Source organism: Pseudomonas sp. DR48 (genome assembly GCF_019823085.1).
Lineage (GTDB): Bacteria > Pseudomonadota > Gammaproteobacteria > Pseudomonadales > Pseudomonadaceae > Aquipseudomonas.
The window spans coordinates 4729760-4843350 of the sequence record NZ_CP081946.1 but is presented as its reverse complement, the minus strand read 5'-3'; the positions used below and the strand labels follow the sequence as shown (position 1 = coordinate 4843350).

The window sequence follows — 113591 nt, the reverse complement described above, 5'->3', positions numbered from 1 at the left end:
GATAATTCGGGCGATAGCTTCATGAACATAAATTTTGCGTTTGCGTGCTTGATCGTCGTGTCCTTTGCCATCGCCCTGGGCCACGGCTGACAGCGCGTCCCTGGCTCAATCGTCCGCCTGCACCACTTCAAGGCCAAGCTTTCGATAGTCCCCGACATCACCCGAGGCGACATGCCGCTCGGTGATCAGCGTGTGAATACGATTACACGGCGCGACCACAAAAGGCTCGACCGCCCCCAGTTTGTCCGCGGTTGTCACCGCCACCACATGGGACGCGCTGTCGAGCATCGCCAGCTTGATCGGCACCTCATCAAAATGCAGCGAGCTGATGCCGACTTCCGGGTGGATCGCACAGACCCCGGTGAACAGCAGATCAGCCTTGATGCCCTCGATCAGTCTTAGCGTTTCATGTCCGCTGGCAGACATCGTCGCCGGGTTGAGTTGGCCACCGGCCAGGATCACCTTGACGCCTGGGTATTCGGCCAACGTGATGGCGATCATCGGCGATGCCGTCATGGCCGTGATGACAATGTCCGAGGGCAACGACCGGGCGATCTGCAGCGTCGTGCTGCCCGAATCGAACATCACAATCTGGCCGTTGTGCACTCGACTGGCCGCGAGTTGCGCCAGGCGGGTTTTCACCTCATCGGTTTCGTTCACCCGGGTAAAGAAGTCCTTGCCGGTGTCCTTTGGACGCGGCAACGCCCCACCGTGCACGCGCTGCACCAGGCCAGCAGCGTGCAGCTCCGACAGGTCGCGGCGAATGGTGTCTTCGGAAACAGCAAAGTGCTGGCTCAACTCCGAAGCCATGACCTTGCCGTCACGCTCCAGAAGCAGGAGGATTTTTTGCCGACGCAGCGAAGGGAGCTCGACTGTCGAATGCTGATCTTGCATGTTAATGCCTGTTTTTGCGTGTTTATGCAAGATTAGCCAAGCGACGACCCAAACACAATGGATTGGGGCAAACACATGTGTTGTTTGGCCACCACCCTCCAGCCCGCTTATCGCTAAACGCCCATAAACAATATCGGCAAAAAGTTAATCAAATTTCTGTACAGCTTTTAATAAAGACAGAAAATAAAACCCATGAATCTCATTTTTTTATCAAACTTTGTTGCACTTGCTTAACACTGATTCAAACCTCTTACACCTTTCGTGAAAAGTTACACGTGCCTGCATTGACGAGTCACTTAAACGCGCTTTTCATTGATCCAAAGGGCCGAAAAACCTCACTCGGCCGCCTCGCAAAAGCGCAAGACTTGCCAAAGGACATTGATCATGCTCGTTATCGACACGCCCTATAACACGACAACGAAACTTAGTTGCCTGGCAAAAGAAAATGTACAAACGATCATCCGCTACTACAACTTCAGCAATTCAAGAAGTTTCCCCGACAAGTGTTTAACGTTAATGGAAGCGCAGTCCATTTGTGCCCAGGGAATGAACATTGCCGTGGTGTTCCAGCAACGGCAGAACAGTGCAGACGACTTCTCCGAAACCAAAGGTTATGAAGCCGGACGCAGGGCCTATCGCTATGCCAGCAATGACATCGGGCAACCCGAGGGGTCGGGGATCTATTTTTCCGTCGACTTCGATGCCAGCCCCACCGAAATCACCGGCAGCATCGTTCCTTTTTTCCAGGGCATCCAACGGGCCTTCGAAGAGATATCCGGCAGTCAGCCAGCCTATCGGGTCGGCGTCTATGGCTCGGGAGCCACCGCGGCTGCGTTGTCGAAGAACAACTTGTGCTCGCTGGTCTGGCTCGCGATGTCATCGGGGTTCAGAGGGACGAAAGACGCGATCAGGAATGGCGCCTACAACATTCAGCAAAAGGCGCCGGAAGCCACATTGTGCGGCTTGGGGATCGACTACAACCTCATCAATCCTCAACAGAGTGATTTCGGCGCGTTTGTTGTCCCGGTCGAAACGTCGTCAGTCCCGACTGCTGTTTCTGCGCCCACCCATGAGGTGATATCGCGAACCAGTCTGAGACTGCGTGGTGGTCCAGGCACCGAGTACAGCGTGCTGGGTAGCTTGAAGCCCAGGCAACTGGTCGTGGCGAAACCGGTCAATCCCGAGTGGTCGAGTATTGATCTTCAAGGTGATGGCTTGATCGATGGGTTTGCAGCTTCGGCGTTTCTAAAAGAGTTGGGTTGAACGGCGCAGCGCGGGTCAGTTTGCAGCAACCTGCCCCCTGCTTGCGGATGTCACCAACACTTTCAGCGAAGCATCGAACTGCTTCAACGCATCGACCTGCACCACGTTTTGCTGGTCTATCTGCGCAGCGATCTCCGGAGCGGCCTTGCCATGCACCCAGACCGAAGGCATCTGTTGTTCCCGTGAACCTTCCGCCTTGCCGATGTACTGCAGGTTCGAATCGTAGAACTTGGCGAGGAAGCGCGCTTCGACCTGGTTATTGCGCTTGGACACCAGGCGGCTGTAGGTGTCCAGCATCACCACGACGTCGGGATGGGCTTGCACCACTGCGTCGAGGCTGTCGTAGACAGTCACCGAGGCAAATTCCTTTTGCAGCGAGCCTTTGAGCCAATTGATCGCCAGTGTCGGATCGGAGCTCTTGACGAAGGCGCTACTGATGCGCGAGTCCAGCGCGGGGTTCTTCGCGCCGTTCAATGCCACAGCATGGTACTGCTCAAGGTATTCGAGGGTGTTGAGGGTGTTCTCGCTGTACAGCACGCCCACCGATTGAGTGCGCTGCAAGCTGGCGGTGCTGTCGCCCACCGGCAGGAAATGGCAGGCCGGATCGGCCGCGTAAGCCGGTACGGTGGCGGCAACGCCGGTGGTCAATACGGCGACAAGCGCCAACAAGGTAGAAATTCTCATCGCGCAGATTCCTTCAGAGGCGATTTCGGTATGACGTTATCTTCCTCTCATGACAGAAAAACAGAACTCGCATTCCTTGATGGTGATTATTGATTAAACGAATGGTTGCGTGGGTTGATCGGCAGGGCCAGTGGATATCTGCGTGAAGCCTATTATGCTTCTAGAAACCCTGCAGCGATGCGAGGCCGTCAGTCTGTGTGCAGGCTTCACGCAACGCGTAATCCGACGACATCAGCCCAAGGGCCTGGGTGCGGCAAACGATAGTGAGGTACTCCGGCCTATAACAAGAAAGACGGAGAAGACTCATGGCCGCAATCGATAGCGCTACCACGGGCAACACATCCAACCACGGGATCACCAAGGAGGAGCGCAAGGTCATTTTCGCCTCCTCCCTGGGCACCGTGTTCGAATGGTATGACTTCTACCTGTACGGGTCCCTCGCGGCGATTATCGCCAAGCACTTCTTCGCTGGCGTCAACGAGACAACCTCGTTCATCTTCGCGCTGCTCGCCTTCGCTGCAGGCTTCGCCGTTCGCCCTTTCGGTGCCGTGGTGTTCGGCCGGCTGGGCGACATGATTGGACGCAAGCACACTTTCCTCATCACCATTGTCATCATGGGTCTGTCCACGGCCGTGGTGGGTTTCCTGCCCGGCTACGCGACCATCGGCGTGGCGGCACCGATCATCCTGATCACCCTGCGCCTGTTGCAAGGCCTGGCGCTGGGCGGTGAGTACGGCGGCGCGGCGACCTATGTGGCCGAACATGCACCGAAGGGCCGGCGCGGCTACTTCACGTCATGGATTCAAACCACGGCCACCCTTGGGCTGTTTCTCTCGCTGCTGGTGATCCTCGCTTGCCGCACCGCGCTGGGCACCGAAGCCTTCGAGGCCTGGGGCTGGCGGATTCCGTTCCTGCTGTCGATCCTGCTGCTGATCGTCTCGGTGTACATCCGCCTGCAACTCAGCGAGTCGCCGGTGTTCTTGAAAATGAAAGCCGAGGGCAAGTCCTCCAAGGCGCCGCTGACCGAATCCTTCGCGCGCTGGGAGAACCTCAAGATCGTGATCATGGCCCTGCTCGGCGGCACCGCCGGCCAGGCCGTCGTCTGGTACACCGGGCAGTTCTATGCGCTGTTCTTCCTGCTGCAAACACTGAAGATCGACCCGCAGACCGCCAACCTGCTGATTGCCGGTTCGCTGCTGATCGGCACGCCGTTCTTCGTCATCTTCGGCAGCCTGTCCGACCGGATCGGCCGCAAAGGGATCATCATGGCCGGCTGCATCCTGGCGGCAGTGACCTACTTCCCGATCTTCCATGCGCTGACCCAATACGGTAACCCCGACGTGTTCCTCGCCCAGGAGAAGAACCCGGTCACGGTGGTGGCCGATCCGGGGCTGTGCTCGTTCCAGTTCGACCCGGTGGGCAAGGCCAAATTCACCAGCTCCTGCGACCTCGCCAAGACCGTACTGGCGAAACGCGCCATCCCCTACAAGAACCTCAAGGCTGAACCGGGCACCGTCGCGCAGGTGCGCATCGGCGACAAGGTCATCCAGAGCTTCGAGGGCACCGGCATGCCGGCGGCCGACTTCAAGACCAAAAACGACGCCTTCGCCGCGACCCTCGGCACAGCGCTCAAGGAGGCCGGCTACCCCGAGAAGGCCGACCCGGCCAAGACCAATTACCCGATGGTGTTGCTGCTCCTGACGATCCTGGTGATCTACGTGACCATGGTCTACGGCCCGATTGCCGCCTGGCTGGTGGAACTGTTCCCGGCGCGCATCCGCTACACCTCGATGTCGCTGCCCTACCACATCGGCAATGGCTGGTTCGGCGGCTTCCTGCCGACGGTGGCGTTCGCCATGGTCGCGGCCACGGGTGATATCTACTACGGGCTGTGGTACCCGATCGTCATCGCGGTGATGACGGCCATACTCGGTACGTTCTTCCTGCCGGAAACCAAGGATCGGGAAATTCATCACACCTGAAGGCAAAACGGGCCCTCTCACCCCCCGGAGAGGGCCCTGCAAACATGATCAAACGGTCTACGCTCATCTCCATTGCCTGGGGACTTCCCGTATACCGAGAGGGGCAGCACCATGATCCGCGTCCTGTTGACCATTTTTATAATGGCGCTAGGCATCCCGGCCCATGCCGGGGTGACGCCATTTCCCGCCGCCTTTCGCACCCAAGACATCCTGGTCGAAGGCGCCAAAATCCATGTCCGCGTCGGCGGCAAAGGCCCCGCTGTGGTGCTGTTGCATGGTTTCGGCGACACCGGCGACATGTGGGCGCCGCTGGCAGCGGATCTCGCCCGTGACCACACCGTCGTGGTCCCGGACTTGCGCGGACTGGGTTTGTCGTCGATCCCCGAGGGTGGCTACGACAAGAAAACCCAGGCCGCTGATGTTCGTGGCGTACTGGCAGCGCTGGGTATCGAACATGCCGTGGTCATCGGTCACGACATCGGCACCATGGTCGCCTTCGCCTACGCCTCGCGTTATCCGCAGTTGACCGATCGCCTGGTGGTGATGGATGCGCCCGTGCCGGGCATTCCTCCCTGGAACGACATTGTCCGATCACCGATGCTGTGGCACTTCGATTTTGGCGGGCCGGATGCCGAGCGCCTGGTCGCCGGTCGTGAACGCATTTACCTGGACCGCTTCTGGAACGAATTCGCGGGTGACCGCAGCAAGGTCGATGAAGCCACCCGTCAGCATTACGCCAAACTCTATGCCCGTCCCGGCGTCATGCATGCGGCCTTCGCGCAGTTCCGCAGCATTCGTCAGGACGCGGTGGACAACGAAGCGTCAATGAAAACGCGACTGACCATGCCGGTACTGGCCGTCGGTGGAGAGAAATCCTTCGGCAACAACGAAGCCATCGTGATGCGCAACGCCGCGGACAACGTGACAGAAGTGGTGATTCCCGGCGCGGGGCATTGGCTGATGGAAGAAGCACCGACCCAGACCATCGCGGCGATCCGTCACTTTATTGGCCAGTGACCCGGCAGATCGGAAGGCCGATTGAACCCCGGCCCTCATCGTGTTTTCGAAATCCTGAAAGCGCTGATCGTCGACACGAGCAGCGCCATTGCAGAGGAAATCCCGATGAACAGTAAATGGCTGTTTCTGCTCGCCTGCCTTTGCCCCACCCTGGTCATGGCTGAAGGTTGCGATGTCCTGACCCACTCGCAAAGCCCTGCCGTTCCGGTCATCGAATCCCATAGTTGTTATGAGTACGACGGCATGCCGGTCAACGCCATCGATTGGTCATGCAGCAATGAAAGCAAGGACATGCTCACCAGCACCAAGAAAAAAGTCGAACAGTGCGGCGACCACTATCAGGCCACCTGCATCGCGACACTGACCCAGGAATCGCTGGCCAATCCTCATTCCACCAGCAAGGACAAGAACAGCACCTCGTTCAACATTCCCGACAATGCTCAAGTCACCACGTATTACTACGATGCGGAACACTTGGACCAGGCCAGGATTGATTGCGAGTCGGGCGGTGGTCACTGGAAAGCGCAGTAACGACGCTGGCTGATACGTCGTTGTTACATCAGTCGATCAGCCGGTTGGCGTGTTGTTACCTTAGCGACCGTGTTGTCACTTCTGCGTCACTCGGCAGGCCAATAGAGTATGGCCTTCGGTGTGCTGGCGGGGACGAGAGGTCTCATCGGCCCTGCTGTGCGCCGATCCCCCCATCACGGAAGAGGTGACACCATGAGTTTCGTAACCGTTGAAAAAAACCAGAGCAGTGCCCCATCGGAAGCCGACCTGAAAAAGGCCATGGTCGACTCTGGCGGCAAACCGGGCGAGGTTTCCGGGACCAACGCCGCGCGCAAGCTGAACTACACCGGCACGGTCAATCACACCACGTATGAGAACAAGCTGATCGAGATTGCCAAAGGCAAGCGCACCAGCTGGAACTTCGTCTGGGCCGACGAGAAGGTGAGCACACCGGCGCATTGAGGCCACGGTGGGGCGGTCGAACGGCCGCCCTGCTGTTTCATGCCGCGGACTCACTTGATACAACCCCGTTACGCTGATTGTTACCTCCAAGGTTTACCCACGGTTCATGACCCTCCCGCCTGTAACGCCAAGATACTTCGCCGCCCTGCCCCTCCCGCCTACAGTGAAGCCGTCAATGTGTTTAGAGGGTGCTGATTCGCTGCCCGCTGCGCATTGATTGCCTAACACAACCAAGGAAGAGGAAAGCCATGAGTAAGTCGAGCCCTGTAAGCAAGCAAGCTCTGCAACTTCACAATGATGTGCAAGAGGCCCTCAAATCGTTCCAGAGCCTGGCCCCCACGGCCCTGAAAACGTCGGACTACAGCAAGGTGCTGACGTCGACCCTGGCGGCCACTCAAAAGTCAGTCACGATCGAGATCGCCCCCGATGACCTGACCCTGCTCAAGCAGTCAGGCTACAAGCTGTGCTTCGCCAAGAAGGTCGGCAACGAAGCCTACAACGTCGTTTGGCAGTCCTATGACAAATACCTGAGCAACAACGGCTTCAGCTGGACACCTCAGTACCAGCTGTTCGGGTCCAATACTTTTCAGGCTGATGTGACGGTGAAGGTCTCGACCAACATCGTCACGATCGGCCTGGGGCAACAATCGGTACTGAGCGCGGAAGGTTTGTTGGGGCCAGCTGTAACCGGTGGCCCTGACATTTCCATCACCCTGGACAACGAATACGGTCCGATCCATCCCGGCATCAATCAATTGTCCGTTGGCATCGACGGCAAGCAAGTCAGCACTCCGATCTACGTGGCCACCAACCAGGTGGTCACCGGCAACACCGTTCTGACCCCTGTCGAGACCATCCTCGTGTGGTTCGAGCAGAACGTGCAGACCAGCACCATGTTCAGCACTTCACGGTCCAAGTCCATTGAAATCGACCTGACCGCCGTTAACGATGCGACCCGCCTCTACGAAGACGGTAAATGGAAAACGGTGTAAACGCCGCACCGGGGGCAACCTCGCGGTTGCCCCTTTCATTCAAGGAAAGTCACCGCCTCCCCGGGAGAAATACCCGGTCAACGAGCGACAGATCGACTCCGCCAGATCTTCCTGAGTGGCGATGCCATAAGGCCGATTGCGATCAAACTGCTCCGACCAGCGTATTCGCCCCTGAGCCACATCAATCAGGCGCACCGAGGTGCGGACACGGCTCGGCTCCACCCGCACACTGCCTTCCAGCGAATAATTGCCGCGCCCGGCCCGCATGACGTCCGAGGCTTTGACACTGCTGCGAGCCACCTTCATCAACACAGGGTTGGTGCGGCTTTGCGACTGTTCGAACGTCTCGAATAACCGGCAGCTCAACTCCTCGCACAGGCCACGGGTAAAGTCATCGCCGTCGCGGGTGATGCAGGTAAATGGCTGAATTTGCAGCACCGGATGGCGAGTCGCGACGCCCTTGGGCCTGAGCCGCTGATACGCCAGGCGATAACAACCGGGCGGTATGCTCAGGTGCACCGGGTCCAGTTGACCCGTGGTGGTGTAATGCGTCGCGAGTTTGCGCCGCAATCGGCCCACCTGCACCCGCACCACCGGATCGTCACCGGTGCAGTAAACCGCCGGATCTCGGCGAAATACCGCCAGACCGATGGCGTGCTCAGTGAGCGGTGTGTTCGAACATTGAAGGTCGTGCTCGACCAGAAAGCGCAGCAGACTGCCCATTCGCCGGGACTTGGCGAACACCGGGCTGGCCAGAAGCACCGCCAGCACGCGCTCCATCTCTTCACGATCGAGCGGCTCGGGAACGCCCTCGGCACTCGAATTGCCAACGTGTTTGATCACCATTGCCTGCCTCCGTGCAGGTTACCGACAATCGCTGGCCACCCCGATGGAGTGGATATGGATACTGAAGTCGTACTCCATGGCTACGTGCGACGCCCGGCCTTTAAGGGACTCGGGCGCTGCAACGTCGAAGCTTAGCAGCCATAACGCCATGTCGAGGATATTGCGATGATCGTCACACTGGTCGCCGCGCTCAGCCGCTGCGCGTCGTGCATGGCTTGCCACAGCAATGGGATTGCCCACGCCAACTGATCCGCATTTTTCCGCGCCGGGTGCCTCTGTACCAAAACGGCCCCTCGTCCAACAATGAGCGACGCACGGGCACAGTTTGTTAATATCCACGCGCTTTTTTCGTCTGACTCATCAGACGCAGTCGTTCTCAAGTCGCAACACAGGAATGCTTTTCCATGAGTACGTTGTATACCCGTCGCACGGTCCTGCGCGGCATGAGCCTGTTGAGCCTTGGCCTGCTCGCCGGCTGCGATGGCGGCAGCAAGCTGTCGTTCAAGTACGGCAAGGACCTCAGCGACAAGATCATGGGGCGTACCTTCAAGCTCAAGAACGCCCAGGGCGAAACGAAGATGCTGACCAGCTATCGCGGCCTGATGCCGATGGTGTTCTTCGGCTTCACCCAGTGCCCGGCGGTCTGCCCGACGACACTGGCCCGGGCGGCGCAGGCGAAGAAGCTGATGGGGCGCGACGGCGAAAAGCTGCAAGTGATCTTCATCACCCTGGACCCCGAACGCGATACGCCGCAGATGCTCGACGCTTACGTCAAATCGTTCGATCCGAGTTTCGAAGCGCTGCATGGCTCGCTCGAAGAAACCGCTGAAACCGCCAAGGAGTTCGGCGTGTTCTTTGAAAAAATCCCCAGCGGGTCGAGCTACACCCTGTCCCACACGGCTACCAGCTTCGTCTTCGACTCCCGGGGCAATTTGCGCCTGGGGCTGTCCGCGTCCCTTACCGCCCAAGAGTGTGCAGACGATCTGCTCACCGTCATGGAAGTCTGCTAATGAATTCGATGTGCGCAAAAACCGCTGTCTCGCGACGTATCAAACAACTGGTCCTGGGCTGCTCCCTGATCGGCCTGGCGTGGCAGGTCTGCGCGCAAACCCAGGTGCAAGACGCCTGGGTCCGCGCAACGGTTGCCGGCCAGCCGTCGACCGGCGCCTTCATGACCCTGCAAGCTGACAGCGACAGCAAATTGCTCAGCGTGCAGTCGCCTGTCGCAAAAACCGTGCAGATTCACCAATCCACCATGAAGGACGACGTGATGAGCATGCGTCAGGTCGAATCCGTCGCGCTGCCGGCCGGCAAACCGGTGAGTTTTGATCCCCACAGCTACCACATCATGCTGATTGACCTGACGGCCCAGGTTCAGGAAGGCAGCAAAGTGCCCCTGACGCTGATCGTGGAAAACGCCAAGGGCGAGAAAGAAACGATCGAGGTGCAAGCCGACGCCCGGGCACTCGGCATGGCGGATCACAGCAAGATGCACTGACGGTTGGGCCAGCGACTCTTATTTGACGAGTCGCTTTTCCTTGGAAGGCCGGTAACCGAAATACGAGCTGTAACACTTGCTGAAATGGCTCGGCGACACGAAACCACACGCTACCAACACGTCCACCTGCGACAGCTCGGTGTGCTGGAGCAGTCGACGTGCCTCGGTGATGCGCAATTCCATGTAATAGCGCTGCGGCGTCGTGCCCAGTTGCTCCTTGAACAAGCGTTCCAGTTGTCGCCGTGAACGCCCCGCATAGACCGCCAGTTGTTCCAGCTCCAAAGGCTCCTCGAGGTTGGCGTCCATCAACTTCACCACCTCACGCAAGGGCGCACTCACGCAGATGTTTTCCGTCGGTTTGATACGCCGGTAGCGCGATTCCTCAAACGCCAGAATGTCCTCAATTCCCTCGACCAGCGCTTTGCCGTGCAGGCTCTTGATCCAGTCCAGCGCCATGTGGAAGGCCCCGGACGGGCTGGACGCAGTCAGCCGGTCTCGATCAATGATGTAGGGTTCGCTGCTGACCTGCGTGACCTTGCAGAAATCGGCGAGCGCGGGGCGATGTTCGGGGTGAATCGCGCAACGGTAGCCGTCAAGCAAACCGGCCTTGCCCAGAAACCATGCACCGTTCCACAGCCCGGCCAGGCTGACACCCTGCTCTGCCGCCGTGCGCAACAGGGTGATGAACCCCTCGCTGGCTTTCAGCTCAGTCCGGTAGCCGCCACAAACGACCAGCAAGTCCAGCTCCTTGATCGCCGCACAATCGATACGCGCGTCGGGTCGAATGACCAGGCCCAGGTCGCTGACGACCTCCCCTTCGTTGAGGCCGAAGGTGCGCGTAGAAAACGTGTCCGGCCGCAGCAGGTTCGCCGTGACCAGCGTATCCAGCGCCTGGGTAAACGCGGGCAGCGAGAAATGTTCGAGCAGCAGGAAGCCTGCCCGAACCGTTTGCCTGGTTTCGCCGGGTTGCTCATTCAGATAGCGCAGGTTTTTTCCCTTCATGCCCCCGCTGAATTGGCGTCGTTCGATCAATGTCCGATCACTCCGTTGCGTTTACGAACAAAGCGCCATGTTACCCCACAGCGCCTCCACGGCGTATCCACTCGCCTTGGCCAGAGCGTAAACGGACGCTCTGCCTCAGTTATTTATACTCAAATGCCAGCTTAATAATATTTTACCGATACCAGGGTCATCCCTAGTCTTGAGCCCAAGAAATGGCAGGTCGTTCGCGACCGAACTCCAACTTCGAAGGGTATTGAGATGACCTCTGAAACAATAAAAACAGATACGCTGATTGTTGGCGCCGGTCAGGCTGGCGTGGCCATGAGTGAACACTTGAGCAAACTCGGTGTGCCGCACCTGGTGCTGGAGCGCAACCGTATTGCCGAGCGCTGGCGCACCGGGCGCTGGGATTCGCTGGTCGCGAACGGTCCGGCATGGCATGACCGCTTTCCAGGCCTCGATTTCGACGACCTCAGCCCCGACGAATTTGCGCCCAAAGAACGCGTCGCCGATTACTTCGAAGCCTACGCGAAGAAATTCAACGCACCGATCCGCACCGGCGTGGATGTGCTGAAAGTCGAGCGCAACGTCGGTCGCCCGGGTTTCACCATTGAAACCTCTGAAGGCGTGATCGAAGCCAACCGCGTAGTGGCGGCGACCGGGCCTTTCCAGCGGCCGGTCATCCCGCCGATTGCGCCAAACGACCAGCCTTTCCTGCAGATCCACTCAGCGGACTACCGCAACCCGGCGCAACTGCCCGAAGGCGCGGTGTTGGTGGTCGGCGCGGGCTCGTCCGGCGTGCAGATCGCCGATGAATTGCAACGGGCCGGCAAGAAGGTTTACCTCTCCGTCGGCGCCCACGACCGCCCGCCTCGCGCTTACCGCAACCGGGATTTCTGCTGGTGGCTGGGCGTGTTGGGCGAGTGGGACCAAGCGGCGATGAAACCGGGCCGCGAACACGTCACCATCGCGGTGAGCGGCGCCCATGGCGGCCGCACCGTGGATTTCCGTGGCCTGGCGCATCGCGGCATGACCCTGGTCGGTCTGACCCAATCGTTCAACGGCGCCGTGGCGACCTTCCAGCCCAACCTGGCTGAAAACCTGGCCCGTGGTGACGAGAACTATCTGGCGCTGCTCAATGCCGCCGATGCCTACATCGAACGCAATGGCCTGGACCTGCCGGAAGAACCGGAAGCGCGCCACACCTTCCCCGATCCAGAGTGTGTGACCCACCCGATTCTTGAGCTCGACCTGGCCAAGGCCGGCGTGACCTCGATCATCTGGGCCACCGGTTTTGCCACCGACTACAGCTGGCTCAAGGTCAATGCCTTCGACGACAAAGGCAAGCCACAGCATCAGCGCGGCGTGTCGAGCGAGCCGGGAGTGTATTTCCTCGGGCTGCCGTGGCAGTCGCGTCGCGGGTCTTCGTTCATCTGGGGCGTTTGGCACGACGCCAAGTACGTGGCGGATCACATCGCCATCCAGCGTTCCTACCTCGACTACCACGATGCGGCGCAGCGCGCGGCAGAAGCCGTCCCGGTCGCCCATAAAACCACGGTCAGTGCTTAAGCCTTTTTCTGTCAGGAGCTAGAAATGTCCACGCCAACCCATACCCGTATTCGCATGTTCAACACCAAGGAAACCTACCCGAACCAGAGCCTGGACAACGATTTGTGCCAGGCCGTCCGGGCCGGCAACACCGTTTATGTTCGTGGCCAGGTCGGCACCGATTTCGAGGGCAATCTGGTGGGCCTGGGTGACCCGCGTGCGCAAGCCGAGCAAGCGATGCGCAACGTCAAGCAGTTGCTGGAAGAAGCCGGCAGCGACCTTAACCACATCGTCAAAACCACGACTTACCTGATCGATCCGCGGTATCGCGAGCCGGTGTATCAGGAAGTCGGGAAGTGGCTCAAAGGCGTGTTCCCGATTTCCACCGGGCTGGTGGTATCGGCACTCGGGCAGCCGCAGTGGTTGATGGAGATTGATGTGATTGCGGTGATTCCTGAGTAAGCAGGCAGACCGAGTCGCGGCCTTCGCGAGCAAGCCCGCTCCCACAGGGGATCTTCAGCGAACAGACAATTTGTGAGCGATACCGATCCAAATGTGGGAGCGGGCTTGCTCGCGAAGGCGCCAGAGCAGACACCCCCCTCTCCAAGGCAAACCAAGGAGCAAAACCATGACCTTCTCCATCGCCGCCCGTTGCCCCGAAACCGGTCAGTTCGGCATCGCGATCAGTTCCTCCAGCATCGCCGTCGGCGCCCGTTGCCCCTGGCTGCTGCCGGGTGTCGGTGCGGTCTCCACGCAAAACATCACCCTGCCGTCATTAGGCCCGGACGTCCTCGCCCTGATGGAACAAGGCCTCGCCCCCGCCGAGGCGCTGGACAAAGTGCTCACGCGCAACGGCTACAGCCAATACCGCCAGATCACCGCCATCGACCACCTCGGCCAGACCGCGCATTTCAGCGGCGCGCAAACCCTGGGCAACCACAACGCCGTGTCCGGCGAGCAGTGCGTCGCCGCCGGCAATATGCTCGCGGACCGCTCGGTGATCGCGGCGATGGTCGAGGCGTTCGAGCATGGTGAAGGTCAACTCGCCGACCGCTTGCTCGCGGCCATGAAAGCAGCCATCGCAGCAGGCGGCGAAGCCGGGCCGGTGCATTCGGCAGCGCTGGTGGTGGTCGGCGAATTGACCTGGCCAATCATCAACCTGCGGGTCGATTGGGCGGACGAAAACCCCATCGGCGCGTTGGAAAAACTCTGGGACGCCTACCGCCCACAGGTTCAGGACTACATCGACCGCGCCCTCGCGCCCGATAAATCGCCGGGCTACGGCGTCGCCGGAGACGACCGATGATCAGCAGCCGCGATTTGCTGCAAACCCTGGTGGCGTTCGACACCACGAGCCGCGAATCCAACCTGCAACTCATCGAGTTCGTGCGCGACTACCTCGCCGGCTTCGACGTGCAGTGCGAGCTGATCTACAACGAACAACGCAGCAAGGCCAATCTGTTCGCCACGATTGGCCCGGCGCAGCTGCCGGGCATCGTCCTGTCGGGACACACCGACGTGGTGCCGGTCGATGGCCAGCCGTGGACCGTGCCGCCATTCGAACTCACCGAGCGCGAAGGCAAACTGTACGGTCGCGGCACGGCGGACATGAAAGGCTACATCGCCTGCGTGCTGGCCCTCGTCCCTTCCCTGGTGAACGCATCGCTGCGGCGGCCCGTGCACATTGCGCTGTCCTACGATGAAGAAATCGGCTGCCTCGGCGTGCGCTCGCTGCTGGCAGAATTGCAACAACGTCCGGTCAAACCGATGCTCTGCATCATTGGCGAACCGACCGAACTCAAACCGGTGCTCGGGCATAAAGGAAAACTGGCGATGCGCTGCGACATTCACGGCCAAGCCTGCCACTCCGCCTACGCGCCGCTCGGGGTCAACGCCATCGAATACGCTGCCGAACTGATCGGTGAACTGGGACGAATCGGCACCCGGCTCAAAGCGCCCGAGCACCACGATGCGCGGTTCGATCCGCCGTTCAGCACCGTGCAAACCGGCGTCATCTCTGGCGGCAAAGCGCTGAACATCGTCCCCGCCGATTGCCGCTTCGACTTCGAAATCCGCGCCCTGCCCGCGCATGATCCGAGCGAAGTCGCGCAGTCGCTGCAAGCCTATGCCGAACAGCACGTGTTGCCACGCATGCGCGCCGTGAGTGAGCAGAGCGACATTCGCTTCAGCGAGTTGTCGGCGTACCCCGGATTGGCAACGGATGCGCGCAGTGAAGCGGCTGAATTGATTGCTGCGTTCTGCGGCTCCCGAGAATTCGGCACCGTGGCGTTCGGCACCGAGGGCGGCCTGTTCGACGCGGCTGGAATCCCCACCGTCGTCTGCGGCCCCGGCAGCATGGACCAAGGCCATAAACCGGACGAATTCGTCAGCCTCGAACAACTCAACGCCTGCGATGCCATGCTGCAGAGGATGCTGCTATCGATCAGCACCTGACAAAAATTTCAAACCCCCAAAAAACCCTGTGGGAGCGGGCTTGCTCGCGAAGGCTGACTAACATTCAACATCTGTGTTGACTGCTAATCCGCCTTCGCGAGCAAGCCCGCTCCCACAGGTTTTTCGGCTGCCCAACGGCATACATTTTTTAACGTCTATACCCACAATCTTACTAATTTATCTATCCGCCCCCACCGCACATCATCCACTCCAACAAGAAAAGCGTCGCCCTCGCGTGACGCTCACCGAAGTACGTCCACGTACTCAAATTGCCTTGGAGTCCGTCATGGTTACCCCTGCAACAACCTCCGCCCCGCTCATCGAAAAACACACCATCGGCTATGTGCCGCCCGAAGATCGCCACGGAAAAACCCGCGACCTGTTCACCCTCTGGTTCGGCGGCAACATCGCGCCGCTGCCCATCGTCACCGGCGCCCTCGGCGTGCAGATGTTTCACCTGAACCTGGTGTGGGGCATCGTCGCCATCCTCGTCGGCCACCTGGTCGGCGGCGTGCTGATGGCACTGCACTCGGCGCAAGGCCCGCAGATGGGCATCCCGCAAATGATCCAGAGCCGCGCCCAGTTCGGTTCCCTCGGCGCGCTGCTGGTGGTGCTGATCGCCGGCATCATGTACATCGGTTTCTTCGCCTCCAACATCGTCCTCGCCGGCAAGTCCTTGCATGGCGTGGTCGACAGCGTGCCGGTGCCCGTCGGCATCGTCATCGGCGCGCTCGGGTCGGGCATTATCGGCATCATCGGCTACCGCTTCATCCACGTGCTCAACCGCATCGGCACCTGGGTCCTCGGCGCCGGTATCGTGCTCGGTTTCGGCTACATCTTCACCCACGTGCAGACCGCCGACTTCCTCACTCGCGGCAGCTTCAACATCTCCGGCTGGCTGGCCACCGTGTCCCTCGCCGCGCTCTGGCAAATCGCCTTCGCACCGTACGTGTCCGACTACTCCCGCTACTTGCCGGCCAACGTGCCCGTGGCCGCCACGTTCTGGACCACGTACCTGGGCACCGTGCTCGGCTCCAGCCTCTCGTTCATCTTCGGCGCCGTCGCCGTGCTCGCCACGCCCGTGGGCATGGACACCATGGACGCGGTCAAACTCGCCACCGGCTCCATCGGCCCGTTGATGCTGGTGCTGTTTCTGCTCAGCGTCATCAGCCACAACGCCCTCAACCTCTACGGCGCCGTGCTGTCGCTGATCACCCTGGTGCAAACCTTCGCTTACCGCTGGATTCCCACCGCCCAAAGCCGCGCCGTGCTCTCGGTCATCGTCCTCGCCGCGTGCTGCTTCGCCGCCGTCGGCGCCTCGGCCAACTTCATCGGCCACTTCGTCGACATGGTGCTGGTGCTGCTCGTGGTGCTGGTGCCGTGGACCGCGATCAACCTGATCGACTTCTATGCGATTCACAAAGGTCAGTACGATATTGGTTCGATCTTCAAGGTCGACGGCGGCATCTATGGCCGGTACAACCCGCAGGCGTTGCTGGCGTATGCGATCGGGATCGTGGTGCAGATTCCGTTCATGAACACGCCGCTGTACGTCGGGCCGATTTCGGAACACATCAATGGCGCGGATCTGTCCTGGCTGGTCGGTCTGCTGATCACCTCGCCGCTCTACTACTGGCTGGCCAACCGTGACAGCGCGTACAAGCGTCGTCTCTCGACCGGAAAACTCGCCAACAGCCTGTAAAACCCTGGACACCGAGGGCAGATCACGCCGTGCTCTGCCCTCCCTGCCATACAAATGTCACGAAGCCATCGCCGTCTTGCTCTACGCTGAATCAGGCCAGATAACCTCGCGTCACACACTCGAGTACTTACCATGACTGATTTCATCGCAAGGACGACCGACGGATTCACCATGAAACTTTGGCGCGGCGAGCGCACCTGCCTGATCGGCTTCGACGTCGAAGCCCCCGCCGCCACCTTCGTCGGGTTTGCCATTGAGTGCAAATTCCCCGGCGCAGCGGACTTCACACCCCTGCCCAATCGAATCGCCTTCGAGTACGACAAACCCACCGCAGAAGCCGTCAGCGGCGCGCGAAAGTTTTCGTCGCTCACCGCACCGTTCCAGAAATTTCGCTGGATTCACTTCCCCCACGAAACCGGACACGGCACGTTCGTCTACCGGGGCACCCTGATGCACATGCCCGCGGACGGCCAACTGGTTGCCGGCACGTCCATTGAACTGGCGATTGATCTGGACCCCATCAGCTACGAAGGCATCGTCGATATCGGCTTTACCCGTGGCTTCACCTCTTCCCAGGCGTTTGTTGATCGAGTGCCCAAAGGCATGAACGTCAATGACTACGGAAAGAGCCTGATTCCATCGAAGACCGAAGACAGTCTCGACCACCAGAAGACCGACCCGGCAATCTATGAGTGGCTGGGTTTTGAAGCCGTCGACATGATCTTCGGCTTGTTCAACGAAGTCATTCAGGACACGAACACCACCCTCGATGTGCTCGCCTATGACCTCAACGAGCCCGACATTGTCGGTTCATTCGAGAAACTCGGCAGTCGTCTGCGAATCATCATCGACGACGCTGGCGATCACCACGCACCTACAAGCTGCGAGACAAGAGCCGCCATCCGCCTTGCCACATCCGCTGGCGCGGCCAACGTCCACCGCACTCATTTCAAAGGGCTGCAACACCATAAAGTGCTCATCGCTCGGCGCAATGGCGTCCCTTACAAAGTCCTGTGCGGCTCCACCAACTTCAGCTTTCGAGGCTGCTACGTGCAAAACAACAACGCGCTGCTGTTCTCGGAACCGGCGGTGGCCGCGCTATTCGGTCAAGTCTTCGACGCCTCTTTCGCAGACCCGGACCACTTCGCCGCCAGCGACCTGGCCAAGAAATGGCACGTCATCGAAACCCAAGGCCCGCGCCTGCACTTCTGCTTTTCACCCCACGAAAGCGCAAACCTCTCACTCGGCCCGTTAGGCGGCGCAATCGACCAAGCCACCAGTTCGGTGCTGTTCAACATCGCCTTCCTCAACCAGATCGATTCGGGGCCCACGTTCGACTCGATCACTCGCCTCTATAAACGGCCGATTTTCAGCTATGGCGTCACCGACAAACCCTCGGGAATGGACGTGATCAAGCCCGATGGCACCTCGGCTGAAGTCGATTTCGAGTATCTGGCCAAGAACGCACCGGAACCTTTCCGCAGCGAATGGGCAGGCGGCAGCGGCATCACCGTGCACAACAAATTCGTGGTCACCGACTTCAACCTGCCCAGCGCCAAAGTCTTCACCGGGTCCTCGAACCTCTCCGTTGCCGGCGAAGAACACAACGGCGACCACCTGATTCTGATCGAGGATGGCCGAATTGCGCAGGCCTATGCCATTGAAGCGCTACTTGTGTTCGACCACCTGCACTTTCGCACCGACATGAAAAAAGCCTTCGAACCGGCCGCCGGAGGCGTTGCCGGACACCCGCCGCCCATGACATTGCGCAAACCCACCGCCATCACCGGCCAGCCCGCCTGGTTTGAGGATTACTACGTCCAGGGTTCACAGAAAGAACGTGACCGGCAGTTGTTCTCTCACTGACGACAAGCGCTAGCCGGTAAACCTGTGGGAACGAGTCTGCTCGCGATGACGCACTGACAGCCAATACCCATTTGGTTGACAGCCCGCCATCGCGAGCAACGTCGCGCCTGCCGAAATTTAATGAACCCTGCCGACCACCACCCGCCTAACGAAAGACTATCTGGAGGGTAACCCATGCAAATCGAAACAATCTGGATCGTACTGACAGCCGTTCTGTTGCTGATCGAGTTGTGGGCGATCAATCGGGTGCGCAAAGCCCAGGGCAAGTCGAGCAACAAACTGTTGTGGATCGTGGTGATCGTGTTTGTGCCACTGATTGGGGTGATCGCGTGGGCAGTCGCGGGACCGAAACACACCGAACACAACCCGCATGCGCCGCAGGCTGGGCAATGACATCGGAGCGTTCGCGCTAAAGATCTGGAAACTGCGCGTGATTCCAAACAACAAAGCCCAGATAACCTGAGCTTTGTTGTCCCCCCACGACAATCCATCTGTAGGAGCTGTCGAGTGAAACGAGGCTGCGATCTCTTGATCTTGACGTCCGAATTTCGCGTAGGAAACAACCCTCTACACCGAAGGACCTAACCCTCAACAAGCGAAGACCGCACCCCACGCCCTACCAAGCGCTTAAACAACACCAAATCCCGTAACGACCAGCGAAGCCTGCGTTCGCCTGCGCTGCCGCCGTAATTCCGACGCGGACGGCTCTGGTGACATTAAACGCGTATTGATTTCACGTCTGCCACTCAGTTGGATGCTGCCTGGGACACGAGCGGGAAACCCGGCTTTGCGTCCTACACGGCCGTTTGCAGGCGACAAAAACGATGCCTATATTCGACCCGTCGCTGACGACCATCAGAGACAGGGTTTCGCAGCCCTAAAAGAAGATCACCAATTCCGTCGGACATGACACGGTCGGTTTCCGTCTGTGAATGGACTTTGACGACTTTGATTAATTTTTTAGGACTATAAGCATGTCAACCCTAAACTCGCCCCGCCGCTTCACCCCAATGTCCCAACTTGCCACCGAATACCCCGTCCTGCTCATCGACTACGATGCTCCACTGCGCGAACTCCACAACTGCGTCAGCGAACGCCTCAACGCCGTCCTCAAATACCTCAACCTCATGGCCTGCACCAGCCTCCCCGACTACGCCGAACACGACATCAACACCGTCACCAACATCGCCCGGATTATGGTTCAGGATGTGAGCGATGTGTTTCGGGTGATTGAGCAGCGTGGGTTTGATGCGCCTCAGGGGCAGTGAACGAATTTCAATCCAAAAAAAACCCGCGTTGATGCGGGTTTTTGTTAGTTGATCATGTGCTGTAGTTCCAGCTTTTGATTGGGCGCTGGATTCAGAGGATTGTGCCAAGCGACAATCGGCCAGAAGCGGCCGCTCGGGTATACATTTAATTCCACGGTCTACAACTGCTATCGTAACTGTTCACCCACAAAGGTCTCATAGCTGCACGGCTTTTGTTTTTTTAGAGGATTTCCTTGCCAGCGAGCTAGACGACGCTCTAGGCTCGGTCTGCTCTCGGACATACGGCATCTATCAAATAGCTCATAGGGAAAATGGCTGTGATCAAGAACATACTGATGATCGTTGGCTCCCTCGCTCTAGCTGGTTGCGCAAACCCCTACGCCAAAAGCTACAAGTCACTTTCTAATCCGGAATATATCGCCGCCTATCGAACAGCTCCCGCTCCTGCGGAGCCGACTTTAGCGCTCGGCACAAACCCGGTCCAGGACGTTCAGACATACTATGAAAACAGCTATGAAGCACTTGGTTTTAGTATGTTCAGCGACGAATTATCGACACAGCAGAAAGCAATTGAGCAAGGTCGGGTAGTTGGTGCTGATCTGGTTGTCTACTACGAGCCCGTTTACCAGCGTACCAACACCCAAGCTGTACCGGTATCACTTCCCACTCAGCAAACTGTGAGTAGTTATGGGCAAGCGACCGCTTACAATAACTATGGCGGATCAGCCACTGCATATGGCTCTTCGTATGGAACTGTTTCCGGGCAACAATGGACTGCGATCCAAGTTAGTCGGGATAGCTACTTTCAGACCGCCACGTACTACGTTAGGACCAACCAGCCCTTAGGACTGCATTTCCGCGCACCTACTACTGCGGAAGCTCAAGCTCTTGGCACACAGCGTGCTGTTGTGATTACCTCCATTGTGCGCGGTTCTGCGGCCTATCAAGCGGATCTCCTTCCTGGAGATACAATTCTTAAAGCAGATAATCTTTCCGTTGACCAAATTCCTAATGCTGCCGACTTTGTACGCGCGCGCCGCGGAAAGACGGTCGACGTTATGCTTATCCGTAGTGGCAAATCCATAATAAAGAAATTAACAATACCGTAGCTCAGGCCCATGTGGTGATTGCACAGGCTTGTCCAGCCGTTTGTAATCGAGCTGACAAGCCATTTGAGCCAGATTTAACCACCATGCTTCGTGCAGTGAACGGCCAAAAGCGGCCACTCGAAATCATCTACTAGACTAGGGGAGCAATTCATTCCTCACATGCCTATCGCGAAACGACAGCAGCCACTAATAGAGAGTCGACACATGCGATTTGCCTGCATTGCCAGCGCGTTGTTCAGCTTCCTATTTACTTTTGCACAACCAGCGAGGTCAGGAGAGGATGCTGCAATGACCTTTAGGATGACCCCCGATACTGAACAAGAGAGATTCATTAGGCGTGTTGTTGGCGGCAGAGTCAAAATCTACGCAAAAGGCACTATCACAGAAGGAACTCACCTGAAATTTCTTGAGTTCCTCAAGCAGAACAATGTCAGTGAACCTGTCACTCTCTACTTCAACTCTCCGGGAGGTTCGCTGGTTGGAGGCATTACCCTAGGCCGTGTCATCCGCACTCTTGGTTATAGCACCGGAATTAGCGAGTTCGGTAAGGAATACAATTTTAAGGACAACCAGAAAGAAATTAGGGCTATCTGTGCCAGCGCGTGCGTCTACGCGTTTGCTGGTGGCGTACTGCGGGAATATCTTTACCGAGACACGTTGCTAGGTGTTCATCAGTTCTACCGCAGTGAAAAGGAGAACATTGGTGATATCGGGGATACTCAGAAACTCTCCGCAATGATTTTGGCGTACTTGACTGAAATGGGCGTGAATTCACGCGCCTTTGTCATCGCAAGCCAGGCAACCAAAGACGACATGATCTGGATCACCCCGAGCGAAGCCGCCGCACTCAACCTAGCCCACAATGGGTCGGAAAAAACTACCGCTCAGATCAAGCTGGCCGATGGCACGCCCTACCTAAGGCTCGAGCAAATACGAGAGGCTGCAACAGCTCGCATTTTGTTTTTGTGCGATCGGGGAGTGATCCTCGTGAGAGCTGGCATAGTTACCACCGAAGACAACACGCAAGAGCTACTGTCGTGGAACCATGCTTACTACATTGAGTTGTCCGACCAAAGCCGGCTTCGAGGGAGATCCATCATCCCAGCGCAAAGCACTATGTGGGTGGACATCGAACCCATCACACCGCTTGATCGGCTGGCTATCCTGAAATCAGACATCCTAGATGTTTGGCTTGAGAGTGGCGGTCCATTTCGCCGAGGGGCGCAAATGGATATCACTCCGGTCAAGGCCGAAATACAGGACTTTTTTAGCAACTGTCATCAATAGTGTATGGCGAACACTCAATCGACCATAACTCTATACCTTTCAATGTCTGCTTCAACTGATGGCCGCCGGTCATGGATGTCCGCATTTGGCAATTTCTGACTGTCGCGAAGGGCAAAAACCGACCCAGAGTGGCCGGTGGCGACGGTCAGATGTCGGCTGCGGACTACATCGGTCGATACGAGTCACAGTGCCCAAAAGACTAAGGGGTAGTCGTCTAGTGAAACAGGACACCCATTTAGGCGAAAACGCCTTGCCTTAGTGATGTCTTGGAGTGAGTCTAAGAAACATAAAACCCAAGGAAGGCTCATGAATATTCCACCTTTGAAAATTGCAGAAGTCATAGGCGCTTGGGTCGGCTTTTCCATAGGCGTATTTGTCCTCCCAATTTTCTTTTTCCCTATCTTTCTCATTGGATGGATTTTTTGGTCTACCCCTTCCCCCAATGCCGTGTACTCAGCAATTTACGACAACGCAAAGATCGCGTGCTTCATTCTGCTGCTATTGGTCTTTTGGCTTGAGGCATTCAAGGCTGAGTTGGGAGAAGCCAAAACGCTAGCTCAAGCCAAGAACGATCCCTCGAAATCTAATTGGCTGTGGCGCCACTACCTGAATCGCAACAAGGAATTGACCCACCATTTCGTAATTTACGAGAGTTACGAAACAGAGGATCAATCGTTCGAGACCTATCTGATGATGCGCAACACCACCCTCTATCGTCACCATACCACCGCAATGGCGTACATGCCGGATTGGCTCATGGTGCAAAACGTCAGTGCCCATATAGATAAAAAGGTGACAGATCTATTTGTTTAAATAGATCTGTCACCTTTTTTACTTCCTCATCAATGATCTGTTAGTCGCCTCATTCTCGTGGGAGAAAATAAACCGCAGTGCAAACAAAAATAGTAAAAGCCCTAAAAATATTGATTCCCGCTTTCCATTGAGAGCTCCTCAATTTTATTTTTTCACACTTTTCAAGCGGTGCATTGAAGCACTCACCGAAAATGGTAAGTCCCAGAGTAAATGCAGCCGCAGCAATGGCAAAATACCCCTTCCCTTGCCCAGAGACATCGATGATGGAGTAAGCCCCAAAGTAGACTGTGACGATAAACATTACTGTAACAAGCGAAAACACAATCATCTGCGTCACTTTCATACCGATGTTCGCCCAGTAGCCCAACCCACCTGAAACTACAACCACAATCAGTACAAAAGCCAAATCATAGAGCATTCCGGCGTCCAGTATTGTTAATAATTAATATTAAGAGAGCAAATACCCCCCCACACACTAGCAATTATACACAGCCGGTTACACCGCCGATATGCTTGCGCTGACCGCAAAGTACCAAATTCTGACGATTAGCGAAAAAAGGGACCAGGAAAAAGTAAAAAAGAGGTAAGCAGAAAGAGCAAAAAGTTAGCAAGTGGGACGCATTTATTTTTGTCTATTTTTTTATCTGTGAAAACGGAGACGCATTGCTTGGTCCCGTTCGCCTGGAAGACGGACGATGTCATCAACATGAAGTGATTGGTAGGTGTTCTGGCCACATTCAACAAGCTGCTAGTACCTGAGTTTTCTCCGTCCGCATTAAGCCGAAATCCTGCTGGTGCCGAAGGACTGCATTGGGTCGATGCTTGCCGATGCGCCCTACAGAAATCGGCCGAAAACGGGCCTTCATGGACGGAAGCGTTTATCGTAGACATACTGCCGACGACTTAGCACTCTCGGGACAGGTGTTGTCGATTTTTCTCCTTTGCTCATGCCGCGGCCTTAGCGCTCGGCACAACTTGCTCAAGGGTTTACATATGGACAAGGAGGGTTGGGGACACGAATGGCAAAAAATATTACATCATCTCTGCCACCTACTTATAGCAAGAGCCTACAGGAGAGATTCGTGGCAATCAAAAACGATAAGAAGCGGTTTCTGTCTTACGAACTTGGCTTACTCAGTCTTAAAGCCGCACTATCCACCAGGAATGGTGATGCTCCGGTATACGCAAAAGGAATCAAGCTCCATCAGCGAACCAAAGAAAAAAAAGTTTTTCGAGGAGTTCTTGAAAAACTGGAGAATATGTACGTGAAGGGGAATGTGGCGGAAGAACAGCACGTTGAGTTCATCCAAAGAACCGCAGACGACGTATCAAAAGCACTTGGAAATAAATTACATAACGGAAGATTCAGGATCGGCGTCGCCCAAAAACTCATCAATTTGCACCTGAAGTACCTGTGGGCAACCGGCCATATCGAGGAGCCGCCACATTGTCCAATCGATGGGATTATTCGAGATAAAGCAAAGATTTCCTATGACTGGACAACGAATGATTCAATCGAAGCCTATAAGCAGGCTGTAGAAGATTTGAAGAAAGTAGCTAAGGCGCGAACTCTATCCGTATGGGAGCTTGAAGAGTTTCGTCGAAGAGATGAAGAGTAGGCCCTAACCATTCGTTCAAATGCACAGGCCCTGTCGGGCCTGTCGCTTAACTCAAACATGAGTGACAGCTTTTGGCCGTTTTCTGCCTGTCGCGAGAGGCAGAAAACGGCCAGAAACTGCCATTGCAGCGCCAGAATTCAGGCATCGGATGATCCAGTACGCCTACACAGCAAACACCTCAAAACATGTCGGCTTGGACAGCGCGGATCAACTTAAATACCCAAACGCTGCCAGAGCCTCAATCAAACGCAACAATGCTGGTTTTTCGGCTGGTTTTTCGCCGATGCAACACACGTCCGGGTCGCTGAGAGAGCACCAAACCGACACTGGGTCGCCTACCTTCAGCCCGTATGAGGCTTTACGCAGAGTTGCAGTTGACCAAGCGTCAATGGTTTCGTTGAGAGACTTGTAAAACCGCTTCCCATTGGCGCTATAACTGAAGCTCACTGCGCTCCGATCCACGGCCCCTCACTCCCTACAAAGGTTACGTAGCCTTGTACCACTTGCCCCATAGGTACATCGCCAGCGCTCATCAATTATCTCCTGAGAATGTGCCCGACATACCGGGACGACGCGATCACCCATGTTCCGCTGCCAACATTGACCTGAACTGAGAAATGCTCTCTGAAGATAGCCCGGCACCTTCAAATACTGCGCAGGTGAAGCTAACCGGGGCGGTGCCTGGAGCAGTAATGATGCGGTCTGCCATCACCGCTATTGAGCTGCTTCGGTAAAGTGTGCAGCCTTCATAACTGACGGCATTCTGTAAGAAGTCAGCGCTGTTCGAGGTATGAGGAACCGTGTCTAGAAGCCCGGCCCTCGCAAGTGCCAGCGTTCCTCCACAGATACCGGCAATGGTTGCCCCACTTGAACGACTGGCATGAAGAAAGTCTCGAATATCCGGTGCTTCTGCACTTTCCCAGATCATTCCTCCAATGACGACGACAACGTCCGGTTTCCAGTCCAGACATTGTTGCAAGCTGCTATCGACCGTTACAGCCAATCCACCCTGCGAACGAAACTGCCCCGTAGTAGGAGCGAAAAACCTGACGTCGATCCCGTAAAACGGGGACGCCGTGCCAGCAATGAAAGCATATTCCCAGTCCGCAAAACCGGGTGTCAGTATCAAACCCACGCGTGCCATCAGTCAGAATCCTCCATGAATGCCCGTAACATATGACGACAACAAACAGACATCAAGGAATGCTTCGGGTCGAATTCTGCCGGTTACAACAGGCGCGAGAGAATTGCATTCTCTATCATCGCAGCGACATCCTTCGCACCAAAACACCGGAACTTAACGCTGCCAGCGCCGGTATCAAGACGAATGATCTTCGTTATGAACCCACCTTCAATCGTGACCTTTCGGATCAATGCCAATGGGAGTTCAATATCCAGCGTCCCGTCCTGAACGAGGCGGTTCATGGCATTGGCACTCAGATGAACCATTGTTTGTGTCAGCACCATCTTTCCGCCAACCCAAAGTCCTCCGTATGCCTCCTTGAAGGCCTCTAGCACATCGCCCAACGCGTCCACATTGCCAGCTTCAGCCACGTAATATAAATCGTCCACGTTGGCGTAATTCACCTCGGCATCGGCCACCAGAAAATTCACCAACTTCGACTTCAAAACCTGTCCAGTCATCTTTGCCTCTCCATTTTTTGGGTAGCAGCCCTGGAATCCAAATGCCTGTTTTGTCCGGGGCGCACTGCACGAACACCCTATCGTCGCTACAAGCGCCGTCCTATTTGGCAGCCAGCACCCATATTAATATGCCATCACGCTAGCAGTCACCTTTTCAGCAATAAAAAGCGCCAACACAGGTAGGACATTTCACTTACCTGCTTCTTTATTTGCTGTAAGAAAGGTCCGTATCTTTCGACGCATCCAATTACAGAAATACAAGCTAAAAAAATCCAGATAGAGTTATTTGAACACTTGGAATAAAGCACCCAGCCAATAAAAGCAACTAAAAGGAGCAGTACACATGGCTAGCCATGGTTACATGAGCATTACTGGGAAACGACAAGGCTTGATTTCTGCTGGTTGCTCAAGCCTAAGCTCCATCGGCAACAAATGTCAGATTGGCCATGAAGACGAAGTCATGATTCTGGCTTACTCGCACAATATGATTACGGGTAATGATGGCGGAGTTTCTGGCGACCGGGGCAATCACATGCCTATTATGATTACCAAAAATATTGATAAATCCTCACCACTACTGGCTAGTGCACTGCATGAGCGCGAAGAAGTAGAGTGCACAATTAACTTCTACCGTACCTCGCCGGCCGGCGGACAGGATAAATATTACTCAATACGACTTACCGGGGCGAAAATCGTACACGTAAGCCTCCAAGTGCCTCATTCCATTCATATGAATGACGCGGAACCACAAGAGCTAGTATCGATTCGCTATAGAGAGATTAGTTGGACCCACATTCAGGCGGGAACGAGCGCGTGTAGCAGTTGGGGGAACGAGGGTGAGTGAAGAAACCTGTGACATTCACGACGTTACTAAAACCGCGTCCGATCTTGTTGCATTCGGCTGCACTCTTGGCGCTACACACCTCTACGATAGCTTCATGCAGCTTCAATTTAGTTCGATTGTTTCATCTTGTGCAAACGAAATTATCCGAGCCGTTGATGAAGGAGTCATCAGTGCGTGGCAAGGTATACAAAAGATCAGAGAGGAATATGCCGAGTTATCATCCAAGGCTTTTTTTTATGCTCAAAACGGCGTTGGGGTTATAGCCGGCGCCCTGCAGGTTGAGGCGGGTATTTCCACGATAGGAAAAACAAGAGGGGTCGGCGTCATAGCTGGCGCCCCACTAATTTTTCATGGCTTCAACAACATTTATGAAGGCATGGGGAATATCTACAATGGTCCTGGCGCGCCAAGTGTAATCGGGCCCATTCGTGAGTTTTATCAAGAGCGTCTTGGAAGCGTTTACGATGGCAATATGGCCTACTACTCGGTGGATGTGTACTTGTCTATAAGCGGCGTATCAAGTTTAGTTCGCAAACCCGATTCGATGCAGTTATTTACCCGCGACCCTATCAACTATGAGATGGCCTACAAACAAATGGGAAAGCTCGCTTTAGCCTTCGAAGCTCTAGTCGACGGAATTACAATTAACACCATGATAAACGAGAGTATCTCTACAAACGGAAAAGCCAACCACGATCAAAGATAAAATCAATCACCGACCACGCCGTGAAGATCCAGCATAAAAGCTCAAAAAAACCATTATTAGCGCAAAAATAAGAAACGTAACTGCTGTAACCAATAAATTAGGCATGCCACTCAAGAGCTCAATTTTTTTCACCTGCGGCATAAATATTATGGTTCCGGCTCCAGCCCCAACACTAATACCAATCCAAGAACCCCAAAGGCTTGTGTACTTTTTATCCATCATATCGCCAAGCCATACATTTCGCAGCCTGGGAATATAAAAAAGCAACCCGAAAGAACTAAAAGCTACATATGTAAAAATGTAGACAGCTCGTAAATAATTGCTATCTATTGAAAATAATTGCTTTACTTCTCCGACAACTATTACCGTAAAAAACCCCGCCGAACCGAAGATAAGAGAACACACCCATATATAGTATTGAATGTTTTTCAGCCGCATAAATACGATCCTTCACAGCTACAATGTTTTAAAACATTATAGCCATGCATCAGACCGTTGGAAGCATTGAAACATTTACTCAATCAAAAGTTAGCCGGTGTATTAGCACTGATGATTTCCGCTTCATCCTGGCCAATATTCCGAAACCGATGCGGTAACGTCGTCGGAAAGTAATACCCATCCCCAGCATTCAGCACACTAATCTGCCCATCAACCGTCAACTCAACCGTCCCCCGCGTAACCAGCCCACACTCCTCCCCTTCCGAATGCACAATCGGCTCTTCCCCGGAACTCGCCCCAGGCGCGTATTGCTCACGCAACAGCCGCATCTGCCGACTCGGCACCGAAGCGCCGATCAGCAGCAACCGCAGCCCATGACGCCCGAGATCCGGCTGTTCATTGGCGCGGAACACATATTGGTGCTCGCGGGGCGGTTGGTCGAAGGTGAAGAAGTCCGCCAAAGACATGGGAATGCCTTCGAGCAGTTTTTTCAGGGAGCTGACGGAGGGACTGACGCGATTTTGTTCGATCAGGGAGATGGTGGCATTGGTGACGCCGCTACGCCGGGCCAGCTCGCGCTGGGAGAGTTTGTAGCTTTCGCGTACTAATTTGAGTCTTGAGCCCGTGTCCATGACAGCCTTATGCGAAGAATACTTAAGGGTTATGGGGGTGGATGGCGGGCGACTTTTGGCCGCGAAAGTACCGCTTCCCTGTCCCGGAAATGTGAAAGGCGGGTATTAAATCACGTTTGGTGGTGTTGCTCAGCAGGTTCGATGAATGGGTGGGTGAAAAGGTTGTTTGGGGCTGAAATCATGGGGTTTGGTTGGGGGTGATGGTGGCTGGTAGGGCCTCATCGCGGGCAAGCCCGCTCCCACATGGGTTCTGTGGCGACCGCAAAATCTGTGATCGACTGGGATCAAATTGTGGAGTGAGCTTGCTCGCGATGGCGGTGTGTCATTCAACATTGATGTTGAATATTAGGGCCTCATCGCGAGCAGGCTCACTCCTACAGGGGGTTTTGTGGCGATAGCAAAAACTGTGATCGACCGGAACCCACTTGTGGAAGTGAGCCTGCTTGCGATGGCGGTGGGTCAGGCGATGTTGATGGCGACTGATTGGGGCTCATCGCGAGCAGGCTCACTCCTGCAGGGGTTGTGCCTGGGTTAGATGCCGAAGCGATCGCGCAGCGCGTAGTACGCGGCGCCCATGGCGGTGAGCGGGGCCTGGAAGGTGCGGCCGCCGAGCATTGGCATGTGCGGCAACGATGCGAAAGCATCGAAGCGTTCGGCGTCGCCGCGGATCATTTCCGAGATCAGTTTGCCGGCCAGGTGCGAGCAGGTGACGCCGTGGCCGCTGTAGCCTTGCATGTAGTAGGCGTTTTTCTCGATGCGGCCGAATTGCGGCATGCGTGACATGGTCAGCAGGAAGTTGCCGGTCCAGCGGTAGTCGATCTTCACGTCCTTGAGTTGCGGGAAGGTCTTGAGGATTTTCGGGCGGATCAGTTGTTCGATGTCGTCCGGTTCCCGCGCGCCGTAGACCACGCCGCCGCCGTACAGCAAGCGGTTGTCGGCAGTGAGGCGGTAGTAGTCGAGCAGGTAGTTGCAGTCTTCGACGCAGTAGTTGTTTTTGATCAGGCTGCGCGCAACCTTCTCGGACAACGGTTCGGTGACGACGATTTGCGAACCGCACGGCATGCTTTTGCTGGTCACTCGATTGTCGAGGCCTTGCGGCAGGTAGGCGTTGCCGGCGATCAGCAGGTATTTGGCGCGGACCACGCCTTTGGCGGTGCGCACGGTGATCGGTTCGCCGTAGGTGATTTCCACCGCCGCCGATTGTTCGTAGATCTTGCCGCCCAGGCCGATGATGGCCGAGGCTTCGCCGAGGGCCAGGTTCAGCGGGTGGATGTGGCCGCCCTGCATGTCGAGCAGGCCGCCGACGTAGGCGTCGGAACCGACTTCACGCTTGATGTCGGCGGTGTCGAGCATTTTCAGGTTCTTGTTGCCGTAGCGCTCCCAGCTCTTCTTCTGCTCGGCCAGGCCTTTGAGTTGCTTCTTGTTCATCGCGGCGAAGATGCCGCCCGGCTTGTAGTCGCACTGGATGTCGTAGTGCTGTATGCGCTGACGGATGATGTCGGCGCCTTCGAAGATCATGCTGCCGAGGACTTCGGCGGTCTTGTCGCCGTAGCGCTCTTCGATCACATCGACGTCACGGCTGTAGGAGTTGACCAGTTGACCGCCGTTGCGACCGCTGGCGCCGAAGCCGACTTTGGCGGCTTCGAGTACGGTCACGCTGTAGCCCGCTTCCGCGAGGAACAGCGCCGAAGACAAGCCGGTGTAGCCAGCGCCGATCACGCAGACGTCGCATTCCACCAGCTCTTCAAGCACCGGGAATTCGCCGGTGAAGTTACGGGTGGCGGCGTAGTAGCTGTTTACATGTGTGGTGTGTTTCATACGTTTCTCCGATGGCCACCGGCAGCGTGCCGGCGACCGTCGCTTTTTTTATAGGTATTAGAGCTTGATCCAGGTCGCTTTGAGTTCGGTGTATTTGTCGAACGCATGCAGCGATTTGTCCCGACCGTTACCCGACTGCTTGTAGCCACCGAACGGCGCGGTCATGTCGCCGCCGTCGTACTGGTTGACCCAGACGCTGCCGGCGCGCAAGCCGCGAGCGAAGGTGTGGGCCTTGCTCAGGTTGCTGGTCCAGACGCCGGCGGCCAGGCCGAAGATGCTGTCGTTGGCAATCGCCAGCGCTTCTTCAGCGGTGTCGAAGGTGATCAGCGACAGCACTGGGCCGAAGATCTCTTCCCGGGCGATGGTCATGGCGTTGGTCACGCCGTCGAAAATCGCCGGTTCCACGTACAGGCCACCGGTGCTTTCGAGGGTGCGGCTGCCGCCCGCGATCAGTTGCGCGCCCTGGTCTTTACCGACCTGGATGTAGCGCAAAACGTTTTCCAATTGACGCTGATCGACGACCGCGCCGACCGTGGTTTCCGGGTCCAGCGCGTGGCCCGGTTTCCAGGCTTGCAGCGCTTCCACCAGCAGCGGAATGAACTGCTCGCGAATCGAACGCTCGACCAGCAAGCGCGAACCGGCGGTGCAGACTTCGCCCTGGTTGAAGGCGATGGCACCGGCCGCCGCTTGTGCTGCCGCGCGCAAATCCGGCGCATCGGCGAACACCACGTTCGGACTCTTCCCCCCTGCTTCGAGCCAGACGCGTTTCATGTTGCTTTGCCCGGCGTAGATCAGCAGTTGCTTGGCAATGGCGGTCGAGCCGGTGAAAGCCAGCACGTCGACATCCATGTGCAACGCCAGCGCCTTGCCGACGGTGTGACCGTAGCCCGGCAGAACGTTGAACACGCCTTTCGGGATGCCGGCATCCAGCGCCAGTTGCGCAATGCGAATGGCCGTGAGCGGCGACTTTTCCGATGGCTTGAGGATGAACGAGTTGCCCGCGGCCAGCGCAGGGGCGAACTTCCAGCCGGCCATGATCAACGGGAAGTTCCACGGCACGATGGCGGCGACGACGCCCGCAGGTTCGCGGGTGATGAGGCCGAGTTGATCGTGCGGGGTGGCGGCGACTTCGTCGTAGATCTTGTCGATGGCTTCGGCGCTCCAGCGGATCGCGTTGGCGGTCGCAGGGATGTCGATGTTCATCGAGTCGTTGATCGGTTTGCCCATGTCGAGGGTTTCGAGCAGGGCCAGTTCTTCCTGGTTGGCCAGGATCAAATCGGCGAAACGAATCAGGATGCGCTTGCGCTCGGCCGGGGCGAGGTTGGCCCAGATGCCGGACTCGAAGGTGCGGCGCGCGACGGCGACAGCGGCGTTGGCGTCGGCTTCGTCGGTGCTGGCGACGTTGGCCAGGAAGCGACCGTCGACCGGGCTCATGCATTCAAAGCTGTCGCCGCTGAGTGCCGGGCAATATTGACCGTCGATGAATGCTCGGCCTTCGATGTTGAGGGACTGGAAGCGTTGCTCCCAATCGCTGCGAGTGTTTGTCATGGTTGTGACTCGACGCAGGGGAATGAGTGATCGTTGGATTGATGCCAGTCAATTGAGGATTTGAAATGCAATCCATTGTGGGAGCGGGCTTGCTCGCGAAGGCGGTATGTCAGGCGCCATCAGGGTTGACTGATCCACCGCTTTCGCGAGCAAGCCCGCTCCCACATTTGATGGGTGGTGTACGCGGATAGTGCGTACACCATCAGGCCCATCAAACGGTGTGCAGGTACCAGTTGTACTCAAGGTCGGAGATGGAGTTCTCGAACTCGGCCAGCTCGCTTTCCTTGCACGCCACGAACACGTCGATGTACAGCGGGTCGATGTAGCGCGCCATGACTTCGCTGTCGTCCAGCTCGCGCAACGCATCGCGCAGGTTGTTCGGCAGGCTTTGTTCGTTTTGCTCGTAGCTGTTGCCTTCGACCGGGGCGCCCGGTTCGATCTCGTTGGTCAAGCCATGGTGAATACCGGCAAGAACCGAGGCCATCAGCAGGTACGGGTTGGCGTCGGCACCGGCTACACGGTGCTCGATGCGCACTGAGTCCGGCGAACCGGTCGGCACACGCACCGCCACGGTACGGTTGTCGATGCCCCAGCTCGGCGAGTTCGGCACATAGAACTGTGCGCCGAAACGACGGTACGAGTTGACGTTCGGGCACAGGAACGCCATCTGCGCCGGCAGGGTCTCGAGCACACCGCCGATCGCGTGTCGCAGCGCGGCGTTCTGCTCGGGATCCTCGCTGGCAAAGATGTTGTTGCCTTCTTTGTCGAGAATCGAAATGTGCACGTGCAAACCGTTGCCCGCCTGACCTGGGTAAGGCTTGGCCATAAACGTGGTGTCCATCTCGTGGTCGTAGGCGATGTTCTTCACCAGACGCTTGAGCAACACCGCATAGTCGCAGGCCTTGATCGGGTCGTTGACGTGATGCAGGTTCACTTCGAATTGCGCCGGGGCGCTTTCCTTGACGATGGCGTCGGCAGGAATGCCCTGCTCTTTCGCGCCTTCAAGGATGTCTTGCAGGCAATCAACGTACTCGTCCAGGTCGTCGATCAGATAGACCTGGGTCGACACCGGACGCTTGCCCGATACCGGCGAACGCGGCGATTGCGGACGACCGTTCACGTTGTCCTGGTCGATCAGATAGAACTCGAGTTCGAAGGCTGCGCAGATGGTCAGGCCCAGGTCATCGAACTTGCGCACGATATTGGCCAACACTTCACGCGGGTCAGCGAAGAACGGCTGGCCTTCGAGTTCGTGCATGGTCATCAGCAACTGAGCGGTTGGGCGCTTCTGCCATGGCTCGATGCTCAGGGTACCGGGGATGGGGAAGCAGATTCGGTCTGAGTCGCCGATGTCCAGACCCAGGCCGGTGCTTTCCACCGTGGAACCGTTGATGTCCAGAGCAAACAGTGACGCCGGGAGGTTGATGCCTTTTTCGTAAACCTTATGAAGACTGGTGCGCTCGATGCGCTTGCCGCGCACCACACCGTTCATATCCGCAATCAGAAGGTCGACGTACAAAACCTCAGGATATTTCTTAAGGAATGCGTTTGCTTCGTTGAGTTGAACGGCACGCAGAGGGACCGACATGATGCACCTATTAGCTGTTAATTATTATGTTCACTACCTTGTTGCGAGCTCAGTCAACCCGAACGGCAAAGTGAAGTCAATAGCGAACACTTGACCTTTCAACCTTTATTTTCGGGCCTTTTTTGGGCACGAGAGTGCCACATCAGTCTTGCGCACCGCGTAAATCCTGACGATCAGACGTGCGGCGTTTAGAATTTTTTACATGAGAGTTGTTAATTAAAATCAACAAGGCTAAGCTCCGGAAAAGCTCGTTCAAGTGTGAAACTTCGAGGTGATAAAAATGGCATTCAAGCCATTGATCGGCGTTACAGCGTGCGTCAAACAGATTGGCCTGCACCCCTACCACGTCAGCGGCGACAAGTACTTGCGTGCTGTCAGCGTCGCGGCTCTGGGGCTGCCCGTCATCATTCCTTCCCTGGGCGAACAGACTGAAATCGAGGATGTGCTGGCGCACCTTGATGGCCTGTTGCTGACCGGCTCCCCTTCGAACGTGGAACCTTTCCACTATCAAGGCCCGGCCAGCGCTCCCGGCACGGATCACGATCCGGCGCGGGACGCCACGACTCTTCCTTTATTGCGTGCGGCCATTGCGGCTGGCGTGCCGGTGCTCGGCATCTGCCGCGGCTTCCAGGAAATGAACGTGGCGTTCGGCGGCAGCCTGCATCAGAAGGTGCATGAGCTGCCCGGGATGCTCGATCACCGCGAAGCGGACAGTCCCGAGCTGGCGGTGCAATACGCCCCGGCCCATGCGGTGACAGTGCAACCGGGCGGGGTGTTCGAGGCGCTGGAGTTGCCCGGCGAGTTCATGGTCAATTCGATTCACAGCCAGGGCATCGACCGACTCGCCCCCGGCCTGCGTGCCGAAGCGATTGCGCCGGACGGTTTGATCGAAGCGATTTCGGTGGAACACAGCCCCACCTTCGCCGTCGGTGTGCAATGGCACCCGGAATGGCAGGTGCTTTCCAATCCTCCTTATTTGAGTATTTTCCAGGCGTTCGGCGATGCGTGCCGGCGACGGGCCGCGTTGCGTAAATCACGCTGACGCAAAAAACGATTGATTCATTTACTGCCCCCGTGAGTCAGGCGGGCGTGCGTTTGCGCGCCTGACGCTCGCGATAACAACACACTGCGATAACAACAAGTACTACCAGGCAGCCAGGACGGCGGCGCCGAATTAGCCCAAGGCGGGCGATGCCAGTGAGCCAAACGCAAATCCAGGGTGGGAGCGGGCTTGCTCGCGAAGAGGGAGTGTCAGTCGACATTGATACTGCCTGATACACCGCTTTCGCGAGCAAGCCCGCTCCCACAGGGGATCACCGTTGAATTGACTGGCACCGCACGCCCCAAGGCTTGCAATCAACTATTAAGTCAGGCCGCGTTGGCCCGACAACTGAAACCTGTTGGGAGTTTCACATGGCAAACGCCTCCAGCACTTACAGGAAGGCTCTTGAAGGTCACCAGACATCGAAAAAGGTGTTGTTGAAGGTCGACCGCGTCACCAAGAAATTCGACGAAACCTGCGCCGTAGACGATGTCTCGCTTGAGATTCATCAAGGCGAAATCTTCGCTCTACTCGGCGGTTCCGGTTCCGGCAAATCGACCCTGCTGCGCATGCTCGCAGGCTTCGAGCGCCCGACCGATGGACGGATTTTCCTCGATGGCGTGGACATCACTGACATGCCGCCGTACGAGCGGCCGATCAACATGATGTTCCAGTCGTACGCCTTGTTCCCGCACATGACGGTTGCGCAGAACATTGCCTTCGGCCTCAAGCAGGACCGTTTGCCGGCCAGCGAAATCGACGCCCGCGTCGAAGAGATGCTGCGCCTGGTGCACATGACCCAATACGCCAAACGCAAACCCCATCAGTTGTCCGGCGGACAGCGTCAGCGTGTCGCCCTCGCCCGCTCCCTGGCCAAGCGTCCGAAGCTGTTGCTGCTCGACGAACCGATGGGCGCGCTGGATAAAAAGCTGCGCTCGCAGATGCAACTGGAACTGGTCGAGATCATCGAGCGCGTCGGCGTGACCTGCGTGATGGTGACCCACGATCAGGAAGAGGCCATGACCATGGCCCAACGCATCGCGATCATGCACCTGGGCTGGATCGCCCAGATCGGTAGCCCGGTCGACATTTATGAAGCGCCGGTCAGCCGCATGGTCTGCGAATTCATCGGCAACGTGAACGCCTTCGACGGCACCGTGGTGGAAGACCTGGAAGGCCACGCGATCATTCACAGCCCGGACCTGGAACAGAAGATCTACGTCGGTCACGGCGTCAGCACCTCGGTGCAGGACAAGTCGATCACCTACGCGATCCGCCCGGAAAAAATGCTGGTCAGCACGATCAAGCCGGAGACTCGCTACAACTGGTCCCAAGGCAAAGTGCATGACATCGCCTACCTCGGCGGTCACTCGGTGTTTTACGTGGAATTGCCTGGCGGCAAGGTCGTGCAGTCGTTCATGGCCAACGCCGAACGCCGTGGCGCCCGTCCGACCTGGGACGACAAGGTCTACGTGTGGTGGGAAGACGACAGCGGCGTGGTACTGCGCTCATGAAAACACTCAATCAGCAGTTCATGCGGCTGATGCCGAGTGGTCGAAAGCTCGTCATCGGGGTTCCATTCCTGTGGCTGTGCCTGTTTTTCCTGTTGCCGTTCTTCCTGGTGATGAAGATCAGCTTCTCGGAAGCGGCCCTGGCCATTCCTCCCTACTCTGAGATCTACACCTACGCCGAGCAGAAATTCCAGCTGCTGTTGAACATCGGCAACTACGCGTTGCTGACCGACGATGAGCTGTACATCTCGGCCTACCTGGGTTCGTTGAAGGTCGCGTTTTTCAGCACGCTGATGTGCCTGGTGATCGGTTTCCCGATGGCCTATGCGATCACCAAAGCGAGCAAGGAAGCGCAAAACGTCTTGCTGCTGTTGATCATGATGCCGACCTGGACCGCGATCCTGATCCGCGTTTACGCGTGGATGGGCATTCTGAGCAACAACGGTTTGCTCAACGCGTTCTTGATGTGGACCGGGCTGACCGACCACCCGATCGAGATCCTCAACACCAACACGGCGGTGTACATCGGTGTGGTTTACGCCTACCTGCCGTTCATGGTGTTGCCGCTGTACGCCAACCTTGTCAAGCACGACCAGAGCTTGCTGGAAGCGGGTTCGGACCTGGGTTCGAGCAACTTCAACAACTTCTGGAAAATCACCGTGCCGCTGGCCAAGAACGGAATCATCGCCGGCTGCATGCTGGTGTTCATTCCGGTGGTCGGTGAGTTCGTGATTCCGGAACTGCTGGGCGGCCCGGAAACCCTGATGATCGGCCGTGTGCTGTGGCAAGAGTTCTTCAACAACCGCGACTGGCCGGTGGCATCTGCCCTGGCGGTGGTGATGCTGTTGATCCTGATTGTGCCGATTCTGCTGTTCAACCGCAGTCAGGCCAAAGAGATGGAGGCACGGGGATGAAACGCTTCGGATTTTCAAAGTTCATGCTGATTTTCGGCTTGTCGTTTATCTACCTGCCGATGTTGATTCTGGTGATCTACTCCTTCAACGCTTCCAAACTGGTGACGGTGTGGGGCGGCTGGTCGATCAAGTGGTATGTCGGCCTGGCCGACAACACCCAACTGATGGGCTCGGTGGTGCGCTCGCTGGAAATCGCCTGCTACACCGCGATTGCCGCTGTAGTGCTGGGCACCTTGGCAGCATTCGTGCTGACCCGCGTGACGCGTTTCAAGGGCCGCACGCTGTTCGGTGGCCTGGTGACCGCGCCGTTGGTGATGCCTGAAGTGATCACCGGCCTGTCGCTGTTGCTGCTGTTCGTGGCCATGGCGCAGTTGATCGGCTGGCCGCAGGAGCGTGGCATCGTCACCATCTGGATCGCCCACACCACGTTCTGCGCCGCCTATGTGGCGGTGGTGGTCTCCGCCCGCCTTCGTGAGCTGGACCTGTCCATCGAAGAAGCGGCCATGGACCTGGGGGCGAAGCCGTTCAAGGTGTTTTTCCTGATCACCATTCCGATGATCGCGCCGTCTCTGGCGGCCGGCGGCATGATGTCGTTTGCCTTGTCGCTGGATGACCTGGTGCTGGCGAGCTTCGTGTCGGGCCCGGGTTCGACAACCCTGCCGATGGAAGTGTTCTCGGCGGTGCGTCTGGGCGTGAAGCCTGAGATCAACGCCGTGGCCAGCCTGATTCTGCTCGCCGTCTCGATCGTAACGTTCATGGTCTGGTTCTTCAGCCGTCGCGCCGAAGCCACCCGTAAACGCGCGATCCAGGAAGCGATGGACCAGACCGCCAGCGAATCCTGGAAGCAACCTGAGAAGCAATTGGTAGAAGCGACGGCCTAGGCCGTCGCGTTTCAAACGCTTTGCGTAATGTGAATAAAAAGAATGGAGTTGTACCGATGAAAATGTTTGGCAGGACTCTGCTGACACTGTCCTTATTGGGCGCAATGGCTACGGGCGCCCAGGCCAATGACAAGGTACTGCGCGTCTACAACTGGTCGGATTACATCGCCCCGGACACCGTCAAGAAATTCGAAGACGAGACCGGCATCCGCGTGACCTACGATGTGTTCGACAGTAACGAAACCCTTGAGGCACGCCTGCTCGCGGGCAAATCCGGCTACGACATCGTGGTGCCGTCCAACAGTTTCCTGGCCAAGCAGATCAAGGCTGGCGTCTATCAGACGCTGGACAAGTCGAAGCTGCCGAACTGGAAAAACCTCAACCCGGTCCTGTTGAAAAACGCCTCCGCCAGCGACCCGGATAACGGTCACGCCTTCCCGTACATGTGGGGCTCGATCGGCATTGGGTTCAATCCGCAAAAGGTCAAGGAAGTGCTCGGCACGAACGCGCCGACCAACTCCTGGGACTTGCTGTTCAAACCGGAAAACGCGCAAAAGCTCAAAGCCTGCGGGATCAGTTTCCTCGACTCGCCGACCGAGATGCTGCCGGCCGCCCTGCACTATCTGGGCTATCCGGTGAACTCTCAGGACAAAGGCCAGATCGCCGAAGCTGAAGCGTTGTTCATGAAGATCCGGCCGTCGGTGGCGTACTTCCATTCGTCGAAATACATCTCCGACCTGGCCAACGGCAACATCTGCGTCGCGGTCGGTTACTCCGGCGACGTGCTGCAGGCCAAGGCCCGCGCCCAGGAAGCGGGCGACAAGGTGAAGATCGACTACAGCATTCCCAAGGAAGGGGCCGGCAGTTTCTACGACATGGTCGCCATCCCTCGGGATGCGGCGAACGTCGAGAACGCCTACCTGTTCATGAATTTCCTGATGCGCCCGGACATCATCGCCGAGATCACCAACAACATTGGCTACAGCAATGCCAACGCGGCGGCGACGCCATTGGTGGATGAAGCGATTCGCGATGATCCGGGGTCGTACCCGTCGCAAGAAGTGATGGCGACGCTGTATGCAATTCCAGACATGCCGATTGGTGTTCAACGAGTAATGACCCGAGGCTGGACGCGGGTGAAGCTCGGCAAGTGATTCACCACTGATCCACTGATTGCTGACCATCTGATCGTTCCCACGCTCCGCGTGGGAATGCAGCCCGGGACGCTCCGCGTCCCTTCCGAAGCCGAACGCGGAGCGTCCGTGGAGGCATTCCCACGCAGAGCGTGGGAACGATCAGCGGTCAGTGGTCAGTGGTCAGTGGTCAGTGACAACGTTTCCCGTTCACGCAGCGCCTTACCACCGCTGCACTCCTGTCAAGAACGGCCTCACCTGGCTTCCTCTCGGTTCAGGTGAATTTGGCGCCCTCCTCGGGCGCCTTTTTTATGGGGGCGCGAGCGGCCATTGCGCCAGTGCCCGATACCGGCCCTTATGGGATTCGAACAGCGTGAAATGATCGGCCCGCATAAAAAACTCGGGCGGCGTCGCGGACTCAGGCACCGGCATCCGATAGTCACGCATCAACGTCAGGTGCGGCCGAAACTCCTTCGGCGAATCCTCGAAGCCAAACGGCAACATCGCCTGTTCCAGGGCGTACACCAGCCGCAGCAACTCTGGTGATGCCTGCTCCGGCGCCAGCACCAACACCCCGGACCTGCGCCAGACATCCAGCCGATCCAGCGCCACCTTTAAGGGCGCACCGGGCACACGAACCTTGGAAGCTGCCGTACAGATCTCGGCAATGTGCGCCACCTCGACAGCGCCCAAGAACATCAACGTCAGGTGAAAGTTTTCAGCTGGCACCGGGCGACCGTTGCGAAGCTGCAGCGCGCTGCGCCACTGGGCGATGGACTTGCGTTGGGCCGGCGCACAATCCAAGGCGAAAAACAGCCGTTTCAGCGGTTCATGGGATTCGTCGCTCATAGCTGGCACCTCCTGACAGGCAAGTTATAGTTCAAGCAACCGAATCTTTGGAGGGGGCCATGCGACAGATCATCAGCAAAGAGCCATGGTGGGCCGTGCCACCGAAACCCGGCCAGGATGAAGCCGAGCTGGAATGGGGCTGGCTGGTGCATTACAGCGAAGGCGAGCCGCGTTTCGAGTTTGTCAGGGAACGACCGACGGACAATGAAATCCGCAATCGCAAGAGTTGCAGGATCACCCCGACGCCGGAATGACCCCGCTGTGAGCATCAGGCTTTGACGATTATTTCGAAACCACCAAAGATCAACCGCTGACCATCGAACGGCATCGGATTGGTGTCGGGCTGCATGCGCGGATCGTTCATGAGTTTGTCCATGCCGGCATTGCGGGTGGCCTTGTCCGGCCAGACGATCCAGGAAAACACCACGGTTTCATCCTCCTTGAGTTTCACCGCCATGGGGAAGGAGGTGAGCTTGCCATCGGGCACGTCATCGCCCCAGCACTCGGTGACGCTGAGCGCACCGCTTTCCTTGAAAATCGCGGCGGCGGTTTCCGCGTGTTTCTTGAATTTTTCACGATTGGCGGTCGGTACGGCCGCGACAAAACCATCGACGTAAGACATGGTCATTCTCCTGCGGGGGGTTGAGGGTCGATCTGCTGGTTAGTCGATTGCGGCGCACTCCATTCGACAGCCCCAGGGCCCGAGCTGACCGACGGTACATCGGCACTGCCTGCCAGACTGCCCTCAATCTGCCCCGCCATGTACAACGTGCCGGCCATCACGCCGGTCTTCGGGTTCTGCACCATCTTCAACCAGGCCTTATCGAACGTGTTGCCCAGGCTGCTGCGAATCAGCGCTTCGCTGTCCGGCCGGTCGTTGGCCTGAATAATCGCCCGGATCCCCGCCACCCCCACGGTAATCAATCCTCCCGCCAGTTTGCCGGCCGCCGCCGCTACTGCACTGGCGGCACCGCGCGGGGCCATTTCGGCTTCCATGCGCTGGCTGGCGCGCTTGGCCACGGGCGCCATCGCCGTGTCGGTCGACGCGACACCTTTATCCCCACCCGCCTTGTGGATCTTGTCGATGAGCGCCGCGTAGGCCGGCAACGTATTCAGCGGTTGCGTGTGCACAACCTGGTACAGCGAGGCATCCCGGGCCGGCGGCGGTCCCAGGGCAATGGCGGGGATTTTCTGGATTCGGGCGTTAAGCTGCTCCATCGGCACGCCGTGGCGCTTGGAAATTTTCTGCAGCTCTTCCTGAAGAATATCCACGTAGAACGCCGTGGCCTGGGCGAGAATCGCGTCCGGATCGATCTCCACGGCGACCGGTGCCAACACGCGTTCCTGATATTGCTCCAGCAGATAGGCCGCCAGGCGCTTGGCCGAGGCATCCTGCTCACCTTTGGCGCTGATGGTGTACCAACTGACCTTCATCGACAGCCATTCCTGGGTCCAGTAACTGCTGAACCAGGGAATGAAGTTTTCTTCAGTCAGTTCATAAACCCGGGTTCGCCAGTATTCCATGGCCCCACGCGAGTAGATTTTGGTCTGCTCGGTGGCGGACTGGGAGGCAGCGACAATTTCGCGATCCACCTGGCGCCAAGTGCTCTCGGACACCACCACAACCGGCGCCACCACCGGGGCATGCGGAGACGTGGCGCAACCCGCCAACACCACCATCACGGCGACGATCAGCGAACGCAGGTTCAAGATCGCGGTTTCCTACAGTGATCCCCGAACGGTATGTCCGGCGCTCAAATGCCTATTTATTTTGAGTATAGGTGTGAGGGTTTGTTCGCTTTGGATTGATTGTTGTCCTTGGGGGCCTCATCGCGAGCAAGCCCGCTCCCACAGTTAACCGCGTTCCAATGTGGGAGCGGGCTTGCCCGCGATGGGGCCCTGGAAGACACCATCATCTTTATTGATATTCACCATCGCGATGATTGCCTTCCGCTAAAAAACCGCTTGGCGCAGGATCAACCCATCCAAAGGCGAAACCCCACATCGGAGGGGAAAACCATGTTGATCCATCTGCTGACCTGCCTGGCCCTGACGGCCGTTACGCTGACTGCTTTTTCATACATTGTCCTGGCCGAGGAGCGCACCTCATGATTCACTCCGTCAATCTCGCCGTGAGTTTCCCGGTATTCGGCAACAACTACTATTCGCAAACATCCGTCTCTCGCAAAACGCTGTCACTGGTGTTCGACGAGGGCTTCGAGGCCCTGCTGATACCGGCAGCCGCCAACCACTTCAACAACGAAGTGGTCGGGCTGAACGATCAGTTCCGGTTTCTGAGCGACGTGCTGGCTGATCACCTGCTGGAGATCGAACTGGCCCGGAACGCGCCTCGGTCTTCGCGTCAGTTCACCTTCTAAGAGGCGACGGGCCGGCGCACGGCCCTAACCTTGCCGCTCTTGCCGCCGCCACAGAAAAACTGCTCCGCGCCATCGGACTCCAGTCCCGACACGCCGACGCCTGGCGGCATCATCACGCTTTCCAGCACCTCGCCGGTTTTCGGATCGATACGCCGCAATTCACTTTCCTCCTCTTCCCATGTGCCGTGCCACAGCGCGCCTTCAACCCAGGTCACGCCGGTGACAAAGCGGTTGGATTCGAGCGTGCGCAGCACTTTGCCGGTAGCGGGATCGATTTGATGAATCTTGCGGTCGCGATACTCGCCGACCCAAAGCGTCCCTTCCGCCCACGTCAGTCCCGAGTCGCCACCGCCGCCCGGCGCCGGAATCGTTGCAAGGACGCGGCCGGTCTGCGGGTCGATCTTGTGGATGCGATCCTCGGCGATCTGATACAGATGTTGGCCGTCGAACGCGGTGCCAGCGTGGGCGGCGACATCAATCGAGCGCAGCGCCTGCCCGCTTGCCGGGTCGAATGCGTTGAGTTTTTCTCCAGAGGCAAACCAGACGTTGTGGCCGTCATAAGACACGCCATGCACGTGGTCGACGCCCGGAAACGGGCCGTATTCGCGGATGATTTCGGCTGCTGAGTGTTTCATGTCTGCTTCCTCGTCACAGGGGTGGTGAGGTGGATCCTAATCACCCGGCGCCCAAGGGGTGAGTAACAAAGTCGTCGCGAATCCCGGCATCGGCGGCGTCAACCAGCGCCGGGTTCGCCCGCGACCAAACGACTGCACCTTGCCAGACACCGCCAGCGCATCGAGGGCGCGCTGTACGGTGCGCTGGCTGGTGTTCAGCGCCAGGGCGAGCGCCGAGCTGGACCACGACTCGCCGTCGGCGAGAAAGGCCAGCAGCGCCGCTTGCGGTTCTTCGACCGGTCTGGCCAGCACCGCAACGTCGTCGGCAACCTGTGGTTGCAGCATGAACCCGCGCTTCGTCGCCGTGACACCCGCCAGCGGCTTGAGCGCCGCGCGCAGCCGGCCGATTTCCACCCGCAGCCGTGCGCGATGCGACTCGTCCGAGAGCTTCAAGCGAAAGGCCTGGGTGATGAGTGTTTCCCTCGCCACCTCGCCGGGCCAGGCCTCGGCCAATGCCCGTGCGAGGGTGAACAACACCGGGCGCGTGGCGAGGGACACCGACATCCCGGCGCCTCGCACAACGTAACGGCACGCATCGACCACCAGTGACGTTGATCCGAGCAGTGCTTCAACGTCGTCGAGCAACAAGGGTCGTTCCTGATCACGGGCAATCAGTCGCGCCACCGGGCTGTTCAACAGATGGACAGCATTTTCGACCTCGGCGGTGAGTGCAGGAATGCCAGCCAGGAGCGCGGCGCGTTCGGCCCTTTCGAGCGCCGATCGGGCCTTCGTCGTCTCGAGCCGGCGCATCGCGATTCCTGCCACCACCAGCTCGTGGGCGGCACGCAATGCAGGCGGTAATGGCGCCGGATCAAGCTCGGCGAGCAACGCTTCCACCTCATCCAATTGGCCGATCAACAGCAAGCGGCGAATCTGCAGATAGCGCGCGTGGGCGGCGTTGACCCAATCGCCATGGGCTTGCAGCGTCACTCGTGCCGCTTCGAGCGCTTTCACCGGCCAGCCCAGATCCCGTGAAGCCAGGGCGATTTCGGCCTCGGCCACCACACACCGCGCGCGGGCCATCGGCTCTTTCGGACCGAAGGCGCGGGCGGCACGCCGGACCAGCTCCTTGGCCCGAACAAACTCGCCCAGCTGCGCCATGGCAATACCGCGCAGCGCCAGCGCCGGGGCGTCCTCGCGCAACGCAATGCGGTTCAATGCGCCAAGCGGATCACCCGCCGCGAGTGCGTGCGCTGCTGCGGTGATCAGCGAGTCCATTTGAATTGCGCCACAGGTGCCACTCCCACGGTTCGATGCCCGTTGATGAGTCTATCTCACGCCCAACAGCCCGCCGGATCAGCGCGCACGTTTGCCTTCCTGCACCCATTCGCGCGGACTGACACCGGTTTTACGCCGAAACGCCCGAGCCAGCGCCGAAGGGCTTTCATAGCCGACTTCATCGGCAATCAGCGCAATGGACTTGCCTTCACGCAAGCGCTTCTGCGCCAGACTGATGCGCCAGCTCACCAGATAATCGACCGGCGTCTGCCCCACCACCAGCCGAAAATGTTCGGCAAAACTGGCCCGGGACATGTTCGCCGCCGCCGACAATTCGGCCACGGTCCAGGCCTTGGCGGGTGTGTCGTGCATCAGGCTCATGGGGCGCGCCAGACGCGGATCGGCCAGGCCAGCCATCATTCCGGGGCTTTGCTCGCGGTTGCTCAGAATGTGCCGCAGCAGCTGAATCACCAGCAGTTCGAACAACCGGTCCATCATCGCTTCGCGACCGCAGGTGCCGCCAAAGGCTTCGTTGAACAGCCAGTCCAGCGTCCCGGCCAGCGTCGGCACGCTGTCGAGGCCCAGCACCAGGTAATCCGGAAGCGCCGCCGCCAAGGCATTGCCCGACCCGCCGTCGAAGGCCAGCGAAGCGCACACCAGTTGCGTGCCCGAGGCGTCATGGGCGAACAAGCGATGACGGTACGGGCGCGGGAAAAAAATCAGTGTCGGCTGGTCGAGCCGAACCTCGCGATCATCGGCCAGCCTGAGCGTCAGTTCCCCCGCTTGAAGCAGGTGCAGGTGCCCGGTGACCTGTTCGCCGTCAAACGCCGCGGCCCCGCAGAAATGCCCGCTGTGGAAGGTTCCGGCACTGACGCCGAAATGCGTAAGCAAGGTGGATAAGCGATCCATGGAACAACTCCCGGCGACTTATTTGGACGATCTGTCGTATATCCTCGACGATTTGCACCCTAAAAGCCAGTCTCGACCCTTAGCATGGACCCCGTACCCAGCGCACAACGCGCTTGAATCTACGGAGTATCACCATGAGCCGCATCACTGCCCTGAACCTCGAAAACGCCACTGAAGCCACTCGCCCGCTGCTGGAGGGTGTGCAAAAGAAAATCGGCTTTTTACCCAATGTCTTCAAGACACTGGCCCTCGCACCCGCCGTGCTGTCGGCCTATCTGCAACAGTCGGTGGCGCTGGGAAAGACGTCCCTGAGTGCGACTGAAAAGGAAGCGGTGTTTCTCGCCACCTCACAGGTCAACGGCTGCGACTACTGCCTGGCGGCGCACACGTTGTTCGCCGGCAAGGCCGGGCTGTCCGCGCAGGACATCCTCAGCGCCCGAGAGGGTCAACTCAATGCCTTTGCCGCGCTGGCACAACAAATCACCGAGAGCCGTGGCCACTTGAGCAACGAGCAGATTGAAGCGGCGCGCGCTGCCGGCATCGACGACGCCAAGATTATTGAGGTGGTCGCCCACGTCGCCTCGCAGACCCTGACCAACTACTTGAACAACCTGGCCCTGACCGACATCGATTTCCCGGCTATCGACGCCTGATCGCCACTTACACATTGAGGAGTGCACACCATGAACACTGTGACGCTTTACACCACTGACACTTGCCCGTATTGCCGCAATGCCAAGGCGCTGCTGGCGAACAAAGGCATCGCCACCGAGGAAATCAACGTTCAATCGGACCCTGGCAAATTCAAGGAGATGCTCGACCGCAGCGGTCGACGCAGCGTGCCGCAGATTTTCATCGGCGACACCCATGTCGGCGGTTTCGACGACCTGGCCAAACTGGACCGGCAAGGAAGCTTACTGTCGATGCTGGCCTGAAATCCAAATGCACACGCCCTTTCGTCTTGGCACGCCGTTCATCCCCATGAACGGCATGCCGAGTCGTTTTGCCACTACTTCAATAAAATTCCGCTAAGTTGTACGATGACCGACGAGTCATCCATCCAATAACAACAAGGAAACACCCATGACAAAAGTCAAAGTGCTGATCGGTTTTCTCTGCCTCTTCAGCGGTTACGTAGCCGCAGCGCCTGCACCGGGAGAGAAGGACGTTGCCGACGCCGTGGATCATCTGACCCAAGCCATGCTGCACAAGGATATTCCCCAATTGAAAGCGCTGACCGCCGAGAACCTGACTTATGGTCACTCCAGCGGCAAGGTCCAGGACAAGCAAGCCTTCATCGACGACATCGAAACCGGCAAAAGCGCCTTCAAAACCCTCGAAATGCAAAACCAGACCATCACCGTCTCGGGTGACGTCGCGTTGGTGCGCCACCATTTCTCGGCCCAGGCGATCAAGGGCACCGAACTGGTCCCGACCGAAATCGAAAACTTTCAGATCTGGCAGAAGAAGAGCGGCCACTGGTTGCTGGTGGGCCGCCAGGCCTTCCGTATCTGAACAAACAAATCCCGCCCCAGAACTAATGTTGTTCACTTAAGAAAGCGCTGCCGTTGATCGTTCCCACGCTCCGCGTGGGAATGCCGCCGGGGACGCTCTGCGTTCCGCTGTCGACGCCAGGCTCAAGTCTTGCGCAAGGGCGACGCGGAGCGTCACGGGATGCATTCCCACGCAGAGCGTGGGAACGATCATGAAACGCGGTGCGCCAGTCTGCTTTAGGTGGGAGTGAGCCTGCTCGCAATGCCGTTGATCTTGCCGTTGATCGTTCCCACGCTCCGCGTGGGAATGCCGCCCGGGACGCTCTGCGTTCCGCTGTCGACACCCGGCTCAAGTCTTGCGCAAGGGTGACGCGGAGCGTCACGGGATGCATTCCCACGCAGAGCGTGGGAACGATCAACGCGCAGGAACGATCACGATATTTCCGACTGACGATTGACCTATGGGCAAACGGGTTGGGTGGGCTCTATGATTAGGGCCCATGACGACCTCTGTTCCGATCCGCTCCCCCTGCCCGCCCGGCGCCTGCATCTGCGGGCGAGACCCGTTGTTGGAAACACCGGGCGCGGATGTGCGCATCCTGTTTCTGACGCGTCAGGAAGAAAAGCGCCTGCTTGAACGGCTGGAGAACCTGCAAAGCCTGGCCGACCTCGAGCGCTTGCAACATCGCATGTACGAACAACTGGGGATTCGCGTGGAGATCGTCCCCAGCTTCAATGAAGTGCGAACCATGCGCGGCATCGGCATCACCCTCGGCGAATTGCCAGGACTGTGCCGCAAGACCCGCCAGTCGATCCCGGCCGCCATTCGCCGCAGCCTGGAAAAGCGCCCGGAAATTGCCTTCGAGATCCTCAACGCCAACGACCTGTTGCGCGATGCGTGAAGTCCGCCCCCATGAATATCCTGATCGAATTCCCCGTCACCGACGAAATACTCACCTCCTACGCGCTGGCGATCGGTGCTGACCTGCCGGGCTATCGCAATCACATCTACCGCGTGCTGAACTTCTATCGCGCAATCTGCGGCATTGAAGGCCTGCCGACCGAGGCCGTGCAGATTGCGGGAGCGTTTCACGACCTGGGGATCTGGACCGATCAAACCATCGATTATCTGGAACCGTCGGTTCGCCAGGCCACTGACTATCTCGACAGGCAACACCTGTCGCACTTGAGCAGCGAAGTGTCGGCACTGATCCTGGAACACCACAAAATACGCGCCTACGCCGCCGAGCATGCCCTCAGCGTCGAGCCTTTCCGGCGTGCCGATGTGATTGATGTGTCCCTGGGCCTGTTGACGTTCGGGCTGCCACGGGCGTGGATCAAAACGGTGAAGGCGACGTTCCCCAATCATGGCTTTCACGGGATGTTGCTCAGGCAAACCGCGCGGCAATTTCTTCGTTCCCCGCTCAAGCCACTGCCGATGTTTCGCTGGTGAAACAGGCGCCGGCCACGACGTCGTCCAATCGTTGAAAATGCCCTTAAAAGATCAGCGGTCGTACACGCACCGCTGCGCGCTGCTATGCCTTCACATGGGACATGAAGCTGCAAACAGGCGCGCCATCGTGGTCCCGGCGCCAGCCAGATGGCGTACTTCAACAGGTGCCAATCCGTAGCAGGAGGTGGCAAATGTTATTCATCGTCAGTTGGTCCATCAGTCCGGAAAATCGCAACACGGCCATCCAGCGTTTCCTCAAGACCGGAGGCGCTCCACCTGAGGGCGTCAAGATGCACGGACGCTGGCACGCGGTCGGTGGTTCGAGTGGGTTTGGCATCGCCGAGGCCAGTGATCTGGTACAGGTTCAGAAGTGGGTACTGGAGTGGAATGACATCATGAAGATGGAGGTTCACGCGGCGTTGACCGATGCACAGATGGCGCCGCTGTTGGCGGCCATTGGCGGCAAGTAGCGCCCCCGTGTCATAACACAAACCGTGTAGGAGCTGTCGAGTGAAACGAGGCTGCGATCTTTTGATCCTGTTTTGGCAATTTCAAAAATGCCGAAGATCAAAAGATCGCAGCCTCGTTTCACTCGACAGCTCCTACACAAACCGCGTTGGGTTATCGCACTTTACGCAACAGGAAGTGCGACAGTGCCGGGATCAGTACCAGTGCCCCGACCATGTTCCAGATGAACATGAACGTCAGCAGAATGCCCATGTCGGCCTGGAATTTGATCGGCGACCACGCCCAGGTAATCACACCGGCAGCCAGGGTAATCCCGACCAACGCGACCACTTTGCCAGTGAACGCCACCGCATTACGGTAGGCCTCGGTCAACGATAACCCGGCGCGTTGCTGGGCCAACTGCACGCTCAGCAGGTACAACGCGTAATCCACGCCAATCCCCACGCCAAGGGCGATCACCGGCAATGTGGCGACTTTCACCCCCATCCCAAGCCAGACCATCAATGCCTCGCAAAGGATTGAAGTCAGCATCAACGGCACCACCGCCACCACCACCGCACGCCAGCTGCGGAAAGTGATGAAGCACAACACAATCACCGCGCCATACACATACAGCAGCATCGTACGGTTGGCATCGCGCACGACGATATTGGTCGCGGCTTCAATCCCGGCGCTGCCGGCGGCGAGCATGAACTGGCGCTCGCCGTTGCTATGCTCACGGGCGAAGGTTTCGGCCACTTGCACCACGCGGTCGAGGGTTTCGGCCTTGTGATCCGAGAGGTAGGCCACGATCGGCATCATCGAGCAATCATTGTTGAACAGGTCCGGGCTGCTGACCGACGCCTGTTGTGCGCCGTAGTTCAGTACGTTCTGGTTACGGGCGATGGTCAGCCACTTCGGGTTGCCTTCGTAGGAACCGGCGGTGATCTGCCGCACCGCATTGACCAGCGACACCGTGGTTTGCACCCCCGATTGCTGCTGCAACAGCCAGCCCAGACGATCGGCTTCCACCAGAGTTTCGTATTTCAGGCAGCCTTCGCTGGGGGTCTTGAGCATGATTGCGAACTGATCGCTGGACAGCGAATAGTTGGCGGTGATGTAGGCGTTATCGCGGTTGTACCGGGAGTCGGCGCGCAGTTCCGGGGCACCAGGGTCGAGATCGCCGATTTTCAGGTGATGGCTGACAACCAGCCCGCCCACCGCCAACAACCCTGAAATGACGACGGCAACGGTGGCCCAGCGGCGCTCGGTGAACTTGTCGAGGCAACTCCAGAGCGCGCCCATACCTTTACCGCGCAGTTCCTTGTTTTCGGCGCGCAAGCTGCGCTCGGCCGCCTTGCGGCTCACGCCCCAATAGGACAGCAACACCGGCAGCAGCACCAGGTTGGTGAAGATCAGCACCGCAACACCGATGCTGGCGGTGATTGCCAGGTCCTGGATCACCGGGATATCGATCAGCATCAACACCGCAAAACCCACGGCGTCGGCCAGCAATGCGGTCAGCCCCGCCAGGAACAGGCGGCGAAAGGTGTAACGCGCAGCGACCAATTGATGAGTGCCGCGCCCGACGTCCTGCATGATCCCGTTCATCTTCTGCGCGCCGTGGGACACGCCGATGGCGAACACCAGGAACGGCACCAGAATCGAGAACGGATCCAGCGCAAAACCAAACAGGGCGACCAGCCCCAGTTGCCAGACGACCGCGATCACAGAACAAAGGATCACAAGTGCCGTGCTGCGCACACAACGGGTGAAGTAGAAGATGATCGCCGTGGCGATCAGCGCCGCAACGCCGAAATACAGCATCACCTGCATCAGGCCATCGATCAGGTCGCCCACCAGCTTGGCGAAACCGATGACGCGTACCTTGATCGGACCGTTGCCCTCCTCACCCGCAACGCGAACGCTGCCCTTGAACTCGTACTGGTTACGCAGCTTTTCTTCCAGCGTCCGGGAGAACTGTTGATAGTCGATGCCCTGCCCCGTGACGGGATCCTTCTCCAGTAGCGGCACGAAGATCATGCTCGACTTGAAGTTGTTGCCGATCAAGCTGCCGACGATGCCCGAACGAGCGATATTCTGCCGCAGCTGCTGCACGCTCTGGGCCGAGCCGTCATAGGAATCAGGCATCACCGGCCCGCCCTGGAAGCCTTGCTCGGTGACTTCGGTCCAGCGCACTGCAGGCGTCCACAGCGACTTCATCCACGCGCGATCAACACCCGGCGTCACGAACAGTTCGTCGTTGATTTCCTTCAAGGCGTCGAGATAGTGCGGATCGAAAATGTCGCCATTACTGCTTTCCACCACCACCCGTACCGCGTTGCCGAGGCCGCGCAGGGCCTGACGGTTTTCCAGGTAGTTTTTGATGAAGGGCTGGCTCTGCGGGATCATCTTTTCGAAGCTGGCATTGAGCGTCAGCCGGGTCGTGGCGAAAAAGCTCAGCGCCACCGTCACCAACAGGCAGGCCAGCACCACCGCGAGGCGATTGTTGAAAATCAGTCGTTCCAGCGTGTTACCAGAACGCGCATCGAAGCCCTTGAGCTCGCGGATGACCGGCATTGTTTCGAGTTCGTAGTGACCCATCATGGTGTTCTCTTTGTAATGCCGGGCTTATTCGAGAGGCAACTGGCGCAGGCCACGAGTGCCTGCGAGCACCAGCGCGCCACCGACAGCCACCTGCGCAGCGGCCACGGGTGCCAAAGCGCTGTGTGGCTGGATTTGAAAGCTTGCACCGTCATCAACGCTGACCAGCACATGGCCGGCCTGGCTGACCAGTACGATCCGGCCGTCGGCAGTGATACTGCTGGCCGTGATGCTCAAGGGCAGGTCAAGATCGATCCTGGTCCAGCTCGCCCCGCTGTCAATGCTGCGGAAAACGTTACCGCGCAGACCGAACACCAGCGTGGCACCCGGTTTGCCGGTGATGCCGAAAAAGCTGCCATTGTAGGCCGTCGGCGTGGCATTGAATCGACCGCTGGCGCGATCCAGCTTCATGACCAGGCCTTGCTCACCGACGATAAACAGGTCGCCACCCACGGGCCGCAGCGCGTAGAGGTTGAGTGCGCTCGGGTTGTCGGTGCGTTCCAGTAGTGGCGTCCAGTGAGACCCGCCATCGTCGGTGCGAAAAATCAGGTTGAATGCGCCAATGATGTAGCCGACCTGATCGCTTTCGAACCAGACATCGAGGAAGGGTTTATCGGCGCCCTCCTCGACCATGCGCTGGGCATCGCTGACTCGCGCTTGCAAGTCGGCGTTATCCGGTTGGCCGGCAAGTTGCTGTTGGTAGTAGTCGAGCATGATCGGGCCGATTTGGCGCCCGTCCAGCTGGCGACTCCAGGTCTGGCCGGCGTCGCTGCTGTGCAAGACCACGCCATCGTGTCCCACCGCCCAGCCTTGGCTCGGGCTCGGAAAGTGCACGGCGACCAGGTCGGAACTGACCGGCACCTGCGCCTGCTGCCAGTGCTGACCGGCGTCATCGGAGTAGAGAATGTGCCCGCGCTGGCCCACCGCAACCAGTCGCTCGCCGGCCAGGGTCAACCCGGTCAGCGTCGATTGAACGGCCAGATCGCTTTTCAGTGCCGGCGTATCGAGCACATCGGCAAACTCGCCAGCAATCACCGGCCGGGTAAAGGGCACGGCTATCGCAGCTGACAGCGCGGCAAGCAAAAACCACTTGATCATCGTCATTATTATTATCTCGGTGCACACCACGCCCTGTAGGAGCTGTAGGAGCTGTCGAGTGCAACGAGGCTGCGATCTTTTGATCTTGGTCTTCAAAAACAACATCAAAAGATCGCAGCCTCGTCGCACTCGACAGCTCCTACAGTCCGTACACGGGATTTGTGGGGGTTAACGGATGCCGGTGCCGGCCAGCGATTCAGCCGACCATTGCGCCTTGGACAGCGGGTCGATGTACTTAAGGCCGCCGTACGGACCGTAGAAACCGTTCACGTTGTAGGCGCCGGACACCAGGTCATAGAGCATATGGTTGATGGTGTCCGGGGCTTGCACGTCGTAGCTGTACGTCAGGTGCGAGAAGCCGCCACGATAAAGCTGGCCGCGAGCGTCATACTCGTCGGAAGCCAAGGCGATCCAGCTGTCTTCGTCGAGATAGAACGTGCGCTTGCTGTAGATGTGGCGCTTGCCCGGTTTGAGCGTGGCTTCCACCACCCACACCCGGTGCAGCTCCCAACGCAGCAGATCGGGATTGACGTGGTTGGCCTTCATCACGTCGGCCGCGTCCTTGTGATAGCTCAGCTTGTAGGTGTTGTACGGCACATAGAGTTCTTTCTTGCCGACCAGTTTGAAGTCGTAACGGTCCATCGCGCCGTTGAACAGGAAGGCATCGTCGTAAGTCGCGGCCCCGACGGTGCCCGGGTTTGGCGTGTCGTAAGCCAGGTCAGGCGCCAGCTTCACCCGACGCTGTCCCGGCAGGTACTGCCAGGCGCGACGCGGCTGCGTCAGCGGGTTGACCGAATCCATCAGCAACAGCGCTTCACCGGCACGACGCGCCGGACCGGAATACGCCAGTTTGATTTTGTAGAACACTTCATCGGCCGACACCGGACCGACCGGCCGTGCCGGCGCGTACAGCGGGTATTCGATGAAGAAGTTACCGGTTGAGCTCAGGGACGCCGCGCCAGAGGCGTCAACGTTCCAGGAGTCGTACTTGTTGGTCATCGCCACGCCTTGATAACGCAGCAAGTGGTTCCACATCGCTTCGTTGCCGTCGGCCGGAATCGGGAACGGCACACCTGGCAAGACGTTTTCCAGGCTCAAGCCGCCGTCGGTGGTCTTGGCGGTCACCGCGTTTTTCGCGGTGTTATCCAATACCGACTTGGGCAGTGCAACGCTACGGTGAGTCGGGTAAACATCAAGACGATAGGACGGATAACGGCTGAGCAACGCCTGGGTCGTCGCGGTCAGTTTGTCTTTTTCCCCGGCGAGGTTCTGGGCGGTGATCACCAAACGCGGTTTTTCACCCGCGAACGGGTCCGGGCGAAACGAGTCGCCGGTTTTGAAGTCGGTCGGAATCGCCGTCAGGCCACCGGTGTACGCGGGTATGCTGCCATCGGCGTTGGCTGCTTTATCGGCGCCGACCGGGGTCAGGCTGTTACCGAGTTTCGCCGCCTGGTCGGCGCTGACCGCCGCATGAGCGGAACCTGCGACGGTCAGTGCCAAGGCGCTGGCCAATACGGATTTGATGAAGTTCATGGGTGTCTCCTGTTTAACGCACAGCTCGAAGATCAGAGGGTGGTTTTGAAAGTGAAAGTGACCATGCCGCGATCCTTGAGCTGGGCCACGGTGCCGGCAAACGCGGTGGCCTGGCCGGGAACGCAGTTGTATTGACCGTTGGCCCCCGGCGCCGCGCCATCGCCTGGCGTACTGGCGTTGCCGGCAGAACCGCAGGTGTCGAAGTCGCCAAAGTTATCGACGTACTTGAGGTCGAAGCGGTACTGGCTGCGCACGTCCATGCCAACGCCGACCGAATAGCTGCCGGTGCCTTTGTTGCCGCCCAGTTGCACGGCGGACTGGCCTGCGAGGCCGACGTTGTAGCTGACCGGCATGAACATATCGATGCCCGGGAACACCTGGTACCAGGTCGGGTTGAAGTTCATGCCGATGATGTAGTTGTCCTTGGAAACCTTGTCCACGCCGTGGTACCAGTCCTCGCCCTTGAACAGTTGCTTGTTCTCGGTCACGTCCAGCCAGCGGCTATAGCCCAGTTCAACCAGCAACGTGGAGGAATCCCAGAGCGGGGTATCGCCAAAGGTCGTCAGGCCGTTCAACACCGCGTGCACAGTGTTGCCGCGTGCCACGCCGTTCTCGCCATCGAAGCTGCTGATGAAACCGGGACGCTCTGCGGCGCCCAACGTCGGATTGACGGTGGCCGGGACGCTGGACAAGGGCATGTTGTGGCGATAGTTGAGGTCGAAACCGACGCTCACGCCTTCAATGTTTTTGGACAGGCTGATGCCGTAGATGTCGATGTCATCCACATAGAACTGGTTGTAGCTGCCGGCATTGCCAGAGATCAACTGAGGCACACCAATGGCGGTCGGTTGCAACACCAGATTGGGCAGGATGTCGGAGGTTTTGCGGTAGTAGAAACCCATCGTTCCGTCCAGCCACGCTGGGCTCCACTTGGCCATCAGACCGAAGTCGCCGCTCTTGCTCGGCGTGAAGGTGTGACCATTGCTCAGGCGCAGGAACTGGTTCGCGCCGACCGGTCCCGGGGTTCCGTAAAGCGGGTTGGCACCGCCGATCAGCGACAGGTTGTGACCGCCATTCTGGATACCGTCGTTGAAGCCCAGGTACGTGCCCGACTCCGGCAACCGCGCGGCGTCCCAGTCAAGGAAGTATTGCGCGGCCAGGGTCAATTGCTGGTTAACGGTGAAACTGGTGGACAACTGGTTACGCGGGATGAACAGTTCTTTGGCTTCAGTACCTGGCACCGCCAGTGCCTTGGACAAATCCAGGCCCGATTGGCCATAACTGTTGCCGTGGGCGAAAGCCAAGACGCTTTCCCCCCAATACAGGGTGTGCTTGCCGGCCTTGCCGCTCAGCAGCGACTCATCGCCGATCTCGGTACTGCCGAACACAAAGGCGTCGAGGATCTCCGCCGACGGGCCGTTGTTGTAACGCTCGGCATAGCCGCTCAGGTGATGGGAATCGGGCTTGCCGCTGTTCATCTGATTGGTCGACGGGTTGAAGCTGCCGATGTCGTCATAGGCATGGTCATACCAGCTATTGGCACTGACCCGAAAACCCATCTGTTTTTTGTACACCACGTCCAGCTCCGAGAGGACGTCGAGGCGCTGGGAAACCGGACTGCCAGACGAAAAGTTGCGATCGCCGTCGTTGTTGTTCCACGCGTTGGCCAGCTTGCTGTTCGGCGCTTCGACCCGCTGGGCGTAGTTGAATTTCAGGGTATTGTCGAAACGTACCGACAGGTCCTCATTCCCCGTATCGAACTCGAACGCCTGCGCAGGTGACATACCCAGCCCGGCGAGAATCGCCGAGGCCAGAAGCCCGCGTCGCAGATTTGGGTGGCAGATCTTATTGTTGTTATTCATCTAGCGTGCTCGCCTTCTCTGTGGTTTCACGAAAAGTCATTCAAGAAAATGCCGGATCCGTGCGTGCGTTCTGCTCTAGGGAACGCAGACCGGATAGGTCGAGGCTGTTGTATCGCGAGCGGTGATGAGCTCGCCGGTCAATTGGGCCAAATCATCGGTCAGCGCAATGTGAGCGCGAGAAAGTGCCGTGGGCACTTTGGATGGACTGGTGAACGGGCGGTATTGACCAGCCGGGTCTGAACATCGGCTGTAGAACAGTCGTCGAGCGGTCAGCCCTGCGCCGACCAATATCCCTGACCTGAAAACAGAGCCCATGAAAAAGACCCTTCCTGTTCTGCTGTTACCGACGCTGCTGGCGAGTCTGATCAGCCAGTCCGCCCTGGCCCTTGTCGAACCTAAATCGGCCGAGCCCGCCACCGTGGCGGCCAATGCCGTGACCGCTCAGAAGCTGCAAGGCATGAATGGGCGCAGTGAAGACGACATCAATCGTGGCTTCATTGCCAGCCTCCCGGACGCCGAAACGCTGACCGCCGATGGCAAGGTGATCTACAGCCTCAAGGGCTATGAATTTCTCAAGCCGGCAACGGGACCGCAGACGGTGAATCCGAGCCTGTGGCTGCAAGCGCGCAAGTCGATGGCTAATGGTCTGTACAAAGTCACCGACGGTTTCTATCAAGTGCGCGGGTTTGATATCGCCAACATGACCATCATCGAGGGCAAGACCGGCCTGATCATCATCGATCCGCTGATGACAGCCGAAACCTCGCGCAACGCGTTGAATCTCTACTATGCACATCGGCCGAAAAAACCGGTGTTGGCGGTGATCTACAACCACAGCCACGTCGACCACTATGGCGGCGTCAAAGGCATCGTCGACGAGGCCGACGTCAAGGCCGGCAAGGTGCAAATCATTGCGCCGGTGGGCTTCATGGAGCACGCCATCGCCGAAAACGTCATGGCCGGCAACGCCATGAGCCGACGCAGCGAATATCAGTTCGGTACCACGCTGCCCCGTGGCGACCGCGGCCAGCTGGACCTCGGCGGCGCGAAGGCGCTGCCCAACGGCACCATCACGCTGATCCCGCCGACTCGCGAGATCAGCCAGCCGATCGAGAAGATTGAAATAGACGGCGTTGAGATCATCAACATGCTCACGCCGGGTACCGAAGCGCCGGCCGAAATGGTGCATTACTTCCCGCAGCACAAGGTGCTGGACACCGGTGAACTGGCGTTGCAAACGCAGCATCAATTGCTGACCCTGCGCGGCGCGGAAATCCGCGACAGCCAGTCCTGGGCGAAATACCTCAACGAGGCCTTGCAGCGCTTTGGTGCAGACACTGACATTCTGGTCGGCCAGCACACCTGGCCGGTGTTCGGTAAAGAGCAGGTGAACAATTACCTGAGCAAGCAGCGTGATCTCTATAAATGGATGCACGACCAGTCATTGCGTCTGGTGAACAAGGGCTACAAGCCGGTGGAAATCGCCGAGTTCATGCGCCAGAACGTACCGTCGAGCCTCGCCACCGAATGGTTCACACGGGGCTATTACGGTTCGGTGCAGCGCAACGCCAAGGCGGTTTATCAGCAATACATGGGCTGGTATGACGCCAACCCGGCCAATATGGATGCCTTGAGCAACGCCGATTACGGGCGCAAGTTCGTCGACTACGCGGGCGGTGCCGACGCGCTGCTCGCTCGCGCTCGCACGGATTACAAGGCCGGTGAATACCGCTGGGTGTCACAGGCCATGAGTCACTTGGTCGATGCTGAACCGACCAATCAACCCGCACTGGATTTGTTTGCCGATGCGTTGGAGCAACTGGGCTATCAGGCAGAGTCGGCGGTTGAACGTAACAGCTACCTGACCGGCGCCATGGAGCTGCGCAGTGGCGGCAAGAAAGTCCCGTCACCGCTGCGCACCGCCAGCCCAGACACCATCCGCGCGCTGTCCATCGAGAACATTTTCGACCTGCTCGGGGTACGCCTCAACGGGCCGAAAGCCGAGGGCAAGCACATCGTGATGAACTGGAATTTCAGCGACAGCGGCAAGCGTTACCTGCTCAACCTCGAGAACTCGGCACTGACCTACTCCGCCGAACGCAGTGCGCCGAACCCGGATGCCACGCTCACCCTGAGCCGCGACACCCTGAACGCGATCATGACCCAGCAACTGACACCGCAGCAGGCGATCCAGAACGGGCAACTGAAGATCGAGGGCAACGCCCAGGCCTTCGGCGGTCTGCTCGGATTGATGGACACCTTCTCCCCCAACTTCGAAGTGATCCTGCCCAACCCGCCGGCGCAATAACCCCCGGAACTACCCGTGTAGGAGCTGTCGAGAGAAACGAGGCTGCGATCTTTTGATTTTGATTTTTAAAAACAAGATCAAAAGATCGCAGCCTCGTTTCTCTCGACAGCTCCTACAGGGGTAATTGACAAATTCTGAAATGCTTTGCGCAGCCGATACGCGAGGCAGCGGCTAATGTTCATCTTTCAAACACGAAGGGAGGGCAAAGGAATGCCTGTCGCAGCAAATGGCTGTCATCTACGCAGGGGCCGGTATTCTGAACCGGGACACATCTACCTCCTCACCGCAGTGGTTGCACAACGTCAACCGGTGTTCGCAGATTGGCGGGCAGGACGTCTCTTGGTCGACCAGCTGCGCAGCGCTGAAGAAGCCGGCCGGGTCACCTCAATGGCCTGGGTCGTGATGCCCGATCACCTTCACTGGCTGTTCCAGCTTCAACGAGGCTCACTGCCTGAACTGGTATGCCGCATAAAATCCCGGAGCAGCCATTCGATCAACCTCACGCGTGGTGAGCAAGGGCGACTATGGCAGCCGGGTTATTACGACCGAGCCTTGCACCGTGACGAGGACCTGATAGGTGCCGCGCGTTACACCATCATGAATCCATTGCGTGCCGGGTTGGTGAAACGGATTGGTGACTACCCGTTATGGGACGCCATCTGGATTTAACCCGCCCCCCTTCAGGAGCGGTGTAGGAGCTGTCGAGTGAAACGAGGCTGCGATCTTTTGATCTTGATCTTCTGCGGCTCCGAAAAGATCAAGATCAAAAGATCGCAGCCTCGTTTCACTCGACAGCTCCTACAAGGGGTCAGGGTTGTGCTCGGAAATCCGTTGGCGACAAACCGGTCCAGCGTTTGAAGGCGCGGGTGAAGTTGCTTGTGTCGCTGAACCCCAGCAGAAAGGTGATTTCAGTCACCGGGCGCGAGGCCTGGCTCAGGTAGCTGCAAGCCAGTTCCTTGCGCGTGTCATCCAGCAACTGCTGGAAATTGGTGCCGCGCTGAGACAGCTTGAGCTGCAGCTTGGTCGGGCTCATGTGCAGCGCACTGGCGACTTTGTCGCGGGTGCAATCGCCGTCGGGAAGGAACTCGATGATCTTCTGTGTCACCCCGGTGATCACATCGCTTTTGTCCAGCCGCGACAGGTAGCTGATGATGATGTTGTCGTTGACCTGCGCCAGCTCCGGACAGGAACCGCTGAGCACGTGCGTGAGGTCGGTCTTGGCGAAAACCAGCAGGCCGTGCTCCTGCTTGAAGCGCACCGGGGCCCGAAACAGCGCCTCGTAGGGCTCGCCGCCCTCGTGGGGCATCGGTCGGCGCATGTCCACCCGCAAGGGGCTGAACTCCTGTTTGTAAATCAGGCGCATGGTGCGGATCAGGAAACCGAAAAACGCATCTTCAGTCTCGCTGCTGAGTTCAATTACATGGTCGAACCGCACCAGCACCTGATCATCAACCTGGCTGACGCTGATCCTGGCCACTTGTGAAACCAGCCGGAAATAACGCTCCAGGCGCCGACAGAAGTCCATCAGGGTGCCGCTGGCGGCCAATGAATAACCTAATGCGTGCAAGTGCGTCAGGTGAATATGCTTGGCCACGGTAAGGCCAAAATACGGGTTATTGGTCACATCGACACAGGCCCGGTACAACCGGGTCATGGTCGCCGCCGGCAGGCGGGTCATCGGATCGGTCGACAGGTCCAGCGGGATGCCCACCGCAGTGAAAATCCGCTTGCTGTCCACACCACTGGCGTCCAGCGCCCGCGCAATGGCCACGGTGTAGCTGCCGATCGTGGTGGGCTGCAACGCTTCTTCACGCAACGATACTTCGGTGCCGGGCGTATCCATTTTCGAACCTGACATGAGCCTGCCTGTGGGAGATGCGAAAAACGATACTCGCCTCCGGTTACGCCCCGGTCAATCACCGACTCTGCCCCTGTCCCGGATGTTCCGGTGCTTGGCGCGATAGTCACCTGTCGTAGTGACTGTCGAATTGATTCTATTGACCAGTGGCGATGCGCCGTTCTGTCCACAATGCATTCAAGTTGTGCATCGAACAAAGAGAAGAACGCATGAACGAGAACACGCAATTCGATTACATCGTAGTTGGCGCAGGCGCCGCCGGCTGCGTGGTTGCCAGTCGTTTGTCGGAAGATCCGGATATTTCTGTCTGTTTGCTGGAAGCGGGCGGCCCCGACACGAATCCGTTGGTGCACATGCCGGCCGGCGTCGCGGCGATGGTGCCGACCTCTATCAATAACTGGCAGTACCAGACCGTACCGCAAGCAGGCTTGAACGGCCGGGTCGGGTATCAGCCGCGGGGCAAGACGCTGGGCGGCAGTTCTTCGATCAACGCCATGGCCTATCATCGCGGCCATCCCGAAGACTTCGACCGCTGGGCCGCTCTCGGCAACCCTGGCTGGAGTTATCAGGACGTGCTGCCGTTCTTCAAGCGCGCCGAGCATAACGAACACTTCAAAGACCCGCTGCACGGCCAGAACGGCCCGCTCAACGTGCGCTTCCATTCTTCGTCCAATCCATTTGGCGAAACCTTCGTCGAGGCTGGCCTGCAAGCCGGTTACCCCGCCTGCCCCGATCAGAACGGCGCGAGCATGGAAGGTTTTGGTCGTGTGCAAGTGATGCAAAAGGACGGGCAACGTTGCAGCGCGGCCAAGGCCTACCTGACGCCCAACCGTCACCGGCAGAACCTGCACATCGAAACCCACGCCCACGCCACGCGAATCATTTTCGATGGCAAGCGCGCGGTGGGCATCGAGTTCGTACAGAACGGCATCAAGCTCACCCTGCACGCTCGCCATGAGTTGATTCTGAGTTCCGGCGCCTTCAACTCCCCGCAGCTGCTCCTGCTGTCTGGCGTGGGGCCGGTTGGCGAGTTGCTGAAGTTCGACATTCCCGTGGTCCATGAGCTGCCGGGCGTGGGCCGTAACCTGGTGGACCACATCGATTACGTGCACTCCTATCGTGTCAAGTCTCGCCATCTGATCGGCCTTTCTCTGGCGGGTGTCTGGGACATTGCCAAGGCTGCGTTCCGTTACTGGCGCAAGCGCAGCGGTCCACTGACCAGCAACTTTGCGGAAGCGTGTGCCTTCGTCAAAACCTCGCCGACACTGAGTCAGGCGGATATTGAACTGGCCCTGACCATCGCCATGTTCGCCGACCACGGTCGCACGCTGTATCGGGGTCACGGCCTCAGTGTGCATGCTTGTCTGCTGCACCCGAAAAGCGTCGGCCAAGTGACCCTCGCCAGTGCCGATCCGCAGGTGCCGCCGCTCATAGACCCGGCATTCCTGACCCACCCCGACGACATCAAGACGTTGATCGAAGGCTACCGGATCATCCAGAGAGTCATGGCAACCCCGGCCTTCAATGCGCTCAATCCAACCGATGTTATTGATGCGCCGATGAACACCGACGCCGAGATCGAGCAGGTCCTGCGCAACCGTTCCGACACCCTTTATCACCCGGTGGGCACCTGCAAAATGGGCTCCGATGCAATGGCGGTGGTCGACGCTCGATTGACGGTGCACGGCCTGCAAGGTCTGCGCGTGGTCGACGCTTCGATCATGCCGACTATCATTGGATGCAGTACCACGGCAGCCACGGTGATGATCGGCGAAAAAGCCGCCGAGTTTATTCGCCAGGACCGCGCGGCCCGCACCTCTACGCCATCGAGTGACGATCATGAATCCAGCGCCCTTCATCACCACGCCTAAGCTGCTGACCGTTGCCGCGGTGGCCGAACTGGCCACCGGACTGGCGCTGCTGTTCACGCCCGGGCTAGTCAGCAGTTTGCTGCTGGGAATCGCCGGCACCGAGGTCATCGACATGTTTGCGCGGTTCTTTGGTCTGGCACTGGTTGCACTCGGAATTGCCTGTTGGCCGCGCCCCGTCAACACCGCAGCAGTAAGGGCGATGCTGGTCTACAACGGATTGATTGCACTGTATCTGGCGTATCTCGGCGTGGCGGTCAGCAGCGGGTTATTGCTGTGGCCGGCAGTTGTGTTTCATGCCGTGATGAGCGCGTTGCTGTTGCGTCGTTAAGGTCAAGAGATCGCAGCCTCGTTGCACTCGACAGCTCCTACAGGGTTCGGTCGGTGTAGGAGCTGTCGAGTGCAACGAGGCTGCGATCTCTTGATCTCCCCCCCACAAAAAAAACTACATTCATCCAAAGGAGTACGCGCATGGGCGTATTGGACGGCGTTCGCATCGTGGAAATTGCCGGCATCGGGCCGGGGCCGTTTTGCGGCATGTTGCTGGCGGACATGGGCGCCGAGGTGATTCTGGTAGAACGTACCGGCACCAAGGGCGCCGACCCGCTTGACCTGGGCAAACACGCCATCGTCAATCGCGGCAAACAGTCGATCGCCCTCGATCTCAAGGACCCCGATGCCATCGAAGCCGTATTGCGCCTGATCGAAGGGGCCGACGCGCTGATCGAAGGCATGCGTCCGGGCGTCATGGAGCGCCTGGGCCTGGGTCCCGACGTGTGCCTGGCCCGCAACCCGCGCCTCGTTTACGGACGCATGACCGGTTGGGGCCAGCAGGGGCCGTTGGCGCAGGCGGCAGGCCACGATCTCAACTACATCGCCCTGTCCGGCGCCTTGTGGTTCAGCGGTGAAGCCGGTCAGCCGCCGATGGCGCCACCCACACTGGTCGGCGATCTTGGCGGTGGCGCGTTGTACCTGGCCATGGGCATTCTGGCCGGGATCATCAATGCCAGCACCAACGGCTTCGGTCAGGTGGTGGATGCAGCGATTGTCGATGGCAGCGCCAACCTGATGAACCTGTTGCTGTCAGCGCATTCTGCCGGTCAACAACCGCTGGAACGGGGTCGAGGGCTGCTCGATGGCGCACATTGGGGCCGCACGTACGCGTGTGCCGACGGATTGTTCGTCAGCGTGCAAGCCTTGGAACCACAGTTCAACGCCTTGTTGTTCAACAAGCTCGGGCTGGGCGATGACCCGGATTTCAAGAACCCTTACGATCCGCGCCTGTGGGGACCGTTGCGCGAACGCCTGGCCGCCGTGTTTGCCAGCCAGCCACGCCAGCACTGGATCGACCTGCTCGAAGGCAGCGATGCCTGCTTCGCCCCGGTGCTCACGCCGGACGAAGCCCTGACGCATCCGCACATGGCGGAACGTGGCGTGTATTCGCGGCGAAACGGCGTGCTTCAAGCCGCACCGGCGCCACGCTTTTCTGCAACGCCTTCGGCAGTCGGCAATGTACCAATGCGCGGCGAACACAGTACGCGGATTCTGAGCAAGGCAGGTTTGAGCGACGAGCAGATCCGGCGATTGATTTAGCGTGTTGTAGCCGCTGGCGAAGCAAGGTCAAAAGATCGCAGCCTCGTTGCACTCGACAGCTCCTACAAGCGATAGCGAAATTCTGTAGGAGCTGTCGAGTGCAACGAGGCTGCGATCTTTTGATTCACTTCTTGAGGAAGATGGCGACCGGGCTGTCCTCGCGCAACGCGTGACAGGTGTTGATCAGCCGAGCGGCGGCGTTGCCATAGGCCTCTGAGTCTGCCGCCGTGCGCGGGGCAACCATGGCTCGGGCCATGGGGATGGTCTGAAACGCCGTGGTCGCGATTGGCAGCAGTAACTCGGTCAAATGCACACAGCCGCCAATCCCGCCGAACAGCGCTTTGATTCGCCGTGAAAACCCCGACCCGATGCGCTCCCCAAGCAGTTTTTCATAAGCCGGCATCGCACCACGACATTCGCTGGTGGGCACATCGGGCATGGACACCTTGACCTCGCGCACAACAAAATCATCGTCCAGCGTCAGGCGAATCAGCATCCCGTGGTAGGTCTGCCCCGCCGCCACGATCCGGCCTTCAGCCAGGGTCACCGGATGGGTCTTGCAGTCACTCAATCGGCCTTCAATGTCCCACAGCCCGTCGGCACGCAAAAAACCTTGGCATTCCACCTTGCGCCGATGAATCAGCCGACGGCCCCACTCATCCACTTCATCGATCATGATTCAGTCCCCTTCCGACGACGGCGCCATACCCAGGCCCCGACGAGCAGCACCAACACCGCCACAACGGGTGGCGCCGCAGCCTTGAGTTTCGGCATGATCACGTGCTGTAACGCATACAACTGCCCTTGACGCTTGTAGTCGTAACCCGCCGGCATCGGCAGCACGCCATTGACGCGCACATACTCGGCGTAGTCGGCCTGCATGCGCTGGAAACGCTCCGGCATCTGTTGCTGCAAATCGATCACTTCACCGGGGTCGGTGGCGATGTTGTAGAGGTGCCATTGCTCATCGCCCACCGGCTTGAGGCTTTTCACCAGTTTGTAATCGCCCTTGAACAACGCAGCGCTGCCGGACAGTTCGTAACCAATGGCTTTGTCCTCGGCATGCACCCGCTCGGCTCGCCCCAGCAGCACCGGCACCAGACTCGCGCCGATCAACGGTTCGACCGCTTTACCCTGGTAATGACCGTCGTGAGGTTTGACGCCAGCGACTTCCAGCAAGGTCGGGACAATGTCGGTGACATGGGTGAAGGTTCTGGAAATCTGATTGGCCTCGATCCCCGGCACACCGGAGATGATCAGCGGTGTGCGTAAACCGCCCTCGCCAGCAAAAAACTTGTAGCCACTCAAGGGGGACGCGGCCGCACTGGCCCAGCTCGGGCCGATGCTGGAGAAAGCGCCCTTGCCGCCCAAGCGGTCAATGTCGCGCGAGTATTTCACTTCAAGCCACAGTTTCAGGGCGAGGATGTCGTAAGGGTCGGTCGGCTCGCTGCCGTTATCGGACAGGAATACAAACACCGTGTTGTCGTATTCGCCGGTAGCTTTGAGGTGCGCGATCAGCCGGCCGATTTCCCGGTCCATGGTTTCACCCATGCCGGCATAGACTTCCATGCGACGCGCTTCGTAGCGTTTCTGTTGATCAGTCAAGGCGTCCCAGTCAGCAGTGCTGGCCATCGTCTTCAAACCGGCCCCAGGAGGAATCAACCCCAGTTCTACAGCACGATCCCGACGCGCCTGGCGCAACGCGGTCCAGCCTTCGTCATAGCGACCACGGTAATTGTCGATGATGGCCTTGGGAGCCTGGACCGGAATGTGGTTGGCCTGAAACCCCAGATACGCGAAGAACGGCCGGCCATCCTGGCGATCCGCGGCGATGTAATCCATCGCCTTGTCGACGATAAAGGTCGAGGAGTAATAGTCCTTGGGCAAGTGCGCCGGCTGACCGTTCTCGAACCAGGCTGCCTTGTCGTAGAGCGGTGCATAGGGCCGCTCTTCCCAGTTGTCCGAGCCGCTGTCGGCCTGAATGAAGGAGCGCTCGAAGCCGCGCTTGTTCGGCAAGGTATCGGCGGTCTTGCCCAGGTGCCATTTGCCGGTGATGTAGGTGTGATAACCGTTGTCCTTGAGCAGGCTGGCGACGGTGATCGCATTGTCGTTGAGCACGCCGCTGTAACCAGGTTTGCCAAGATGTTCGGCGGGCATGGTTTCCGGCATGTTGCCAACGCCGTTGCGATGGTTGTCGACACCGGTCAGCAGCATCGAACGGGTCGGCGAGCAGGATGCCGTGACGTGAAAATCGGCAAACCGCACGCCTTCACGGGCCAGGGTGTCGATATTCGGCGTGGCAATTTCGCTGCCAAAGGAACCGACATCGCTGTAGCCCCAATCGTCGGCGACCAGGACCACGATGTTGGGGGCGGCGAAGCATTGGGGGCCGAATGCCAGACAGCCGATGGCCAGGACAAGGGGTTTCAAGGGGGGCATGCATGGATTCCTCTTGGACAAAGATCAAGATCAAAAGATCGCAGCCTCGTTGCACTCGACAGCTCCTACGCGAGTGCTACGAGGCTGCGATGATTTGGCGGCCTCACGGCCTCAACAAAACGTTCATCACCCGCCGAAACAGCTTGCCGTAAGGTGGTCGCAGCAAGCCCATCAGATCCCATCGCGGCGGCGTGAACACCGCGCGCTGCAAGCTGAAGGCCTTGAAACCATCGCCACCGCGATAGCGCCCGAACCCTGAATTCCCGCATCCTCCGAACGGTAGGTCACTCTGGAAAATATGTTGCATGACCTCGTTGATGCATGCGCCGCCTGAAGAGGTGCGCTCCAGAACCTGCTCCGCCTCGGCGCGGTCCCTGCCGAAGTAGTACAGCGCCAGCGGACGCGGGCGCGCATTGACGTAAGCGATGGCTTCGTTGATAGACCGATAGCCACAAATCGGCAGCAGCGGCCCGAACAGCTCCTCCTGCATCACCAACGCCTCCTCGGGCGGATCCACCAACAACGTCGGGGCAATCTTGCGCACGCCAGCCAGTTCTTCCCGCGCCGGATTGACCTCGATGCACCGCACGCACAACGCCTTGGCATCGGCCAGGTAGGTTTGCAGGCGCTGGTACTGGCCGGGAGTGGCCATGGCGGTGTAGTCCGGGTTGTCGCGCAGGGTCGGGAACATTTTGCGCAGTTCATCTTGCAGGCTGATCAGCAAACGTTCGAGGTCGTCTTCATGCACCAACACGTAGTCCGGGGCGATGCAGGCTTGCCCGGCGCTGATGCCCTTGCCGCCCCAGATCCGCCGCGCCGCATCGTCCAGGTCGGCGCCGCGACCGATGATTGTCGGCGACTTGCCCCCCAGCTCCAGTGTCAAAGGTGTCAGGTTTTGCGCGGCGGCCGCCATCACCAGACGCCCGACACGCGGGCTGCCGGTGAAGATGATGTGGTCCAGTGGCAAGGCTGAAAAAGCCGCGCCGACCTCGGCTCCCCCGACAAATGCCGCTACCTCGGTGTCATCGAAATACTTGGCCAACAACTCGATCAGCAAGGCAGCCGTCGCCGGGGTGAACTCCGACAACGTGATCATCGCCCGATTACCGGCGGCAAAGGCTTCGGCAAGTGGCCCCAGCGCGATGGCCACCGGAAAATTCCACGGCGCCATGATGCCGATGCTGCCCAACGGCTGAAAGCGAATTTCAGCCCTGGCTCCCAGCCACCCGGCGCCCATTTCCGGGGTGCGCCGCTCAGCCTTCATCCACCGACGCACATGCTTGCGTGCATATTTGAGCCCTGCAACCGGCAACAGCACATCGCTCATCAGCGAATGGTCATGCGAGCGCCACGAGAAATCTGCCGCCAGCGCCTCACACAGCGCCTGCCGGTTGTCGAGCACAAGGGCAATCACCCGGTCGATTCGATCAATGCGCAACGCCAGTGATGGCGGGCCTTCGGCAACGAAAGCGGACTGCTGGCGCGCCAGCACATCTTGCATGCGGGCAATAGTCACGTGGGCCTCGAGGTGTTGGCTGCTGGCCATGACATTCCTTGGGTGCTGTTGATTTTGTTCACACGATGGTGCGCAACGACCGGGCGCCGCGCAGGTCATCTGCAACCTTTTTCCGGTCTTTGGCGCAATCGCGCCAAACACCCCCTCGCGCATCACCCCGCCAACATCCAGCGGACAACCGCTTTCGTTGCAATGACCTGCGACAGCCTGGAGTGCATTCCTACTATCGGTCCCATCAACGACGCCAACAGAGCGCTAACAATAAGGGGAGTTGTCATGAGTGAAGATGTCTTGCTGTACGAAATCATCGGCCCGGTGGCGCGCCTGACGCTCAACCGGCCACGGGCCATGAACGCGCTGAACCTGGCGACACTCGCCGAACTCGAACATAGCCTCAACGACATTGCGCTCAATGACGAACTGAGGGCGGTGATCCTGACCGGGAATGGCCCGGCCTTCTGCGCCGGTGCCGATCTCAAGGAAGTCCTGGCCGGTGCCACGCTGCCTGCAGGCGAAGCCGATTTCCTTGATCGAGCCAATCAAGTCTTTGGCCAACTGCGCAACTTTCCTAAACCCGTAATTGCAGCGCTCAACGGCGTGACCATGGCCGGGGGCCTGGAACTGGCAATGTGCGCCGACATCGTGATTGCGGCGCAAACCGCCACCCTTGCCGATGCCCATGCCAACTTCGGCGTCTATCCAGGAGCGGGTGGCGCAGCCGTGTTGCCACGCCTGATCCCGTTGAACATCGCGATGTATTTGCTGATGACCGGCAAATCCCTTTCCGCTACCGAAATGAAAGGCTACGGCCTGGTGTGCGAAGTCCACGCCGACGCCGAGCTGGCCGACGCCGCCCTGGCGCTGGCCAACCACATTGCGAAAAAGAGCCCGATTGCCCTGCGCCGCATGAAAGAAGTAGCCCGCGCCTCGGCCGACAAGACTCGCGACGATGCCTTGCAGCACGAGCAGGTGATGCTGCGCCAACACCTGCGCACCGCTGATTTCCAGGAAGGTTTGCTGGCCTTCGGCGAGAAACGCGCACCGAACTTCAAGGGCCGCTAGGCCGCCACGTCCCCCGCAATCAGCAGGAACAGACAATGAACGATATCTACGTAGTGGGCGTTGGCATGACGCCGTTCGGGCGCTTGCTGGAACGCAGCGTCTACGACATGGTCGAGGAAGCCGTCGGCCTGGCGTTGAAGGACGCCGGCGCCACCACCGCCGACATCGGCTCGGTGTATTACAGCACCATGACCAACGGCATGTTGCAGGGTCAGACCGGCATTCCCGGCCCGATTGCCATGCGCCGTATCGGCGTCGAAGGTGTACCGGTGTTTTCGGTCGAGAACGCCTGCGCATCAGGCTCCTCGGCGTTCAACCTGGCCACCCTGGCGCTGCGGGCTGGCCAGTGCGACATCGCCCTCGCCGTCGGCGCCGAGAAAATGAACATCCCCGATAAAGCCAAGATGTTCGCGGTGTTCGATGGCGGCTGGGACGTCTCCACTGTCGAGCAGAACAAGCACACCTTGCTGGCCATGGGCGAAGGCATCGTGCCGCCGCCGGGCACCGTTTCCGAACGTCCCTACAGCGTGTTCATGGACGTGTATGCCGCCATTTGCCGCAACCACATGCTGCGTTATGGCACCACCCAGCGGCAGATCGCGGCTGTCGCGGCGAAAAACCACCAACACTCGGTGCACAACCCGCTGGCGCAGTTCCAGCAAGCCTTCAGCATTGATGAAGTCCTCGCTTCGCCACCGATCTGCTACCCACTGACCACCCTCATGTGTTCGCCGATCAGCGACGGCGCGGCCGCCGTGCTGTTGTGCAACGCCGACGGTCTCAAGCGTTTGAGAAACGCCGGCGACCGCGCCGTTCGGGTGCTCGCCAGCGTGGTGCAGACCGGCACCCATCGTGGCCTGGATGAACCGGAAAAAATCGTCGCGCACCTCGCCGCAAAAAAAGCCTACGCCATGGCCGGTGTCGACCCCTGCGACGTCGATGTCGCGGAAGTCCATGACGCCTCGGCCATCGGTGAAATCCTCAACGCCGAATCGCTGATGCTGGTGCCCTTCGGCCACGGTGGTCCGGCCGCCGAACGCGGTGACTTCACCGTTGGCGGCCGCATGCCGATCAACCCGTCCGGCGGCCTCGAGTCGAAGGGGCACCCGATCGGCGCCACGGGTCTGGGACAAATCCATGAACTGGTGACGCAACTGCGCGGTGAGGCCGGCAAGCGCCAGGTCGAAGGCGCGCGCATCGCCATTCAGGAAAACGGTGGTGGCCTGTTCGGCATCGAAGAAGCCGTGGTCGCCGTCAACATTCTCGCCAACAAGACTATTTAAGGAGAACCCTCATGGGACACGTCATGCGCACCCCGGAACAACTCGAAGCCGTCGAAAGTTTCCGTCGCTTCCTGGCAGACAAGATCGACCCGGTGTTCAACAAGGAATACCGCGACACGTTCATGCCGAAAGAGAAAATGGCCGAGATGATGCGCCAGCTCGTAGAGTTCGGCATGGTCTCCGGCGCGGTCAGCGAAGCCAACGGCGGGCTGGGCCTGGACTGGCCGACCATGACCATGCTGTTCGAAGAAGTCGCCGCCTGCTCGGTGGACCTGTCCACGCCGGTGGTCATCAACTCTTTTGGCGCACAGATGCTGGAAAAACTCGCCCCGGCTCACTTGCGCGAGCGTTACCTGCCGGGCCTGATCAGCGGCGACTCGTTCGTCAGCGTCGCCATTTCGGAGCCGGATGTCGGTTCCAACGTCCTGGAAATCAAGACCCGCGCCCGTCGCGACGGCGACGACTTCATCATCAACGGCGAAAAAACCTGGATCAGCAACGGCGCTTACTCCGACTTCCTGATCTGCACCTGCCGCACCGGTGATGATCCGCGCAAGGGCCTGACGCATTTCCTGCTGGACCGCAAAGAACACCCGTACGAAGTTCAGAACATTCACAAGATGGCGTGGAACAGCCAGTCGACCGCGCAGATTTTCCTCAACGATGTGCGCGTCCCGGCCAGCAACATCATCGGCAACGAAGGCGAAGCGCTGAAAAACACCCTGTCGTTCTTCGAACGTTCCCGAGTGTTTGTCGCGGCTCAAGGCTTGGGTATCGGCCGCCGCGCACTGGAAGAAGCCGTGCGTTACGCCAAGGAGCGCAAGCAGCACGGCAAGCTCATCGCAGGCCACCAGTTGATCTCCGCCATGCTCGCGGAAATGGCCACTAACGTTGATGCCGCGCGCCTGCTGACCTACCGCGCTGCCGAAATGATCGGCGCCGGCATCCCGGCAGAAATGGAAGCAGCCATGGCCAAGTATTTTGCTTGCGAAGCTGCAGTGACCATCGCCCGTCAGGCCGTGCAGATTCACGGCGGTGCCGGTGTGACCACCGACTTCCTGGTCGAGAAACTCGCCCGCGAAGCGATCATCGTGCCGATCCCGGAAGGCACCACGCAAATCCAGCAACTGATCATTGGCCGCGCCTTGACCGGGGTCAACGCGTTCTGATCAGCCGCCCGTTCGACACCCAACAATAACAACCTGGCACCGAAGGTGCCGGGCAGCGAACAAGGACACTTTCCATGCGTATTCAAGACAAAGTCGTTGTAATCACTGGCGGCGCGTCGGGCCTGGGCCTGGCGACGGCTCACTACCTGGTGACCGAAAAAGCCGCTCGCGTGGCCATTTTCGACCTGAATACAGAGGCCGGCGAAAAGGCTGTGGCCGAGATTGGCGCTGATCGGGCGATGTTCGTGCAGACCGACGTCAGCGATGAAGCCTCGGTGCAGAACGCTGTGAATGCAGTCATGGACCGGTTCGGTGCGATTCACGTGTGCATCAACGGCGCTGCTGTACCGACCGGCTTCAAGGTGCTGGGCCGCGAAGGCAAGGCTGCACCGCTGGCACGTTTTGCCCAGGCCACCGCGATCAACCTCAATGGCGTGTTCAACGTCATGTCCAAGTGCGCCGAGCGCATGGCTAACAACGACGCGGAAGGCGGCGAAGAGCGTGGCGTGGTGATCAATGTTTCGTCCGGCGCCGCGTATGAAGGCCAGGTCGGTCAGTGTGCCTACGCTGCGACCAAGGCCGGCGTGATCGGCATGAACATGCCCGCCGCCCGTGAGCTGGGCGAGATCGGGGTGCGCGTCAACGCCATTGCTCCGGGCCTGTTCCTGACCACCATGGTGGCCGGTCTGGACGAGAAAGTCCTGAACTCCCTCAAGGAGCAGATGGAAGCGCCTAAGCGCCTGGGCGACATGCGCGAGTTCGCCCATTGCTGCGCCTTCCTGATCGAGAACGCCTACATCAACGGCGAAACCATTCGCCTTGATGCCGCGTCGCGCATGCGTGCCCGATAAACGCCTCGATCCATTGCGCCAGTCATACAGGGCCCACACGCCATGAAAATGAATTTCAGCCGAATCATGCGCCTGCTCGCATTGCGTCATCGCGACCAGGAAGCGATCGTCAACGTCGAGCGCAATCGGCGTTTCACCTATGAGCAATACCATCTGCTGACCAACCGCGTGGCCGATGTGCTGCGCAACCGGCTGCAGGTTAGCGCCGGCGAACGCTTCATGCTGATCCTGGAAAACGACAACCTCAGCCTGATGATGTTTCCCAGCACCTTCAAGCAGGAAGGCACGGTGGTCATGACCAACCTGCGCGACCCGCTCGACGAGCACGCGCGGCAGATCGACCTGGTCCAGCCGCGGGTGGTGTTTCTCGAAACCCGTTTGCTCGACAGCTACTACGGCATGTTGCGCAGCCGTGGTTGCGAGATCGTGGTGATGGACCCGCCCACCGCCGAGCAAGCCACCCTCCCCGGCGTGCACAGCTTCTGGCCGATGGTGGAGGCCGCGTCCGACCTCGACAACGATGTGACCCTCGACTCCGATCAGCACATCTGCATGCTGCGCTTCACCGGTGGCACCACCGGCAAGGGCAAATGCGCGATGTATTCCATCGACAACTGGATGGCGTGTCGCGATGCGGCGTTCATCAACACCGATCTGGGCCTGTCTGGCGCGACTCGGTTGCTGCATGTCTCACCTTTGTCGCACGGCACCTTGATGCTGTTTTTCCCCACGGTGTATGGCGGTGGCACCAACATCACCCTCAACCAGCTCGACATGGAAAACTGGCGGCAGGTCGTCGAGAGCGAGCGGGTCAGCCATTCGTTCCTGGTGCCGACCGTGCTGTACCGCCTGCTGGAATTGCAACGGGCCGATCCGAAAGACTTCTCGTCCCTGACCACGCTGATCTATGGCGCGGCACCAATGAGCCCGGACAAGCTTGGCGAACTGGTGGAGTGTTTCGGACAGATTTTTGTCCAGGGCTACGCCGCCACCGAGGCACCGATGATCATCGCGGCGTTGGAGAAGGCTGCCCATCAACCGGGTGATGCCAGTGCGCTGCAACGTCTGTCCTCGGCGGGCCGACCGACGCCCGGCGTAGAAGTGTTTATCGCCGACCCGGACGGCCATCCGCTGCCCGTTGGCGAAACCGGCGAAATCCGGATCCGCTGCAAGGCGATCATCAAGGGGTATTACGAAAATCCGGAAGCGAGCGCAGCAGAGTTCGACGATGGCGCGTGGAAATCCGGTGACTTGGGTTACATCGACAACGACGGCTACCTGTACATCGTTGACCGGCTCAAGGACATGATCATCAGCGGCGGCTTCAACGTTTATGCGGTGGAAGTCGAGGCGGCGCTGGCAGCGCACCCCTCGGTGCTGATGGCGGCCGTGGTTGGCATTCCCCATGCCGAATGGGGCGAAGCAGTGCATGCCGAAGTGATCCTGCGAAAAGGTGAGTGTGTCTCTTCGCAAGAACTGATCGCACAGACCCGGACTCGCCTGGGCGGCTACAAGGCGCCGAAATCGCTGGTGTTTGTCGACGAACTGCCGACCTCCGTGGTCGGCAAGGTTCTGCGCCGCCAGGTGCGTGAAAAATACTGGCAGGGATCCTCGCGCAAGATCAGCTGAGGTCCGGCGCAGCGCCTGCTCCCTGCAGCAGGCGCTGCGCCAACGCCTGGAAAATGTTGTGCTAGGCTTTTTTCTCACGTAACGCGATGCGTTTGAATCGATCATTCCCTGGCAGAAGGAGCTCGCAATGAAAACGACTGTTTCCTGGCTAACGATCGCACTGGCCAGTCTGCTGATCAGTGCCTGTGCCGCCGTAGGATCGAGCAGCGGAGGTGCTGGCGAGACAGAGATCCGCTCGGGCAAGATCGAACAGATCGTGCCGACACAGATGCAGACCAATCACGACAGCGGGGTCGGGGCCATTCTTGGCGGGCTCGCCGGCGTCGGGATCGGCAGCCTGATAGGCAGCGGCACCGGCCGCGATGTCGCCATGGTAGCGGGGGCCCTCGCCGGTGCGGCAGGTGGCAACTACGCGGAGAAAAAGCGTTATGACCAACCCAAGGAAGCGCAGCAAATCATCGTTCGGGTGAGAAACGGTGTGCTGGTATCGGTCACTCAGCCAATCAACCCTGTGCTGAGCAAAGGCATGAACGTTTACATCGAAGGCACCGGGAACGATGCCCGGGTTGTTCCCCAAAGCTAGAAGCGCCAACAGCACAATCGGTGAGCCGGCCTGTATGGCGGCGCCCTCTTGATTAAGGCGTCGGCACGACCGTGTAGAACACACCGTTGGCGCCATACGCAGGTCGTACCCACGAATTGCCGCACTGATAAAAAGTCCCCGCTGCAACTGTCCTCAGCTCACATCCGGAGGGAAGGCTCGCAAAGGTTGCGCCCATGGGCATGGTCGGCGGTGCAGAGGCCACCATCCCGGCGTTATAACCTGCACCGTAGGCATTGTTGTTTGCCCCCTGATTGGCCACCGTGGCAATGGCAGCACCGGTCACTGCCCCTGCTGCTGCCGCCGCGGCGGGATTCACGCCCTCGTTGTACCCACAGTTATAGCAACCGCTGCTGGCATAAACGGCGGTAGGTGGGTGGTAGTAACTGGTGCCGTAGGTTGCCGGGTGGTAGGCCGTCGTACCATATCCGTTCGCATGGTAGCCGCTGGCGGTGGCGCCATTTTCACCTTGGGCGTGCCACGCGCCCTCGCCGCCGGATGCCGTTCCACCTTCGGCTCCGGTGCCATGCCACGAACCCTCGCCACCAGAGGCAGTGCCGCCCCGTTCGTCTGTGCCGCTCCAACTGCCGCCACCACCCGAGGCCGAGCCGCCACGATAGCCTGATCCGCTCCAGCTACCGCCGCCGCCGGACGCCGAGCCGCCTCGATTGCTTTCTCCACTCCAGCTGCCTCCACCGCCCGAAGCCGAGCCGTATTCACCGGAGTGACTCCAGGAACCACCACCGCCGGATGAACGGCCAAAACTGGATGCGTGCGACCAGGCCAGCGCCTGGTTGCAACTGAGCAGCGCGACGACCAGGCCGGCGAATTTCAACGTAGATCTGTTCATGTTCCTGCCTCCTCGCTCAGGGGTTCGCGACCGGTGCCTTGACCCCTTCCGGGGCGCGCAAGTCGGGCGGCGGAGCAAATTCAATCCTGTGTGCATTCTCGATATGTTCGGGTTTGAAGAATTCGGCAGTGAGCGCCGATTCGAGCTTCCAGTCACTGAACGCGACCTGGTGCCGGGATTGGGTCGGGTCGTCACGGAACACCGCACGCAACATGCGCGGCAGCTTGTCTTGCGCACCGATCCAGGCTTGTACGAACACCACGTCATTGGCGTAGGCAATTACATCCGTCGTGGTATCGCCGACCACCGTGGACTGACCGATGTAAAACGCCAGGCGCATGTCTCTTTCCAGATCCTTGTAGGGATCGGCAACGATGACGTCGGTAAAGGGAAAATAGATGGCCGCGCGTTGGTAGGCCGCCTCAAGGGTCGCATCAATAGTGGGGGGTGCATCTGCTTGCGCCAGCAGGTTTCCCTTCGGCTCATAGGCATAGGCTTGCTTGCCGTCGTAATAGAACTCGGTCGCTGCACCATCGCCCGAGGTCAATACGCGCAAATGATCGGGCCGCTGCATATTGACCAGTGCCACGGTGTTATAGGCCAGGGGTGGCCCCAGCCGGCTGGGTTTCTCGTAAGTGGTGATGGCTTTGAAGCTCATGCCTTGGGTGCTTGCCAGCCTGGCACTCATGGACTTCAAAATCTCCAGCGCCTTGGGCTCCAGTTGGTTCACTTGAGCATCCATGGCCGCAGGTTGAGCCGCGAGCAACGGCGTTGCAAACACGCACATGAGCAACCAGGGGACGCACAACCGGACACGCTGTAGAGGGTATGACATCGCTTGTTCTCCGCAGACACCCCATCAGGATTTAAAGAGTAGCAATGGAAGTAGCGCGACAACGGATTAATTTTCTGCGGCTCACTGACGCCTGCGTTGTAATACCGGTTTGATGCCTTCGCTATTCGAACAGCGAATAAAACCTTTGGGGTGGAAGTTGACTAATTCAGATGTCGTTCACCCTGCAAGTTGCCGGCTCTGCTGTAAACCCCGTGAAACAAGGGCACACCACTGGTAATTATTACTGGAAATTTCACAGTTCAAACCTACTCTCTTGCGGGGGATACATATTTAAATATAGGTCGGGGGGGGCCTGTTTCAGTACTAACGCAAGTACACAGGAGCTCCAAATGAACCAGTCAAAATTATCCAGGCTGTTCGCGGTGTCGATGCTGTTATCTGCAATGGTTCTACCCCTGGCCACTCAAGCCGCCGACAAGGCGCCGAACATCGTGGTGATCATGGGTGACGATATTGGCTGGTCCAATATCGGCGTCTACAACCAGGGCATGATGGCCGGCCGTACCCCTAACCTCGACCAATTGGCTGCTGAAGGCATGCGTTTCACCGATTATTACGCCGAGGCCAGTTGTACAGCCGGACGCGCCAATTTCATTACCGGCGAACTGCCGATCCGCACGGGTATGACCACGGTGGGCCAGGCCGGCTCTCCTGTCGGCATTCCCGCCGAAGCGGTCACCATCGCCACCACCCTCAAAGCCATGGGTTACGCCACGGGTCAGTTTGGCAAGAACCACTTGGGTGACTTGAACGAGTTCCTGCCGACCGTGCATGGCTTCGATGAGTTCTTCGGCTACCTCTATCACCTCGACGCCATGGAAGACCCGGCGCACCCCAACTATCCGCAAGAGCTTCTGGCCACCGTCGGGCCGCGCAACATGGTTCACAGCTGGGCCACCACCACCGATGACACAACGGTGATGCCACGCTGGGGCAAGGTCGGCAAACAGAAGATCGAAGATGCCGGCACGCTGTATCCGGATCGGATGAAAACCGTCGACGAAGAAATTCGCGACAAGGCTTTCAGCTTTATCGACAAGGCCAAGACCGACAACAAACCGTTCTTCGTCTGGCTCAACCCGACCCGCATGCACATCGTCACGCACCTGGCTGACAAATATGAAGCGATGCGCAATGCACAAAACGGCTGGTCGGAGCAGGAAGCCGGCATGGCACAACTCGACGACATCGTCGGCGACGTCATGGCCAAGCTGAAAAAAGACGGCATGGATGACAACACCATCGTGATCTTCACCACCGACAACGGCGCCGAGAACTTCACCTGGCCTGACGGCGGCACCACACCATTTGCCATGGGCAAAGGCACGGTGATGGAAGGTGGCTTCCGCGTGCCGGCGATGATTCGCTGGCCGGGCAAAGTACCGGCAAACACTGTAGCCAACGGCATCATGTCGGGCATGGACTGGTTCCCGACCCTGGTCGCAGCAGCAGGCAATCCAAACATCACCGACGAACTGCTCAAGGGCAAACAACTGGGCGACCGGACCTACAAGGTGCACCTGGACGGCTACGATCAGACACCGATGATCACCGGGAAAGGCCCGTCGAACCGGCATGAAATCTTCTACTTTGGTGAAAGCGCGCTGGGTGCGGTCCGCATCGATGACTACAAGTACCGCTTCATCGATCAACCCGGCGGCTGGATGGGCGCCAAACTGGCGGTCGATGTACCGATCCTGACCAACCTTCGTCTTGACCCGTTCGAGCGCATGGGTTGGCCGGAAAACCAGGCTGCCCAAGGTTCACAGCAGTATTTCGACTGGTTCAAGTTTCAGTTCTGGCGTTTCGTGTTCGTCCAGCAACAGGTCGCCAAACTGGCTGAAACCGCGATTGAGTTCCCGCCGATGCAAAAAGGCGCAAGTTTCAACCTGGATTCAGTCAAAGCCAAAATTGCAGCAGCGCGAGCGGAGATGGCCAAGTAAAACCGCTGATTTACGGGTGGTCGACGCTGACCACCCGTTTTGGCAGTGAATATTCACAATAGCCACCTATGCTCAAACATGAGTAAACACGATGCAAACCATGGAGCACTTACCACTATGAACCTGTCCCGTAAATTGTTCATCGGCGCTGCACTGGCCAGCCTGCTGCTCGGCGGGTGTACCTCGAAAGTCACAGAAAAAGACCAGTACTCAGGCTTCCTGTCCAACTACAACAACCTGCAGGAAGTCACCACCACCAGCGGTGAGAAGGCGATGCGCTGGGTGAGTCCTTCATGGAACCCCAATGCCTACGACACCGTGGCGTTCAACAGGCTGGAGTTGTACCCGGCGCCAAAGCCCAACGAACGGGTCAATCGGCAAACCCTGGATGACATCCAGAACTACATGACCACCAAAACCAAAACCATCCTCGGTCAGAAATACCGTGTGGTTACCAGCCCACAACCAGGCTCGAAAACCCTGATTTTGCGCGCGGCGATTACCGGGGTTACCGCCGAAAATGAAGGCATGAAGTGGTATGAAGTGGTTCCGGTCGCCGCGGTGGTCGGCGGTGTTTCTGCGGCCAGTGGTCATCGGGATCAGGACACCACGCTGTTCATCGAAGCCGAGTTCATCGACGCCAAAACCAATCAGACCGTAGCCAAGGTGGTACGCAAAGTCTTCGGCAGCACCCTGGAAAACGCCAGCCAGAAGATCACCGCCAAGGACTTCAAGGCGGCCATCGACAAACTGGGCACCGATCTACAAGCGTTCATCAAGTAACACTGTGTAGGAGCTATATAGGAGCTATGTAGGAGCTGTCGAGTGAAACGAGGCTGCGATCTTTTGATCTTGTTTTAAAAAATCAAAGTCAAAAGATCGCAGCCTCGTTTCCCTCGACAGCTCCTACGCAGCTCCCATGTTTCCCGGGTTTATTTTTTCATTCCGACTCTGCGACGCATGTCGGCGGTGATGGATTGCCGGGTTTTCTTAAGATCGGCCCACGGCTCATCGCCGACTTCAGCCAGGCGTTCATGGGCGTTGTGGATGTTCCACTGATCGCCGCCCTTGAGTTCGCCCACCTCGTCACGAAAGATCGGCATCGACACCGGCATCCCTTCGCGGGTGCGCGCCGCGTAGGCGCAAATGGTCGTTGCGCCGAGCCCGTTGCGCAGGTAATCGATGAAGATCCGCCCTACCCGGTTCTTCGGTCCCGACACCGCGGAAAAACGTTCCGGCAACAGCTTGGCCATGTGACTGACGATGGCGTGGCTGAAGTCCTTCACCTCATCCCAACCCAGCTTGCGGGTCAGCGGCACCACCAGGTGAATGCCTTTACCGCCGCTGGTCTTGAGAAAGGCCTTGAGCCCCAGTTCATCGAGGACCGACAGGGTCAGTTGAGTCGCCTCGACCATGGTTTTCCAGGGCAGCGCCGGGTCCGGGTCGAGGTCGAGAACGAAGCGATCCGGTTTATCGAGATTGTCCGAGGTGGCGTTCCAGGTGTGCAGTTCGACGGTGCTCATCTGCACGGCGCCGATCAGGGCTTCGGCGTTGTTGATGATCATCACCGGTTGGCCGGTGAGTTCCTTGTCCAGCGTGGTGATCCCCGGAATGGCGAGGCGCTCGGCGTTCTTCTGGAAGAACAACTCGCCGGTGATGCCATCCGGAGCCCGGACCAACGCCACCGGGCGATCCTTGAGCTCGGGCAGAATCCACTGCGCGACGCTGGCGTAATACTCGGCCAGTTGCACTTTGGTGGTACCGCTGCTGGCGTCGATCACCCGGTCCGGGTGCGTGATGCGGACTTTGCCCGCCCCCAGTCCAATCTGCGACGGCGCGGTCTGGGCGGTTTTCTTTTCAGCGCTGGCGGCCGGTTTTTTCGCTTGTGTCTTCACCACTTTCGCGCGCTCCTCGGTGATGTTTTTAGCAGGTTTGTCATCGCGCAGGCCATGGAACACCGCATGGCGCACCGAACCGTCCTTGGTCATCTCGGCGAAAGCAATTTCTGCCAGCAGCACGGGTTTGAGCCAGTGCACGCCCTTGGCGTCAAATCCGGTCGGAGGATTGACCACCGATGGCTTTTTCACCTGTAAGGGTTTGAGTTGTTCGTGGATGCTTTTCAGGGTGGTTTCGTTGAACCCGGTGCCGACCTTGCCGGCGTAGCGCAACTCGCCGCTGTCACGGTCGTGCAACCCGAGCAGCAAGGCGCCAAAGGCATTACGTGAACCTTTGGGATCGGTATAGCCGACCACCACAAACTCCTGCCGATGTTTGCACTTGAGCTTGATCCAGTCGCTGCTGCGCCGGGACACATAAGGCGACCCCAGGCGCTTGCCGATCAGCCCCTCCATTTGCATCTGGCAGGCGCTGTTGAGCAAGGCTTCGGGTTCCTCGGCAAGCGACTCCGAGAAGCGCAGCAGCGAGTCCTTGTTGGAATTGAGCACCGTCGCCAGGGCCACTCTTCGCTCCTCCACCGGCACCTCGCGCAGGTCGACGCCGTTGAGGTAAGGCATGTCGAACAGGTAGTAAACGATGGCGCCGCTGCTACCCGCTTCGAATGCATTTTGCAGCGCCTGGAAGTCCGGCACGCCCTGCTCGTTGGCGACCACCATTTCACCGTCGAGCCAAGCGGATTCAAGGCCCAGCGCCGTCAGCGCCTCGGCTTGCGCGGGCAGCTTGTGGGTCCAGTCGTGGCCATTGCGGGTGAAGAGTTTTACCTCACCGTGGTCGATGCGCGCCATGATCCGGTAGCCGTCGAACTTGATTTCATAAGTCCACTCGCCGCCCGGGGCTTTCTCTACCAGCGTCGCCAGTTCCGGTTTGAGCAGCTCTGGCATTTTGGCTTTGTGGGCGCCGGTGAGTTGCGCCGAGGCTGCTTTAGGCGTGACTTTGCGCGTGGGCTTCTTGACCGGTTTGGGTTTATCCGGCGCTTTTGACTTTTTGGGGATGATGGTGCGATCGCTGAGCACACTGTCCGGCTCGGCGGCCACCACGTCGTAATCACTTTCGGGTTTTGCCGCGGTGTCCTGATGCTTGATCAGGAACCATTGTTCCTGCTTGCCCGGCATGTGCGTGCGCACCAGGTTCCACAACCCACCGAGCTTCTCGCCTTGCAGCTCGAACTTGAGCTTGCCCTTGGCGTATGACTCAGCCGGGTCACCCTGGGGAATCCATACGCCACGGTCCCAGACGATGACATCCCCGGCGCCGTAATGCCCTTCGGGGATGCTGCCCTCGAACGTTGCGTAGTCAATCGGATGGTCTTCGACATGCACGGCCAGGCGCTTGACCTTGGGGTCCAACGACGGGCCCTTGGGCACCGCCCAACTCTTCAGCGCGCCATCGAGTTCCAGGCGAAAGTCGTAATGCAGGCGCGAAGCGTCGTGCTTCTGGATACAGAACTGCAACGCATGATCTTTTCCTGCCTTCTTGCCCGAGCGTTTACCGGCGGCCGGTTCCGAGGTAGCCGAAAAGTCGCGCATGCGGTTGTAATCTTCCAGGTTCTTGCTCATGGCGCACCTGCTGCTTCAACGCTTCCCCCAATGCCGGGGCCACTGCGGGTGACGATCAGCGCGACCACTGCGATGCGCTCTACCCGTTGATAACCCGCCGTCAATAGCTCTTCGCCGAACACGTCGGGATCGAGTTCGCGGTAGGTCCAGCTGAACCGTGGCGATTCCAGAAACGGGGTCAGGGCTTGCAGAAAAGGATCGCGCCCGTCGATCATCGCCACCCCGGTGTACAGCACCAGGGAACCACCGGGCGCCAGTCGATTCAAGGCTTGCTCGACGATGCGCAGCGACAGTTGCGCGCCGAACGCGCCGCCACCATGCCGGTAAGCCCGTTCGGCGGGGTCGGCCATATAGGGTGGATTGGCGACGATCAGGTCGAATTGGCCGTCGACGTCCTGCAACACATCGCTGGTCTCGACGCTGACATTGGCTACTTCGGCAAGGGCCGCATTGACCGCCGTCAGACGCAGCGCCGCCGGGTTGATGTCCACGGCCAATACTTCGGCTTCGCGGCGTGCGCGGGCAATCACAATGGCGCCGACACCGGCACCGCATCCGATGTCGACCGCGCGCCGGATCGGCGCGAAACTCTGTTGCAGATGGGCATGAATCAACTGCGCAAAACGGTAGGTGTCGGGGCCGAAGAACACCGCGTCGGCCGCGTCGGTGGGGAAACCCGAATGCACAAACAGCAAATCATCGAGACTCGACCAGCGCACCCGGCTTTTCAAACGGCCCTCGTGTTCTTCAAGCACGCCGGCCTGTTGCAATTGCCGTTGCTCGTCCGCCGACAGCAGACCGGGCTCGAAGGCGCGCGACCAGCCGAACACGTCGCGCAAGTTCTGGGCATTTTGCCCTTCAGCACGCTGATTGACCCGCTGATGCGTCAGCGGTGTCGGGGTGATAAAACGGTAGCCATCCGCCTGCAAACGCCGGCCCAATTGCAGCAGCGCCAGATCGGCCGTGTCCAGTTGTTCTTCCTGATTCATGTGCAACTCCCTAGCGAAGGCTGGATTTGAGTTCGATGAAGCGCCGCGTCGCCATCAATCCTGCAGGATGAGAATGTCGGCGCGCCGACAGCCACGTAATCAACGCTTGCATCTGCTCGGCAGCATCAAGCCCCTCCAGCGAGTCTTGCAGGCTCTGCACATCCGGGTCGTTAACCGGCACTGGCGCTTCGCTGACGGCACTTTTGCCCGCTCGAACCGCAGCGCCTGAGCGCTCGGGCGTCCAGTCGCCGGCGATCCAGTCATGCAGCAGCTGTTTTTCATAGGGGCTGAACACCCCGAACATCGCCGCGCCGTCACCGTCGATCAACTGCCAGAAACGGCTGTCTTGCGGGTCCTGGTGACGCTTGATCCAGCCTTTGTTTTGCAGGGCGTCGAGGAAACCTGGCAACTGCTCCGGCGAGGACAACCATTGGTTGACGGTCTGGCCTTCGAACCGGCAATAGTCGGAGTGCATGTGCTGACCGAAGGGACGTTTGCGCTCAAGCATGTTGAGCAACTCGGTGTCGAGGTCGAACGATTCGATGATCGCGCCACTGCCCTGCCCCAGATCGTTGAGCCGATAACCCAGCGCCACCCGGCGCAGAAAGTCTTCGCGATCGCCCTCCAGCGGCAACAACTCCAGCACCGCTTGCACCGCCTTGTGTGCATGGCCGGTGCTGGCATTGTCGATGGTCACGTGCAACGTGAAGTAATACGGATCGATGCCCAACTCGCTGAGTTCATAGGCGCTGATCAGCAAATGCAGCGGCAGTTGTTCATAGCCCAGGTTGTAGCCGATCACCTCAGGCAAAAACTCCTCGCTGCATTCGCCCAACGCCAGTTGTATCGCGCCTTGCAGGTAGTGCTCGTCAGCGATTACGCCGGTGTCTTGCAAGCCATGTTCGGCAAGCAGTTTGCGGTAGATCACCACGTGATTCTGCGCCGGATTGCCGTCGCCCAGTTCTTCCAGATAGGTGCAGATCAGCCCTTCGAAACGAGGGTCGCGCCAGTGACGCAACAGGCCGTAAAGCCATGCACCGTCAACCAGTTTGGTCGGGGCCACCGCTTGCAGGAAAAACAGCGCGTGGGCCTTGTTAGTGAAGAACTGCCGAGGACCGCCGTCCTTGCGTTGTTGCAGGTAGTCGGCGTATTGGCGAGCGACGTCGGCACAGTGTTGCTCGACCCAGTCTTGCAGCGCCGACAGCTCGTGGGGCATCGCTTCAGGCACGTCCGCAGCGCGTTGCAACTGCACCTGCAGGAAGTCCTGGGCGAGCGCGCGCTGCTGCTCGGTATCGTCGCTCAGCAACAACTGTTCGTAGGTTTGTTTCATGCTGCCGGCAACGGAAATCGCGTGTTCGTGGGCAGGCTGGGAGTCGAGTCGTGTCAGGGCAGTCATGGGCGCTTCTCTCGGTCTGAGGCCAGTGGCAGGACGTTAAATCAACACGTCTCTACATCAGCAGAGCAATCGGGCCGGAGAAAAATTCAATCCACGTTGAAATCGCCCTGACAGACGGGCTTGTCCCGAGGTGCCGGGCGCGCACGCCAGTGAATATACTCAGCGGGTGTGGGACTCACCTTTCGGAGAGCAATCATGCGTACGGTCCATGTCATCGAAAAGGCGCCCGCTCCGGTGTCTGTCGTCGGAGAAGCCATCACCATTCTCGCAGGCGGGGACTTGAGCAAGCCTTTTGAAATGCATATCCAGGAAGGCGTGCAAGGTGGCGGTCCGCCGCTGCACTATCACCCGTGGGATGAAGCGTTCTACGTCGTCGACGGGGAGGTGGAAGTGACGGTCGAGGGCAAGGCAACCACCATTTCGTCCGGGGGTTACGTGCATATTCCAGGTGGGTCGATTCATGCTTATAAAAACATCAGCCCCACCGCGAGAATGATCGGTGTGGTGTCCGATCCGCGAGGCGGTCAGTTCTTTGCCGCCGTGGATCAATTGAAGGTGCCGCAGGATCTGCCCCGGATACTGCAGATTGGCGAAGAATACGGCGTCATCTTCCTGCTGCCAAAACCCCTGTAGGCCTGTGGGACTGTAGGAGCTGTCGAGTGAAACGAGGCTGCGATCTTTTGACTTTTCTTTTTAAAAACAAGATCAAAAGATCGCAGCCTCGTTTCTCTCGACAGCTCCTACAAGAACGTATCGACTTTTCTCAGCTCAGGGCCCCGCAGAAAATATTCTGGTGACCATCGGCCGGGCTCTCACGCACCACCAGCACATAGTCGCCGGACCGAAGGGTGTCGATGGGCACCGGTGCGCTTTTCCAGAAGTACTGGAGTGAGGCCTGCGAGTAGAACCGGGCGTTCGGACCTTCGTTCAGGTCATACGCCGGTTTCTCGCCCAGGTTTGAACAGCTTCCTTGATAGATGTAGGCCAACAAACGGCCGGGAACGGCGCTGCCCTTCGGTTCGCCACTGACGGCGAACCAGAATGCGGTCGCATTGCCGTCGGGCATCATGATGGGTCGGGCGATTTTCCCGGCATTCACGGGTGTAGCGTGCAGGGGAACATTGCTGATCTGGTTGTCCGGTACGGTTGAGCATCCAGAGATCCACCCGACTGCTACCACCAACGCCAGCGAAGATACGATTTTCATCGTGGTACTCCCGCTTGGTTAGGACACGTTGAAGTGATCCCCCCTGTAAATTCTAGCGTTCAGGGCAAAGCGGGCATTTCTTCGGATGGTCGGTCTGAATTCGGGAATGATCGGTCAGGCCGCGCCGCCCTTGGCCTGTTGCTCCAGATGCACTTGCAGCTCGGGATCAATTTTCAGCGCCGCCGCCAGCTCATCCAGATAGTTGCGCTCGGCATCCTGTTGATCGTCCACCAGCATCACGCTGGCCAGGTACATCTCCGACGCCATGCCAGGATCAGTGGCCGATTGCGCCACATCCGCGGCATTCAGTGGCCGGGCCACTTCGTCATCCAGCCATTGCTGCAATTGCGGGTCATCGGTGTGACGGCCGATTTCGGCGCTGATCATCTGCTTCTCGGTGTCATCGATCCGGCCGTCAGCCTTGGCCGCCGCAATCAATGCGCGCAGGATCGCGTGACTGTGGTCCTCAATTTCCGGGCCCGACAACAAATCGACCGTGCGCGGTGCCTGCTGCGGCGCAGCGGCCTGGTTACGCTGCCACGCTTGATACGCCTGAAAAGCCATCATGCCCAGGGACGCCAGCGCCGCATAATTGGTGCCACCACCGGATCGACGCTGAGGCGAGCCGCCCATCGGTGAGCCGCCGCCCAGCAAACCACCGAGCAAACCACCCAGGCCACCGCCGCCCATGCCTGATCCGGCCCCGCCACCCAACAGACCACCGAGCAATCCGCCTAGCCCGTCTTGAGGCGCCGCGCCACCGCCGCCCTGTTGTGACATAGAGCCCTGGCCGGCCCGCAGTAATTGTTCGAGCAGATCGCTGGTGTTCATTACGATGTCCTCTTTGATAGGCGTGATTCAGTCAGGCAACGATAGTCCTCGCCTGTGAATGTGCCACCACCGTTTGGCCGACATGAAATCGGCAGAACAGGTAATCAAACGCACAGACGCCTGCTTCGTTAATACCCTGGATTTATCCGGGGTATTTTTTTGCCATCCAGCTAAGATTCACAGACGGTGAACCTTATTCCCGGATTTCCGGTCGATACCTGCAACCGAACCGGTTTGCCGCCGCCCTCGATGATGAGGGTGATGACTGGCTTGCTTCACTTTTTGGAGAACGCCCCCGTGATATCCACCCTACACATCGCCAGGCTCAAAGCATGGGGCGCCCATGGTTTTACCGCCACCGGCGTAGTCACTGCCTTCCTCGCTACCCTCGCGCTGCTGGAAAACCAGGCCACCAACTGCCTGCTGTGGCTGGGCGTCGCCTTGATCGTCGACGGGCTGGACGGCGCGCTGGCGCGTAAGGTCAATGTGCAGTCGGTGCTGCCGAGTTTCGATGGCTCGATCCTCGATCTGGTCATCGACTACCTGACGTATGTGTTTATTCCCGCCCTGTTCATCTATCGCTACATCCCGTTGCCGGACTACACGCTGCTGTTGACCGTGTCGCTGATTCTGGTCTCGTCGCTGTTCTGCTTCTGCAACGTCAACATGAAAAGCAAAGACAACTACTTCCAGGGCTTCCCCGCCGCGTGGAACGTGGTGGCCCTGTGCCTGTACATCATCGCCCCGTCGCCGTGGATCACTTTCCTCACCGTTATCGGCCTGGCATTGTTGACCGTGACGCGCATGAAGTTCCTGCATCCGTTCCGCGTGCGCAAATTCATGCCGATCAACATCGCCGTCACCGCCATCTGGCTGCTTTGCAGCTTGTCGCTGGTGATCAACCATCCGGTCATCAACCCGCTGGTGATGGGCCTTTGGTTGCTGATGTCCGCGTATTTCCTTGGCATCTGTATCTGGCGCACGGCAATGGAGTGGTTTGACGGATCGCGAAACAAGTAACGCCATGGCCATCCACATCGTTCGACTCGGTTCGCCCCGCTCGCCTGACGAAGGCCTGCGCATCGGCACGGTACGCCGCCCACCCCGGGGCGTGCCCAAGGCCGAGTTTGCCAGCCGTGATTTTTACGACGTCTGGCAACCGCTGCTGTCGCCCAGCGCCGAACTGGTTGCCGAAGCCAAGGCGGCGGTCGATGAAAAAGACTGGGAGGCCTTCCGACGCAAGTTCAAGGCCGAAATGAACCACCCTGCTCCCCACCAATTGCTGGACCTGCTGGCCGCCCTCTCCCATCAAACCTCGCTGGCCGTCGGCTGCTATTGCGAGGAAGAGGCGCATTGTCACCGTTCGGTGTTGCGCGAACTGCTGGAGGCGCGGGGAGCCAAGGTTGTCTAGCTAAAACAAAACCCAAATCCCTGTGGGAGCGAGCCTGCTCGCGATAGCGATTTATCATTCAGCATGAGTGTTGACTGACACTCCGCTATCGCGAGCAGGCTCACTCCCACAGGGATTTCGTGTTTTCAGAGATTGAGGCAGGCCAACGAGCTTGCTGGCGATCTTGGTCAATACTAAAGATCAGGTGTTCAACCAGTGACCGCTGTCTCCTTACCCCGGGAGGTTCGTCATGTCCGAACAATCACGCTTCATGCTGGTCGCCTCGCCCCTGATGGAGCACAGCCCTGCCTTCGACCGGGCTGCGGCGCTGGCCAAGGCCGAAGGCGCGGCGCTGCACATCGTGGCGTTCGACTATCTCGAAGGTTTGGCGACCGCCAGCCTGGTCAACGAAAAGGCCCTGGAACAAATGCGCCTGGGCTACGTCGATCGCCACCGCCAGTGGCTTGAAGATCAGGCTCGCCCCTTGCGCAAGATCGGCGTGCACGTCACCACCGAGGTGGCGTGGGTGGAACGCCCGCTGGAGGAGATTCTGATTCACCTCAAAGAGCAGCCGATGGATGTGCTGATCAAGGCGCTGGAGCACCAATCGCTGCTGTCGCGACTGGTGTTTACCCCGCTCGACGTGCACCTGCTGCGCGAATGCCCGGTGCCGCTGCATTTCGTCAGTCATGCCGTTCATGCCCTACCTCGCAAGATCGTCGCGGCGATCGATCCTTTCCATCGTGATGATCACTACAAAACCTTTAACGACCGGATCCTTCACGAAGCCTCGAAACTGGCCAGCGCCTGTAATGCCGAGCTGGACGTGGTTTACGCCTATGATCTTTCCTCCATCACTTCCGACGAATTCGGCTTCGATAAAGGCTCGGGGTATTTTTCATCGGGCAAGGCCAAGACTCTGTTCGACTGCCAGGAAGAGGCGTTCAACGAGTTGGCCGAACGCAACGGCATCGCGCCCGAGCAACGGCACATGATCATGGGCAGCCCGACCAAAGTCCTGACCCGTTTTGCCGATGCCTTTGACATTGATGTGCTGGTGATGGGCCGTATCGGTCACCGCGGGCTGGGGCGGTTTGTCGGCAGTACGGTGGAGCACCTGCTGTACAAAATGCCGTGCAGCGTTTGGGTGGTTTATACCGAGCGGCTGGATGAGTGATTGCCCCCTCGACGAAACACCGTCGCTCTCACAGATTGGGTACATATCCGTTTCTGCGGTCATGGCGACTATTGGTTCCGCCTTTACGGCGGGTCACTTTGAAAAGCACAAAGTAACCAAACGCTTGCGCCCCTGACGTACGGTGCCTCGCCTAGGCTCGGCATTCCCTCACTCCGGTCCTGCTCCGTGGGCCCGCCGCCATCGGCCATCCATGGCCGGGGGCGGCTAACCCGGCATCCATGCCGGGTTGCCCACTACGCAGAACCTGCGTTCGGCCTTCCGACGGGGCAGATCAAGATCAAAATCAAAAGCGGAAGGCGAGCTAACGCTCGACCTGATGAGTGGTGAGAAGCACCGGCTGTACGCCGATCTGCTTTAGGTGGGAGTGAGCCTGCTCGCGATGCTGTTGATCTTGCTGTTGATCGTTCCCACGCTCCGCGTGGGAATGCCGCCGGGGACGCTCTGCGTTCCGCTGTCGACACCAGGCTTGAGTCTTGCGCAAGAGTGACGCGGAGCGTCACGGGATGCATTCCCACGCAGAGCGTGGGAACGATCGCGCGCTGTGGGGAACGATCACGACGCGCAAGCGTTGAAGAACCAGGTCGGCCCGTAGGCCGCCTCGTTTTGCTTTGGCGGTGCACGCCCCCTCGTGAGGCCGAGCGCAGGTTCTGCGCAGTGGGCACCGCGGCAAGGATGCCGCGGTAGCCGCCCCCGGCCATGGATGGCCGATGGCGGCGGGCCCACGGAGCAGGACCGGAGCGAGGGCATGCCGAGCCTTAGCGAGGCACCGAACGTCAGGGGCAAAAGCGCTTGGTTACTTGGCGCTTTTCCAAGTGACCCGCTGTAAAAGCGGAACCAATAGCCGCCGTTACCCAAGTAACGGATATGCCCCCAACCCCAACCCCAACCCCAACCCCAAAGTAAACAGCATCACGCTCCCACAGGAGGTTGGTATGTTGAAAGTTCACCGTCGAGTAATGACAACCTCCAGATATTCACTAGGCACCACCAACGATTTTTCACCCGCCCGATTCATCCGATTGATCAGCTCCGTCAGATCACTTTCAAGAGCCTTGGCACCATCAGCAGGCAACACCGCAAACGCCTTGTGCAGCGGCCCGTACCAGTTACGGAACACATCAATGAAGTGCGCCGCCGAGCGATAACGGAAATTGAAAGTCCGCCGCGTAACCTGGACCAGAAAGTCACGCTCATCGAAATGCTCATGCAACCAGGGTTCGGCCCCCCAATTCGAAGGCGATGGCGCCCCTGCCGGCGGTGGCAAGTGCTGACCCAGGGTCTTGAACATCTGGCCGACAAAACCCTCAGGCGTCCAGTTGGCCAAGCCGATACGCCCACCAGGGCGACACACCCTGGCCAGTTCTGACGCGGCTTTAGCCTGGTCCGGGGTAAACATCACACCAAACGTCGACAGCACGGCATCGAAACTGCCATCGGCGAACGGCAGCGCCTCGGCGTCGGCCACCTGGAAGGTCACCTCCAGGCGTTCGGCCCGGGCCCGGTCTTCGCCACGTTCCAGCAGCGCCGCAACATAGTCGGTCGAGGTCACGTAGCAGCCACGGCGTGCGGCGGCGAGGGTCGCATTGCCGTTGCCGGCCGCCACGTCCAGCACCAGCTCATCACACAGCAGGTCGCAGGCTTCGGCCAGTTGCTCGCCGACAATCTGCAAAGTGGTGCCGATCACGGCATAGTCGCCGCTGGCCCACGCGGCCATCTGGCGGTTTTTCAAGGCAGTAAGATCAATGGGGGTACTCATCAAGTCTGCTCCGTACGGGTCTGCCTCGGCTTATTCCGCCGTGGTCGGATCGATGATGTTCATGACCTGGGAAATGCGATTGGCTGGAAAACCACTCTGCCGGGCGTGCTCCTTGATCAGCTCTTCGCTTGGCGAGATGTACACGCAGTACAGCCTGTCACCCGTGACATAACTCTGAACCCACTGCACTTCGGGCAAATCGCGCAATGTCCGGCAGGACTTCTGCGATGCCGCTTTCAAATCCCTTTCTGACAGTGTTCCAGCACCTGGAATATCGCGTTCTATAACGAACTTAGGCATGGCAACCTCTCACTGTTGTTATTGATGACAGGGTCGGCAGTGGCCCTGTGCGCAAACTATCGCTCTGCCGACTTGCGACGTCCTGCCCGATCGTCGGCCAACACTGTCCGATCGTCCGGAGATTTCGCACAGCGGCGCCACACGTTCACAATCGAAAGCATTCGCCAGCACGGAAACCGTCATGGATGCCCTGTCCCAGACCCTGCGTGTCGTGCGCCTGGTCGGCGCGATTTTCATCAATGCCAGGTTCACTGCGCCCTGGTGCTATCAGTCGCCCAGCGCCGACACGGCCGCGCCGTTTCTGGAGCCCGGCGCCGAGCGCGTGGTGATCTTTCACTTGATCACTGAAGGCGAGTGCTACGTCGAGCTCGATGATCAGCCGCCGCTGCTGCTGACGGCCGGCGATGTGGTGGTGTTTCCCCAAGGGGACGCCCACCGCATGAGTTCCAAACCCGGGCTTGCACCTGCCACGGGTGCGCGGCTGGACGTGGTGCTGGCGCGCCGTCCCCGGCAACTGAGTTATGGCGGTGGCGGCGCGGTGACGCGTCTGGTGTGCGGCTACCTGGCGTGCGACAAGCGGCTGGCGGGCTTGATGCTGACGGGATTGCCTGCGGTGGTACGGGTCAATGTGCGCGGCTCGAATGCCGGTATGTGGCTCGAATCTTCGGTGCGTTATGCGCTGGCCGAAGCGCGTTCGCCCAGGCCCGGTGGTGAAGGCGTGTTGGCCAAACTGGCCGAGGTGCTGTTCATCGAGGTATTGCGCCTGTACATGAACGAACACGGTGAAGGTCGGACCGGATGGCTGGCGGGTGTCAGCGACCGGATCGTCGGCGCTGCCCTCAACGCGTTGCACAAAAAGCCCTGTCACGCCTGGACCCTGGAGGAACTGGCGCGCACCGCCGGCACGTCCAGGTCGGTGTTGGCGGAGCGCTTTGCCTGTCTGGTGGGGAGCTCGCCAATGCAGTACCTGACGCAATGGCGCATGTTGCTGGCGGCCAACCTGTTACGCAGCAGTAACAGTTCGTTGATGCGGATTGCCGAAGAAGTGGGTTACCAGACCGACACGGCGTTCAGCCGGGCCTTTCGTCGTGAGTACGGCGCGCCACCGGCGGCATGGCGCCGCAGTCAGGAGAAAAAACCAATGGCCCACGGCGTGCTGCCTGTGAGCCATTGATGTCGAGGGTTACGCGGCAGGTGCCTTGGCCTCTTCCAGTAGTTGCTGAATCATCTTTTCCTGAGTCTCGTAGCTGCCTTCGCCAAAGTGGGTGTAACGCACCTGGCCCTTGGCGTCGATCAGGTAGTGAGCGGGCCAGTATTGGTTGTCGAATGCACGCCAGATCGCATAGTTGTTGTCGATGGCCACCGGGTAGGTGATGCCGAGCTTTTTCACCTGGTCCTTGACGTTGTCGATGATGCGTTCGAAACCGTATTCCGGGGTATGGACGCCAATCACTACCAGGCCATCCTTCTCGTATTTCTTCGCCCAGTCCTTCACGTACGGCAAGGTGTGCTGGCAGTTGATGCAGTCGAAGGTCCAGAAGTCCACCAGCACCACTTTGCCTTTCAGGGAATCGTTGCTCAGGGCTGGCGAGTTGAGCCATTGGACCGCGCCGGACAGCGACGGCATGGCGCCTTGGGCGTTGTCCATGGACGTATCGGCCTTGACCTTGCTGACGAAGTAGTCGACCACTTTCGGCACAGTTTCCAGTACACCTTTCTCCAGGCTGCTGACGCCTTCGGACGAGGTGCCAGCCAGCAGTGTCTTGTCGGCGCCGGTGGAAATCACCGCGGCAGCGGCCAACACCGCCACACCGGCACCCCGACGCAGCCAACCGGTGACCGGGATCGATGCTTTCAAGCGATTGACCAGGCCGCGACCGGCGAAGATCAAGGTGCCCAGGGACAGCGCGCTGCCCAGGCCGTACGCCAGCAGCAACAGACTGGTCTGCGCATTGGCGCCTTGCAGCATGGCACCGGTAAGAATCACCCCAAGGATCGGCCCGGCACAGGGTGCCCAGAGCAGCCCGGTGGCCACGCCAATCATCACCGATCCCAAGGGGCCGGACATTTTGCGGGTGTCCGGGTCGAGGCGATTGCCCAGCGCCACGAACGGACGGGCCAGCCAGTCACCGACACGGGCGGAAATCAGCGACAGGGCGAACAATCCCATCACGATCAGGGCGATGTGGCGGCCGGTGTTGTTGGCTCGCACCACCCATTCGCTGCTGACCACGGCCAGGCTGGAGATCAGGGCGAAGGTCAGGACCATGCCGCCAAGGGTGAGCAAGATCGATGAGCGTGTGCGTTTGACACCGGCGAACAGGAACGGCACGACCGGCAGGATGCAGGGGCTGAGGACGGTCAATATGCCGCCCAGGAACGCGATGAGAAACATGGGATCACCTAAACATGTGGGGGGGGGTGCCGATTCCCACCGATCCTTGTGGGAGCGGGCTTGCCCGCGAAGGCGGAGTGTCAGTCGACATCAATGTTGAATGTACTGGCCTCTTCGCGAGCAAGCCCGCTCCCACAGGGGATTGGCGGTGGGCGCAAAACAGTGACCGGGCCTCAAGCCGTCTGGTTATCCAGCTGTTGGCCCTGCGGCGTACGGCTCGAACCGTCCTGTGCCAGCAAGGCATTACCGGCCTGCTCCGCCACCGGCGTCAGCTGGAAGCACGTGGCACTGCCACAGGTTTTCTGTTCAACAGCGACATTGGCATGAGCCGCCGCACCGGCAATGGAGAAGGCAACAGCGGTCAAATAGCGAGTGACGTTGATCATGATGTTCTTCCTGTTTCAAAGGGGATTGGCAAAGGACTCAGTTGTCGGTGGTGCAACCATCGGCAAATTTGCTGTAATCGAGTACCTGGGTTTTGTCGTGGGAATCCAGGTAGGTCATCTGGGCATTGACGATCCCGCAGGAAGGCGTGGCGTCCTGTTTCAACGACAGCACTTTCTTGATGTCCAGGTGGGTGCCGTAGGTGTAGGTTTTAGCGGTGACATCGGCAGCTTCGGCGCGGGCCGCCAAAGTGCAGATGTTCAGGGCGGCAAACAGGCAAGCGGCGTAGATGGCTTTGGTATTCATGATGGTTTCCTCATGGCTTCAATGGATAGGTCGTTCATCTGGGCCGAGGCGGTCTGGAGTGCCTCGATGGAACCTATTAGAAGCCTGCGAGGTATCTCGTCTGTGTCGAAAACAGACGCGTGTAAATCGTTGCGTATCAAAGCCGGCCCCTGATACAGAGCGATACAAAACCACTGAAAAAGAGCGTTTTTGCGTCTGCGTGTATCCGCCGCCACGGCAGATACACTGCAATACAAAGGGCTGCGGGCGAGCGGGCAAAGGCTCGATAGACTGCGTGACATCCCCCATTGATAGAGGCTTGGTTCCATGGAACATGTCGATCACATTCTCATCGTCGACGATGACCGAGAGATCCGCGAGCTGGTGGGCAACTACCTGAAGAAGAACGGCTTGCGCACCACCGTCGTCGCCGACGGGCGCCAGATGCGCGCCTTTCTCGAGACCACGCCGGTAGACCTGATCGTGCTCGACATCATGATGCCGGGCGACGATGGCCTGCTGCTCTGCCGCGAATTGCGCGCCGGTAAACACAAGGCCACGCCGGTGCTGATGCTGACCGCGCGCAACGATGAAACCGACCGCATCATCGGCCTGGAAATGGGTGCTGACGATTACCTGGTCAAGCCGTTCGCCGCCCGTGAACTGCTCGCGCGTATCAACGCCGTGCTGCGCCGCACGCGGATGCTGCCGCCGAACCTGGTGGTCACTGAAAGCGGCCGTCTGCTGGCTTTCGGACGCTGGCGCCTGGACACCTCGGCCCGTCACCTGCTCGACGAAGACGGCACCATGGTTGCGCTCAGTGGCGCCGAATACCGCTTGCTGCGGGTGTTTCTCGATCACCCGCAACGGGTGCTCAATCGTGACCAGCTCCTCAACCTGACCCAAGGCCGCGACGCCGACTTGTTCGACCGCTCCATCGACTTGCTGGTCAGCCGCTTGCGCCAGCGCTTGCTCGACGATGCCCGCGAACCGGCGTACATCAAGACCGTGCGCAGCGAAGGCTATGTGTTTTCGCTGCCGGTGGAAGTGCTCGGGGCGCCTTCATGAAGCTGGCAATTCGTTGGCCGCGCACCCTCGCCTCGCGACTGTCGCTGATCTTCCTGATCGGCTTGATCCTCGCGCAGGCGCTGTCCTTCGGCGCGCAGTATTACGAGCGCTACGAAAGCGCGAAAAACACCATGCTGGGCAATCTGGAAACCGACGTCTCGACGTCCATCGCGATCCTGGACCGCTTGCCGGCCGAAGAACGGGCGAGCTGGCTGAAACAACTGGATCGGCGCAATTACCGTTATTTGCTCAATGAAGGCTCGCCCGGCACCAGCATGCGCGACACGCCCATGGCAATGACATCGATCAAGGACGCCATCGGTAAGGATTACCCGATGAACGTGACTGACATCCCGGGTCCGCAAAAGCACTTTCAGGTCCACCTGAAACTGGCGGACGGCAGCCCGGTAACCATCGACGTCCGGCCATCGATGGTGCCGCTGTCGCCATGGCTGCCCGTCGTGTTGCTGGGCCAGTTGGCGCTGATGATTCTCTGCACCTGGCTGGCCGTGAAAATCGCTATCCGTCCCCTCACCCGCCTCGCCCAGGCCGTGGACAACCTAGACCCCAACACCCACGCGGTGCTGCTGGATGAAAACGGCCCGACCGAAGTCGCCCATGCCGCCATCGCCTTCAATTCGATGCAGGCGCGTATCGCGGCGTATTTGAAGGAGCGCATGCAACTGCTGGCGGCGATTTCCCACGACCTGCAAACCCCGATCACCCGCATGAAACTGCGCGCCGAGTTCATGGACGACTCCAGCGAGAAAGACAAACTGTGGAACGACCTTGGTGAGATGGAACACCTGGTGCGCGAAGGCGTGGCCTATGCCCGCAGCGTTCACGGCGCCACCGAAGAAAGCCGCCGCACCGACCTCGATTCGTTCCTCGACAGCCTGGTGTTCGACTATCAGGACATGGGCAAGGACGTGCAGCTCAATGGCAAAAGTGGCGCGGTGATCGACACCCGGCCCCATGCATTGCGACGGGTCCTGGTGAACCTCACGGACAACGCGCTGAAGTTCGCTGGCGCCGCGGAGTTATGGGTAGAAACAAAAAACGGCAACCTGTCGGTCAAGGTCATGGACCGCGGTCCCGGCATTGCCAAAGAGGAACTGGCCCATGTGATGGAGCCGTTTTACCGGGTGGAGAATTCACGCAATCGCAGCACCGGCGGCACCGGTTTGGGCCTGGCGATTGCCCAGCAGTTGGCATTGGCCATCGGCGGATCGTTGACCTTGAGTCAGCGTGAGGGCGGCGGATTGTGTGCCGAGTTGAAGTTGCCGCTTCGACCTGTCAGTCAGTAAACAGGCACAAGGGCGAAGGATAGCCTCTATAGTGTCGGACACAGTCGCGCAACGCGCCGCTGTGCTGCTCCCGATAGCAACTGACACCTATATGGATATTGGCAAATGGATGACAACAGAAGGCCCATCAAGACGCGCTCTGCGGGCTGGGCAAAACACCTCACCGACCTTTTGGTGAAACGAGACATTTCCCCCAATCAGATCTCCGTCGCCAGCATCGCCTTTGCGCTCGCTGGCGCAGTGGCGCTGAACATCGATAACGGCCTGGTCGGCTCGATCATTTGCGCGGTGGGCATTCAATTGCGCTTGCTGTGCAACCTCTTCGACGGGATGGTGGCGATCGAGGGCGGCAAGAAATCCGACATCGGCAGCCTCTACAACGAATTCCCCGACCGCATTGCCGACAGCCTGCTGATCATCGCCCTCGGGTATGCCATCGGGCACGCCGACCTGGGCTGGTTCGCGGCGTTGGCCGCTGCGCTGACGGCGTACGTGCGGGTATTTGGTGGCTCGATTGGCTTGAAACAGAGCTTCATGGGGCCGATGGCCAAGCAGCATCGAATGGCCGTGATGACCGGCGCACTGGTGCTCAATGCGCTCGAAACCAGCCTGTATGGCACTCACTACAGCCTGTTGATCGCACTGATCGTGATTGCCGCCGGATCCGCCGCAACCTGCGTCACGCGCACCCTGGCCATCTCCCGTCAGCTCAAGGGGAACGCCCATGTGGATCAGTAACGCACTGATTTCGGTCCTTCGATTCCTCATCGGCGTCACGGCCCGATGGGAAAGCCCGCCGGACCTGACGCGCCAGCGCATCTACTTCGCCAACCACACCAGTCACATGGACACCCTGGCAATCATCGCGGCCCTGCCGCCCGAAGCCCGGATAAACGTGAAACCCGTGGCAGCCGCCGACTATTGGGGCAAGAACGCGTTTCTGTCGTACATCTCGCAGAAAGGCCTGAATGCGGTGTTGATCGAGCGAAATCCAGCCCCCGGCGTCAACGTGCTCGAGCCGATTTTCGATGTGGTGCGCGCCGGTCATTCGATCATCATCTTTCCGGAAGGCACCCGCGGCAGCCAGCCGTTGCCCGGCCCTTTCAAATCGGGTCTGTACCGCTTGGCCGAGACGTTCCCCGAGGTCGACCTGGTGCCTATCTACCTGGAAAACCTGCATCGCTCCATGCCAAAAGGCAAACACGTGCCGTTGCCCATCATCTGCACGATCCGCATCGGCAACCCGATGCAACGAATCGCAGGTGAGGAAAAACAGCAGTTTCTGGACCGGGCGCGTGATGCGATTGTGAGGTTGGCAGAATGAATCTTGACCAAAAGTTTTTGTGGTTCTTCGGCGCCATCGCCGGCCTGTTGGCGATTGCCTCGATCATCGGCCGGATCCTGGCCAGCCGGGCTAAATCAGAAAGCTCGATGTCGACCATCGAGAACCTCAACCAGCGGGTCAATGCCTGGTGGGGGATGGTCATCATCTTCTTCGTCTCCTACCTGCTGGGCGGGAACGCGACGGTCATTCTGTTCGGCTTCATTTCCCTGTTCGCACTCAGGGAATTCATCACCCTGACACCGACACGGCTGGGTGACCACAACGCGTTGTTCTCGGCGTTTTTCATTCTGATTCCGCTGCAATACGTGTTGATCGGCACGCACTGGTATTCGCTGTTCACGCTGTTGATTCCGGTGTACGCCTTCCTGCTGTTGCCGGCGATTGCGGTGCTGAGCCAGGACACCGACGCCTTCCTGGAACGGGCGGCCAAGATTCAGTGGGGGGTGATGATTTGCGTGTATTGCATCAGTCACGCGCCGGCACTGTTGCTGCTGGACCTGGAAGGCTTCAAGGGCCAGAACGCGTTGCTACTGTTCTACCTGGTATTTGTCGTGCAGATGAGTGACGTATTGCAGTACGTATTCGGCAAGCTCTTTGGCAAGCACAAGGTTGCGCCGCTGGTGAGTCCGTCGAAAACCGTGGAAGGCCTGGTGGGCGGCGGACTGTCAGCGACGCTGATTGGCGGGTGCATGTTCTGGATGACACCGTTCAACTTTTGGCAGTCGCTGTTGATGTCGTTGGTGATTGTGGTGATGGGGTTTCTGGGCGGACTGGTCATGTCGGCAATCAAGCGCAGCTTGAGCGCCAAGGACTGGGGAACCATGATCAAAGGGCACGGCGGCATGCTGGACCGGATGGATTCGATCTGCTTTGCGGCACCGATCTTCTTTCACCTGACGCGGTATTTTTTCTCCGCTCAATAAAACAGACACCACCAATCCCTGTGGGAGCGGGCTTGCCCGCGATGAGGCTGGCACATCCAACATTGATGTTGGCTGATAATCCGCCATCGCGGGCAAGCCCGCTCCCACAGGGGTTCTCGGGTGTTTGGGGGATTGTGTTCATTCAGACGGTCACGCCCACGACCCCTTCCCCATGCATCTGCCGCAACAACGCCGCGCCACTCGCCATGAATTCCGGTGATCCCGCGGCCCCCGCCTCTGCCGCCAGACCTTCCAGCTGCGCCTGCCCAACCAGTTCGGGAAACTCCTCGATCCGCTGCAACAAGCGCCATGCCAATGGGCTCAGTTCGGAAAACTTCACACTCCAGTCTTCTGCCCGACGCACCAACAATAACGTTGGCTGAGGCGGTGCAATGTCTGGCTGATGATCCGGCCCCACCAACTGCACCGGCCACGCATAGGCCAACGGCCAGGCCAGCGGCGACACTTGCAATGGCCGATCCAGGATCTGACCGACGTCGCTCGGCGCCAATGGCTCGGCTTCGGACTGCTGCAACGCCATCTCGACCCACTCGTAATGCGCCAGCTCGACCATAAATGGCGGCCACTCGTCCTCTCTCAATGCCTGCGATCCAGAGGCCAGGAACTCGACGAATTCCTGGGCGATTTCGCCGAACTTCGGCGTGCGTGCGCGGTGGTCCCGCAGGAAGATCCGCACCAGCGTGCGCCAGTGTTCATCACCGAGAATCTTGATCAGCACCGGAAACGTGCCGCTGAGCAACGACGACAGGTTGGCGAAAATCAGGTCACGGTAAACCTGCGCCCGTACGGCGTTCATTTCGCTGGGCGGCGCGCAGTGATCGGGGTCTCGCAGGTAAAGCCCCATCGCCGTTTGCTGTTGAAACAGACTGGGCTTATCCACGGTTCACCCCCTCTGTTTGCAAGCGGCGAATGGTCTGCAATTCGGCGACCAGTTCAGAGAACGCCGGAAAATTGAAATCCCGTTCCAGCAACGTCGGTTGCGCGCCAAACCGGGCATACGCCTCGGCCAGCAACGACCAGACCGCCGGTTTCACCGAAGCCCCGTGGGTGTCGATTTTCAAGCTGTCCGACTCATCGAAGTGCCCGGCCACGTGCATCGCCACCACTCGGCCCGAATCGATGCCGGCCAGAAAGGCCTGCGGATCAAAGCCATGATTGATCGAGTTGACGTACACGTTGTTGACGTCGAGCAGCAGGTCGCAATCGGCTTCGCGCAACACCGCGTTGGTAAACGTCACCTCGTCCATGTCCTGCTGCGGCGCGGCGTAATAGGAAACGTTTTCCACCGCCAGGCGCCGACCGAGAATGTCCTGGGCCTGGCGAATCCGCGCGGCAACGTGGTGCACCGCTTCTTCGGTGAACGGCAATGGCAACAGGTCATACAGGTGACCGTCGTCGCCGCAATAACTCAGGTGCTCGCTGTACAGCGGCACGTTGTAGTGATCGAGAAACACCCGCACTTCCTGAAGAAACCCGACGTCCAGCGGCGCAGGCCCGCCCAGGGACAAGGACAAGCCGTGACAGGACAATGGAAAGCGCTCGGCGAGGGCCCGCAGCGCATGCCCGTGGGCGCCGCCGATACCGATCCAGTTCTCCGGCGCGACTTCCAGAAAATCGAAATCGCCGGCCCGGGCTGCCTGGAGGTCCTTCATTAAACCGCGACGCAGGCCCAGCCCGACGGTCGCTTTCGCTGAGGTGATGGAGGTTTGCATGTTGTCGATCTCACGGGTGGCCGGAACGGATTCACAGTTAACCGAAGCGGTGTATCGGCTCTGTGTTCCGGAGCGGCAGAAAATCGTGGCGGATGTATCGACAACGGGTCTGTACACACTTCGGTACAGACCCGTCGATAGGCATTACGCCAGGTCGTATTTCTCGCGCACCAGATGACCGATGCCGATACGGTCGAGCACATTCATCGGACACAGGAACGTCACGCGAACGGTGCCCGGCAAGCGGCTGATGTCGATGGAGCCGGTGATGGTCGCGCGGTTGAGCACTTCGTCGTACGGCAAGCCGGTGACCGAGGCAGCGCGTTTCAGGCCGTTTTCCACCGCGACGTTGAGGTTCTCGCCGCTGCCGATGAAGGTGATCGGGCCGCTCTGCTCTATGTCGTGCTGGCCCCAGCGCTCGCCCAGTTCGCGGACTTTCTGCCGTTGCTCGGCGTTCATCGGCCGGGCCATCGGTGGCAGGTCGTCGAGGTTTTGCAAGAGGATCGGCCCTTCCAGCGTCAGATTCTTCACCACTTCCACCACCACTTCGGTTTCCCCGGAGCAATCGGTGGCGTGTCCGGCGATCTCGCCGTTGCCTTGCTGGGCGTGCATGTCGCCCATGTACACGCCGGCACCCGGCACTTTTACCGGGCAGATCAGCACACAACCTTCGCGGATCGAGTTGGTGTCCATGTGGCCATCGGTCTTGGCCGCGTGCAGTTCTTCGCGGGTCATGCCGAAACGGTGCGGCGCGTTGATCAGGTATTGGCCGAAATCGGCGCAGTTGTGCGAGTCGGGCAAATCACGCGACGGCGTGGTGCCGATGTTGCCGAGGAACGGGCGCATGTGGGCGGCGACGCCTGGAATGTCGGCGCGGGCCAGGGACAGGATCGAGTGTTGGGCGGCGAACTCCGGCAACGCCGACATTTCGGACGCGTTGCCGGCCAGTTGATTGGCGATGTCCTGGTTGACGGTCAGGCTGACCTGATTCTGTGCGTCGAACACGATCACGTAACCATGGCTGAAGCGAAACGCGCTAACTTCGGCGCCGCAGTGGTTACAGCGAATCGAATCCTCACCGATGCCTTCGACATGGCTGGCCGGGTGCTCGGTGCCGCATTTGGCGCAGAATTTCGAGACAAACGGGTCGCCGTTGTAACGGCCCTCGACGAAGCTCATGACCCCGGACGAAGTCGCTAGAGACGTGACGCGCATGCGTTTGATCCTGATCGCCACGGCGTCGCCAATCTCGGCGCCGGCGATGGCCACCGGTTGGGTCACTTCGTGGCCGCCCTCAAAGGCCGGCGTAATCATCGGCCCCCAGCAGCCCGGCGGCGTGCCGGTGATCAAGGTGCCGCCGTCGGCCAGAGGACCGAGCATCGGCTGGCTGGGACCTATAAGGCCGTTGGTGTACTGATCGACGCGCAGGCGATGGACAGGTTTCTGGTCGGTTTCAGGCAGGAGCGTGGTCATTATTGTCCCCTTGGCGGAGTCACGAGCGAAGACGGTCGCCTGATGCGACGACCATGAAAGTGCCTCGACAGCCCCGTTTTACGGGCGCTGAACAGCCTTTACAGTTCATCGCAGGTTTGTATCTGGTCTGTGTTCGGAGGTAGCGGGGAATGCAGCGGAATGTATCGGGGCGGCGGCTGGATACAGTGCGATACACGCCACAAATCCCCCTGTGGGAGCGGGCTTGCTCGCGAAAGCGGTTTGATATTCAACAAAGATGTCGACTGACACGGCCTCTTCGCGAGCAAGCCCGCTCCCACAGGGGATTTGTGGTGGTCAGGAAAATGTGAGCTTTCGTCGCTCCAGACGGCGGCGCGCGGTCCGCGAACTAAACTTACTGCACGCAGGACGAGCTTGTTCGCCCTGTTCAATCCCACGACCACCGCCCAGAGGTGAATGCCTCTACCCGCCTTGCCTCTGGACCGTGATCCTGTTGAAGGAGCACATGTGATGGACGAGGCCAGACTCAATGATTTTATGGGCAAACTGGTGGGTGACATGGGCGGCGCGGCAATGCTCGCCAACGTCATCCTCGGCGAAGAACTCGGCCTGTACCGCGCGATGGCCGACAGTCAGCCCATCACCCCCGAAGCACTTGCCGACAAAACCGGCTGCAACACCCGCCTGCTGCGCGAATGGCTCAGCGCCCACGCCGCATCCGGTTACATGGAGCATCAAGGCGGCCAGTTCCGCCTGCCCGAAGAGCAAGCCCTGGCGCTGGCCATCGAAGACTCGCCGGTCTATATCGCGGGAGGTATCGGGGTGGTCGCATCGTTTTTCCATGACAAGGACAAACTGGTCAACGCCATGCGCGGCAATGGCGCCCTGGCCTGGGGCGATCACCATCCGTGCATGTTCAGTGGCACAGAACGGTTCTTCCGTCCAGGCTACAAAGCACACTTGGTCGACGAGTGGCTGCCGGCCCTCGAAGGCGTTGTCGCCAAACTGGAGGCTGGCGCCAAAGTCGCCGACATCGGCTGCGGGCACGGCGCCTCCACGGTGATCATGGCCCAGGCGTTCCCGAACTCGCGGTTCGTCGGTTTCGACTACCACGCGCCCTCCGTCACCGTCGCCACCCAGCGCGCCGAAGAAGGTGGCGTGGGCGGACGGGCGCGGTTCTTCCAGGGCACGGCAAAAAGCTTTCCCGGCAACGACTACGACCTGGTCTGCTATTTCGACTGCCTGCACGACATGGGCGACCCGGTCGGCGCGGCGAAACACGCCTATGACGCGCTGAAACCGGACGGCACGGTGCTGCTGGTGGAACCGTTCGCCAACGACAGGCTCGACGACAACATCAACCCGGTCGGCCGGCTGTTCTATGCCGCCTCGACGTTCATTTGCACACCGAATTCGCTGTCGCAAGAAGTCGGCCTGGGGCTCGGCGCCCAGGCCGGCGAGGCACGGTTGCGCAAGGTCTTCACCGACGCGGGGTTCAAGCACTTCCGGCGAGCCACGGAAACGCCGTTCAACCTGATTCTGGAAGCACGTAAATAAAGAACCGATCATCGCCCGGACAGGCAACCTGTCCGGGCGATGATCGGCAAATGCTACCCTGCAAACACTCAAGGCCCCCCGGAGTGTTGAACATGCTCGACCGCCCCATCCGCGAACAACTCGACCGACTCCAGCAATGGATGGTCGACCAGCCGTTTATGGTCCTGACCGGCGCCGGCATCAGCACTCCCTCGGGCATTCCGGATTACCGCGACAACCAGGGCGTACGGCGTGGCCGGCAACCGATGATGTATCAGGAATTCCTGTCGGCCCCGGAGTCGCGGCGACGCTATTGGGCGCGGGCGATGCTCGGCTGGCCACGTGTTCGCCAGGCGCAGCCGAACGTGGCCCACGAAGCCCTCGCCAGTTTGCAAAGCACTCGGCAGATCAGCGGGTTGATCACCCAGAACGTCGACACCTTGCACGATCAGGCCGGCAGCCATGACGTGATTGAGTTGCATGGCAGCCTGCACCGGGTGCTGTGCCTGGATTGCGGACAACGCAGCGAGCGGGATTCGATTCAGCAATTGATGGAGGCACAAAACCCCTATCTGGCCGGGGTCGATGCAGTTCAGGCGCCGGACGGCGACACGCTGCTGGATGCGGCGTTCGAGGCGCGGTTCCAGGTGCCGCATTGTCCGCAATGCGCAGGCGAGCGGATGAAGCCGGACGTGGTGTTTTTTGGCGAGAACGTCGCGCAAGCGACAGCGGCCAAAGCAATGGCGGCGGTCGAACAGGCGGCGGGATTGTTGGTGGTGGGGTCATCGCTGATGGCGTATTCGGCGTTTCGGTTGTGCCGGGCGGTGGCGGATCAGGGGAAGCCGTTGATTGCGATCAATCTGGGCAAGACCCGGGCGGATGATCTTCTGGATATGAAGATTGAAGGATCGTGCGAACAGCTACTCCCGTTCTTGGCCCAGCGCCTCGCCTCCTGATTCAACCTCTGATCGTTCCCACGCTCCGCGTGGGAATGCCTCAACGGACGCTCCGCGTTCGGCTCTTGATGTGACGCGGAGCGTCACGGGCTGCATTCCCACGCAGAGCGTGGGAACGATCAGTTACGGGCGCGCGCCCAGATTTTCAGCTTTAAGGATATCGAACAACGCCTGCGCCGCCGCCGACAGCTCAATCCCCGGTTTGGTCAGCACCCCGATCGCCCGCTCCACCACCGGGTCGCGCAAGGTGATGCAGCGTGCGCCCAATTCGCGCATCTGCCCGGCACACAACGCCGGCACCGCGCTGACGCCCAACCCGCTGGCCACCATCCGCCCCACTGTCGCCAATTGATGGCTTTCAAACTCCACCGGCAACTTCATGCCCCGAGCCTGCAAGTGTTCTTCCAGCATCACCCGCACCGTCGACGGTCGCTGCAAGGTGATGAACGGCTCCTTGAGCAAGGTCTGCCAGTCGATATCTTCCATATCGGCAAAAGGCGAATCCTGCGGCACGACGGCCACGAAGCGGTCCATGTACAACGGCGTGAACGCCAGCGATGAACTCTGCGTCGGCTCGAACGCCACCCCCAGTTCCACTTGCCGGTCGCGCACCATTTCCAGCACCTGCTCGTTGATCACGTCGTTCACCGTGACGTTGACCTTCGGATACCGCGCACGAAAGGTCTTGAGGATCGGCGGCAGCAGGTTTCCGGCAAACGACGGCATCGCCGCCAGCGTGACGCGACCGCGCTGTAAGGTGAAACGCTGGCGCAGCTCATCCTCGGCATTGTCCCAGTCGGCGATCAACCGGCGCGCCAGGGGCACCAGGGATTCGCCTTCGGCGGTCAGCGCCACGTTGCGCGTGTTGCGGGTGAACAGCCGTCCGCCCAGGCCTTCTTCCAGCGCCTTGATGGTCAGGCTCAACGCCGATTGCGACAGGTGCAACCGCTCGCACGCCACGGCAAAGCTCAGGCTCTGGGCCACGGCCAGGAATGCGCGGATCTGCTTGACGGTCATAGTCGCTTCGCTCCAGTTGTAAGCTACAAGCTCTAAGCTGTAAGTTGAAAGGCAGTTATTTGTTGAGTTTTATGAATCAATCAACCTTAAAAATCAACTTAACAAATAAATCCTTCGGCGAGACACTCCTACCCCATACGGCTAGCCAGCCGCCCATCAAGAATAAAAGAGGTGCATATGGCAGGTTTCGACAAGCGCGTGAGTTCCTACGAGGAAGCTCTGGCAGGTCTTGAAGACGGCATGACCGTGATCGCTGGCGGCTTCGGCCTGTGCGGCATTCCGGAAAACCTGATCGCCGAGATCAAGCGCAAGGGCACCCGTGACCTCACCGTGGTTTCCAACAACTGCGGCGTCGACGGTTTCGGCCTCGGCGTGCTGCTGGAAGACCGGCAGATCAGCAAAGTGGTGGCCTCCTATGTCGGCGAGAACAAACTGTTCGAAGACCAACTGCTCAAAGGCGAAATCGAAGTCGTCCTGACCCCGCAAGGCACCCTCGCCGAAAAAATGCGCGCAGGCGGTGCCGGCATCCCGGCGTTCTTTACCGCCACCGGCGTCGGCACCCCAGTCGCCGAAGGCAAGGAAGTGCGCGAATTCCATGGCCGCAAGTACCTGATGGAAGAATCCATCACCGGTGACTTCGCCATCGTCAAAGGCTGGAAAGCCGACCATTTCGGCAACGTCATCTACCGCCACACCGCTCAGAACTTCAACCCGCTGGCTGCCACCGCCGGCAAGATCACCGTGGTCGAAGTCGAAGAAATCGTCGAACCCGGCGAGCTGGAGCCGTCGCAGATCCATACCCCTGGCATCTACGTCGATCGGGTCATTTGCGGCACGTTCGAGAAGCGCATCGAACAGCGCACCGTGCGTAAGTGATCCCCTGCCCCCGGACCGAATGAAGGAATAACAACAATGGCACTTTCCCGCGAACAAATGGCTCAACGCGTCGCCCGCGAAATGCAGGACGGCTTCTACGTGAACCTGGGCATCGGCATTCCGACCCTGGTCGCCAACTACATTCCCGAAGGCATGGAAGTCATGCTGCAGTCGGAAAACGGCCTGCTCGGCATGGGTCCGTTCCCGACTGAAGAAACCATCGATGCCGACATGATCAACGCCGGCAAACAAACCGTGACCGCGCGCATTGGCGCGTCGATCTTCTCCTCGGCCGAATCCTTCGCGATGATTCGCGGTGGTCATGTCGACCTGACCGTGCTGGGCGCCTTCGAAGTCGACGTCGAAGGCAACATCGCCTCGTGGATGATCCCCGGCAAGCTGGTCAAGGGCATGGGCGGCGCCATGGACCTGGTGGCCGGCGCGGACAACATCATCGTTATCATGACCCACGCCTCGAAAGACGGTGAGTCCAAGCTCTTGTCCAAATGCAGCCTGCCGCTGACCGGCGCCGGCTGCATCAAACGTGTGCTGACCGACCTGGCTTACCTTGAAATCAAGGACGGCGCGTTCATTCTCAAGGAACGTGCACCGGGCGTCAGTGTTGAAGAGATCGTCGCCAAGACTGCCGGTAAACTGATCGTGCCGGATCACGTTCCGGAAATGCAGTTCGCTGCCCAGTGAGGAATCATTCCATGCAAGACGTCGTTATTGTTGCCGCCACCCGTACCGCCATCGGTAGCTTCCAGGGTTCGCTGGCTGGTGTGTCCGCCGTTGACCTGGGCGCTGCGGTGATCCGTCAGTTGCTGGCACAGACCGGGCTCGACCCGGCGCAGGTCGATGAAGTGATCATGGGCCAGGTGTTGACCGCCGGTGCCGGGCAAAACCCTGCACGCCAGTCCGCGATCAAGGCCGGCCTGCCGTTCACCGTACCGGCCATGACCCTGAACAAGGTCTGCGGTTCGGGCCTCAAGGCCCTGCACCTGGCCACTCAGGCGATTCGCTGCGGCGACGCTGACGTGATCATTGCCGGCGGCCAGGAAAACATGAGCCTGTCCAACTACGTCATGCCCGGCGCACGCACCGGCCTGCGCATGGGTAATGCGCAAATCGTCGACACCATGATCAGCGACGGCCTGTGGGATGCGTTCAACGATTACCACATGGGCATCACCGCCGAGAACCTGGCCGAGAAATACAGCCTGACGCGCGAGCAACAGGACGCCTTCGCCGCGGCCTCGCAGCAGAAAGCCACGGCCGCCATCGAAGCCGGGCGTTTTGTTGATGAAATCACGCCGATCCTGATCCCGCAGCGCAAGGGCGATCCGCTGTCCTTCGCCACCGATGAACAGCCACGCGCCGGCACCACCGCCGAAGCGCTGGGCAAACTGAAACCGGCCTTCAAGAAAGACGGTTCGGTGACCGCCGGTAACGCTTCGTCGCTGAACGACGGCGCCGCCGCCGTGATCCTGATGAGCGCAGAAAAAGCCAAGGCCCTCGGCCTGCCGGTGCTGGCGAAAATCGCCGCTTACGCCAACGCGGGCGTCGACCCGGCGATCATGGGCATCGGCCCGGTGTCGGCTACTCGCCGCTGCCTGAGCAAGGCCGGCTGGTCCATCGACCAACTGGACCTGATCGAAGCCAACGAAGCATTCGCCGCGCAATCGCTGGCCGTGGCCAAGGACCTGGAATGGGACTTGAACAAAGTCAACGTCAACGGCGGCGCCATCGCTTTGGGCCACCCTATCGGTGCATCGGGTTGCCGGGTGCTGGTGACCTTGCTGCATGAAATGATCAAGCGCGACGCCAAGAAAGGCCTCGCCACCCTGTGCATCGGCGGTGGTCAGGGCGTGGCCCTGGCGATTGAAAGAGCGTAAGCCTTTTGATCGGGTGACCGCGCCAGATCGTTCCCACGCTCTGCGTGGGAATGCAGCCCGGGACGCTCCGCGTCCCCTTTACAGCCGAACGCGGAGCGTCCGTTGAGGCATTCCCACGCAGAGCGTGGGAACGATCGGTGCGATTCACCTCGCACCGGTTTTTTTGTTTGGCATTCAGATCCATTGCCGGGGCAGGCCCGCCCGGTCACGCCACAAACTGCAGGATCAACCAGCTGTTCGCCCCGCTGATCACCACAAACAACCCCCACGACAACACCCGCGTCGGCCATTGATTCACCAACGGCCCCATGAGCTTGTGGTCGTTGGTCATGCGTATCAGCGGATACAGCGCAAATGGCAACTGCAGACTCAACACCACCTGACTCAACACCAGCAGCTTGCCGATTGCGTTATCGCCCATCAGCCAAACGCCGATAAACGCCGGGATCAATGCCAATCCCCGGGTAATCAGCCGGCGCTGATAGCAGGGAATCCGCAGGTTCAGAAAACCTTCCATGATCACCTGCCCGGCGATGGTCCCGGTAAAGGTCGAACTCTGCCCCGACGCCAGCAACGCAACGCCGAACAACACGCTGGCGAGCGCCCCGCCCACCAATGGATCGAGCAAGTGATAGGCGTCCTGAATGTCCACCACATCGGTGTGCCCGCTCTGGTGAAACGCGGCCGCCGCCAGGATCAGAATCGCCGCATTCACCAGCAGCGCCAACGCCAGCGAACCGATGGTGTCAATGCGCGCCAGTTTGACCGCGTCCTGCTTGCTGGCCAGGTCCTTGCCGATCATTCGGGTCTGCACGATCGAGGTGTGCAGGTACAAGTTATGCGGCATCACCGTGGCGCCGAGAATGCCGATGGCCAGGTACAGCGGCGCAGCGTCGGCAATGGCCGACAGCGACGGCGTAAAGCCGCGGGCGACGTCCGGCCAGTACGGCTTTATCAGCAACAACTCGACGAAGAAACACACGCCGATGGTGCTCACCAGCACCAGCATGATCGCCTCCAGGCGACGGAAACCACGGTTTTGCAGGGCCAGCACCAGCAGCGTGTCAAACGCGGTTAGCGCAATGCCGAACGTCAGCGAACAGCCCAGCAGCAGATGGAACGCCAGCGCGCAGCCGAGCACTTCGGCCAGGTCGGTGGCGATGATCGAGATTTCCGCCAACAGCCATTGAGTCCGTGCCGTGCGCGTGCTGTAGCGCTCGCGGCACAGTTGCGCCAGATCTCGACCGGTGGCGATGCCCAGGCGCGAACACAAACATTGCACCACCATCCCCGCCAGACTCGCCAGCAGCACCACGAACAACAGGCTGTAGCCAAATCGCGAGCCGGCCTCGATGGCCGTGGCCCAGTTACCCGGGTCCATGTAGCCGATGGACACCAACAAGCCTGGCCCGGCAAAGCGCAGGACCCGTTTAAAGAATGACGCGTTCGGATCTACCGCAACGCTGCCGGCCACTTCCGGCGGGCAAAACGGCGCGGTGGCGACTTTGGGCAAACTGAATTTCACACAAACATCCAGAAATAGGTGGGAGGCAAGCAGCTTAGACGTTTCGCCCGACACACCCAAGGGCCAGCAACTTTGTATACAAAACACGACAATCTATAGAGCAATCTGTCGTACGCAATGCTAACGTTGCCGCCTCACTCAGGTCGGAGACGCGTGCGTGCTGATGCTCAAACTGCTGGTGACTCCCGGATTTCTCTTGCTGATTTCCCTCGCGGGTAAGCGCTGGGGCCCCAGCGTGGCCGGTTGGCTGTCGGGATTGCCGGTGGTGGTCGGCCCGATTCTGTTCTTCCTCGCCATTGAACAAGGCGAGGCATTCGCCGCTCAGTCCGCGATGGCGGCGTTATCGGCGATGTTCGCCATGATTGCTTTCTGCGTGACCTACGCCCAGGTCGCTCAACGGCGGGGATGGCCGTGGGCACTGGCGATTTCACTGCTGGTCTGGGCCGGCGTGGCGGTGGTGCTCTCGCAGGTTCCGCCGTCGCTGCTGTTTTCGGTGATCGCGGCCAGCACCGCACTGCTGGCGGCGCCGTACCTGTTTCCAAAGGTGCAGCCCATCGTGTCGGGTCCTGCGCCCAAGTCAGACAAACTGCTGCTGCGCATGATTGCCGGCGCCTTGCTGACGTTGGCGGTCACGCTGCTGGCCCGCACAGTCGGCGAAGGCTGGAGCGGTCTGCTCGCGGTGTTCCCGGTGTTGGGCAGCGTGATGGCGGTATTTTCCCAGCAGACCCGCGGCCCGGCATTTACGGCCGCCCTGCTGCGCGCTACCGCCACCGGCATGTATTCCTTCGCGGCGTTTTGCCTGGTGTTGGCGCTGGCCTTGCCCACTATGGGCATGAATGCATTTGCCCTGGGGGTGGCGGTGTCCGTGGGAATGCTGGGCATCACTCGACGTTTGCTCGCACGACCGGTCAATCCGACCGTCGCGACTGGACGTTCAGCGATCAAACGCTAAGCTCCTTCACACCCAAAGGGCCAGGATGTTGCCCGCTACGTGCTGAAGGAACAGACATGAGCTGCGCAACGCCCCTCGCCCGCCGTTCCCAAACCGCCACAACCATTGGCGTGATCGCGATAGCGCTCTGGTCCTGCCTGGCGCTGTTGACCACCCTCACCGAAGGCATTCCACCGTTTGAACTGCTGACGCTGAGTTTCGGGATAGCGTTTGCGGCAAGCCTGGTGATCCTCGGTCGACGCGGCATCGCCGGTTTCAGTAGCTGGCGACAACCGTGGGCCGTGTGGGCCACCGGTTTCGTCGGCATTTTCGTTTATCACGGGCTGTATTTTTTCGCACTCAAAGCCGCGCCCGCCGCCGAAGCCAGCCTGATCAATTATCTGTGGCCGCTGTTGCTGGTGTTGCTCTCGGCGTTCGCCGCTGGAGAAAAGCTGCAAAAGCGGCAAATGCTCGGCGCCCTGCTGGGTCTGGCCGGCACCGCGTTCATCATGCAACAACACACCACGGTGACGGGGGCGGCGATGCCAGTGGCCGGTTACCTCGCAGCGTTTGGCTGTGCGCTGATCTGGGCCGGGTATTCGGTGATCAACCGACGGTTCAGCGAAGTGCCGAGCAGCATCATCGGCGGGATTTGCGGCTTGTCGGCGGTCTGCGGCCTGATCTGTCACCTGGCGTTCGAAACCACGGTAAGGCCCGATTTCAACCAATGGGCCGCTATCGTTGTGCTTGGCCTCGGGCCCGTGGGCATGGCATTTCTTGCCTGGGACCACGCCACCAAACACGGCAGTCTGGCGACGCTGGGGGCGCTGTCCTACCTGGCGCCGCTGATCTCGACCTTATTGCTGATCACCACAGGCCGCAGCCAGGCCGGACCGATCCTGATCGTTCCGGCGATATTGATTATCGCCGGGGCGGTGATCGCCACGACGCGATCAACAGAAAAGGTCAGCGCAACAGGTTCGATCATTCCGAACGAGTAAAGCTACCCCAACCTGACCGCAGGGAGTGGAATGCATAACAGCCTCCATGGGATGATCGCCGGCTAAGCGCGACCATCCCTGGAGTTTCGAATGTCATTGTTGAGTAAAAAAGCCGTTGTCCTGTTGTTGACCGCGGCCGCCAGCCTTGGGGCGTTGAATGCCCATGCCGCCAAGGCCACCGCCAGCGATAAAGCGCCTGCCCAAGAGGTCTCGATGCTCGGCGGCAAGTTCAAGTTCAGCCTGCCAAAGGGTTTCATCGCCAACCCGCTGCCCGCTGGCGATGCAGCCGCCGGGACCGCTGGGGCCACCGGCACCATGTACACCAACCAGGCCACGAAAACCGTGGTGATCGCCGCTGAAAACACCATCCCCGGCGGCGCCAATGTCAAAGACAACGACAGTCAGTTTCTCGACTCCGCCGCGTCCGACTTCGCCACCGAGCAAGCCCATGCGCTGCCGGACTTCACCAAGCTCAGCGAAAAAAGCCTGACCCAGAAAGGCACCGGGCTGGGTCTGCGGCAGATCGACAGCACCGCCACCCAAGGCGGCGGCAAGACCCTCGACACCACGGTGATGGCGGCGTCCAACACCCGCATGGCAATCGTTCAGGTGATTTCCCGTCTGAGCGACAATGCCGGCCACGAAACGCTGGTCAAGCAGATCGTCTCCGGCAAGTAAGGTCAGGGGTTCAGACGCTGTAACCAGGCGTTCAAATCTGCAAGCTCGGCCTCATTGATGTTGTGGCCGAGACCTTCGTATCCATGGAACTCAGGCTTGAGTGACAGGTGCTGCAACAGGCTGTCGGCGTCGGTGCCGTCTTTGTAGGGCAGGCGTTTGTCCGCGGTGCCATGACCAATGAAAATCGCCAGTTTCTGGCGTTTTTCATCCGGTTTGAGCTCGGATTTGAGCACCGGCAGAATCCGCCCGCTCAGCGCGGCAATCCCGCCCACGGCCTCGGGATGACGCAACGCCAGCTCGTAGGACATGATTGCCCCCTGACTGAAACCGACGAGGAACACCTTGTCGGGTTCGGTCTGATATTTCTTCGCCGCTTGGGCGATGAAATCCAGCAGCACCTTGGCGCTGGTCTTCAAGTCATCGGTTTCACCGTTGTAGGCGCCTTCGCCTTTCTTGCGAAACCACTGATAACTGTCCTCATCCAACCTCACTGGTGCCTGAACCGACAGAAAGTTGTAATGCGCCGGCAACTCGTCCTTGATGCCGAACAGGTCCTGCTCGTTACTGCCGTAACCGTGGAGAAAAATCACCAGGGGCTGATGGCGGGATTCGGGGTTGGCCTGCTCCAGGTACTTGAGCGGCAGATCGTTGAGCAGCGGGGTTTGAGCCTGGACGGTGGCAGATGCCAGCAGCGTCAGCAGAGCGAGAATCTTCAACATAAACCTTCCTTCACAGCGCGCAGGATTCGGGGCAGAGCCTAACACCGTGAAGGCTGTCAGGTGTTTGATGATCGTTCCCACGCTCTGCGTGGGAATGCCTCAACGGACGCTCCGCGTTCGGCTTCTGGGACGCGGAGCGTCCCGGGCTGCATTCCCACGCAGAGCGTGGGAACGATCGAATCAGTCGTTAATCAACTTGCCAACCCGAATCGGCTCCCGCCCCGCCACTTTCGCCTGCCACGTCCCCGGCTGCGTATACCGTCCACGATCAATCGCGAACAACACGCCACTGGTGCCGGCGCGCACGGTGGTCACGCGATCATTCAGCGGATCGACCACTTCAAACAGCGCATCGCCCTGCTCTACCCATTCACCCGAATCACGCAGGAAACTCACCACCCCGTGATGCGGTGCAAACAGGTACTCAGTGCCCTCGAACGGCATGCCCTCACAGCATTCGCTCGGCGCCGCCGGCCAAGTGCCCTGGATGAAACCCTGTTCTGCGAGGAAGCCGAGAATCGCCTCGCAATTGGCCTGGGCCTGATCGACCCGGGTGTCGCCCATACTGCCCAGTTCCAGCGTGGTCGCCAGGTTCGCCGGCGGAATGTTCGCCTCGGGATAGCTCCGCGCCAGGCGCAACCATGGCGAAGAACAGGACTCATCGAATGAACTGCCGCCGGAATCTTCACAGAGCAACGCCACGCCGGCCTTCAGACGCGCCGCCAGGGACTGCCACTGCGGCCAGTGTTGCGGCAAGGCATAGAGGTGAATCGCCGCATCGAAATCGCAATGCAGATCCAGGGTGATGTCGGCATCGCACGCGTGACGCAGCAGCAAACGGTGCATGGCTTCCAGTTGCGAGGCCGGTGCTGGCAAGCCGTCAAGGACCTGCCCCATGGCTTGGCGAATCAACGCAATGTTGGCTTGCGCATCGTGCCCCAACTGATCGCCGATCAACGCCGCCACCGGGCCGCTGAGTTCCACGAAGGAGCGGTTGAAGTTCTTGCCGCTGCCCAGTTCAAAGCGGCCCATGTGGCTGCCCTGCAGATGCTGATCGAGGCCAATCGGATTGGCCACCGGCACCAGTTCGATCACGCCCTGCAACTGGCCCTGGGCTTCGAGTTCGG

Annotated in this window: 111 protein-coding genes (1 of these 111 cut by a window edge); 66 read left to right on the top strand and 45 right to left on the bottom strand. The window is 59.3% G+C overall.

Going from position 1 to position 113591, the window contains the following annotated elements:
- Window positions 1–105 precede the first annotated feature (105 nt).
- Window positions 106–894 (bottom strand): DeoR/GlpR family DNA-binding transcription regulator, encoded by a 789-nt coding sequence (locus tag K5K95_RS22005; RefSeq protein ID WP_222586090.1) that lies wholly within the window; start codon window positions 892–894, stop codon window positions 106–108.
- A gap of 384 nt (window positions 895–1278) precedes the next feature.
- On the opposite strand from K5K95_RS22005, the gene K5K95_RS22000 reads away from it, so the two are divergent.
- Window positions 1279–2157, top strand: coding sequence for a DUF1906 domain-containing protein (locus K5K95_RS22000; protein ID WP_222586089.1), 879 nt, complete (start codon window positions 1279–1281; stop codon window positions 2155–2157).
- 15 nt (window positions 2158–2172) lie between these two features.
- Here K5K95_RS22000 and K5K95_RS21995 read toward each other — a convergent pair whose 3' ends face one another.
- Complete coding sequence (locus K5K95_RS21995) at window positions 2173–2841, bottom strand: ATPase (RefSeq protein ID WP_222586088.1); 669 nt, start codon at window positions 2839–2841, stop codon at window positions 2173–2175.
- 305 nt (window positions 2842–3146) lie between these two features.
- Between K5K95_RS21995 and K5K95_RS21990 the strand changes: the two genes are divergently transcribed.
- The 5 genes from K5K95_RS21990 to K5K95_RS21970 all read left to right on the top strand — a co-directional run bounded on the left by K5K95_RS21990 (window position 3147) and on the right by K5K95_RS21970 (window position 7804).
- Window positions 3147–4823 carry an MFS transporter gene (locus tag K5K95_RS21990; protein ID WP_222586087.1) on the top strand — a complete coding sequence of 559 codons (1677 nt, stop codon included), beginning with the start codon at window positions 3147–3149 and terminating at the stop codon, window positions 4821–4823.
- 111 nt (window positions 4824–4934) lie between these two features.
- Window positions 4935–5840: an alpha/beta fold hydrolase gene (locus tag K5K95_RS21985; RefSeq protein WP_222586086.1), complete on the top strand. Its 906-nt coding sequence runs from the start codon at window positions 4935–4937 to the stop codon at window positions 5838–5840.
- 105 nt (window positions 5841–5945) lie between these two features.
- Window positions 5946–6371 carry a hypothetical protein gene (locus tag K5K95_RS21980; RefSeq protein ID WP_222586085.1) on the top strand — a complete coding sequence of 142 codons (426 nt, stop codon included), beginning with the start codon at window positions 5946–5948 and terminating at the stop codon, window positions 6369–6371.
- Window positions 6372–6563: 192 nt separating this feature from the next.
- Window positions 6564–6812 carry a hypothetical protein gene (locus tag K5K95_RS21975; protein ID WP_222586084.1) on the top strand — a complete coding sequence of 83 codons (249 nt, stop codon included), beginning with the start codon at window positions 6564–6566 and terminating at the stop codon, window positions 6810–6812.
- A 248-nt stretch (window positions 6813–7060) separates the two neighbouring features.
- The gene (locus K5K95_RS21970) at window positions 7061–7804 is read left to right on the top strand and encodes a hypothetical protein (protein WP_222586083.1); all 744 of its coding nucleotides are present in this window, start codon (window positions 7061–7063) and stop codon (window positions 7802–7804) included.
- A 39-nt stretch (window positions 7805–7843) separates the two neighbouring features.
- Here the strand turns inward: K5K95_RS21970 and K5K95_RS21965 are convergent, their stop codons facing one another.
- Window positions 7844–8650, bottom strand: coding sequence for a hypothetical protein (locus K5K95_RS21965; protein WP_222586082.1), 807 nt, complete (start codon window positions 8648–8650; stop codon window positions 7844–7846).
- 404 nt (window positions 8651–9054) lie between these two features.
- Here K5K95_RS21965 and K5K95_RS21960 point away from each other — a divergent pair, with 404 nt between their 5' ends.
- A complete protein-coding gene (locus K5K95_RS21960; protein WP_222586081.1) occupies window positions 9055–9660 on the top strand; it encodes an SCO family protein in 606 nt (201 codons plus the stop codon).
- Entirely contained in the window at window positions 9660–10148 is a 489-nt protein-coding gene (locus K5K95_RS21955) for a copper chaperone PCu(A)C (RefSeq protein WP_222586080.1), read from the top strand. The genes K5K95_RS21960 and K5K95_RS21955 overlap by 1 nt, the downstream gene beginning before the upstream one ends.
- 18 nt (window positions 10149–10166) lie before the next feature.
- Here the strand turns inward: K5K95_RS21955 and K5K95_RS21950 are convergent, their stop codons facing one another.
- Window positions 10167–11150, bottom strand: coding sequence for a GlxA family transcriptional regulator (locus K5K95_RS21950; protein WP_222590389.1), 984 nt, complete (start codon window positions 11148–11150; stop codon window positions 10167–10169).
- Window positions 11151–11408: 258 nt separating this feature from the next.
- Between K5K95_RS21950 and K5K95_RS21945 the strand changes: the two genes are divergently transcribed.
- The 11 genes from K5K95_RS21945 (at window position 11409) to K5K95_RS21895 (ending at window position 23197) form a co-directional block, all read left to right on the top strand.
- Entirely contained in the window at window positions 11409–12719 is a 1311-nt protein-coding gene (locus K5K95_RS21945) for a flavin-containing monooxygenase (RefSeq protein ID WP_222586079.1), read from the top strand.
- Window positions 12720–12743: 24 nt separating this feature from the next.
- The gene (locus K5K95_RS21940; protein ID WP_222586078.1) at window positions 12744–13160 is read left to right on the top strand and encodes a RidA family protein; all 417 of its coding nucleotides are present in this window, start codon (window positions 12744–12746) and stop codon (window positions 13158–13160) included.
- 166 nt (window positions 13161–13326) lie between these two features.
- A complete protein-coding gene (locus K5K95_RS21935) occupies window positions 13327–14004 on the top strand; it encodes a DUF1028 domain-containing protein (protein ID WP_208667850.1) in 678 nt (225 codons plus the stop codon).
- Window positions 14001–15152: an acetylornithine deacetylase gene (argE, locus tag K5K95_RS21930; RefSeq protein ID WP_222586077.1), complete on the top strand. Its 1152-nt coding sequence runs from the start codon at window positions 14001–14003 to the stop codon at window positions 15150–15152. Before K5K95_RS21935 ends, argE begins: the two co-directional genes overlap by 4 nt.
- Before the next feature lie 286 nt (window positions 15153–15438).
- Window positions 15439–16854: a purine-cytosine permease family protein gene (locus tag K5K95_RS21925; protein WP_222586076.1), complete on the top strand. Its 1416-nt coding sequence runs from the start codon at window positions 15439–15441 to the stop codon at window positions 16852–16854.
- A 171-nt stretch (window positions 16855–17025) separates the two neighbouring features.
- Window positions 17026–18720, top strand: a complete 1695-nt coding sequence (locus K5K95_RS21920) for a phospholipase D-like domain-containing protein (RefSeq protein ID WP_222586075.1) — start codon at window positions 17026–17028, stop codon at window positions 18718–18720.
- Between the two features lie 174 nt (window positions 18721–18894).
- Window positions 18895–19113: a PLD nuclease N-terminal domain-containing protein gene (locus tag K5K95_RS21915; RefSeq protein ID WP_090182949.1), complete on the top strand. Its 219-nt coding sequence runs from the start codon at window positions 18895–18897 to the stop codon at window positions 19111–19113.
- Between the two features lie 581 nt (window positions 19114–19694).
- Window positions 19695–19988 (top strand): fructose-bisphosphate aldolase, encoded by a 294-nt coding sequence (locus K5K95_RS21910; protein WP_222586074.1) that lies wholly within the window; start codon window positions 19695–19697, stop codon window positions 19986–19988.
- Window positions 19989–20305: 317 nt separating this feature from the next.
- Window positions 20306–21097, top strand: a complete 792-nt coding sequence (locus tag K5K95_RS21905; RefSeq protein WP_222586073.1) for a PDZ domain-containing protein — start codon at window positions 20306–20308, stop codon at window positions 21095–21097.
- A gap of 204 nt (window positions 21098–21301) precedes the next feature.
- A complete protein-coding gene (locus K5K95_RS21900) occupies window positions 21302–22384 on the top strand; it encodes a hypothetical protein (protein WP_222586072.1) in 1083 nt (360 codons plus the stop codon).
- A 306-nt stretch (window positions 22385–22690) separates the two neighbouring features.
- The gene (locus tag K5K95_RS21895) at window positions 22691–23197 is read left to right on the top strand and encodes a hypothetical protein (RefSeq protein WP_222586071.1); all 507 of its coding nucleotides are present in this window, start codon (window positions 22691–22693) and stop codon (window positions 23195–23197) included.
- A gap of 49 nt (window positions 23198–23246) precedes the next feature.
- On the opposite strand, the gene K5K95_RS21890 is transcribed toward K5K95_RS21895, so the two are convergent.
- Window positions 23247–23615 carry a hypothetical protein gene (locus K5K95_RS21890; protein WP_222586070.1) on the bottom strand — a complete coding sequence of 123 codons (369 nt, stop codon included), beginning with the start codon at window positions 23613–23615 and terminating at the stop codon, window positions 23247–23249.
- 664 nt (window positions 23616–24279) lie between these two features.
- Here K5K95_RS21890 and K5K95_RS21885 point away from each other — a divergent pair.
- The gene (locus K5K95_RS21885) at window positions 24280–24816 is read left to right on the top strand and encodes a hypothetical protein (RefSeq protein WP_222586069.1); all 537 of its coding nucleotides are present in this window, start codon (window positions 24280–24282) and stop codon (window positions 24814–24816) included.
- Between the two features lie 577 nt (window positions 24817–25393).
- Here K5K95_RS21885 and K5K95_RS21880 read toward each other — a convergent pair.
- Together K5K95_RS21880 and K5K95_RS21875 are read right to left on the bottom strand one after the other, a co-directional pair.
- Window positions 25394–25960: a DJ-1/PfpI family protein gene (locus K5K95_RS21880; protein ID WP_222586068.1), complete on the bottom strand. Its 567-nt coding sequence runs from the start codon at window positions 25958–25960 to the stop codon at window positions 25394–25396.
- An 83-nt stretch (window positions 25961–26043) separates the two neighbouring features.
- Window positions 26044–26460, bottom strand: coding sequence for a hypothetical protein (locus tag K5K95_RS21875; RefSeq protein ID WP_222586067.1), 417 nt, complete (start codon window positions 26458–26460; stop codon window positions 26044–26046).
- 343 nt (window positions 26461–26803) lie between these two features.
- Here K5K95_RS21875 and K5K95_RS21870 point away from each other — a divergent pair, with 343 nt between their 5' ends.
- Entirely contained in the window at window positions 26804–27304 is a 501-nt protein-coding gene (locus tag K5K95_RS21870; RefSeq protein ID WP_222586066.1) for an Hcp family type VI secretion system effector, read from the top strand.
- The gene (locus K5K95_RS21865) at window positions 27297–28010 is read left to right on the top strand and encodes a DUF4225 domain-containing protein (protein WP_222586065.1); all 714 of its coding nucleotides are present in this window, start codon (window positions 27297–27299) and stop codon (window positions 28008–28010) included. The genes K5K95_RS21870 and K5K95_RS21865 overlap by 8 nt, the downstream gene beginning before the upstream one ends.
- A gap of 6 nt (window positions 28011–28016) precedes the next feature.
- Here the strand turns inward: K5K95_RS21865 and K5K95_RS21860 are convergent, their stop codons facing one another.
- From K5K95_RS21860 to K5K95_RS21840, 5 genes are all read right to left on the bottom strand, one after another.
- Entirely contained in the window at window positions 28017–28448 is a 432-nt protein-coding gene (locus K5K95_RS21860; protein WP_222586064.1) for a hypothetical protein, read from the bottom strand.
- Window positions 28449–28531: 83 nt separating this feature from the next.
- Window positions 28532–29080, bottom strand: a complete 549-nt coding sequence (locus K5K95_RS21855; RefSeq protein ID WP_028623608.1) for a cupin domain-containing protein — start codon at window positions 29078–29080, stop codon at window positions 28532–28534.
- 531 nt (window positions 29081–29611) lie between these two features.
- Window positions 29612–30898 (bottom strand): NAD(P)/FAD-dependent oxidoreductase, encoded by a 1287-nt coding sequence (locus K5K95_RS21850; protein ID WP_222586063.1) that lies wholly within the window; start codon window positions 30896–30898, stop codon window positions 29612–29614.
- Window positions 30899–30955: 57 nt separating this feature from the next.
- A complete protein-coding gene (locus K5K95_RS21845) occupies window positions 30956–32446 on the bottom strand; it encodes an aldehyde dehydrogenase (RefSeq protein WP_222586062.1) in 1491 nt (496 codons plus the stop codon).
- 211 nt (window positions 32447–32657) lie between these two features.
- On the bottom strand, window positions 32658–34034 hold the full coding sequence (locus tag K5K95_RS21840; protein ID WP_222586061.1) for a glutamine synthetase family protein: 1377 nt from the start codon (window positions 34032–34034) through the stop codon (window positions 32658–32660).
- Window positions 34035–34314: 280 nt separating this feature from the next.
- On the opposite strand from K5K95_RS21840, the gene K5K95_RS21835 reads away from it, so the two are divergent.
- From K5K95_RS21835 to K5K95_RS21815, 5 genes are all read left to right on the top strand, one after another.
- Window positions 34315–35076 carry a gamma-glutamyl-gamma-aminobutyrate hydrolase family protein gene (locus tag K5K95_RS21835; protein ID WP_222586060.1) on the top strand — a complete coding sequence of 254 codons (762 nt, stop codon included), beginning with the start codon at window positions 34315–34317 and terminating at the stop codon, window positions 35074–35076.
- A 371-nt stretch (window positions 35077–35447) separates the two neighbouring features.
- Window positions 35448–36590, top strand: coding sequence for a polyamine ABC transporter ATP-binding protein (gene potA / locus K5K95_RS21830; protein WP_222586059.1), 1143 nt, complete (start codon window positions 35448–35450; stop codon window positions 36588–36590).
- A gap of 29 nt (window positions 36591–36619) precedes the next feature.
- Window positions 36620–37501: an ABC transporter permease subunit gene (locus tag K5K95_RS21825; RefSeq protein WP_167360543.1), complete on the top strand. Its 882-nt coding sequence runs from the start codon at window positions 36620–36622 to the stop codon at window positions 37499–37501.
- Window positions 37498–38382 carry an ABC transporter permease subunit gene (locus K5K95_RS21820; RefSeq protein WP_222586058.1) on the top strand — a complete coding sequence of 295 codons (885 nt, stop codon included), beginning with the start codon at window positions 37498–37500 and terminating at the stop codon, window positions 38380–38382. Before K5K95_RS21825 ends, K5K95_RS21820 begins: the two co-directional genes overlap by 4 nt.
- Window positions 38383–38438: 56 nt before the next feature.
- Window positions 38439–39536: a polyamine ABC transporter substrate-binding protein gene (locus K5K95_RS21815; RefSeq protein WP_208667836.1), complete on the top strand. Its 1098-nt coding sequence runs from the start codon at window positions 38439–38441 to the stop codon at window positions 39534–39536.
- A gap of 288 nt (window positions 39537–39824) precedes the next feature.
- Here the strand turns inward: K5K95_RS21815 and thpR are convergent, their stop codons facing one another.
- On the bottom strand, window positions 39825–40364 hold the full coding sequence (thpR, locus tag K5K95_RS21810; protein WP_222586057.1) for an RNA 2',3'-cyclic phosphodiesterase: 540 nt from the start codon (window positions 40362–40364) through the stop codon (window positions 39825–39827).
- A 59-nt stretch (window positions 40365–40423) separates the two neighbouring features.
- Between thpR and K5K95_RS21805 the strand changes: the two genes are divergently transcribed.
- The gene (locus K5K95_RS21805) at window positions 40424–40618 is read left to right on the top strand and encodes a hypothetical protein (protein ID WP_222586056.1); all 195 of its coding nucleotides are present in this window, start codon (window positions 40424–40426) and stop codon (window positions 40616–40618) included.
- A 14-nt stretch (window positions 40619–40632) separates the two neighbouring features.
- Here the strand turns inward: K5K95_RS21805 and K5K95_RS21800 are convergent, their stop codons facing one another.
- The gene (locus K5K95_RS21800) at window positions 40633–40986 is read right to left on the bottom strand and encodes a DUF1428 domain-containing protein (RefSeq protein ID WP_090182900.1); all 354 of its coding nucleotides are present in this window, start codon (window positions 40984–40986) and stop codon (window positions 40633–40635) included.
- Window positions 40987–40988: 2 nt separating this feature from the next.
- Complete coding sequence (locus K5K95_RS21795; protein ID WP_222586055.1) at window positions 40989–42074, bottom strand: hypothetical protein; 1086 nt, start codon at window positions 42072–42074, stop codon at window positions 40989–40991.
- Between the two features lie 398 nt (window positions 42075–42472).
- On the opposite strand from K5K95_RS21795, the gene K5K95_RS21790 reads away from it, so the two are divergent.
- Complete coding sequence (locus K5K95_RS21790) at window positions 42473–42742, top strand: hypothetical protein (RefSeq protein ID WP_222586054.1); 270 nt, start codon at window positions 42473–42475, stop codon at window positions 42740–42742.
- Here K5K95_RS21790 and K5K95_RS21785 read toward each other — a convergent pair.
- The 3 genes from K5K95_RS21785 to K5K95_RS21775 form a co-directional block, all read right to left on the bottom strand.
- Complete coding sequence (locus tag K5K95_RS21785; RefSeq protein ID WP_222586053.1) at window positions 42739–43377, bottom strand: PQQ-binding-like beta-propeller repeat protein; 639 nt, start codon at window positions 43375–43377, stop codon at window positions 42739–42741. The two genes, K5K95_RS21790 and K5K95_RS21785, sit on opposite strands and share 4 nt — an antisense overlap.
- Before the next feature lie 36 nt (window positions 43378–43413).
- Complete coding sequence (locus K5K95_RS21780) at window positions 43414–44634, bottom strand: helix-turn-helix domain-containing protein (protein WP_222586052.1); 1221 nt, start codon at window positions 44632–44634, stop codon at window positions 43414–43416.
- A gap of 78 nt (window positions 44635–44712) precedes the next feature.
- A complete protein-coding gene (locus K5K95_RS21775) occupies window positions 44713–45543 on the bottom strand; it encodes an AraC family transcriptional regulator (RefSeq protein WP_222586051.1) in 831 nt (276 codons plus the stop codon).
- A gap of 134 nt (window positions 45544–45677) precedes the next feature.
- Here K5K95_RS21775 and K5K95_RS21770 point away from each other — a divergent pair, with 134 nt between their 5' ends.
- From K5K95_RS21770 to K5K95_RS21745, 6 genes are all read left to right on the top strand, one after another.
- Window positions 45678–46196, top strand: a complete 519-nt coding sequence (locus tag K5K95_RS21770) for a carboxymuconolactone decarboxylase family protein (protein WP_222586050.1) — start codon at window positions 45678–45680, stop codon at window positions 46194–46196.
- Between the two features lie 30 nt (window positions 46197–46226).
- On the top strand, window positions 46227–46478 hold the full coding sequence (grxC, locus tag K5K95_RS21765; protein ID WP_222586049.1) for a glutaredoxin 3: 252 nt from the start codon (window positions 46227–46229) through the stop codon (window positions 46476–46478).
- Window positions 46479–46626: 148 nt separating this feature from the next.
- Window positions 46627–47058: a nuclear transport factor 2 family protein gene (locus tag K5K95_RS21760; RefSeq protein ID WP_222586048.1), complete on the top strand. Its 432-nt coding sequence runs from the start codon at window positions 46627–46629 to the stop codon at window positions 47056–47058.
- 478 nt (window positions 47059–47536) lie between these two features.
- A complete protein-coding gene (locus K5K95_RS21755) occupies window positions 47537–47938 on the top strand; it encodes a hypothetical protein (RefSeq protein WP_222586047.1) in 402 nt (133 codons plus the stop codon).
- Window positions 47939–47949: 11 nt separating this feature from the next.
- The gene (locus K5K95_RS21750; RefSeq protein WP_222586046.1) at window positions 47950–48489 is read left to right on the top strand and encodes an HD domain-containing protein; all 540 of its coding nucleotides are present in this window, start codon (window positions 47950–47952) and stop codon (window positions 48487–48489) included.
- A 191-nt stretch (window positions 48490–48680) separates the two neighbouring features.
- Window positions 48681–48959 carry a DUF3303 domain-containing protein gene (locus K5K95_RS21745; protein ID WP_222586045.1) on the top strand — a complete coding sequence of 93 codons (279 nt, stop codon included), beginning with the start codon at window positions 48681–48683 and terminating at the stop codon, window positions 48957–48959.
- A gap of 151 nt (window positions 48960–49110) precedes the next feature.
- Here the strand turns inward: K5K95_RS21745 and K5K95_RS21740 are convergent, their stop codons facing one another.
- The 4 genes from K5K95_RS21740 to K5K95_RS21725 form a co-directional block, all read right to left on the bottom strand.
- Window positions 49111–51540, bottom strand: a complete 2430-nt coding sequence (locus K5K95_RS21740; RefSeq protein ID WP_222590388.1) for an efflux RND transporter permease subunit — start codon at window positions 51538–51540, stop codon at window positions 49111–49113.
- Between the two features lie 27 nt (window positions 51541–51567).
- Window positions 51568–52644 (bottom strand): WD40/YVTN/BNR-like repeat-containing protein, encoded by a 1077-nt coding sequence (locus K5K95_RS21735; RefSeq protein ID WP_222586044.1) that lies wholly within the window; start codon window positions 52642–52644, stop codon window positions 51568–51570.
- 162 nt (window positions 52645–52806) lie between these two features.
- Entirely contained in the window at window positions 52807–54171 is a 1365-nt protein-coding gene (locus K5K95_RS21730; RefSeq protein WP_222586043.1) for a DUF1329 domain-containing protein, read from the bottom strand.
- A 32-nt stretch (window positions 54172–54203) separates the two neighbouring features.
- Complete coding sequence (locus K5K95_RS21725) at window positions 54204–56033, bottom strand: DUF1302 domain-containing protein (RefSeq protein WP_222586042.1); 1830 nt, start codon at window positions 56031–56033, stop codon at window positions 54204–54206.
- A gap of 313 nt (window positions 56034–56346) precedes the next feature.
- On the opposite strand from K5K95_RS21725, the gene K5K95_RS21720 reads away from it, so the two are divergent.
- On the top strand, window positions 56347–58341 hold the full coding sequence (locus K5K95_RS21720) for an alkyl/aryl-sulfatase (RefSeq protein WP_222586041.1): 1995 nt from the start codon (window positions 56347–56349) through the stop codon (window positions 58339–58341).
- Between the two features lie 210 nt (window positions 58342–58551).
- Window positions 58552–59010, top strand: coding sequence for an REP-associated tyrosine transposase (locus tag K5K95_RS21715; protein ID WP_222586040.1), 459 nt, complete (start codon window positions 58552–58554; stop codon window positions 59008–59010).
- A 139-nt stretch (window positions 59011–59149) separates the two neighbouring features.
- On the opposite strand, the gene K5K95_RS21710 is transcribed toward K5K95_RS21715, so the two are convergent.
- Window positions 59150–60199 (bottom strand): AraC family transcriptional regulator, encoded by a 1050-nt coding sequence (locus tag K5K95_RS21710; RefSeq protein WP_222586039.1) that lies wholly within the window; start codon window positions 60197–60199, stop codon window positions 59150–59152.
- A gap of 209 nt (window positions 60200–60408) precedes the next feature.
- Between K5K95_RS21710 and K5K95_RS21705 the strand changes: the two genes are divergently transcribed.
- The 3 genes from K5K95_RS21705 (at window position 60409) to K5K95_RS21695 (ending at window position 63660) form a co-directional block, all read left to right on the top strand.
- Window positions 60409–62070 carry a GMC family oxidoreductase gene (locus K5K95_RS21705; RefSeq protein WP_222586038.1) on the top strand — a complete coding sequence of 554 codons (1662 nt, stop codon included), beginning with the start codon at window positions 60409–60411 and terminating at the stop codon, window positions 62068–62070.
- Window positions 62039–62398, top strand: coding sequence for a hypothetical protein (locus K5K95_RS21700; RefSeq protein ID WP_222586037.1), 360 nt, complete (start codon window positions 62039–62041; stop codon window positions 62396–62398). Before K5K95_RS21705 ends, K5K95_RS21700 begins: the two co-directional genes overlap by 32 nt.
- Before the next feature lie 140 nt (window positions 62399–62538).
- Window positions 62539–63660, top strand: coding sequence for a CaiB/BaiF CoA transferase family protein (locus K5K95_RS21695; protein ID WP_222586036.1), 1122 nt, complete (start codon window positions 62539–62541; stop codon window positions 63658–63660).
- A gap of 124 nt (window positions 63661–63784) precedes the next feature.
- Here the strand turns inward: K5K95_RS21695 and K5K95_RS21690 are convergent, their stop codons facing one another.
- From K5K95_RS21690 to K5K95_RS21680, 3 genes are all read right to left on the bottom strand, one after another.
- The gene (locus K5K95_RS21690; RefSeq protein WP_222586035.1) at window positions 63785–64336 is read right to left on the bottom strand and encodes a DUF2889 domain-containing protein; all 552 of its coding nucleotides are present in this window, start codon (window positions 64334–64336) and stop codon (window positions 63785–63787) included.
- Complete coding sequence (locus tag K5K95_RS21685) at window positions 64333–66099, bottom strand: arylsulfatase (RefSeq protein WP_222586034.1); 1767 nt, start codon at window positions 66097–66099, stop codon at window positions 64333–64335. Before K5K95_RS21685 ends, K5K95_RS21690 begins: the two co-directional genes overlap by 4 nt.
- 103 nt (window positions 66100–66202) lie before the next feature.
- The gene (locus K5K95_RS21680) at window positions 66203–67645 is read right to left on the bottom strand and encodes a coniferyl aldehyde dehydrogenase (protein ID WP_222586033.1); all 1443 of its coding nucleotides are present in this window, start codon (window positions 67643–67645) and stop codon (window positions 66203–66205) included.
- 246 nt (window positions 67646–67891) lie between these two features.
- On the opposite strand from K5K95_RS21680, the gene K5K95_RS21675 reads away from it, so the two are divergent.
- The 6 genes from K5K95_RS21675 to K5K95_RS21650 all read left to right on the top strand — a co-directional run bounded on the left by K5K95_RS21675 (window position 67892) and on the right by K5K95_RS21650 (window position 74192).
- Window positions 67892–68677, top strand: a complete 786-nt coding sequence (locus tag K5K95_RS21675) for an enoyl-CoA hydratase/isomerase family protein (protein ID WP_222586032.1) — start codon at window positions 67892–67894, stop codon at window positions 68675–68677.
- A gap of 35 nt (window positions 68678–68712) precedes the next feature.
- The gene (locus tag K5K95_RS21670) at window positions 68713–69960 is read left to right on the top strand and encodes a thiolase family protein (RefSeq protein ID WP_222586031.1); all 1248 of its coding nucleotides are present in this window, start codon (window positions 68713–68715) and stop codon (window positions 69958–69960) included.
- Window positions 69961–69971: 11 nt separating this feature from the next.
- Entirely contained in the window at window positions 69972–71129 is a 1158-nt protein-coding gene (locus K5K95_RS21665) for an acyl-CoA dehydrogenase family protein (protein WP_222586030.1), read from the top strand.
- A 74-nt stretch (window positions 71130–71203) separates the two neighbouring features.
- Window positions 71204–71980, top strand: a complete 777-nt coding sequence (locus K5K95_RS21660; protein WP_222586029.1) for an SDR family NAD(P)-dependent oxidoreductase — start codon at window positions 71204–71206, stop codon at window positions 71978–71980.
- A 42-nt stretch (window positions 71981–72022) separates the two neighbouring features.
- Entirely contained in the window at window positions 72023–73609 is a 1587-nt protein-coding gene (locus K5K95_RS21655; protein WP_222586028.1) for a class I adenylate-forming enzyme family protein, read from the top strand.
- 127 nt (window positions 73610–73736) lie between these two features.
- The gene (locus K5K95_RS21650; protein WP_222586027.1) at window positions 73737–74192 is read left to right on the top strand and encodes a glycine zipper 2TM domain-containing protein; all 456 of its coding nucleotides are present in this window, start codon (window positions 73737–73739) and stop codon (window positions 74190–74192) included.
- A 52-nt stretch (window positions 74193–74244) separates the two neighbouring features.
- On the opposite strand, the gene K5K95_RS21645 is transcribed toward K5K95_RS21650, so the two are convergent.
- Both K5K95_RS21645 and K5K95_RS21640 read right to left on the bottom strand, forming a co-directional pair.
- A complete protein-coding gene (locus K5K95_RS21645; protein ID WP_222586026.1) occupies window positions 74245–75060 on the bottom strand; it encodes a hypothetical protein in 816 nt (271 codons plus the stop codon).
- A 16-nt stretch (window positions 75061–75076) separates the two neighbouring features.
- Complete coding sequence (locus K5K95_RS21640; protein ID WP_222586025.1) at window positions 75077–75895, bottom strand: DUF2092 domain-containing protein; 819 nt, start codon at window positions 75893–75895, stop codon at window positions 75077–75079.
- Between the two features lie 350 nt (window positions 75896–76245).
- On the opposite strand from K5K95_RS21640, the gene K5K95_RS21635 reads away from it, so the two are divergent.
- Both K5K95_RS21635 and K5K95_RS21630 read left to right on the top strand, forming a co-directional pair.
- Entirely contained in the window at window positions 76246–77859 is a 1614-nt protein-coding gene (locus K5K95_RS21635; protein ID WP_222586024.1) for an arylsulfatase, read from the top strand.
- A gap of 117 nt (window positions 77860–77976) precedes the next feature.
- Window positions 77977–78642 (top strand): DUF3313 domain-containing protein, encoded by a 666-nt coding sequence (locus tag K5K95_RS21630; RefSeq protein ID WP_222586023.1) that lies wholly within the window; start codon window positions 77977–77979, stop codon window positions 78640–78642.
- A gap of 149 nt (window positions 78643–78791) precedes the next feature.
- Here K5K95_RS21630 and ligD read toward each other — a convergent pair whose 3' ends face one another.
- The 3 genes from ligD to K5K95_RS21615 are packed head-to-tail and all read right to left on the bottom strand — an operon-like array spanning window position 78792 to window position 83756.
- A complete protein-coding gene (gene ligD, locus K5K95_RS21625) occupies window positions 78792–81371 on the bottom strand; it encodes a DNA ligase D (protein ID WP_222586022.1) in 2580 nt (859 codons plus the stop codon).
- Window positions 81368–82360 (bottom strand): methyltransferase, encoded by a 993-nt coding sequence (locus tag K5K95_RS21620; protein ID WP_222586021.1) that lies wholly within the window; start codon window positions 82358–82360, stop codon window positions 81368–81370. Before K5K95_RS21620 ends, ligD begins: the two co-directional genes overlap by 4 nt.
- A 10-nt stretch (window positions 82361–82370) precedes the next feature.
- A complete protein-coding gene (locus K5K95_RS21615) occupies window positions 82371–83756 on the bottom strand; it encodes an iron-containing redox enzyme family protein (RefSeq protein WP_222586020.1) in 1386 nt (461 codons plus the stop codon).
- A gap of 195 nt (window positions 83757–83951) precedes the next feature.
- Here K5K95_RS21615 and K5K95_RS21610 point away from each other — a divergent pair, with 195 nt between their 5' ends.
- On the top strand, window positions 83952–84389 hold the full coding sequence (locus K5K95_RS21610) for a cupin domain-containing protein (protein ID WP_222586019.1): 438 nt from the start codon (window positions 83952–83954) through the stop codon (window positions 84387–84389).
- Window positions 84390–84519: 130 nt separating this feature from the next.
- Here the strand turns inward: K5K95_RS21610 and K5K95_RS21605 are convergent, their stop codons facing one another.
- Together K5K95_RS21605 and K5K95_RS21600 are read right to left on the bottom strand one after the other, a co-directional pair.
- Entirely contained in the window at window positions 84520–84963 is a 444-nt protein-coding gene (locus K5K95_RS21605) for a hypothetical protein (protein ID WP_222586018.1), read from the bottom strand.
- Window positions 84964–85077: 114 nt separating this feature from the next.
- Window positions 85078–85794: a tellurite resistance TerB family protein gene (locus tag K5K95_RS21600; RefSeq protein WP_222586017.1), complete on the bottom strand. Its 717-nt coding sequence runs from the start codon at window positions 85792–85794 to the stop codon at window positions 85078–85080.
- 297 nt (window positions 85795–86091) lie between these two features.
- On the opposite strand from K5K95_RS21600, the gene pcsA reads away from it, so the two are divergent.
- The 3 genes from pcsA to K5K95_RS21585 all read left to right on the top strand — a co-directional run bounded on the left by pcsA (window position 86092) and on the right by K5K95_RS21585 (window position 88361).
- Complete coding sequence (pcsA, locus tag K5K95_RS21595; protein WP_222586016.1) at window positions 86092–86814, top strand: phosphatidylcholine synthase; 723 nt, start codon at window positions 86092–86094, stop codon at window positions 86812–86814.
- Window positions 86815–86818: 4 nt separating this feature from the next.
- Complete coding sequence (locus K5K95_RS21590; RefSeq protein WP_222586015.1) at window positions 86819–87205, top strand: DUF488 domain-containing protein; 387 nt, start codon at window positions 86819–86821, stop codon at window positions 87203–87205.
- Window positions 87206–87434: 229 nt separating this feature from the next.
- Window positions 87435–88361 (top strand): universal stress protein, encoded by a 927-nt coding sequence (locus K5K95_RS21585; RefSeq protein WP_222586014.1) that lies wholly within the window; start codon window positions 87435–87437, stop codon window positions 88359–88361.
- A 964-nt stretch (window positions 88362–89325) separates the two neighbouring features.
- Here the strand turns inward: K5K95_RS21585 and K5K95_RS21580 are convergent.
- Both K5K95_RS21580 and K5K95_RS21575 read right to left on the bottom strand, forming a co-directional pair.
- Window positions 89326–90138 (bottom strand): class I SAM-dependent methyltransferase, encoded by an 813-nt coding sequence (locus K5K95_RS21580; protein ID WP_222586013.1) that lies wholly within the window; start codon window positions 90136–90138, stop codon window positions 89326–89328.
- A gap of 30 nt (window positions 90139–90168) precedes the next feature.
- The gene (locus K5K95_RS21575) at window positions 90169–90438 is read right to left on the bottom strand and encodes a DUF4242 domain-containing protein (RefSeq protein WP_222586012.1); all 270 of its coding nucleotides are present in this window, start codon (window positions 90436–90438) and stop codon (window positions 90169–90171) included.
- Window positions 90439–90619: 181 nt separating this feature from the next.
- On the opposite strand from K5K95_RS21575, the gene K5K95_RS21570 reads away from it, so the two are divergent.
- Window positions 90620–91612, top strand: coding sequence for an AraC family transcriptional regulator (locus tag K5K95_RS21570; protein WP_222586011.1), 993 nt, complete (start codon window positions 90620–90622; stop codon window positions 91610–91612).
- Between the two features lie 9 nt (window positions 91613–91621).
- On the opposite strand, the gene K5K95_RS21565 is transcribed toward K5K95_RS21570, so the two are convergent.
- From K5K95_RS21565 to K5K95_RS21555, 3 genes are all read right to left on the bottom strand, one after another.
- The gene (locus tag K5K95_RS21565) at window positions 91622–92833 is read right to left on the bottom strand and encodes a cytochrome c biogenesis protein DipZ (protein ID WP_222586010.1); all 1212 of its coding nucleotides are present in this window, start codon (window positions 92831–92833) and stop codon (window positions 91622–91624) included.
- A gap of 173 nt (window positions 92834–93006) precedes the next feature.
- Window positions 93007–93219 (bottom strand): hypothetical protein, encoded by a 213-nt coding sequence (locus K5K95_RS21560; RefSeq protein WP_222586009.1) that lies wholly within the window; start codon window positions 93217–93219, stop codon window positions 93007–93009.
- 37 nt (window positions 93220–93256) lie between these two features.
- Window positions 93257–93523 carry a DUF2790 domain-containing protein gene (locus K5K95_RS21555; RefSeq protein ID WP_222586008.1) on the bottom strand — a complete coding sequence of 89 codons (267 nt, stop codon included), beginning with the start codon at window positions 93521–93523 and terminating at the stop codon, window positions 93257–93259.
- A gap of 306 nt (window positions 93524–93829) precedes the next feature.
- On the opposite strand from K5K95_RS21555, the gene K5K95_RS21550 reads away from it, so the two are divergent.
- From K5K95_RS21550 to K5K95_RS21530, 5 genes are all read left to right on the top strand, one after another.
- Window positions 93830–94570 (top strand): response regulator, encoded by a 741-nt coding sequence (locus K5K95_RS21550; protein WP_222586007.1) that lies wholly within the window; start codon window positions 93830–93832, stop codon window positions 94568–94570.
- The gene (locus K5K95_RS21545) at window positions 94567–95877 is read left to right on the top strand and encodes a sensor histidine kinase (RefSeq protein WP_222586006.1); all 1311 of its coding nucleotides are present in this window, start codon (window positions 94567–94569) and stop codon (window positions 95875–95877) included. Before K5K95_RS21550 ends, K5K95_RS21545 begins: the two co-directional genes overlap by 4 nt.
- A gap of 105 nt (window positions 95878–95982) precedes the next feature.
- Window positions 95983–96615: a CDP-alcohol phosphatidyltransferase family protein gene (locus K5K95_RS21540; protein WP_222586005.1), complete on the top strand. Its 633-nt coding sequence runs from the start codon at window positions 95983–95985 to the stop codon at window positions 96613–96615.
- Entirely contained in the window at window positions 96602–97201 is a 600-nt protein-coding gene (locus K5K95_RS21535; protein WP_222586004.1) for a lysophospholipid acyltransferase family protein, read from the top strand. Before K5K95_RS21540 ends, K5K95_RS21535 begins: the two co-directional genes overlap by 14 nt.
- The gene (locus K5K95_RS21530) at window positions 97198–98145 is read left to right on the top strand and encodes a phosphatidate cytidylyltransferase (RefSeq protein ID WP_222586003.1); all 948 of its coding nucleotides are present in this window, start codon (window positions 97198–97200) and stop codon (window positions 98143–98145) included. Before K5K95_RS21535 ends, K5K95_RS21530 begins: the two co-directional genes overlap by 4 nt.
- A gap of 142 nt (window positions 98146–98287) precedes the next feature.
- On the opposite strand, the gene K5K95_RS21525 is transcribed toward K5K95_RS21530, so the two are convergent.
- The 3 genes from K5K95_RS21525 to K5K95_RS21515 all read right to left on the bottom strand — a co-directional run bounded on the left by K5K95_RS21525 (window position 98288) and on the right by K5K95_RS21515 (window position 101351).
- The gene (locus K5K95_RS21525) at window positions 98288–99046 is read right to left on the bottom strand and encodes a DUF2063 domain-containing protein (protein WP_222586002.1); all 759 of its coding nucleotides are present in this window, start codon (window positions 99044–99046) and stop codon (window positions 98288–98290) included.
- On the bottom strand, window positions 99039–99878 hold the full coding sequence (locus K5K95_RS21520; RefSeq protein WP_222586001.1) for a DUF692 domain-containing protein: 840 nt from the start codon (window positions 99876–99878) through the stop codon (window positions 99039–99041). The genes K5K95_RS21525 and K5K95_RS21520 overlap by 8 nt, the downstream gene beginning before the upstream one ends.
- Before the next feature lie 144 nt (window positions 99879–100022).
- A complete protein-coding gene (locus K5K95_RS21515; RefSeq protein WP_222586000.1) occupies window positions 100023–101351 on the bottom strand; it encodes an acetamidase/formamidase family protein in 1329 nt (442 codons plus the stop codon).
- A 489-nt stretch (window positions 101352–101840) separates the two neighbouring features.
- Between K5K95_RS21515 and K5K95_RS21510 the strand changes: the two genes are divergently transcribed.
- Entirely contained in the window at window positions 101841–102887 is a 1047-nt protein-coding gene (locus K5K95_RS21510) for a class I SAM-dependent methyltransferase (RefSeq protein ID WP_222585999.1), read from the top strand.
- Window positions 102888–102979: 92 nt separating this feature from the next.
- Window positions 102980–103822, top strand: coding sequence for an NAD-dependent protein deacetylase (locus K5K95_RS21505; protein WP_222585998.1), 843 nt, complete (start codon window positions 102980–102982; stop codon window positions 103820–103822).
- A 123-nt stretch (window positions 103823–103945) separates the two neighbouring features.
- Here the strand turns inward: K5K95_RS21505 and K5K95_RS21500 are convergent, their stop codons facing one another.
- Window positions 103946–104839 (bottom strand): LysR family transcriptional regulator, encoded by an 894-nt coding sequence (locus K5K95_RS21500; protein ID WP_222585997.1) that lies wholly within the window; start codon window positions 104837–104839, stop codon window positions 103946–103948.
- A gap of 177 nt (window positions 104840–105016) precedes the next feature.
- On the opposite strand from K5K95_RS21500, the gene K5K95_RS21495 reads away from it, so the two are divergent.
- From K5K95_RS21495 to K5K95_RS21485, 3 genes are read left to right on the top strand one after another with little or no spacing between them, the layout of a single operon-like run.
- The gene (locus K5K95_RS21495) at window positions 105017–105715 is read left to right on the top strand and encodes a CoA transferase subunit A (protein WP_090182832.1); all 699 of its coding nucleotides are present in this window, start codon (window positions 105017–105019) and stop codon (window positions 105713–105715) included.
- 36 nt (window positions 105716–105751) lie between these two features.
- On the top strand, window positions 105752–106417 hold the full coding sequence (locus K5K95_RS21490) for a CoA transferase subunit B (RefSeq protein WP_090182831.1): 666 nt from the start codon (window positions 105752–105754) through the stop codon (window positions 106415–106417).
- A gap of 11 nt (window positions 106418–106428) precedes the next feature.
- Window positions 106429–107610: an acetyl-CoA C-acetyltransferase gene (locus K5K95_RS21485; protein ID WP_222585996.1), complete on the top strand. Its 1182-nt coding sequence runs from the start codon at window positions 106429–106431 to the stop codon at window positions 107608–107610.
- 205 nt (window positions 107611–107815) lie between these two features.
- Here the strand turns inward: K5K95_RS21485 and K5K95_RS21480 are convergent, their stop codons facing one another.
- The gene (locus K5K95_RS21480; RefSeq protein ID WP_222585995.1) at window positions 107816–109135 is read right to left on the bottom strand and encodes an Nramp family divalent metal transporter; all 1320 of its coding nucleotides are present in this window, start codon (window positions 109133–109135) and stop codon (window positions 107816–107818) included.
- A 157-nt stretch (window positions 109136–109292) separates the two neighbouring features.
- Here K5K95_RS21480 and K5K95_RS21475 point away from each other — a divergent pair, with 157 nt between their 5' ends.
- From K5K95_RS21475 to K5K95_RS21465, 3 genes are all read left to right on the top strand, one after another.
- Window positions 109293–110087 carry a hypothetical protein gene (locus K5K95_RS21475; protein ID WP_222585994.1) on the top strand — a complete coding sequence of 265 codons (795 nt, stop codon included), beginning with the start codon at window positions 109293–109295 and terminating at the stop codon, window positions 110085–110087.
- Between the two features lie 56 nt (window positions 110088–110143).
- On the top strand, window positions 110144–111067 hold the full coding sequence (locus K5K95_RS21470) for a DMT family transporter (protein WP_222585993.1): 924 nt from the start codon (window positions 110144–110146) through the stop codon (window positions 111065–111067).
- 90 nt (window positions 111068–111157) lie between these two features.
- The gene (locus K5K95_RS21465) at window positions 111158–111745 is read left to right on the top strand and encodes a hypothetical protein (RefSeq protein WP_090182818.1); all 588 of its coding nucleotides are present in this window, start codon (window positions 111158–111160) and stop codon (window positions 111743–111745) included.
- A 2-nt stretch (window positions 111746–111747) separates the two neighbouring features.
- Here K5K95_RS21465 and K5K95_RS21460 read toward each other — a convergent pair whose 3' ends face one another.
- Window positions 111748–112464, bottom strand: coding sequence for an alpha/beta hydrolase (locus K5K95_RS21460; protein ID WP_222585992.1), 717 nt, complete (start codon window positions 112462–112464; stop codon window positions 111748–111750).
- Window positions 112465–112644: 180 nt separating this feature from the next.
- Window positions 112645–113591 carry the 3' portion of a succinylglutamate desuccinylase/aspartoacylase family protein gene (locus K5K95_RS21455; protein ID WP_222585991.1) on the bottom strand. Its footprint extends 166 nt past the window's final position, so the window shows 947 of its 1113 coding nt (coding positions 167–1113); its start codon lies beyond the right edge, outside the window; its stop codon occupies window positions 112645–112647.

Bases quoted from the DNA above. Each gene is read 5' to 3' on its own strand.
- K5K95_RS21750 (WP_222586046.1), top strand. From the start codon at position 47,950: ATGAATATCCTGATCGAATTCCCCGTCACCGACGAAATACTCACCTCC.
- K5K95_RS21715 (WP_222586040.1), top strand. From the start codon at position 58,552: ATGCCTGTCGCAGCAAATGGCTGTCATCTACGCAGGGGCCGGTATTCT.
- K5K95_RS21620 (WP_222586021.1), bottom strand. From the start codon at position 82,360: ATGAATCAGGAAGAACAACTGGACACGGCCGATCTGGCGCTGCTGCAA.
- K5K95_RS21740 (WP_222590388.1), bottom strand. From the start codon at position 51,540: ATGGGTCACTACGAACTCGAAACAATGCCGGTCATCCGCGAGCTCAAG.
- K5K95_RS21735 (WP_222586044.1), bottom strand. From the start codon at position 52,644: ATGACGATGATCAAGTGGTTTTTGCTTGCCGCGCTGTCAGCTGCGATA.
- K5K95_RS21790 (WP_222586054.1), top strand. From the start codon at position 42,473: ATGATTCACTCCGTCAATCTCGCCGTGAGTTTCCCGGTATTCGGCAAC.
- K5K95_RS21720 (WP_222586041.1), top strand. From the start codon at position 56,347: ATGAAAAAGACCCTTCCTGTTCTGCTGTTACCGACGCTGCTGGCGAGT.
- K5K95_RS21775 (WP_222586051.1), bottom strand. From the start codon at position 45,543: ATGGATCGCTTATCCACCTTGCTTACGCATTTCGGCGTCAGTGCCGGA.
- K5K95_RS21470 (WP_222585993.1), top strand. From the start codon at position 110,144: ATGAGCTGCGCAACGCCCCTCGCCCGCCGTTCCCAAACCGCCACAACC.
- K5K95_RS21990 (WP_222586087.1), top strand. From the start codon at position 3,147: ATGGCCGCAATCGATAGCGCTACCACGGGCAACACATCCAACCACGGG.
- K5K95_RS21465 (WP_090182818.1), top strand. From the start codon at position 111,158: ATGTCATTGTTGAGTAAAAAAGCCGTTGTCCTGTTGTTGACCGCGGCC.
- K5K95_RS21510 (WP_222585999.1), top strand. From the start codon at position 101,841: ATGGACGAGGCCAGACTCAATGATTTTATGGGCAAACTGGTGGGTGAC.
- K5K95_RS21490 (WP_090182831.1), top strand. From the start codon at position 105,752: ATGGCACTTTCCCGCGAACAAATGGCTCAACGCGTCGCCCGCGAAATG.
- K5K95_RS21845 (WP_222586062.1), bottom strand. From the start codon at position 32,446: ATGACAAACACTCGCAGCGATTGGGAGCAACGCTTCCAGTCCCTCAAC.
- K5K95_RS21900 (WP_222586072.1), top strand. From the start codon at position 21,302: ATGCGATTTGCCTGCATTGCCAGCGCGTTGTTCAGCTTCCTATTTACT.
- K5K95_RS21950 (WP_222590389.1), bottom strand. From the start codon at position 11,150: ATGAAGGGAAAAAACCTGCGCTATCTGAATGAGCAACCCGGCGAAACC.
- K5K95_RS21600 (WP_222586017.1), bottom strand. From the start codon at position 85,794: ATGAACACCAGCGATCTGCTCGAACAATTACTGCGGGCCGGCCAGGGC.
- K5K95_RS21505 (WP_222585998.1), top strand. From the start codon at position 102,980: ATGCTCGACCGCCCCATCCGCGAACAACTCGACCGACTCCAGCAATGG.
- K5K95_RS21550 (WP_222586007.1), top strand. From the start codon at position 93,830: ATGGAACATGTCGATCACATTCTCATCGTCGACGATGACCGAGAGATC.
- K5K95_RS21690 (WP_222586035.1), bottom strand. From the start codon at position 64,336: ATGATCGATGAAGTGGATGAGTGGGGCCGTCGGCTGATTCATCGGCGC.
- K5K95_RS21530 (WP_222586003.1), top strand. From the start codon at position 97,198: ATGAATCTTGACCAAAAGTTTTTGTGGTTCTTCGGCGCCATCGCCGGC.
- K5K95_RS21760 (WP_222586048.1), top strand. From the start codon at position 46,627: ATGACAAAAGTCAAAGTGCTGATCGGTTTTCTCTGCCTCTTCAGCGGT.
- K5K95_RS21870 (WP_222586066.1), top strand. From the start codon at position 26,804: ATGGCTAGCCATGGTTACATGAGCATTACTGGGAAACGACAAGGCTTG.
- K5K95_RS21840 (WP_222586061.1), bottom strand. From the start codon at position 34,034: ATGTCGGTCCCTCTGCGTGCCGTTCAACTCAACGAAGCAAACGCATTC.
- K5K95_RS21770 (WP_222586050.1), top strand. From the start codon at position 45,678: ATGAGCCGCATCACTGCCCTGAACCTCGAAAACGCCACTGAAGCCACT.
- K5K95_RS21585 (WP_222586014.1), top strand. From the start codon at position 87,435: ATGTCCGAACAATCACGCTTCATGCTGGTCGCCTCGCCCCTGATGGAG.
- K5K95_RS21495 (WP_090182832.1), top strand. From the start codon at position 105,017: ATGGCAGGTTTCGACAAGCGCGTGAGTTCCTACGAGGAAGCTCTGGCA.
- K5K95_RS21745 (WP_222586045.1), top strand. From the start codon at position 48,681: ATGTTATTCATCGTCAGTTGGTCCATCAGTCCGGAAAATCGCAACACG.
- K5K95_RS21780 (WP_222586052.1), bottom strand. From the start codon at position 44,634: ATGGACTCGCTGATCACCGCAGCAGCGCACGCACTCGCGGCGGGTGAT.
- K5K95_RS21545 (WP_222586006.1), top strand. From the start codon at position 94,567: ATGAAGCTGGCAATTCGTTGGCCGCGCACCCTCGCCTCGCGACTGTCG.
- K5K95_RS21535 (WP_222586004.1), top strand. From the start codon at position 96,602: ATGTGGATCAGTAACGCACTGATTTCGGTCCTTCGATTCCTCATCGGC.
- K5K95_RS21570 (WP_222586011.1), top strand. From the start codon at position 90,620: ATGGATGCCCTGTCCCAGACCCTGCGTGTCGTGCGCCTGGTCGGCGCG.
- K5K95_RS21915 (WP_090182949.1), top strand. From the start codon at position 18,895: ATGCAAATCGAAACAATCTGGATCGTACTGACAGCCGTTCTGTTGCTG.
- K5K95_RS21940 (WP_222586078.1), top strand. From the start codon at position 12,744: ATGTCCACGCCAACCCATACCCGTATTCGCATGTTCAACACCAAGGAA.
- K5K95_RS21820 (WP_222586058.1), top strand. From the start codon at position 37,498: ATGAAACGCTTCGGATTTTCAAAGTTCATGCTGATTTTCGGCTTGTCG.
- K5K95_RS21500 (WP_222585997.1), bottom strand. From the start codon at position 104,839: ATGACCGTCAAGCAGATCCGCGCATTCCTGGCCGTGGCCCAGAGCCTG.
- K5K95_RS21675 (WP_222586032.1), top strand. From the start codon at position 67,892: ATGAGTGAAGATGTCTTGCTGTACGAAATCATCGGCCCGGTGGCGCGC.
- K5K95_RS22000 (WP_222586089.1), top strand. From the start codon at position 1,279: ATGCTCGTTATCGACACGCCCTATAACACGACAACGAAACTTAGTTGC.
- argE (WP_222586077.1), top strand. From the start codon at position 14,001: ATGATCAGCAGCCGCGATTTGCTGCAAACCCTGGTGGCGTTCGACACC.
- K5K95_RS21580 (WP_222586013.1), bottom strand. From the start codon at position 90,138: ATGAGTACCCCCATTGATCTTACTGCCTTGAAAAACCGCCAGATGGCC.
- K5K95_RS21910 (WP_222586074.1), top strand. From the start codon at position 19,695: ATGTCAACCCTAAACTCGCCCCGCCGCTTCACCCCAATGTCCCAACTT.
- K5K95_RS21590 (WP_222586015.1), top strand. From the start codon at position 86,819: ATGGCCATCCACATCGTTCGACTCGGTTCGCCCCGCTCGCCTGACGAA.
- K5K95_RS21970 (WP_222586083.1), top strand. From the start codon at position 7,061: ATGAGTAAGTCGAGCCCTGTAAGCAAGCAAGCTCTGCAACTTCACAAT.
- K5K95_RS21615 (WP_222586020.1), bottom strand. From the start codon at position 83,756: ATGACTGCCCTGACACGACTCGACTCCCAGCCTGCCCACGAACACGCG.
- K5K95_RS21945 (WP_222586079.1), top strand. From the start codon at position 11,409: ATGACCTCTGAAACAATAAAAACAGATACGCTGATTGTTGGCGCCGGT.
- K5K95_RS21995 (WP_222586088.1), bottom strand. From the start codon at position 2,841: ATGAGAATTTCTACCTTGTTGGCGCTTGTCGCCGTATTGACCACCGGC.
- K5K95_RS21925 (WP_222586076.1), top strand. From the start codon at position 15,439: ATGGTTACCCCTGCAACAACCTCCGCCCCGCTCATCGAAAAACACACC.
- K5K95_RS21660 (WP_222586029.1), top strand. From the start codon at position 71,204: ATGCGTATTCAAGACAAAGTCGTTGTAATCACTGGCGGCGCGTCGGGC.
- K5K95_RS21800 (WP_090182900.1), bottom strand. From the start codon at position 40,986: ATGTCTTACGTCGATGGTTTTGTCGCGGCCGTACCGACCGCCAATCGT.
- thpR (WP_222586057.1), bottom strand. From the start codon at position 40,364: ATGAGCGACGAATCCCATGAACCGCTGAAACGGCTGTTTTTCGCCTTG.
- K5K95_RS21880 (WP_222586068.1), bottom strand. From the start codon at position 25,960: ATGGCACGCGTGGGTTTGATACTGACACCCGGTTTTGCGGACTGGGAA.
- K5K95_RS21520 (WP_222586001.1), bottom strand. From the start codon at position 99,878: ATGCAAACCTCCATCACCTCAGCGAAAGCGACCGTCGGGCTGGGCCTG.
- K5K95_RS21895 (WP_222586071.1), top strand. From the start codon at position 22,691: ATGAATATTCCACCTTTGAAAATTGCAGAAGTCATAGGCGCTTGGGTC.
- K5K95_RS21645 (WP_222586026.1), bottom strand. From the start codon at position 75,060: ATGAACAGATCTACGTTGAAATTCGCCGGCCTGGTCGTCGCGCTGCTC.
- K5K95_RS21875 (WP_222586067.1), bottom strand. From the start codon at position 26,460: ATGACTGGACAGGTTTTGAAGTCGAAGTTGGTGAATTTTCTGGTGGCC.
- K5K95_RS21725 (WP_222586042.1), bottom strand. From the start codon at position 56,033: ATGAATAACAACAATAAGATCTGCCACCCAAATCTGCGACGCGGGCTT.
- K5K95_RS21695 (WP_222586036.1), top strand. From the start codon at position 62,539: ATGGGCGTATTGGACGGCGTTCGCATCGTGGAAATTGCCGGCATCGGG.
- K5K95_RS21650 (WP_222586027.1), top strand. From the start codon at position 73,737: ATGAAAACGACTGTTTCCTGGCTAACGATCGCACTGGCCAGTCTGCTG.
- K5K95_RS21825 (WP_167360543.1), top strand. From the start codon at position 36,620: ATGCCGAGTGGTCGAAAGCTCGTCATCGGGGTTCCATTCCTGTGGCTG.
- K5K95_RS21755 (WP_222586047.1), top strand. From the start codon at position 47,537: ATGACGACCTCTGTTCCGATCCGCTCCCCCTGCCCGCCCGGCGCCTGC.
- K5K95_RS21705 (WP_222586038.1), top strand. From the start codon at position 60,409: ATGAACGAGAACACGCAATTCGATTACATCGTAGTTGGCGCAGGCGCC.
- K5K95_RS21635 (WP_222586024.1), top strand. From the start codon at position 76,246: ATGAACCAGTCAAAATTATCCAGGCTGTTCGCGGTGTCGATGCTGTTA.
- grxC (WP_222586049.1), top strand. From the start codon at position 46,227: ATGAACACTGTGACGCTTTACACCACTGACACTTGCCCGTATTGCCGC.
- K5K95_RS21890 (WP_222586070.1), bottom strand. From the start codon at position 23,615: ATGCTCTATGATTTGGCTTTTGTACTGATTGTGGTTGTAGTTTCAGGT.
- K5K95_RS21935 (WP_208667850.1), top strand. From the start codon at position 13,327: ATGACCTTCTCCATCGCCGCCCGTTGCCCCGAAACCGGTCAGTTCGGC.
- K5K95_RS21700 (WP_222586037.1), top strand. From the start codon at position 62,039: ATGAATCCAGCGCCCTTCATCACCACGCCTAAGCTGCTGACCGTTGCC.
- potA (WP_222586059.1), top strand. From the start codon at position 35,448: ATGGCAAACGCCTCCAGCACTTACAGGAAGGCTCTTGAAGGTCACCAG.
- K5K95_RS21515 (WP_222586000.1), bottom strand. From the start codon at position 101,351: ATGACCACGCTCCTGCCTGAAACCGACCAGAAACCTGTCCATCGCCTG.
- K5K95_RS21610 (WP_222586019.1), top strand. From the start codon at position 83,952: ATGCGTACGGTCCATGTCATCGAAAAGGCGCCCGCTCCGGTGTCTGTC.
- K5K95_RS21565 (WP_222586010.1), bottom strand. From the start codon at position 92,833: ATGTTTCTCATCGCGTTCCTGGGCGGCATATTGACCGTCCTCAGCCCC.
- K5K95_RS21920 (WP_222586075.1), top strand. From the start codon at position 17,026: ATGAAACTTTGGCGCGGCGAGCGCACCTGCCTGATCGGCTTCGACGTC.
- K5K95_RS21815 (WP_208667836.1), top strand. From the start codon at position 38,439: ATGAAAATGTTTGGCAGGACTCTGCTGACACTGTCCTTATTGGGCGCA.
- K5K95_RS21980 (WP_222586085.1), top strand. From the start codon at position 5,946: ATGAACAGTAAATGGCTGTTTCTGCTCGCCTGCCTTTGCCCCACCCTG.
- K5K95_RS21975 (WP_222586084.1), top strand. From the start codon at position 6,564: ATGAGTTTCGTAACCGTTGAAAAAAACCAGAGCAGTGCCCCATCGGAA.
- K5K95_RS21485 (WP_222585996.1), top strand. From the start codon at position 106,429: ATGCAAGACGTCGTTATTGTTGCCGCCACCCGTACCGCCATCGGTAGC.
- K5K95_RS21835 (WP_222586060.1), top strand. From the start codon at position 34,315: ATGGCATTCAAGCCATTGATCGGCGTTACAGCGTGCGTCAAACAGATT.
- K5K95_RS21575 (WP_222586012.1), bottom strand. From the start codon at position 90,438: ATGCCTAAGTTCGTTATAGAACGCGATATTCCAGGTGCTGGAACACTG.
- K5K95_RS21710 (WP_222586039.1), bottom strand. From the start codon at position 60,199: ATGTCAGGTTCGAAAATGGATACGCCCGGCACCGAAGTATCGTTGCGT.
- K5K95_RS21670 (WP_222586031.1), top strand. From the start codon at position 68,713: ATGAACGATATCTACGTAGTGGGCGTTGGCATGACGCCGTTCGGGCGC.
- K5K95_RS21860 (WP_222586064.1), bottom strand. From the start codon at position 28,448: ATGCGGCTGAAAAACATTCAATACTATATATGGGTGTGTTCTCTTATC.
- K5K95_RS21960 (WP_222586081.1), top strand. From the start codon at position 9,055: ATGAGTACGTTGTATACCCGTCGCACGGTCCTGCGCGGCATGAGCCTG.
- K5K95_RS21630 (WP_222586023.1), top strand. From the start codon at position 77,977: ATGAACCTGTCCCGTAAATTGTTCATCGGCGCTGCACTGGCCAGCCTG.
- K5K95_RS21540 (WP_222586005.1), top strand. From the start codon at position 95,983: ATGGATGACAACAGAAGGCCCATCAAGACGCGCTCTGCGGGCTGGGCA.
- K5K95_RS21805 (WP_222586056.1), top strand. From the start codon at position 40,424: ATGCGACAGATCATCAGCAAAGAGCCATGGTGGGCCGTGCCACCGAAA.
- K5K95_RS21850 (WP_222586063.1), bottom strand. From the start codon at position 30,898: ATGAAACACACCACACATGTAAACAGCTACTACGCCGCCACCCGTAAC.
- K5K95_RS21965 (WP_222586082.1), bottom strand. From the start codon at position 8,650: ATGGTGATCAAACACGTTGGCAATTCGAGTGCCGAGGGCGTTCCCGAG.
- ligD (WP_222586022.1), bottom strand. From the start codon at position 81,371: ATGAGCAAGAACCTGGAAGATTACAACCGCATGCGCGACTTTTCGGCT.
- K5K95_RS21955 (WP_222586080.1), top strand. From the start codon at position 9,660: ATGAATTCGATGTGCGCAAAAACCGCTGTCTCGCGACGTATCAAACAA.
- K5K95_RS21730 (WP_222586043.1), bottom strand. From the start codon at position 54,171: ATGAACTTCATCAAATCCGTATTGGCCAGCGCCTTGGCACTGACCGTC.
- K5K95_RS21685 (WP_222586034.1), bottom strand. From the start codon at position 66,099: ATGCCCCCCTTGAAACCCCTTGTCCTGGCCATCGGCTGTCTGGCATTC.
- K5K95_RS21555 (WP_222586008.1), bottom strand. From the start codon at position 93,523: ATGAATACCAAAGCCATCTACGCCGCTTGCCTGTTTGCCGCCCTGAAC.
- K5K95_RS21640 (WP_222586025.1), bottom strand. From the start codon at position 75,895: ATGTCATACCCTCTACAGCGTGTCCGGTTGTGCGTCCCCTGGTTGCTC.
- K5K95_RS21460 (WP_222585992.1), bottom strand. From the start codon at position 112,464: ATGTTGAAGATTCTCGCTCTGCTGACGCTGCTGGCATCTGCCACCGTC.
- K5K95_RS21985 (WP_222586086.1), top strand. From the start codon at position 4,935: ATGATCCGCGTCCTGTTGACCATTTTTATAATGGCGCTAGGCATCCCG.
- K5K95_RS21665 (WP_222586030.1), top strand. From the start codon at position 69,972: ATGGGACACGTCATGCGCACCCCGGAACAACTCGAAGCCGTCGAAAGT.
- K5K95_RS21785 (WP_222586053.1), bottom strand. From the start codon at position 43,377: ATGAAACACTCAGCAGCCGAAATCATCCGCGAATACGGCCCGTTTCCG.
- K5K95_RS21855 (WP_028623608.1), bottom strand. From the start codon at position 29,080: ATGGACACGGGCTCAAGACTCAAATTAGTACGCGAAAGCTACAAACTC.
- K5K95_RS21680 (WP_222586033.1), bottom strand. From the start codon at position 67,645: ATGGCCAGCAGCCAACACCTCGAGGCCCACGTGACTATTGCCCGCATG.
- K5K95_RS22005 (WP_222586090.1), bottom strand. From the start codon at position 894: ATGCAAGATCAGCATTCGACAGTCGAGCTCCCTTCGCTGCGTCGGCAA.
- K5K95_RS21655 (WP_222586028.1), top strand. From the start codon at position 72,023: ATGAAAATGAATTTCAGCCGAATCATGCGCCTGCTCGCATTGCGTCAT.
- K5K95_RS21560 (WP_222586009.1), bottom strand. From the start codon at position 93,219: ATGATCAACGTCACTCGCTATTTGACCGCTGTTGCCTTCTCCATTGCC.
- K5K95_RS21605 (WP_222586018.1), bottom strand. From the start codon at position 84,963: ATGAAAATCGTATCTTCGCTGGCGTTGGTGGTAGCAGTCGGGTGGATC.